We start from the raw sequence: 114946 nt of genomic DNA on the forward strand, positions 1-114946 counted from the left end.
AATTGCGTTAACTCACACTTTTTGTCAATGGACTGCTGGTGAACGCTTACGATAAATCAGGCAGGCGCAGCGCAATAGTGAGGTGAAATTGTTAATCTCGCCATTGTATTGCAAGGCTTCATTATGAATCGTGCTGATGAAGCGAGCCAATGTCAGATCTTGTTGTTCGGCGATCTCTTCGAGGATTTGCCAAAAACTCGCTTCAAGCTTGATGCTGGTAGCATGACCATCAATCCGGATAGAGCGGGCAATAGTTTGGTAGTTTTCCTGAGGTTGCTGAGAGAATATTTCACACATAAATGATGGCCTGAGCAGGGAAAACGGACATTTTTAACTGCTTCAGTGGTGAGAGTCAATTTTCGCCAAGGATAAAAAACGCCCCGAAGGGCGCTAAGTAGTGCGAGTTTTAATTCATCGTGTTATTTCACTTGTTGTTTAATGAACTCACCTAGCTCTGAGTGGTGCATGATTTTTGACACTGGCAGAATCTTATCTGCGGGTCCCCAGGCAAACACATTCACTGGTGTATGAGTATGTGTACCTGTACCCCAAACGATGTTTTGCCCCGTTGCCTGTTCACGGGCAAGTAGGTTGCCGCGGTCGTTGTAAGGGAAGAAAGCGTCAAAATCATTAATCGCCGGAACCTGTTCTTCAGCTAAGTACTTATGTTGCGCTAAACGGTATGGATTGGGTTTACTCGCTAAGACGTTTTTCGCTTGCTCGGCTGTGATTGGGAACTCGCTATTGCTATTCACGATCTCTGCTAGCTTCTCCGGTGTTTGTTGCGCTTTGTCCAGTTTCTGGAACTCGCTGATCATGCCATAGTAGCTCTGTTTCTGATTGTAGAGGCCATCAAGAATATCAAAGGCGCCAAAGTTAAAGTTAGGTGCGTAATCGCGCTTAGCAAATGCTTCGCCGGAACGTTTTTGCGGCTTTGGTAAATCTTTCGATGAGTAACTAAAGCCGAATGAGCCAGTTTCGTGATCTGCGGTAACAATGATTAGCGTGTCGTCACGACCTTGTGCCCACTCATAAACAGACTGTACTGCTTCATCGAATTTGATCATTTCATGCAGCATGGTGCCGGCATCGTTGCTGTGACCAGCCCAGTCGATCTGACCACCCTCAACCATTAGGAAGAAGCCATCTTGGTCTTTTGACAAGATGCTAAGCGCTTTATCAGTCATCTCTTTCAGGCTTGGCTGAGTGCGTTCAACACTGTCTTTGCTGTTGCTGTAAGCAATACCATCATCCATGCCTGAGTACGCGAACAGGCCAAGTAGTTTGTCACCGTCAGCTTTATCCATCATGGTGCGGTTAAATGCCAGCTGGTAGCCGTCATCTTTTGCTTCGCTAATCAGGTTACGCTCGTCTTTACGTTTAGATTTCAGGTAAACGTCACCTTGAGTGAGTGTTTGCAGAGCCTTGTAGGTCGCGCCTTTTTCGTTGGTTGATTTCGGGATCCAGTGACGCAGGCCACCAGATAACATCACATCGACGCCAGTCTCTAGCATATCGGCAGCGATATCGTTCTCTAATGAACGATGCGGCTGATGAGCAGCAAAGGCAGCCGGCGTCGCATGGGTCATGCGAGTATCCGAAACTAAACCTGTCGCTTTGCCAACGCGTTTGGCTTGTTCTAATACCGTCTCAACATGGTTGCCTTGTGAGTCGACACCAATGACTTCAGAACCTGTGTAAATACCAGTAGCCAGCATCGTTGCTGAACAGGCTGAATCGACGACGATTGCGTCTTGCGGATGAGTGAGTGAAGAACCTATCACACCTTCCTGTGCCAGCTTATAAAGGGCCGTTGTATTGCCTTTGTAAATTGAGTTAGGCGCCTGGTTTGCGTATGTTTCTAGCAGACCAACTTGTTGCGGGCCCATGCCGTCACCAATCATCAGGATAACGTTTTTGATTTCTGCAGAAAGTGCGTTAAAAGAAAGTGCAGAAGTCGCTACAGCGGCAATAATAGGTTTAGTTAGGTGCTTCATTGCATTGTCCTTATTTCTAAAAGCGACACGATTAAAACACCGATTTATGGCAGAGATGTTTCACATTTATTGCATAAATATAAAATTGAGCTTTTATTCGATTTTGACCGCAGCAATAAAAAAAGCTCACCAAACGGTGAGCTTTGAACTTAAGGAAGGAGAAAAGCAATGACTAAAGAATCGGTCTAGCTTGCTGCCGCATTGATGACAGCCAGATTGAATTCACTGCGAGCATTCTGAGCCTGCTCTGACGCCGCTACTTTGGCATCCTGAGCCTTTGATACTGCATCAAGCGCACTTTGAAGCTCATCTTGTAGTTCTTGAGGGAGATGGTGGTCTGAGAACTCTTGTTCTCCATCATGTTCTAAAGCGAATGCGCGAATACGTTTTTTCACTTTCATCACGTTAGCAAGCACTTCACGCTCTAGCTCAGCCGCTTCTTGCGCTGCATCACGACTACGTTCAAAACGCGCTAATGCCATACCTTCAGAAGACCAAGGATCCATTTCTGGCAGGTCTTCGATGTTGATTGTCGGCTCAACATAATCTTTCTGATGACGTAGATCGAGGCTGGTAGCGCGAACCGCTGAAATCATCAACATAACAGAGATACCAAGTAGTGGCAGACCGCCAACAATCGCAGCAGTTTGTAGTGTACTTAAGCCACCCAGGAACATCAGTACCGTTGGCAGGAATGACAGGGTGAAAGCCCAGAACATACGGTTCCAGCGCATTGGCTCTTCAGTGACATTGTTCTGAACCACTGAAGCCAGAATGTATGAAATAGAGTCAAACGTTGTTGCGGTGAAGATAATACACAGAATCGTGAACACGGCGATAACCGCGGTGCCCATTGGCAGTGAACTCAACATAGAGAAGATCGCTTTGGTTGCGCCTTCACTGTTAAGAATACCGACTACATCCAGTTCTCCTGATAGTTGCAGTGACAGGCCATAGTTCCCAAGAATCATAAAGAACAGGAAACAGCCCATAGAGCCAAAGAAAATCGAGCCTGAAACCATCTGTTTAATCGTACGACCGCGAGAAATACGTGCCACGAACAGCCCCATACTAGGCGCGAATACTAACCACCAAGCCCAGTAGAAAATGGTCCAGTCTTGTGGGAAGTGGGTGTTATCAAAGGTACCGTAACCACCGAATGGTTCAGCCCAGGTCGCCATAACAAAGAAGTTAGACAACATGCGACCGATCGAGTCTAAGCCCGTTTCCAGCATGAAAATGGTCGGTCCTGCTGCAAGGACGAAAGCGAGCAGACCCATCGCACCCCAGAAGTTGATGTTACTCAGCACCTTAATCCCTTTCTCCATACCGGCGTAAGAAGAGTAGGCAAAAATCGCGGTACAGATAAGTAATACCACAATCTGGCTAAATGTGGTTTGTGGAATACCGAACAGGAAGTTTAGGCCTTCACCAATAAGCGGAGCCGCTAAGCCTAGTGTCGTTGCCGCACCACCTAACAGGCCGAAGATAAACAGCACATCAACGACTTTACCAGCAGCGCCTTTGGTGTGTTCTTCACCTAATACCGGCATTAGTGCGCTGGATACTTTCAATACGGGTTGTTTGCGAACATAGAAGAAGTAAGCGATTGGCAGGGCAGGGATAAGGTAAATTGCCCAAGCGATTGGTCCCCAGTGGAAAAGACCGTAGGTGGCAGCCCAGCGAACGGCTTCTTCGCTACCTGGTTCCAGTTGGAACGGCGGAGACTGGTAGTAATAGGCCCACTCGATGCAGCCCCAATAGAGGATACTGGCGCCGATACCACCACAGAACAGCATTGCCGCCCATGACGCCGTGGCAAATTCTGGTTCTTCGTCCGGGTCGCCCAGTTTGATTTGTCCCATGTCACTGAAAATGACATAGATCATGAAGAAAAAAGCACCTAGGCCAAGGGCCAGGTAGAGGAAACCGAGTTTATCGGTCATAAATGTTTTTGCTACAGCAATCCAATCTGCTCCTTGTTGAGGGAATAAGATCAAAGGAAAGACAATCGCAAGAAGGAGGGCGATTGCACCGAAAAAAGTCGGTTTATCAATAAGTGAAAATGAGTTGCGCACAGTTGATTTCCATAATTATGAGTACCTTAATTATGGACTCGCTGTGCTTTTATCGACAAACGAAGTTATTTGTCGACATGAGCACAGGCGTTGATAGAAAACGTCTCTACTGGCAGACAATTAAATGAGAGCCAGTAGAATGCCTCCAACGGTTGCCGCTGCGGAAAGATATTGCCCCGCAGAATAAGAGCCGTCTTCCTCTTCTTTGATCTTATCTGGATGATCCATGCCTAACGCGCCGTGTGCGAACGACTCAACTTTGTCACCGACAGTTTTGTTTTCATTTTTCGCTTGTACGCCTTCTTTCTCAATTTCCTGTAGTGCAGTTAGAAGTGCCTTACCTTCCTCGGAAAGGGTTACTTTATTCTGCTCGACTTTAAGTGGAGCAGGGTTGGTGGTTGCACTAACTGCATTGGCTTGAGGTTTTACCTGCTGGGTTGGGGACAGCTTAGCTGGCTCCATTCCTACTGGGGTCATATTGATCTCCTTACATCATCCTCAGCCAATATATCGGCTGCTTGATGAAAAACTTGTGCAAAATATGCGAGATTTGTATGAAAAAAGACCAAGCATAAACCGTGCCCAGTTATCACGTCGTTAATATTTTTTAACAAAGCGTAACGGGGGCATTGTTATCAAGCAAGAGCAGTGCCTATTTACAGATTAGCTGATCATTTCGTGTTGCTAAGTGCTGGAAGGCCGCAAGGCGGTTTTCTGCTTTTATGTAACGCGTCGGAGGCGCCAGTACGTGCAGGCGAAAATCACGATGATTATCAGGCTCGATAGTTGGCGAGCTTGTCGGTGTGATGACGACGATGTTAAGGCTGGGCATTCTTCGCAGTAAAGAGGCTTCGATTCCTAGACCTTGTTCAGTGTGAAACTTTCCTGCGATATGGATGATTTGATGACGAGGATTCTGCTTTAAGTAATCACTGATTGACTCTGCCATTGTTTCATCCCACGTGACTTGCGCTGCATATTGGCGCTCAGATTGTTCTGGTTTTCCATGATGCATAGATGCCATAAACTTCTCTTTGTAGGGGCTATAGCCCGTCTCGATCTCTCGGGCAAGATGCTGTCTCTCTTCATTCGAGAGTTTGTCTAGATAGCCGATACCCTGACGCCCAATACAGCGCACGAGAGGTTTAGGAGCGTTTGATGCAATGACGTCCAGTGAATTCGATTTGGCGAACTCGACCAGTGCTCGGTAGTCGCTCTCATAGTTAGGCCAGCCATTGGCGGTTTTGATCAGGGTCTGCTCGCCGATTTCACCATCAAGGTATGCATCCAATACTGACTGTTTGTCGCGTGCAAACTGTTCCATGGAGATCGTCAGGTGTGGGCTAGTGCGAAACAGCTGTTTGACGAGGTCGGTCTGAAAGCGGTGAATTGCGCTGTGTGTATGCCACTCACCAACCAGTATCACGTTGGCCTTCGTTAACGCGTCGGGTAGAGAATCGATTGATATCGGCTCGTTGTCTGGACTATAGAGTTGGTAGTCATAGAAACTGACGACACCTTGTGACTCGTGAGTAGGGCCGGCAGATGAGCAGGCGGTAAGGGCAATAAAACTCAATAAAACGGCGATATACCGAAGCATGATAGCAGCCTCCATTAACTTGAGCGGCAATAGTAATGGAGACTGTGAATGAACTCAATGAAAATGAGAATAATTATCGATTTTGGTTTATTGCTTGCGGTAAACCCGAATCATAAAGTCAGCCTCACACTCAAACAGTGTAGCCGATTTTAATTTTTCTCTAAGTGCGTCATCGGCTTTCCATGCAAATGGCGTCATTTGCAGCAGGTCGAAGCCATCCCCATCACTCAGCTTCATCGTGTAGCTTAGCGTCTCTTGATGCTCTAGAGCGAAACCTTCGATCGCTTCCGTTTCTTCACTATGTAAGCGAACATCAGGGTAGATCTCTTCTCTCAACTGATAGAGATGACGACCGGCAGGTGTGACCGTGATTACAACCCCATTTTCCGTCGTAACTCGATTGAGTTCTTGAGCATGACAAGGAGCGTAGATGCGGAGTACGGCATCAAAACTGCCATCAGCAAAAGGCAGCCTATGGCTTGAAGCTACCGAAAACTGACAGTTTGGATAGCGCTTAGCAGCGTAACGAATCGCTACTTTAGAAATATCTAAGCCATAAGTCGCGGAGTTCGCATCTTGTTGCTTTAGTGACTCAGATATTGCAGTTGTGTAGTAGCCTTCCCCGCAACCAATATCCAGTAAGCGATGCTTGCTGTTGATCAGCAGATCTGAAATCAAGTCTGCGACTCGTTGCTTCATCGGCTGGTAATAGTCTTTATTGAGAAAGCGTCGACGAGCTTGCATCATCTCTTTATTGTCACCGGGATCTTTCGAGCGTTTATGCTGCACAGGCATCAAGTTGAGATACCCCTCTTTGGCGAGATCAAAAGAGTGATTATTCTCGCAGCGATAGGTACGCTCGCTGAGGGAGAGAGTGTGGTGACATAATGGGCAGGTGTAGGACATAACTGGCTCTAATCGATACTGAGTGGGCGAAGTTTATCAGGAAGCAGGGCGGCAGACTAGCGGCGACCTGACGGGTCTTTTAACGAGGTAGTAAGGAATTGATTTCGAGGAGAGAAAATGTCGCAGGACGTTATCCTGCGACAAAAGCCGTTAGTTTGCCGAAATGGTGGTCACTAGCTCATAACCTTCGCCAGATTGCAGCGACTTTCCTTGCTCAAGAGATTGAGCATGAAGGGTCGACTCAACACACAGGAAGGTTTGGTAGCCGTTGTCTTCCATGTCAGCCATAGATGTTGCGCCTTCTGCCCATGGGTTCCAAAGAACGGCTGAGTTATGCCCCTGATTCTCTACTTTGATGGTGCGATTCAGAACGGGATCTTGAACCAGAATTTCTTGCTCTGGCTTAGTGTAAACACGATCAATGGTGTCGGTGAGTTTGAGTACGTCACCACCTTGGCATCGTTTTCCTGCCTGTAAGCTATCTATGTACTCCGAACCCATACCTGTAGTTTGAGCCTGAGCGATGTCGCCAACGTTTAGATAAGTGTGCAACGCGCCAGAGAACATCCAAGATTTGTCGTCGGTATTGGTCACTTTTAGCGTGACTTTAAGCTGTTCCGTCACCTCAACAATCAGGCGAGCATCAAATTGATACGGCCAGATTGCTTGTGTCTCTTTACTATCGCTCAGGCCTAGCTCAACGATAACACCATGTTCATTTTCACGATGTTCAATCAGTTGCCATTGCGATGAGCGCGCAAAGCCATGTGCGGGAGCGGCAATTCTGCCAAACCAAGGCCAGCAAACAGGAATGCCGCCACGTAGTGCAGCGCTACCATCAAAAATAGCCTCTTCGCTCATCCAGATCAGTTCAGGCTGACCAACTGGCTGAAACGAAACGACATGACCGCCGTGCAGAGCTATGCCTGCGGTGGCTTTATCATGAATAATGCGAACGATTTTAACCTTGTCTTTTTCAACGATAGTGACGTTGTCAGAAAGAACGGTTAAAGCAGGTAGTTGAGTTAAATTCATTCTATTGTCCCTGATGAGAGAAATTACATTCAACTGTCCACTCGGTAGCAATGAACAATGGGCTGTAATCTCGATAGTATTACCAAACCAACAGATACTAAAAAGGCGACTCAAGAGCCGCCTTTTCTTTAACGAAATTCTTCGCTAAACGCTGACTAAGTAAAAATTACTTAGAGATGTGAGCGATTAGGTCTAGAACTTTGTTTGAGTAACCGATTTCGTTGTCGTACCAAGATACAACTTTAACGAAGTTATCAGTTAGAGCGATACCAGCTTTAGCATCGAATACTGAAGTTTGAACTTCACCGATGAAGTCTTGAGATACAACTTGATCTTCAGTGTAGCCTAGAACGCCTTTTAGTTCGCCTTCAGAAGCTTCTTTCATTGCTGCACAGATAGCTTCGTAAGATGCGCCTTTCTCTAGGTTAACTGTTAGGTCAACTACAGAAACGTTAGCTGTTGGTACGCGGAAAGCCATACCAGTTAGTTTGCCGTTTAGTTCTGGAAGAACAACGCCTACAGCTTTAGCAGCACCAGTTGAAGATGGGATGATGTTCTGAGAAGCACCACGACCACCGCGCCAGTCTTTAGCAGAAGGACCGTCTACAGTTTTTTGAGTTGCTGTAGTAGCGTGAACTGTAGTCATAAGACCAGATACGATACCGAACTTGTCGTTAAGAACTTTAGCAACAGGCGCTAGACAGTTAGTAGTACAAGAAGCGTTAGAAACGATGTCTTGACCAGCGTAAGTAGCGTGGTTAACGCCCATTACGAACATTGGAGTAGCGTCTTTAGAAGGGCCAGTTAGAACAACTTTCTTCGCACCAGCAGTGATGTGCTTACGTGCAGTCTCGTCTGTTAGGAAAAGCCCCGTTGCTTCAGCTACTACGTCAACACCGATTTCGTCCCATTTTAGGTCTTCTGGGTTGCGCTCTGCAGTAACACGTACAGTTTTACCGTTAACGACTAGGTTACCACCTTCAACTTCAACAGTACCGTTGAAACGGCCGTGAGTTGAGTCGTACTTAAGCATGTATGCCATGTAATCTACATCGATAAGGTCGTTGATACCTACTACTTCGATGTCTGCGCGCTCTTGTGCTGCACGGAATACGAAACGACCGATACGGCCAAAACCGTTAATACCTACTTTGATAGTCATTATAGTTGCTCCACAACTTAATTTCTGATTAAAGATAACTGGTAGTAAAATTACAGAATCCAGTCAAAATCTGCAACAGATAATCGGACTTAACTTGTTTAAAGTCAAAAAAAAGCGTCGCTTTTTTTCACAATTAGTCGCAAATGGTCATGTTTTGAACGGATTACTGGTTTTTTCCCTAACCAGTTGACGTAAAATAGTTCAGATGTTGACAGCTGTGCTGAAAGTTTAACCATCCTGTCATGGTCTCAAAGTATGTGCTACAAAGGTTATTATTCGCAAGTTTTTCGCGAAAAAAGTCAGAATAAAAAGTGAGAATGTGGAGATTTAAGCCCGTGAAACATAAGGTAGAAAAGGTTGTGAAGCCTGATGAATACTGGCGTGAGATGTTGTCTGATGAGCAATATCGTATCTGTAGGGAGCAAGGTACAGAAGCACCGTTTTCCGGTAAGCTACTGCATAACAAACAAACCGGAGTTTACTCTTGTACGTGCTGCCAAGCACCACTATTCACCTCAGACAACAAGTACGATTCGGGATGTGGTTGGCCTAGTTTTGATGCCCCTATCAATAGTGAGGCAATTCGCTATTTAGAAGATCTCAGTCACGGAATGGTGAGAATTGAGATTAGATGTGCAGCGTGTGATAGCCATCTGGGTCACGTTTTTCCTGATGGACCCAAGACGACAGGTGAGAGATTCTGTGTGAACTCTGTGTCGTTAATTTTCAACAATTCATAAAAATAGCGGTGATTTAATCACCGCTATTTGTTTTATCCTTTCAATGAATGGTTTATGGCTACTTAAACCTAGGGACGATTGACGCGTTAAATGTCCCGTTATTCACCATCTCTTCTATCTTCTCTGCAATATCATCTAACTGGCTATAAGTACTGCTATCAAAACCGTATAGCAATTGCAGCTCACTTTTCGAAGCAATTGGTACGTTGAAGCGTTGCGCTACCATAGTCCAAATATACGCCTCTTCTTTATCGCCGAGTCGATAGGTGGTGCTCGCCAAGGATTTGAATATTTCAGTGTTAACTTTGCCGCGCTTAGTGAGTTCTAGTGCATGAACGAGAAGTTGTCGAGTTTTAGCTTGATCTCTGCTGGTATAGAATGTTGCCAAAGCATACTGCATCTCAGCCGTTTCGAGAGACGGTGTCCCTTCTAACTGCAAAAACGCTCGACGGGCAGGGTCACTGCCAGTTTGACTCCATAAAAAATAGAGAGATTGAGGGGAATCGGATTTTTCTAGTCGGGAGACAATGGCCTCTAAGTCTTGGCCTGAGTTAATTAATGCATCAAAGCGACGTTGTTTGAGTCCTGACTGATCAATGGGTTGAATTTGAGAAGCAAGTTCGAGGCACTTCTTGTAGGTTGAAAGTAGTGCGTACTCTTTGATGTAGTTATCGTCGTTCGGGTTTTTCAGCACTTCGAAGCGATGCCATATTAGATCAGTCCGTGGCACTCGACACTGACCGTCTCCGACATTAAGTCGTTGGCATTGAAGCCCTGGATTATCATTACAAAGTTGTTCAGTATTTTTGTTTCCTTCAAAACAACCAGTGAGCGCAATACTTGCGCTCAGTAAAGTGAGGACATTCGTTAGTTTCATATTATTATTGCTTGTGATCCGTTACGCTTATTATTAGCAGTTGCCTTGACTCAAGCTCCCAGCCAGTTAATGTTCGTCTATCTTGATTGATTATAGGATATACCATGGACGCAGAGCAGTTAATTAACGCCATCACACCAGAGGCATATGAGCGTCTACTTTTTGCTGTAGAAACAGGTAAGTGGCCTGAGGGTACCCCACTTTCTCAACAGCAGCGAGATTCTTGTATGCAGGCTGTGATGTTGTATCAATCTAAACACAATTCTGAAGCTCAGCACATGACGGTTGCCAAAGGTGGAGAGATTAGCTTTAAACTGAAGAAGCAATTCCAACAAGGGCAAGAGGATATTGTCCGCGTTAATCCTAATTTGAATGACTAACGCTTCAATAAACCAAAAAAGCAGGCACGATGCCTGCTTTTTTATCGGTGGTTAAACCGTTAACCGCAGCACTTTTTGAATTTTTTGCCGCTACCACAAATACAGGGGTCGTTACGACCGATTTTCAACTGGCTAATGGTTTGGCTCAATCGAACATCGACAGGCTTTTGTTCTTCGGGGAACGTGCCGTCGATATAGAACCAAAGGCCGCCTTCTCGAACGAATCTTGAGCGTTCTTCTAAACAGTACTGCTGGCCATCTTGATTGAAAAAGGCTTTGAATGTGACAAAACCTTCGTTGTCATCCTTGCCTGACTCCGTGCCGACAACGTCTAAGCCACACCAATCACTGTTAATTGACTCAGCTATCTCGTCACGCTGCTGCGAAGCGTTGCAACTCGGGTGATATGTGTTTACCACATAGTCTACTAAGCCTTTCACGTGTGCTGAGTAGCGCGAACGCATCAGTTGTTCGGGGGTTTTGGCTAGTGCATGGTTGTTATGGATAGGTTCACAACAGACGGTGTAATCTTGTGAACTGCCACAAGGACACGAACTCATAAAGACTCCAATTAATTCGTTTTAACCGATAGAAGATCAGCCGTCCATTTCACCGATGAGTCGTAACACTCGCTTAGAATGTCATGATCTAAGCCAATGTTCTCACATCGCTGATGGACCTCGTCCCACTCAGCGTGTTCGTACGCTTTGGTCAGGGTGAGAATGTCGCCAAGTATGCCTTCGTTGGCAATAATTGCGAGTTTTATCGTTTGGTCGATTGAGATTTCTTCAAGAATTTGTGCCAGTGGGCGATCTAGTAAACTGTCCAATAGCGAAAACATGCCGGTTAAGAATGCATGTCCTGGTTCGAGTTTTGCGTCAAGATTAGAGGCCAGCAGCTCACAGTATCGCGCTCTTTGAATGGACAAGCCATACAAGTAATCTGGTTTGCTATTTTGCGTAGAGGCAAGCGCGACGAGAGAAATAAACTTACGCAGTTTCTCTTCCCCTAGATACACCAGCGCTTGCTTGAAAGATTGGATTTTTGAGCAAACGATAGAAGAGGAATTAACAAAGGCCAGTAACTTATAGGACAGCGTCAGATCTTTGGTGATGAGTGCTTCAATTGCCGTGTAATCCATATCCGGTTTAGACACTTCGGTCAGTAACTGAACCACTGTCATGAAGGACGGTTCAAGCGATTTACGGCTGATCATTTCGGGTTTGCTGAAAAAGTAACCCTGAAAATAGTCAAATCCAGCGGATTTAGCTTGTTCGAACTCTTCATAGGTTTCCACTTTTTCTGCGAGAAACTCAATATTGGAACCTGCAAGTCTGAGTATAAAAATACGAGCTTTTTCGATAGAAACTTGGCGGATATCGAATTTGATCAGGGAAATGTAAGGTAAAAATGTTTTCCATTCTCTGGTTGGCACAAAATCATCGAGTGCCATCTTATAGCCAAGGGCTGACATCTCTTTAACAGCCTGCAATAACTCTTTAGTGGGGGCACAGTTTTCTAAGATTTCAACGATGAGACTGTCTGATGGGAAAAGGGTCGGCACCTTATTAATCAGGCTTTGGTAAGGGAAATTGACAAAGCCTAACTTGTCTCCCAACGTTTCATAGTGAGTAGAAAGGAAGTGATCTGACAGCAGGCGGCTTGTCGCTTGCTCAGGATCAATATCTGGAAACGTGTTTTGGGGACCATCCCTAAACAGGAGCTCATATCCAACCGTGTGTTTATCTTTATTGAGAATGGGTTGTCTTGCTATATACGAGTGTTTCAAGGTAGTTACCGCGCTTCTTGTCTAAATTTATTGGCTCAAAATCACCGGAAATGGTACGGCATATTGTGCACAATTTCAGTCACTTAACCAGAAAAAGGTCTTTGTTGTAGGTCGAAATTATTTTTGTTGTAGACCAATACTGAACCGTGAGTGTACCAGTCACCCAACACTATTCTAGTATAGACTCGATTACCTTGTTCAAAAGTGTGAACATTCGGCCGGTGTGTATGGCCATGGATCATAAGTTCTACATTGTATTCGGTCATCACTTTCTCTACTTCGCCTTGTGTCACATCCATGATGTCTAGAGATTTGTTTTTTTTGTCATCTTTGATGTCAGACTGAACTTTAGACACAATCTTCTTTTTTATGAACATTGGAATGCGATTGAAAATCCATTGCAGCCAAGGTTGGTGTACTTTGGCACGAAATTCGAGGTATTTAACGTCATCGGTACACAGGGTATCACCGTGGAGTACGACGGCCTTGGTACCATAAAGGTCTATCACGGTTTCATCGCCAAGGAGCGTAACTCCCGTCTGCTTAGCAAATCGGCGACCAACGAGAAAATCGCGATTACCCTGAGTAAAAAAGCAAGCAACGCCGTGGTCAGTGAGTCTCTTAAATTCGTCCCGTATGCTTGAGGCAAATTCGGAGCGGTCATCATCACCAATCCAGAATTCAAATAAGTCACCCAGAACATAAAGTGCATCGGCGTGGATTGCTTCCTCGCGCATAAAACGGATAAAGCATGACGTCGTTTCAGGTGTCGTCGGGGATAGGTGTAGATCAGAAATAAATAGTGTGGTCATAGTAGATTAAAGAAGAGAGCGCAGGGCGCTCTCTTGAATCGGATTATTCTTCGATTGTTGTGCTAGTGATGAACACTTCTTTAAGCGGTACGTCTTGGTGCATGCCCATAGAACCGGTACTTACACCTTTAATCTTGTCAACGATGTCCATACCTTCAACCACTTCTCCGAATACACAGTAACCCCAGCCATCTAGGCTTTCGCTACGGAAATCTAGGAAAGTGTTGTTGTTAACGTTGATGAAGAACTGAGAGCTTGCCGAATGCGGTTCCATAGTACGTGCCATCGCAATGGTACCTACTTTGTTGCTCAGACCGTTATTTGCTTCGTTTTTGATTGGATCACGAGTCGGTTTTTCACGAAGACCAGACTCCATACCGCCACCTTGAATCATGAAACCATCGATAACACGGTGGAACAGTGTGTTGTCGTAAAAACCATCACGGCAGTACTGTAGGAAGTTTGCGCTAGTTTTTGGTGCTTTTTCTTCATTTAGTTGAATTTTGATGTCACCAAAATTTGTGTGAAGGGTGATCATGATTTTGTCCTTTACATATGTTTTTGACTTGAAGCAAAGATTCTAGCGTAACTTTTGCGACATTAATACGTGAAAAGCGCAGGTTGAGAGCTGAGTAGCAGTGCTAATGATGGCTTTTTAACCGTTTGAGGGATTACCTATTAGTGCATGACTTGATATACTGGCTCACTATTTTGATTCACTGGAAATATTAGAAAGAGATCATGTTAAAGATATACAACACACTCACAAGACAGAAAGAGGAATTCAAACCAATCAATGCCGGTAAAATCGGCATGTATGTCTGTGGAGTAACCATCTATGATCTCTGTCATATTGGCCACGGTCGTACCTTTGTTTCTTTTGATGTTGTCTCTCGTTACCTGCGTTACTTAGGTTATGACCTAACGTTTGTTCGCAATATTACCGACATTGATGACAAAATTATCAAACGTGCCAACGAAAACGGTGAAAGCTGTGATTCATTAACGGAACGTCTGATTGGTGAAATGCACGCTGATTTTGATGCATTGAACATGAAGCGTCCTGATGTTGAGCCGCGTGCGACAGAATTTATTGCAGAAATCATTGAACTGGTTGAAAAACTTATCGAGCGTGGTTTTGCTTATGTAGCCAGCAACGGCGACGTTATGTTCGAAGTTAAGAAGTTCGATGAATACGGTAAGCTATCAAAGCAAGATCTTGACCAACTTCAAGCGGGCGCACGTGTTGATGTAGAAAGCGCAAAACGCAGTCCGCTTGACTTTGTGTTGTGGAAAATGTCGAAACCGGGTGAACCAACTTGGAAATCACCTTGGGGCCCTGGTCGTCCAGGTTGGCATATTGAATGTTCGGCGATGAACTCATCAATTTTGGGCAACCATTTTGATATTCACGGCGGCGGTTCTGATTTGCAGTTCCCTCACCACGAAAATGAAATTGCTCAATCATGCTGTGCTCATGGCACTCAGTACGTAAATACTTGGATGCATAGCGGCATGGTGATGGTAGACAAAGAGAAAATGTCTAAGTCGCTAGGAAACTTCTTCACCATCCGTGATGTCCTTGAACATTACGACGCTGAGACTGTTCGTTATTTCCTAATGTCAGGTCACTACCGCAGTCAACTGAACTACAGCGAAGAGAACCTCAATCAAGCTCGTGCGTCTCTTGAGCGTTTATACACGGCTCTGCGTGGATTGGATCTGACAACGCCAGCCGCTGGTGGAGAGGAGTATGTTACTCGCTTTGCAGAAGCAATGAATGACGACTTCAATACACCAGAAGCTTACTCAGTGCTGTTTGATATGGCGCGTGAGATCAACCGTCTTAAAACTGAAAACTTATCGGCGGCAAGTGCTTTAGGCTCATTGATGCGCGAACTCGCTGATGTGATTGGTATCTTACACCAAGATCCTGAAGCGTTCCTTAAGGGTGACGCTGGCAGCGATGATGAAGTAGCAGAGATTGAAGCGCTGATTAAGCTACGTAACGATAGCCGTGCTTCAAAAGATTGGGCGAATGCAGATATGGCTCGAGACAAGCTAAACGAGATGGGTATCGTGCTAGAAGATGGTCCAGAGGGCACCACTTGGCGTCGTAAGTGATAGATCTCGATGCGATTGATGCCTTGTTCAGTTTTAAATCTGTGGGTGAGCGTTAAGTCGATCGCATTGGTATAGCAATTTTCTAAGGGCTGTTTATTCAGCCCTTTTGTTTATTTTTTTGATTATTTTGATGGGTAAAAACAGTGGCTCAGATGTACTTCTACTACTCTGCAATGAATGCGGGTAAATCAACCACTCTTCTTCAATCTTCGTTTAACTACCAAGAGCGAGGAATGACACCAGTTATTTTTACCGCTGCGTTAGACAATCGTTACGGTGTCGGTAAAGTCAGTTCACGTATTGGTTTACAGTCGGATGCGCATCTGTACAACTCTGCGACCAATCTCTATCAGGAAATTTCTAGCCTTAATGAAGTCGAGAAGCGTCACTGCATCTTGGTCGATGAGTGTCAGTTCCTGAGCAAAGAGCAAGTTTACCAATTGACCGAAGTGGTTGATAAACTTCATATTCCAGTATTGTGCTACGGATTGAGAACCGATTTCTTAGGTGAGCTGTTTGAGGGGAGCAAATACTTGCTGTCTTGGGCAGACAAGCTTGTAGAACTAAAAACGATTTGTCACTGTGGCCGCAAAGCTAACATGGTCATCCGTACCGATGAAAATGGTGTTGCGATTGCGGAAGGCGATCAGGTTGCGATTGGTGGCAATGATAAATATGTTTCTGTCTGTCGTCAGCACTATAAAGAAGCGCTAGGTAAGTAGCAGATACAAAAAACGGAGCGCTAGCTCCGTTTTTTGTGTGTATTCGATAATCTGAGATTAACGAGCACGGAAGACGATGCGACCTTTAGATAGATCGTATGGAGTCATCTCTACAGTTACTTTGTCACCAGTAAGAATACGGATGTAGTTCTTACGCATTTTACCAGAGATGTGAGCAGTAACTACGTGGCCGTTTTCTAGCTCAACACGGAACATTGTGTTTGGAAGAGTATCAAGGACAGTGCCTTGCATCTCAATTACGTCTTCTTTAGCCATTTAATCCTCTTTTCAAAATGGACAATTCCAACCGGCGCACAATGCCGATCAAAATGAATTATGTAAAGTTGGGGCGTATTCTACCCTTGCCAACGCTGATTTACTAGCCTTTGATGACGCTGAAAACGGACTTTATAGTTCATCGCCGGACATTCATCAATTTGATAGCCCAAATAGAGCCACTGCTTACCTTGCTCAATACAGTATTCAGCTTGGAATAATACCGCTAAGGTACCTAAGGATAATGAGTGTTCAGGCTCAAAAAAGGTGTAAAACGCACTGGCGCTATTCGACAAGATATCTGTCACAGCGATAGCGACAAGTTGTTGCTCTTGGTAAATATGGAGAAACTGAGTGTTTAACCAATTGCATTTCGAAAACTGAGCAAACTCCTCTTTTTTAGGAGGGTACATTGAGCCACTTTTATGGCGAGACTCAATATAACGGGCATATAAATCAAACCAGTTATCGTCCATTCTCTCTTTCAATTGCCATTGATATTGAGCCGCTTTTTTTAATAGGCGCTTTTGATTGCGTGATGGTTCAAAATCAGGAATAGACAGGCGTAGCGCTTGGCAGGATTGGCACTGATCACAATGGGGTTTAGAGATCGTATCACCACTACGGATAAAGCCGTTGGCTAACAGTACCTCATAGCTAGAGCCGCAATGCATGGCAGGATCAAGTGCGACAGCAACGCGTTCCTGACGATCGGCTAAATAGCTGCAAGGATGACTGTCAGTCAATCCAATGCGGATTTGTTGCAGATCAGAACTCATTTATCTCCTCATATTTCACAAGTGAGCCACTGATTGTTAAAACAACCTTCAATGACAGGTTGGTTCTTAAATGATAGCAGTCTTTGCATGAAATCTTCACGCTGCAACTCAATAGCGCCAAGTGATTTTAGGTGGGCATTCATGACTTGGCAGTCAATCAGTTCCCCTGCATGTTTTTGAAAGTGGTCGCATAAATACCATAAGGCAATCTTAGATGCGTTGGTTTTTAAACTAAACATCGACTCACCACAGAATAGTTTACCGATTGAAAGACCATAAAGTCCACCTATCAACTCTTCCTGATGCCAAACCTCGACGGAATGACAGTGACCCGATTTCGCCAGTTGTTTATAGGCATCCCGCATATCTTCGTTAAGCCAAGTTTCATCCTCATGACGAGTCGAGGCACACAAGTCGATGACACGTTCTGTTGCTTGATTAATACTGACTTTATACTGATGCTTTCGCTGAAATTTTTTGAGACTTTTTGCTGGTTCAAATGTCTTAGGATTAAAGACTGCTCTTGGCGAAGGGCTCCACCAGAGAATCGGTTCTCCAGGGCCGTACCATGGGAAAATGCCATTTTGGTAGGCCAAAAGTAATCTGTCTGGTTGTAGATCGCCGCCAAAAGCGAGCAGGCCATTTGGATCGGCCAGTGCTTCCAAAGGCGAGGGGAACCAGAGTTCATCACAGTTAAGTTCAGTCAGATATATCGCCATGAATAAATAGAGGAAACAAGAATGAAGAAGTTGTTATGGATCATATTGGTTTTTCCCTTGATTGCCAATGCAGCTTACCAAAGAAATACCGCTCGGCCAGTCAACGAAGTGGTGTTTGGTCAAGTTGATACGGTGCGATATATCACCCAGCAAGAGATCGTCAAATCACAAGGTTCAGGATGGGAAACACTCCTTGGTGCCGTGGTTGGTGGAGTGGTTGGTAATCAATTTGGCGGCGGGACAGGCAAAGAAGTGGCTACCGCCGTTGGAGCGGTTGCCGGTGCCGGTATCGCACGTAGTAATGCGAACCAAGTCTATCGGATGGAACATAAGCTGGTGGAGTTGTTGATTGAAACCGAGCAGGGGAAGTTAATCGATGTAATTCAGGACATAGACAGCGGTATGCTGTTTGAAAAGGGCGATAAAGTTCGCATTCTATATTTTGATGATGGCGTTAGGGTCGATAAAGAGTATTGATAGTCATAATAGGCACCAAAGTCCCGACGACATATTTATTCAGTTTAATTGTGACTTTGCTCTGGTTTTACTAAGGCTTTTTAGATAGGCTGCAAGTACGAAGAATTTTTCATCATCTCGTTTAGGAAGACGGGCTGAGCAAGGAACATCAATTTAAATGGAAAGCCTTACGTTACAACCTATCAATAAAGTCAATGGTGAGGTCAACTTACCGGGTTCAAAAAGTGTTTCAAATCGTGCGTTACTTCTCGCAGCCTTAGCAAGTGGTACAACACGATTAACGAATTTGCTCGATAGCGACGATATTCGTCATATGCTGAATGCACTGAGCAAGCTAGGCGTGTCTTACCGTCTATCTGATGACAAAACTGTGTGTGAAGTCGAAGGTTTAGGTAAGCCTTTTCAAGCGACACAAGCACTAGAACTGTTTTTAGGCAACGCAGGTACAGCGATGCGTCCCCTTGCTGCCGCATTGTGTTTAGGTGAGGGAGAGTTCATCTTGACGGGTGAACCTCGTATGAAGGAGCGTCCTATTGGTCACTTGGTTGATGCATTGCGTCAAGCGGGGGCTAAAATTGAGTACCTAGAAAACGAAAACTACCCACCACTCAAAATCTTCGGCACTGGCCTGAAAGGCGGAATGGTCGAGATTGATGGCTCGATTTCAAGTCAGTTCCTAACTGCTTTCTTAATGTCGGCACCACTTGCTCAGGGTGATGTAACGATCAAAATCGTTGGTGAATTGGTATCAAAACCATACATCGATATCACGTTGCACATCATGGCTCAGTTTGGCGTTGAAGTAGAAAATAACGACTACCAAGAGTTTGTTATCCGTCATGGTCAACACTATGTTGCACCGGGGGACTTCTTAGTTGAAGGTGACGCGTCATCGGCATCTTACTTCCTAGCGGCGGCTGCGATCAAAGGCGGCGAGATCAAAGTGACAGGTATTGGTAAGACGAGTATTCAAGGTGATATTCAGTTTGCCGATGCTCTTGAAAAAATGGGTGCTGAGATTGAGTGGGGTGATGACTACGTTATCTCCCGCGTGGGTGAGCTTAAAGCGGTCGATATGGATTTCAACCATATTCCTGATGCGGCAATGACTATCGCAACCACTGCACTATTTGCCAAAGGTACTACCGCTATTCGCAATGTGTATAACTGGCGCGTTAAGGAAACCGATCGTTTGGCCGCGATGGCGACTGAGTTACGTAAAGTCGGTGCTGAAGTGGAAGAGGGTGAAGATTACCTGATTGTGACACCTCCGGAGCAACTTATCCACGCTGCGATCGATACCTACGATGATCACCGTATGGCAATGTGTTTCTCCCTTGTTGCACTCAGCGATACACCGGTAACCATTAACGATCCAAAGTGTACGTCAAAAACTTTCCCTGATTACTTTGACAAGTTGGAAGGGTTAAGTTCGTAGAGCGCTTTGCTTGCGGAGAGCTGGAACGGACTGCGTCCTTCGAGAGGTGCTGTGGTGATTGAGTCGAAAGTTGTAGGCAGTACTGGCTGATATTAAAACTTAATTGTCTGAATTTAAAAGAAAGGGTTGGCATGCTCTGTCAACCCTTGCAAGATTTTCTCGCTTCTCGCTTCTCGCTTCTCGCTTCTCGCTTCTCGCTACTTCTCTAAAGTAAACTCTTTCGACAAGTGATGTGCTAAGTACTTAAACATATTAAAAACAGCCGTTGTCTTCGTTGTTGGTAATCCATTGTCATCAAGAAAATAATTTCCTTTGAACACTAAGACGTCGTCTTTTTCTTCAACGCTGTCGGCTCGCATGCCATCAATGTAATCATCGTGTTCTTGGATGATGTGATTAGCAATCATGAGAAGCTCAAGTTGTGAAACGACTTTTTTTTCGCTCATTGGGGGATACCTTTGTAGATGATTTCTTCTAATTGAAGAGGTTTGCTGAAAATTGTATGAATAATGACGATAAAATCAATTGCGATAGATCAATCGCACTGCGGACACTTAGGCGCTGAAGCTTGTGGGTTTTGTGACTGGTGGCAAAAAACCTTATCTAAAGTTGGCATCGTAGATCTTATGCCGTTTAGTATGTGGCGTTTTCATAAGTTGCCCGAATCAATCGCGCATTATTTTGTCGTTTGGTAATGCTTACCATTTTTAAGACATCGCTGCATTGTCGAGCAGTCAATGTAGAAATTAAAAAAAGATATTGATCTTCTTGCAATCTCGCTCAATAGTAAAAAAAGAAGCAATGTATTAAGTATGTCGTGCGATATGTATCGCACTTGATAAAGGACACTTGAGTCAATTATGGGTAAGTCACTGGTTATTGTGGAGTCGCCTGCTAAGGCGAAGACCATCAATAAGTATTTAGGTAAGGACTTTATTGTAAAGTCCAGTGTAGGTCACGTACGTGATCTACCGACTGCTGGTCAAAGCACGGGCCAAAAAGCTGCGGCCGTATCAACCACAGGCTTAAGTGCTGAAGAAAAAGCGCGCATCAAGAAAGAAAAAGATCGTAAGTCACTGATTAAAAAAATGGGCATTGACCCATACCATGGCTGGGAAGCGAACTATCAAATTCTGCCGGGCAAAGAAAAAGTCGTTGCAGAATTACAGAAGTTAGCCAAAGACGCAGATTGCGTTTACCTAGCAACCGATTTAGACCGCGAGGGAGAGGCTATCGCTTGGCACCTTCGTGAGATCATCGGTGGCGATGAAGAGCGATACAAACGCGTTGTATTCAACGAAATTACTAAAAATGCTATCCAACAAGCGTTCGAAAAACCGGGCGAATTGAGCATGGATGGCGTTAATGCGCAACAAGCACGTCGTTTCATGGACCGTGTGGTGGGCTTTATGGTCTCGCCACTACTGTGGAAGAAAGTCGCACGTGGTTTGTCTGCTGGCCGTGTTCAGTCCGTTGCAGTAAAGCTATTGGTTGAACGTGAGCGTGAAATCAAAGCGTTTATTCCAGAAGAGTTTTGGGATATCCATGCTGATACTAAAACGCAAGACAAAACAGACTTCCGCCTACAAGTCGCGCAGAAAGATGGTGTTGCGTTTAAACCAGTTAACGAAGCCGAAACTAAAGCGGCTATTGCTGTGCTTGAAAAAGCGCGCTACGAAGTGTGTAAGCGTGAAGACCGACCTACATCAAGCAAACCATCCGCACCATTTATTACATCTACGCTGCAACAGGCTGCCAGTACGCGCCTAGGTTACGGTGTTAAGAAAACCATGATGCTCGCTCAGCGTCTTTACGAAGCGGGTTACATCACTTATATGCGTACCGACTCTACAAACCTGAGTGCGGAAGCGGTTGAGACTGTGCGTGGTTATATCGGTAATGAGTTTGGTGAGGCATACCTTCCTGCGAAGCCAAATGTCTATGGCAGTAAGCAAGGTGCTCAAGAAGCGCACGAAGCGATTCGTCCATCCGATGTCTCTGTGAAGTCAGAAGATCTTCAAGCAATGGAAGCCGATGCGCACAAGCTATATTCATTGATTTGGAACCAGTTTGTTGCCTGTCAAATGACCCCAGCTCAGTACGACTCGACCACGGTAAGTGTAAAAGCTGAGGAGTACACCCTCAAAGCTAAAGGTCGTATTCTTAAGTTTGATGGCTGGACTCGTGTTCAACGTCCACTTGGCAAGAACGAGGACCAGATCCTACCTGCGGTTCAAGTTGGCGACAGTATCGAATTGGTCAATCTTGATCCTAAGCAACACTTTACTAAGCCGCCAGCGCGTTTTACAGAAGCTGCCTTGGTAAAAGAGCTTGAGAAACGTGGTATTGGTCGTCCATCGACCTATGCATCAATCATCTCTACGATTCAGGATCGTGGTTACGTTAAGGTTGAACAACGTCGTTTCTATGCAGAGAAGATGGGTGAGATCGTTACAGACCGTCTAGATGGTAGTTTTGATGACCTGATGAACTATGAGTTCACGTCTCGTATGGAAGAGAAGCTTGACCAAATCGCTGAAGGTGAAGCGAATTGGAAAGGCGTACTTGACGACTTCTTTAATGACTTCACGAGCGATCTTGAAAAAGCTGAGCAGGATGAAGATCAAGGCGGCATGAAGCCTAACCACATCGTATACACCGATATCGAATGTCCGACATGTTCGCGTCCTATGGGTATTCGTACTGCATCTACCGGCGTGTTCCTTGGTTGTTCTGGCTATGCACTACCGCCTAAAGAGCGCTGTAAGACAACGATCAACTTGGGTGACGAAGACGGCATTATCAATGTTCTCGAAGAGGATGTTGAAACAGCGGCTCTACGAGCTAAGAAACGTTGTCCGATTTGCGAAACCGCGATGGATGCGTATCTGATTGACGATAAACGTAAAATGCACGTTTGTGGTAACAACCCAAATTGTGATGGTTACGTTGTTGAGCATGGTGAGTTCAAAGTGAAAGGGTACGATGGCCCTGTTGTCGAGTGTGACAAGTGTGGCAGTGATATGGTGCTCAAGAACGGTCGATTCGGCAAGTACATGGATTGTACGAGTGAAGAGTGTAAGAACACACGTAAGATCCTGAAAAACGGAGAAGTCGCGCCACCGAAAGAGGACCCTGTTCATTTGCCAGAACTGCCATGTGAGAACTCAGATGCTTACTTCGTACTTCGCGATGGTGCGTCAGGTTTGTTCCTAGCGGCGAGTACCTTCCCTAAATCACGTGAAACACGTGCACCTCTAGTGGAAGAACTGGTACGTTTTAAAGATCGTCTTTCAGCCAAATTCCATTACTTAACAGAAGCTCCAGAAAAAGATCCTGATGGTTTACCAATGGTGGTTCGTTTTAGTCGTAAGTCAAAAGAGAACTATGTCCGTACTGAAGTCGACGGTAAGCCTACCGGCTACACTGCACTTTATGTGGACGGTAAGTGGGAAATTACTGATAAGCGCAAGAAACCTGCAAAAAGCAAGTAGGGTATAGAATACGAAAGGCAGCCGATAATGGCTGCCTTTTCTTTTAGACGAACGCTTGTCTGTTTTCATATTTATGAGATCAATATACAATTATTTACCTATTGGTTGTTAATATATTGTGATTCTCAGTCTGTCTTTTGACATTATTATCTCTAGCTTCTATTGATTTAGAAGAATAACGGGAAGGGTGCCATGAGACAGAGATTAAGGCTTCTAAGTATCATTATCGCAGGTAGCTTGGTTTTGGTGATAGCCGCTTTTAGTATCTCAAAACGAGTGCTAGATAGCGTGATTGAGGGATTGCTATGGGAGTTTGCTCAAGTCTCTGCCAAACATGACGCCGAAGTGTTAAAGCCTATAACGGCTCAGTCCGAGATCGTAAAACAGTTGGCTACTCACCCCAATATCACTTCATGGGCGCAAAACAGCGAAGATTCAGTCTACCTAGCCGTTGCAGAAGATACACTTGAACAATTTCGTTGGCGGCTGGCGTCCAAAAATTTCTTCGTCGCCTTAGATCAGAACCTGTCTTATCACTACAACGATGTAAATAGCATCCGCCAAGGAACTTTCTTTCGCCACTATCTGGATCCAGATGCGATTACCGATAAATGGTTTTTCGAGCAGAAGTCGAGCGGAATCGATCTCTCCGTCAATATCGCTCATGATGTACATCTGGGATTAACCAAGATCTGGATTAATCAGACCATAGAAAAGAACGGTCAGTTTTTAGGTATTCTCGGCACTGGTATCGATTTCACGGAACTGATCGAGCCGTTTCATAACTCACAACCCACAGGGATAGAAACCTACTTTATTGATGAACAGATGAGGATCCAACTGTTCCTAGGCGTCGATTCTGTTCAATACCCACTGCGTGATAGCCGTTCAAGGAAACCCCTGCTCAGCAGTGTAATTAGCAATGATAAAGATTATCAAGCGCTCGAAAAACTGATGAAGTTGCAGAAGGAAGGTCAAGAAGCACAAGTGCTGATGGTTAACCAAGGTGGTGGGCGAGCCGCTGTTGCGATTTATTACATCGAGTCTCTAGGGTGGTATGAAGTGACCTTTGTCAGTATTGATGCGATAGTGCCGACATGGGTCAATACCCAACTCTATTTCCCACTGCTTGCTGTAACCTTAATCGTCGCAATTCTTCTCTTTGGTTGGCTAGTCAAGCACTGGTTAGTCCCTCGAGAATATTGGAATCAGCGCATTTATCGACTTGTGCAAGACAACTCGACTGGCCAAGATGGCGCTTCACTTAATCTTGAACAGTGCTTAGATGTGCTTGAGTATGAGCTACAAAATAGTCGCAAGGGATTAGATAATCTGGTCGCGTCTAGAACGGCGATACTGGATGAGCTGTCAACATTTGATGTTTTGACCCAGATACATAACCGTAGAGGTCTGGAAAAAGAACTCAGTGCTGAGTTAGCGCGCTCTTCTCGTGAACAGTATCAGTTTGGTTTGTTGTGGATTGACGCTGGAATTAAGGTGCAATCTGACTCCGGAGAAGAGAGTCATCAATACCAAAATGCTTTGCAGTTGGTGGCTCGAGGCTTGCAACGAGCGATTCGGGAGTACGATGTGGCGGCAAGATGGGCAGAAGATGAGTTTTTGGTGTTGGTTAGATGTGGTCAAACTAGGACGTTAGAACGCATCGCCGAGCGCATTAAGCAGTATGTCGATTCACATCAAGATAGTGACACCATTCATTCCCACCATTTGATCAGACTTTCTATTGGTGGAGCACTTATTCAACCTCAGATGAGTTTGCAACAGGCTCTCGCGTTGGCAGACAGTTCATTGTTTCTGGCACAGTCCAACCAATCGACGATTCACATTCATACGGTGTCAAGTGAAAGGCAAACGGCTTGATTTACGTGGGTTTCAACCCTAGGTAATACCCTGATTATATTCACCGAAGCTATTCGAGCGAAGTCACGTTAATGTAGTTAATTTGTTGCTTCTTTGTGAGCTTGCAGCGAGATAGTGTGAGCTATCGCAGAGCGCTGCAAAGCAACAATTGTGAGCTCCAAAGGACGGCATGTTTTAAATTGTAATCTTGCTGAAATACGATAACTTATAATAATCCTTTTACGCTAAGAACTAGGCTTAGAGTCTTGCGCGGCAGCGATTGTTGTGCCCACTCCTACGAGGAACTGGAGTGGGCTAAAGGAACTAGATGAGCCCCCCTAAATAAAGGCTCATTACACAATAAATAAAATGGAGAGAATTAAATGGCTGGTGTTTTGGGAATGATCCTTGCTGGTGGAGAAGGCTCGCGCCTGCGCCCACTGACGGAGTCTCGCAGTAAACCCTCGGTGCCTTTTGGCGGTAGCTACCGTCTTATCGACTTTGCACTAAATAACTTTGTTAATGCTGACCTAATGCGTATCTACGTGTTAACACAGTTCAAATCTCAATCTTTGTTTCACCACCTAAAGAAAGGGTGGAATATCAACGGTATTACCGACCGTTTTATTGACCCTATTCCAGCACAGATGCGTACCGGGAAGCGTTGGTACGAAGGTACGGCGGATGCTATCTACCAAAACCTCGGCTTTATGGAGTTATCTGAACCGGATCAAGTTTGTATTTTTGGTTCAGACCACATCTACAAGATGGATATCAAGCAAATGCTTGATTACCACAAAGAAAAGCAAGCTTCGCTTACCGTTTCTGCTTTACGTATGCCTTTAAGTGAAGCGTCTCAATTTGGTGTCATTGAAGTCGATGCTGAAGGGCGAATGGTAGGTTTTGAAGAAAAACCAGCGTACCCGAAATCTATCCCTGGCGATCCAGAATACGCGTTAGTATCTATGGGTAACTATGTATTTGAAGCACAGACGCTTTTTGCTGAGCTGATTGAAGATGCAGATAACCCAGACTCAACTCATGACTTCGGCAAGGATATCATTCCAAAGATGTTCCCTCGCGGCGATGTGTTCGTGTATGACTTCAGCACCAACCGCATTACTGGCGAGAAAGAAGAAGTGTATTGGCGTGATGTCGGTACGATTGACGCATATTGGCAGGCTCATATGGATCTGCTCGCGAAAGACGCGCCTTTCTCGCTGTATAACCGTAAATGGCCTCTCCACACCTATTATCCACCGTTACCACCGGCAACGTTTACTGACTCTGACAATGGTCGAGTACAAATTATCGATAGTCTTGTGTGCAGCGGTAGCTATGTTCGCGGTTCGAGAATTGAAAAATCGGTACTCGGCTTCCGCAGCAACATCGCCTCTGCGTGTGACATTAGCGAAAGTATCCTACTGGGTGATGTTAAGGTCGGTGAGGGCTGTGTACTGCGCCGCGTGATCGTCGATAAGGATGCGGATATTGCACCGGGTACCCAAATTGGTGTAAACCTATCGGAAGATAAGAAACACTACCATGTATCGGAAGAGGGTATCGTTGTCATTCCAAAAGGAGCACGTATTGGCTACTAAGAATCTATCCATTCTATTTGTAGCATCGGAAGTTGAAGGGTTAATCAAAAGCGGTGGCTTGGCAGATGTTGCCAAGGCGCTGCCTGAAGCATTGCTCACATTACAGCAAGATGTTCGTATCACTCTACCCGCATACCAGAAAGTAGCGGGCATTGAACAAGCTCCAGTTTTACTGGACACACAGCTTGAATATTGGCCGCACACACCGTATCGAGTTAAACAACTCGAAATCGTGGGAGTACCTGTCTACGCGATTGATTGCGACGAGTACTTCAACCGCTCGGAAATGTACGCGGAGAACAACCAAGCGTATCAAGACAACGGTGAAAGGTTTGCTTTCTTTAGTGCCGCGTGCCTCGATATGCTACCGAAACTTGGCTTTCAACCAGATATCGTTCACGCCAATGACTGGCATACTGGGTTTGTTCCCTACTTACTGAAACACCGCTACGGAGCGGATACGTTTTTTTCATCGACGAAAAGTGTACTCTCGGTGCATAACGCCGTATTTAAAGGGGTGTTTAGCTATGATGAGTTACAGAATCTAACAGAGATGCACACACGCTACGCTGGTGATGCGGCTGTGAGTGACACCCATGTAACCATGCTAAAAGCGGGCGTTATGTGTGCGGATAAGATTAATGCCGTGAGTCCTACTTATGCACAGGAACTAAAAACTGAGTTAGGTAGCCATGGTATGGCGGCGGAATTTCAGCACAGAGCTGAGGATTTAGTCGGGATACTCAATGGTTGTGACTACTCGGCATGGAACCCTCAAACCGATCCTTCTTTGCCTGTGAACTACAAAGCAACGCGACAAAGCATGGTACGAGGGAAGAAAGCGTGTAAGAAAGAACTTCAGCAACGTGTGGGTTTAGAAGCGTGTGATGTCGCTGTATATGGCATGGTTTGTCGCCTAACGCACCAGAAAGGTATCCACTATCTAATCCCGATTCTGGATGCTTTCTTGAAGCATCAAGTTCAGGTGGTCATCGTTGGTACTGGAGACCCTGTTTTGGCGGCGCAGCTAAAAGAGATTGAAGCGTTACACAGCGATAAATTCGTCTTTGTCGAGGCCTACGATAATGACCTTGCTCATTTGGTCGAGGCGGGCTCTGACTTCTTTATCATGCCTTCTGAATTTGAACCGTGTGGGTTGAATCAAATTTATAGTATGGCTTATGGCACGTTACCCATTGTCCGTGGCGTCGGGGGATTGCGTGATAGTGTCAATGATTACGACGAAGGACCCAATACGGCGACTGGTTTTGTTTTTCAACAACCTGAGCCGAGTGAGTTATTAAACGTTCTACAGCGTTCACTCTTGCTATATGCCCAACAACCAAACGAAGTTAAACGCGTTCAATTGTATGCGATGGAACAAAACTTCTGTTGGTCTAAAGCGGCTGAAGAGTATATCAACCTGTATCGGTCGGCCCTTCACGCTTAACCTGTCTAAAGGCGTCATTTCGACGCCTTTTTCAATGATATTTACATTTTTGACCAGAGAATGACGGATAAATGGAGTTGTCGGACTTAAATCCTTCTAGGATTATGGTAATCTCCTAAGCCAAGATTTTGAACCTAAGTGGCCCTTGTCTGATATGAGCGATACCCTGTTATTCCACAAAACGTTTGCCCACCCTACTAGTGACGAGTGGGTTGTCTTTGTGCATGGTGCTGGGGGAAGTTCATCGATTTGGTTTAAACAAATTAAAGCGTACAGGGAGCATTTCAATCTATTGTTGATTGATCTTCGTGGTCATGGCAAATCGAATCAGTTGCTCAAAGAGCTGATTGCAAACCGCTATACCTTCAAAGCCGTGACCATGGATATTCTCAAGGTACTTGATCACCTAAAGATTCGTTCAGCCCATTTTGTGGGTATGTCGTTGGGTACCATTATTGTCCGTAATATCGCAGAGTTATCGACGGACAGAGTGAAGTCAATGGTGCTGGGAGGCGCTGTAACGCGTCTTAATACACGCTCTCAAGTGTTGGTCAAACTAGGTAACCTTTGTAAGCATATTGTTCCTTACATGTGGTTATACAGCCTTTTTGCCTATATCGTGATGCCTCAACGTACGCAAAAAGAATCACGTCACTTATTTATCCGTGAAGCCAAAAAGTTATGCCAAAAAGAGTTCAAGCGTTGGTTTATTCTTACCGCTGAAGTTAATCCGTTGATGCGATACTTCAAGGATCGTGAGTTACCCATCCCAACGCTATACTTGATGGGCGAGCGCGATTACATGTTCATTCAACCGGTCAAAGAGATGGTTGCCGCTCACCGTAAAAGCCAATTACTTGAAATCGCTGATTGTGGTCACGTCTGCAATGTTGAAAGGCCTGATGAATTTAACCAACACTCGATAGCCTTTATTCAGCAGCAAATCGAAGCCAAATAGAGTTAGGGCATACAGGCGCCGCACTTCCAGCACAAACCGAATTGAGCTTCGTTTTGTTCACTACACTCACTACACCGCCAGCTTACTCCTCTTTCAGCACGCTTAAAATCGGCAATGATTGCTTGTGCTTGAGCGAGTTGTTGAACATCGAATAGCCAAATATACGGTTCACTGTTCTCACCAAAAGGGAGCTCTCCCTGTAAACCGAATAAACCTTCGCCCCGCACCTCGCAAAGGATTTGCTGTGATTTCAATAACTCACAAACGATATGTGCTTCAGGTGGTGTTGTCGCTGAGTAGAGACGCATTACACGTTTCCGTTTGATGCTGAAGGCGTCGATTTGAGTTTGGCCATTATCCACTTAGCGACAACAGGGAAAAGACCTAATAAGGCAAAGGAAGCCAACACACTTGGAGAAACGATACCGGATAAGTGTTCAATCTGCGCCAACTGAGTACCCGCGTTGAGGTATACCGCTGTGCCTGGCAACATACCTAACTGGCTCACCAAGTAGAATCGTAAAGTCGTAATCGGTGTTAGCCCCATCAATAGGTTGATCAAAAAGAACGGAAAAACAGGAATTAGACGTAACGAGAATAGATAAAATGATCCGTCACGTTCAACGCCTTGGTTTATTGCTGACAACTTGTCACCAAACTTCGTTTGAACCCAGTCTCTAAGAAGATAGCGGCTGCTTAAAAAAGCCAGAGTTGCGCCAATGGTACTGGCAAAAGAGACAAGGACTAAGCTTGTCCAAAAACCGAATAGGGCAGCTCCCAATAGTGTGACCACAGCAGCACCCGGAACAGAAAAGGCGGTGATGGTGACATAGGCCAAGAAATAGCTAGCGGCCGCGACAACGAAGTTATCTGCGATAAATAGAGCGAGCTCGGCTTGCTGAGCTTTAGCGTTTTCCAGAGTGAGATACTGTCCAAAATTAAGGGCTAGCAATACAACAACAAGGATGAACACAACGCCCAAAATCAGTTTTTTACTCATACAACATCTCCATCAAACATCAAAGCTAGCGAAATTAAAGTGTTAATAGACTAGAAAGGGAAAGCAAGCAGTAAATTTCACAAATAAGAAAAAAGTCAGCACTAAGGCTGACTCTTTATTGATTCGATAACTTATCTGTTAGTGATGGCTAAGCTCGTTGAGCAGCTCTTGGCGTCGATTTTGAGGAATGACGGACCAGTGAGTGCCATTGATCGCACCTTCTAATGCCCAAAGTAGCTCGATGTTAACGTCAGAAGAGTGAGTAGACTGAATGGCTTTGAATGCGTTAACTGAGCCGGTTTCTTCAAGGTTTTCGACACTTTCGATACCTGCTTTCTTGAGCATACGCTCAGTAGCTAATCGTAAGTTCGGTAAATCTTTGAGGCGACTTGGTTTCGCTTGCGATTGAGTTTTCTTCTCGTTATTTGCCGCATCAAGTGCAAGCTTGGCGAGTTCTAAGGTTTTATTGGTATCTGAACTCCAGTCATGACACAAGGCGTAGTATTTCGTTACAACGGGAAATCCGCGTTTTTTATAAACGTAAGGCTCGAGTCCTTGAGATTTAAATTGTTTAGCCAGTTCTGCGTCTGCACGAACGTGAAGTTTATCGTTGACCACGAGTGCGAACATCGTGTCATCAGCAAAAATGCCAAAGCCACCAAACATTGAACGAGACTTGATGTAGCCAAGTTGCTCAAATAATCGCATTGAGTCTTTTAGTATTGGTTTATCCATGCTGTTTATTCTCGGTGTATAGTTATACGCCACCAGTTCAGGTCCGAGAGATTAGCAAAATAATGCAGGTACTTTGTAAGTAAGGCGTCATACAACCGTTAGTAATTCGTGTATGACAAGTGCATATTTACCATCGGCAACCCCGCTACCAGACATATCATGTTTAAGGCCGGAGGCTTTGCGTCCCACCCTTTCGGAGTGGTTTGCCCTGTTCGTGGCATTGTTCGAACATTTAGAGCATAAATAAAATATGCGTAGGACATCACGCCGAAATGGAATAAGTGTGATCTTGGTTCAGTAAAAAGAGGTGAATTATCCGCTTAGCCAATAATGTGCTACCGGCTAAGCGAACGATTTGAACTATTTGTTCAAATCAAGGACGGTATTTCGTTCAACAATCTCAGGGTGCATTTCAAAAATACGCTTCTCATGCTCTTTATCTTTGATCCGCTCAAGCAAGATTTCGAATGCGTTTTTACCAACACGACGTTTTGGTTGGTGGACAGTTGTTAATGGTGGAGAGAAGTACTCAGCCAGCTCAATATTGTCATAGCCGATGACTGACATATCTTCAGGAATTCGAATGCCTTTTTGCTGTAGACGGCTCATCAACCCCAATGCCATTGTGTCGTTGAAACAAAACACAGCACTTGGCTTGTTATCCATCGCTGCAATTTTGTCTGCGGCGAGTACGGCGGTATCACATTCGAAGTTGCCTTCAAGAATCCAATCTTCATTCACCGAAAGTTCTGCTTCACTCATCGCGCGTTTGAAACCACGAATACGCTCCTGACAGGCGGCTTTTTCAAAGTGACCACTTAGACAGGCAATATCTTTATGACCACGTTCGATCAGATATTTTGTTGCTAGGTAGCCGCCTTCTTCTGAGTTATCAATGATCTTGTCCGCTTGCGAGCTTTCAGGACCCCAGTCCATAACGACTTTAGGGATATCTTTATGGCGATCGAGCATTTCGCTCAGCTCTTCAGTAAGGTCTGAACACATGACTAAGATGCCGTCTACGCGCTTCTCTGCCAACATGCGGATGTAGTCGCGTTGTTTCTCGTAGATGCCACCAGTATTACACAAGATAAGCGTGTAGCCCTGACGGTAGCAGTAGCTTTCTACGCCATCAATCACTTCTGAAAAGAATAGGTTTGTTGATTGGGTGACCAACATACCGATTGTACGAGTCGTGTTACATTTCAAGCTACGCGCAACAGCACTTGGCGCATAGTTTAACTCGTTCACCGCTTCCATTACTTTTTCTTGAGTAGCTTCAGCAACAAAGCGTGTTTTATTAATTACGTGAGACACAGTGGTTGTTGAAACACCGGCTAGGCGAGCAACATCTTTAATAGTGGCCATAAGGTTTTGTCCTGTCGATGACTGCCAAGCAAATATATTCAAGTGTAGAATAAAATAGTCTGGCAGAAAGTATCAGAAACACAAAAACCGCCCTTATTTAGCGGTTTGTATTTGAATCGTTCATTTTTATCGTTTGCGGTCACGATTTTAGACCGCAAACTCTCAGAGAGCAAACAAAAAACGTCAAAGTTGTAGGTTTGAGCTCACAATGTGCGTTTTTTTACTCGCCTGCAAGATAGCTGCAATCTAGCTCTAAGAAAGCGCTAGTAAGGCTGGCGATTGCAGAGTAAAAACCGAAGTCATCGAGTGTCTGACACTTGGCTGAAAATTTCGGAACCCAGCTCAATAGGTGTTGCTGAATAAACGCTTCTTGCTCTTTTAACGCGTCTTCTAAATGACGTTCTTGTTCCAACTCATTTGAGCGAATAATAAGATTGCCAAGAAAGTCGAGTTCGATTGCAAGATGATCGGCTGGCTCATTTAGATCTTTTTCAACTGCAACCCCATGTTTCGCCATGAGCTCTTCCATCTCTTTAGCTGGCGTGTCGTTGAGTAATCCCGATTGACCAATGTACATAGAGGCATAAGGAAGGGCAGAGTCTCTATCTGACTTTAAAAATAGATCACAGAAATCTGCGGCGAGTTCCAATTGAGCATCTTCACGATCCATCAAGCGATTGAGCGCATCAGTGACACGGTCAATTGCAGGTTTTAAAGCGGCATTTTCACCCAAACCAGTCAAAAACGCGCGGATTTCAGCGGAATGATACTGCGCGATATTTTCCTCAGTAAGCTCATTGGCAAACAGGCTTGATAGCCACCAGTAAATCTCGGCACGTTTCTCATTAAATGCTTTAATTTCTTGCATTAGGTTCAACTCCTAAAATAACTATCCACTAGTTTAACCAATAAAAATGAATAGGGATAACGGCTTGTGTTATAAGTTACCATCAATTATGAATGAATGTTAATGAGTGGGTGACTTTTGTCTTGAATCAAGAAAAAATCATCTTTCTTAGTTTTAAAGTGATAATTACTAGAAATGTTACTATTTATGAATAGAATACAATTTTAGAGCAATTCCCAATGTAAATTAAGTGGTGTAGATGAGCTATCATGTACTAGTTGTAGAAGATGACGCAGTCACGCGTAGCAAACTCGTTGGTTACTTTAAGAACGAAGGTTATAACGTGAGTGAGGCTGAAAGCGGCGAGCAGATGCGTCATACGCTACAAAACAATGCGATTGATTTGGTGATGTTAGATATTAATCTTCCTGGTGAAGATGGATTAATGCTAACGCGCGAACTTCGCAGTCAATCTGACATTGGAATTATCCTGGTAACAGGACGCACGGATAGCATCGATAAAATTGTTGGCCTAGAAATGGGCGCAGATGATTACGTCACCAAACCGTTTGAGTTACGCGAACTTTTGGTTCGAGTTAAAAACTTATTGTGGCGTATCTCTTCTGCCCGCAACGCATCTGCAACACTAGACGCAGCGCAGCAAGACGACAATGTAGTACGTTTTGGTGAATGGACATTTGATGTTCAACGACGTGCATTAAGTCGCAATGGAGAGCCAGTAAAACTCACTAAAGCTGAGTATGAATTGCTGGTTGCACTCTCTTCATACCCTAATCAGGTATTGAGCCGTGAGCGTATTCTCAACATGATTAGCCACCGTGTCGACGCACCGAACGATCGTACCATTGATGTGCTGATAAGACGTATGCGAGCGAAAATGGAATTCGATCCAAAGAACCCTCAGATCTTTGTGACGGTTCATGGCGAAGGTTATATGTTTGCAGGCGACTAGTCGCTCTAGATGAATTAAAAAAACCGAGGCATTTGCCTCGGTTTTTATTTTACAGTGATGACAGCAAGTTGCTAAACGTTGCTCTCTGAAGCCTGCATAGCTTTCTCTTCATAGTCTGACGCCCAGTCTCGAAGCGTCTGCCAAATACGACCCAATGTCTCGTGCCAATAACGTTCAGTTTGCTCGAGGTAGACCGCTTTTGGCGCATATTTGGCCCAGAATTCGGTTACATTCTCATGCGCTAAGTAGTTAGTTGGAGCGGCATAAGGTTTTAATCCTGCTGAGTGGAACTCATTCAGTGCGCGCGTCATATGGCTTGCTGAAGTCACCACAACCAGCTTTTTGTTTGTCACAAAAGCTGCTGCTTGTCGCGCTTCTTCCCACGTATCTTTTGCTGTTTCAAGCAAAATGATGTCGGACTTAGACACACCAAGTGCGAGCGCGACTTTGGCCATCATTCGTGCATTACTCACTTCTGAACCTGCGGCGTAACCAGATAAGATAAGCTTGGCGCCTGGGTAGATGCGTAAAATTCGAATACCTTCTGTGAGGCGCATCAAACCAGAACGGCTTAACTCAGATGTTGGTGGTATTTTATCGTCGACAACGTGGCCGCTGCCCAAAACCATCACATAATCGATGGGCTCATCGACTGGGAAAAACGCCGAATATTGGCGCTCTAGTGGCATCAATAGACGAGATGAAACGGGTTGGAAGGCGATCAGGAAAATGCCAATAAAAGAGAATAGAACAACAAAGCAACCTGTCTTCTGCTTTCGAGTAAACATGATCAACATTAGCCCGAATAGGCCAATGATGAGCAGGGCCGGCAAGGGCATTAGCAAAGAAGACACAACTTTTTTCAGCTCAAACATACGAAATAGTCCGAAAAAACATCAATTGATTATATTTTAAGAGAAAGCCTCTTTATTCCTGCTTTTCTTGTGACAGAATAGCAGCACGATTAGACATGATAACTCAAGCTGCTGTGACTGAAGACCGCAATTTCGACGATATTGCCCACAAATTTGCAAAAAATATTTACGGTTCTGACAAAGGCGAGATTCGTCAAGTCATTGTTTGGGAAGATCTTCAACAGATACTTCATGCCGTAGATGGGGCGAAACAACCACTGAATGTGCTGGATGCCGGGGGCGGCTTGGCACAAATGTCACAAAAGCTTGCTAAACTCGGACATCACGTCACGTTATGTGATCTATCTTCTGAAATGCTGCAATTAGCAGAGCAGGATATTGCAAATAATGAACTGCTTGCGCAGTATCGCTTCATTCATTCGCCAGTCCAATCGATTGATCAACATCTCGACACTCAAGTAGATATCGTTTTGTTTCATGCAGTCATGGAGTGGTTGGCAGACCCGAAACCGGCATTAGAAAAAGTGCTTGAGCAGGTGAGAGCTGGTGGTATGGCTTCCATCATGTTTTATAACCACCATGGGCTGGTCTACAAGAATGTTGTATGTGGCAATATTCCCCATGTTCTTGACGGGATGCCGCATCGTAAGCGTTTTAAATTACAACCGCAAAAAGGCTTAAAACCCGAAGAGGTATATCAGTGGATAGAAGACGCTGGTTTTTCAATTTGCGGTAAATCTGGTATTCGTTGTTTTAGTGACTACATAGGCAATATGGAGTATATGGGCGACTACCAGTATGAAGATGTGTTGGCACTAGAAAGACAATTGTGCAGACAAGAGCCATACCTCTCGTTAGGCCGATACATACATGTATGGGCGAAAAAGAAAGATAAGCAGGACTAACAATGAGTGAGATGACTCTAAATGCTGCAGAGCAGCCGATCGACGAGTTGGTCGGCTGGGTAAAACAGCACGATTTCTCATTGAATCTGACCACAGAGCGCTTGGCATTTTTGATCGCTATTGCTGTGCTCAGTAACGAAAGGTTCGATGAAGAGTTAGGTGAAGGTGAACTGCATGATGCGTTTACCATAGTGACTCGATTATTCGAAGAAACAGGGGATGCATCTGCGTTCCGTGCAAACAACGCCATTAATGAAATGGTGAAACAGAGACTAATCAGCCGCTTTACCAGTGAAATTAACGACGGAGCAAGTATTTACCGTTTATCGCCTCTCGCGATCGGTATTACTGACTATTACGTTCGCCACAGAGAATTTTCTAAGCTTAAATTATCTATCCAATTATCTATGGTTGCAGATGAAATGGCGAAAGCGATTGAGTCTGCACGTCAGGGTGGCACACCTGAGCATTGGCGCAAGAATGTTTACGGAGTCTTAAAATACTCGGTGGGAGAGATTTTTGACCAAATTGACTTGAACCAACGTGTGATGGATGAGCAGCAACAGTCGGTCAAACTTCAAATTGCGGAGCTACTGAACAAAGATTGGCGAGATGCGATAAACAACTGTGAGTCGCTGCTGTCTGAAACGTCCAACACGCTTAGAGAGTTGCAAGATACGCTCCAAGCGGCGGGTGATGAACTGCAAACTCAGATTCTTGATATTCAAGAGCTGGTGTACGGTGATGATGAACTCGAATTTATTGCCGAAACACTGTTCGCACTGCAAATGAAACTTGACCGCATCACAAGCTGGGGTCAACAAGCGATTGACCTTTGGATTGGCTATGACCGCCACGTCCACAAGTTTATCCGTACCGCGATTGATATGGATAAGAACCGAGCGTTTAGTTCGCGTTTACGTCAATCGATAAAAGATTATTTCGATATGCCTTGGTATCTGACTTATGCAGATGCTGAGCGTCTAACTGACCTTCGTGATGAAGCTCTAGTACTTCGCGATGATGAAGTCACAGGCCAAGTGCCGCTAGAGGTAGAATACGAAGAGTTCCAACAGGTCAATGATGAATTGGCAGAACGCATTGGCAATATGCTCCGAGTTCATAAAGAACAGGGTACCGCCATTGATCTTGGTATCGTGCTACGCGATTACCTAGCTCAGCATCTGCAGACTCATCATTTTGATTTAGCACGAATTGTTATCGACCAAGCAGTACGCCTTGGCTATTCCGAGTCAGATTATCAGGCAATTCAGCCAGACTGGCAGGCGATAAACGATTTTGGTGCAAAGGTACAAGCAAATGTCATCGACCGATACTAATGAATACATGCCAGATAATCTGGTAAAAGCAATTTCGAACCCTCTGTTCCCAGCGCTCGATAGCATGCTGCGAGCAGGGCGTCACATTTCCAGCGAAGATCTCGATAACCACGCACTGTTGTCAGACTTCGAAGTTGAGCTGAGCTCTTTTTATCAGCGTTACAACACAGAGCTAGTTAAAGCACCTGAAGGCTTTTTCTATCTTCGTCCACGTTCAACCTCTTTGATTGGCCGCAGTGTTCTTTCCGAACTGGATATGCTGGTGGGCAAGGTGTTGTGTTTCTTATATCTAAGCCCTGAGCGCTTAGCTCATGAAGGTATCTTTACCAACCAAGAGTTGTATGAAGAGCTGCTTGCTCTTGCTGATGAATCTAAGCTAATGAAGCTTGTGACCAACCGAGCGACAGGTTCAGACTTAGACAAAGAGAAACTGTTCGAAAAAGTACGTACGTCTCTACGTCGACTACGCCGTTTAGGCATGATCATCAATATTGGTGAAACGGGCAAATTCAGTATCAGTGAATCGGTATTCCGCTTCGGAGCAGATGTACGCATCGGCGACGATATGCGTGAGGCTCAACTGCGTCTTATCCGCGATGGTGAAGCGGTTGTCCATACCAAAGAACCAAGTCAGGGTAGCCTCCTTGAGCGAAATAACGATGACAATGATGATCAAGCCGAAGAGCAAATGTTAGAAGAGGGTGAAGCATGATTGAACGCGGTAAATATCAATCGCTAACCATGGTCAACTGGAACGGCTTTTTTGCGCGTACATTTGATATCGATGGTCTAGTAACAACGCTTTCTGGCGGTAACGGTGCAGGTAAGTCTACGACCATGGCGGCCTTCATCACGGCACTGATCCCAGACCAAACCTTACTTCACTTCCGTAATACCACAGAGGCGGGCAGCAATCAGTCATCTCGTGATAAAGGTCTTTACGGTAAGCTGCAAGCGGGTGCCTGTTACGCTGCGCTTGACGTGGTTAACTCACGAAATCAACGCTTACTGTTTGCTGTCAAGCTACAGCAAGTGGCAGGCCGTGATAAGAAAGTCGACATCAAGCCATTTGTTGTTCAGGGTTTACCAAGCCATGTTAAACCTACCGATATTTTAATTGAGAGCGTGTCGGCAACTCAGGCACGTGTTCGTCAGATTAACGAAGTAAAGGAAGCGGTCGGACAATTCGAGGGTGTGCAGTTTAAAGCGTTCCCTTCCATCGTTGACTACCACTCGCAAATGTTCGAGTTTGGCGTTATTCCGAAGAAACTACGTAACTCCAGTGATCGCTCTAAGTTCTACCGCTTAATCGAAGCGTCACTGTACGGCGGTATTTCAAGTGCGATTACTCGCTCACTGCGAGACTACTTGCTACCGCAAAATGGCGGCGTGAAGAAAGCGTTCCAAGATATGGAATCAGCGTTGCGTGAAAACCGTATGACGCTTGAAGCGATCAAAACCACTCAAGCCGACCGTGATCTGTTCAAACACCTTATCACTGAGTCAACCAACTACGTGGCAGCAGACTACATGCGCCATGCAAATGACCGACGCAACAAGCTAGAGCAGACTCTATCTTTACGTAGTGAGTTGTTTGGTTCACGTTCAACGCTAATCGAGCACAACAATCTACTTAACAGAGTGCAAGAAGAGCTTGAGCTGCTGGTTGAGTCTGAATCTGCTTTAGAGCAAGACTACCAAGCGGCGTCTGACCATCTGCAATTAGTGCAAAATGCTTTGCGTCAGCAAGAAAAGATTGAGCGCTACCAAGAAGATCTCGAAGAGCTCAACGAGCGTCTTGAAGAGCAGTTGATGGTGGTTGAAGAAGCGCAAGAGCGTGTTGCGATGGCCGAAGAGCAAGCGTCTGTTTCTGAAGAAGAAGTGGATAGCTTGAAGAGTCAGTTAGCCGACTACCAGCAAGCGCTGGACATTCAGCAAACCCGTGCGCTGCAATATCAGCAAGCGGTTGAGGCGCTAGATAAAGCAAAACAACTATTGGGTAACGAAGGCTTAACTGCTGAATCGGCGCAAGTGCTTGTTTCTGAGTTGAAAGCGCAAGAAGCCCAAAGTACGACAGAGTTGCTCGCAACTAAGCATAAATTGGATATCTCATCAGCTGCTGCTGAACAGTTTGAATCCGCTCTCAAGCTGGTTGCAAGTATTGTCGGACATGTAGAGCGCAAAGAGGCTTCAACAGCCGCGAAAGCCGCGATTGAACAGAGTCGTGAAGCACAGCGCATCGCTCAAAATGAACAGCAATGGCGAGCACAGCATCGTGATGTGGAACGTCGTTTACATAAGCAACGCCAAACTCAGGAACTGGTCACTGAATATCAAAAACAGCATCAAGTAGAACTGACCGATGAAGCGACGTTTGAGATCGAGCGTGAACGTCACGTTCAACAGATCGAATCTCTAGAGATATCTCAAGAAGAGTTGCGTGAGCAACGCAGTGAGCAGCGCCGTCTAGAGCAAGATGCATCCGCTGAAATTAACAGGCATGAAGCCATTGCTCCAACTTGGATTGCTGCGAATGATGCCCTCGAATCACTTCAAGAGCAAAGCGGTGTAGAACTGTATGACAGTCAGGCTGTCATGAGCCATATGCAAGTCGTTCTAGAGCAAGAAAAACAACAGTCTATCGCCAAAGATAAACTGGCTGAACGTCGTAGCAAGCTTGAAGATGAAATTGAACGACTTGCGTTTCCTGGTGGTTCTAACGATCCGCGCCTTAAAGGCTTAGCCGATACCCTAGGTGGGGTTCTGCTGTCCGAGATTTATGACGATATCACCATTGACGATGCGCCGTATTTCAGTGCGATGTACGGCCCAGCTCGCCATGCGATTGTTGTATCAGACTTGTCTGGTATCGAAGAGAAGCTGGTTGAATTAGATGACTGCCCTGAAGACCTCTATATCATTGAAGGTGACATCGATGCATTTGATGACAGCTCATTTGATGCAGAAGAGCTTGAAGGTGCGGTATGCGTGAGAATGAACAATCGTCAGATGCGTTATTCGCGTTTGCCAGAAATTCCTTTGTTCGGTCGTGCCGCTCGTGAGCAACGTTTGGAACTGCTGCGCAATGAGCGCGAAGAGGTCGTAGAACAGCATGCTAAAGCGGCATTTGATTCGCAAAAACTCCAACGTCTGTACCAAGCATTCAACAACTTTGTGGCTAAACACATTCAGGTTGCGTTTGAACCAGACCCAGAGCAAGCATTGATCGTAGTACGTGAAAAACGCGGCCAATTAACACGAGCTTTGGCAGATCTAGATGCCAAAGAGCAACAGCAACGTAGTCAGTTATTGGCAAGCAAGCAAGCGATATCCGCTCTGGATAAGATTGCGCCAAATATGGCTCTTATTGAGGATCAGGCACTACTTGCTCAGTTTGAAGAGCTGGAGCAAAACATTGCCCAACTGACAGACGCCAAAGCGTATATTGCTCGTCATGGTAAGGCGATTGCTGAGCTAGAAAAAATTGCTTCAGCGCTGGAAGCTGACCCTGAGCAGTTTGATACTTTGGAAGCGGAATACCACGCGGCTGACCAAAAACTTCAACAGCTGAAAACCCAGATTTTTGCTGTGGCAGATTTGGTTGAGCGTCGTCATTACTTCGCTTACTCAGACTCAGTCGATTTGTTGAATCAAAGTAGCGAATTGAGCGAGCAGCTCAAATCGAAACTGGTCGAAGCGGAACGTATGCGCACGCATTCACGCGAGGAGTTTAAACAGGCTCAAGGCCAGATGAACCAATACAACCAGGTGCTAGCCTCACTCAAGAGTTCGCATCAGGCGAAGCTTGAGACGGTTCAAGAGTTCAAACAAGAGTTACAAGAATACGGTGTCACGGCTGACGAAGGTGCTGCTGAACGCGCTATGCGTCGTCGCGATGAACTGCAAGAGCGTTTGCATACTTCACGTTCTCGTAAGAGTGAATACGAGCGCACTATCACTGCGACAGAACTTGAAATGAAAGCGCTGGCAAAACGTCTCAAGAAAGTACAGAAAGATTACGTCGATCTGCGTACATTTGTCGTTGCAGCGAAAGCAGGTTGGTGTTCAGTACTTCGCCTAGCACGTGAGAATGATGTGGAACGTCGCCTTCACAAGCGTGAACTGGCTTACATGTCCGCGGATGAACTGCGTTCTATGTCGGATAAATCGTTGGGCGCATTGCGTCTTGCGGTCGCCGACAATGATGATCTGCGTGATGCGCTGCGTCTTTCTGAAGACAATGCACGTCCAGAACGCAAAGTCTTGTTTTATATTGCCGTATACCAGCATCTTCGTGAGCGTATTCGTCAGGACATTATTCATACTGATGATCCTGTTGAAGCTATCGAAGAGATGGAAGTGGAACTTGCGCGTCTAACCGAAGAACTGACACAACGTGAAAATCGTTTGGCAATCAGCTCGGATTCTGTTGCGAGCATCATTAAGAAGACGATTCAGCGTGAGCAAAACCGTATTCGTATGCTTAACCAAGGTCTGTCCAACATCTCATTTGGTCAGGTCAAGGGCGTTCGGCTCAACGTTAAGATCCGTGAAAGCCATGAAATATTGCTTAACGGCTTGTCTACAGGACAAGAACAGCACAAAGATCTCTTCGAATCCACGCGTTACACGTTCTCTGAAGCGATGGCGAAGTTGTTCCAACGTGTTAATCCACATATCGACATGGGACAGCGTTCTCCTCAGGTTCTGGGTGAAGAGTTACTGGACTACCGTAACTATCTGGAATTAAGTGTGGAAGTTAACCGTGGTGCAGATGGCTGGCTTCAAGCCGAGTCAGGGGCGCTATCGACAGGTGAAGCAATTGGTACCGGTCAATCGATTCTATTGATGGTTGTACAGAGTTGGGAAGAAGAGTCTCGACGTCTACGTAGCAAGGACATTGTACCTTGTCGTCTATTGTTCCTTGATGAAGCAGCACGTCTTGATGCTAAGTCTATCTCAACTCTGTTCGAGTTGTGTGACCGTCTCGACATGCAGTTACTTATCGCTGCACCAGAGAATATCAGCCCAGAGAAAGGGACGACTTACAAACTGGTGCGTAAGGTATTTAAAGACCACGAGCATGTTCATGTCGTTGGCTTACGTGGCTTTGGACAAACCAAGAAAGCCAAGAGTGAAGTCCAGCAACTGGTCGAAGAGTTATAAGAGACAAAAAAGCCCGCGAAAGCGGGCTTTTTTGTCGTTAAAACAGAGCTATCTAGGAATCTCTTTGGCGAAGATACCGAACTGACGCGCGGCATAAGCGACGCGTTCGGCTGGCTTCGGATACTCAGCGGGTGAACCAAGACTCTCGATATGATGAAGGCGAGGCAATAAGCCAGCGCCGTTAGCGATTTGAATAGCAAGTCCAGGACGAGCATTCAGTTCTAGCACCATTGGACCTTCCTCTTTATCAAGCACCATGTCGGTACCCATATAGCCGAGCCCAGTCATTTCCCACGCACTTGAAGCAAGGATCAGTAGCCGTTCCCAATGAGGTACTTGAAGGGTCGCTAACTCCATACCGGTGTCTGGATGGTGGGTAACAGGTTGGTCAAACTGTACAGCTCGGACAGCACGGCCTGTCGCGATATCAATGCCCACACCAACGGCACCTTGGTGCAAGTTTGCTTTACCGTCAGAGGCGGCAGTAGAGCAGCGCATCATCGCCATTACCGGATAACCTTTGAAGACGATGATGCGCACATCAGGTACGCCTTCGTAGCTGAAACCTTCGAAACAGTCATCAAACTTAATCAAATTCTCCACAACAGCAACATCGTTTTTGCCGCCTAAGGAGAAGAGCCCCGCCAATGCGTTACTGATATGACGCTCTACATCTTCTTGATTAATGGTGGAACCCGAAGGTTTGGTGTAAACGCCATCTTTATGTGACGTGATAACCAAAATACCTTTACCACCACTACCTTGGGCTGGTTTGATCACAAAGCCAGGCCAGTTCTTGACCATTTCATGAATGGTTTTAACTTCAGCCTGATTGCGAATCACACCAATCAGTTTTGGTACCGTAGCGCCGGCCGCTTCAGCAATGATTTTGGTTTTGAGCTTGTCGTCAACCAGCGGATACTTTGAACGGTCATTGTATCGGCCAATGTAGCTGTGGTTGCGCTTGTTCATGCCCATAATGCCTTTGTGGCGGAGCTTGAACGGCGATGTATATTTCGAAAACATCACTTACTCCTCCGCTAGCGGTTTAAAGCGACGGAGTTCAGTTAAGCGGTAACCTGTGTAAGTACCTAGCAGCAAGATAGCCGCTAACACGATCAACTGTAGACCGATAAAGTTAAAGGTCAGGTGCTGAATGAATGGGTTCGTCATCGCGAGATAAACCAGCACAGCAGTGAGCAGTGAGCCACCGCCTTGCAGCACGACTTCCTTCGCGCCTTCTTCTTCCCAGAGAATGGACATACGTTCAATCGTCCAAGAAAGAATAATCATAGGGAAGAAAGTAATCGATAAGCCTTCGGTTAAACCAATCTTAAACGCGACAACGGTAAACACTGAGATGATCATAATTACCGTGATGATCACCGCCGATATCCTCGCGACTAACAGTAAGTTGAGCTTCGATAGATAACTTCGAATGATAAGGCCCGTACCGACGATCAGCAAGAAGCCAACAATACCCGTAACGAGTTGAGTCTGAACAAAGGCGACGGCAATCAACACCGGCATAAATGTACCTGAGGTTTTCAGACCGATAATCACACGCAAGAACACAACGATCAGAGCGCCAATCGGGATCAGCATGATGGTTTTAAACATCGCTTGTTCTTCGAGAGGCAAGCTGTGAATCGAGAAGTTTAATAGACCATCTGCGAGTACTTTATCTTTGGTTGCTTGTGATGGCGTAATATCCTGCGCGATCATAGAGAAGTGAACCTGACTGTTTTGACCGCCCACTAAATCAAGTAGTGACACATTAGATTCATCCCAGACCAGAATGTTGTCAGAAATGGCAGGGTTAGCGTTGTTTGGATTAAACAGAACCCACTGTTTACTGTTCCATACCTGATTCATGTGCTGGATAGTTTGTCGACGACGGCCATCTTCTAGCTCGATAACGCCAACGACTTTACTTGGTACTTTGGCGTAAGCAAGGATTTTTGCCACTGCGTCTACTTTGCTCATGCGGTTCAGCAGTAGTGAAGCATTTTGGCTCTCTGAATCGTTGATTGATTTGATCAACTCGCGAGTGAAGGTAATGTCGTCAGCAGAGCGTTGATTCGCACGTTCAATCAACGCAAGAACGGCAGCTTCTGCGGGGCCATCAAAGGTTGGTTGAGTCATTTCGTTAGTGGGTGGCGTTGATTCGACCTTAGCTTGAGGGTCAACCAAGAACTGAGCTTTATAGTAGATGGTTTGTGGTCCTGTGGCCTGACGTACTGACCACTCGGCGCGGCGTCCTGATTCAGTTTCTACGTATGAAAGACCGTAACCAGGTGAAGAAGATGATTCATCAATTAAGGTGAAGCCTGTCTGAGTATGAGGTGCAGCTAATGAGGCTTTGACAGGCTTGGATTGACCACTAAATTCAATGCGAGCCTCAATGTCCCAGACCTGACGTGCTTCGCCTGGTGTCCAAGGAACACCATAATTCTGGTGGCGGAAGATGCTCAATGCAATACCAGCAATAATTAATAGGGCAACTGATATATAAAAAGGGATTTTTGAAGTCATAAGCTTACGCTACCTTGTTATTTTTCTTGGTTTTCCGTATGGATGTATTTTTTACTTACATCAACGACAGCTATATCACGGATGAATTCGCGTCCTAGTAGTACAGGATGACTCATCTGAGAACGATCCGCCAAAGTAAATTGCGCTTTTTCATGGATTTTTCCAAGTTTAACCCACAATTCAATCACCGCTCGTCTTTCGATTTCTTCATTGGTTGATTGGCGAATTTTTACGAAACGAAGAATAGGCGCTTCGATCCAGTTAGATTCATCAAGTGTTTTCTCTCCATCTGAAAGATGGAAGCGCACCCAATTCTTACCATTGCGCTCGAACTCTTCAATATCGATAGCGTTGAGTGATGATGTCGCAGCTCCGGTATCAACACGCGCGTCAAAAGATTGCTTGATTGAATCAATGGTGACTTTTTCTACTTCGCCGAGCACGATGCCATGAGTCGGAGTTGGTTGGGCAGGAGCTGGGGTAGTGAGGACGACTGGCGCAGGAGTTTTACGGACTTCATTCATCGCTTCAGTTCTGAAATCGGACAACTGCTGTTCAAGTAAGTTGACCTGATCCTCAAGACTCTCGATGTAATCAGACTGGTTGCTCAATTGCAAAGCTAGGTTTTCGTATTGAGTGGTGAGATTTGTTTCTGAAGCCTGAATGGCTGCAAGTGTTTCTTGGTGGAGCTGTTCGCTGTTTGTCAGCGTACAACCAGAGACTAGCATTATGGCCATTAAAGGGGTCAATCTTGTCAACATTGAGAAACCTGAACGTAAATAGAATTATTAATTAAATAAGAAGTTTAGCGTATATATTTTATCGCAAACAAGCAGCAATTGGATTGATGCTCTCAAAATTTGAGGAAGGGATGATCATACGCAAAAAATAAGGATGCTGAGCATCCTTATTATTGTATTGGCTATTGGATACGAGAGAAACGTTTTCAAGTCGAACTTGGGTTAACTCTCTGTCAATATTTATGGTTTTTTAGCAACCAGAATCGCGCGTCTTGGTGCTGGGTGACCTTCGACGGTTTTCGATGGGTCATTCGGGTCTAAGTAATCAGGCAAAGAGTTGTGAGTCATCCACTCAGTAGTACGTTGCTCTCCAACGCTTGTGACATTTTCATCGACAATACGCACATCGACAAAGCCCATTTGTTCCAACCAAACCTTGAGTGCTTTTGCTGACGGGAAGAAATAGACGTTACGCATCTGAGCGTAGCGATCAACAGGAACAAGTACAGAAGTCTCATCACCCTCGATAACTAATGTCTCTAACACCAGTTCTCCACCAGAGACCAGTTGGTCTTTCAATTGGATAAGATGATCCAGTGGAGAGCGGCGATGATAGAGCACACCCATGCTAAACACAGTGTCGAACGCTTCCAGTTTAGGAAGTTGTTCTATACCTAGAGGTAGCAGATGCGCACGCTGATCGTCACCCATCAGTTTACGTATCGTTTCAAACTGAATCAGAAACAGGTGAGAAGGGTCGATACCGACAGTGAGCCGAGCACCTTCACCCAGCATGCGCCACATGTGGTAACCGTTACCACAACCGACATCAAGCACACTTCTGTTTTTCAGTGGTGAAATGTGTGGCAGTACGCGATCCCATTTCCAGTCACTGCGCCACTCGGTGTCAATATGAATGCCGTGAACATGGTACGGGCCTTTACGCCACGGATGGAATGTGCGCAACAGGCTTTCAAGCTTGTTCAACTCGCCTTGATGAAAAGGCGTGTCATTGGCAAGAGTGACAGAGTTTTTTAGATCGACTTGGTCAGGCGAGCCTTGTGGGATCTTGTTCAATGCCTTGACCCAGCGACCAAAGTCACCATGTTCCGCATTTTGCCAGTCGGTTAGCTGCTGAGGGAGTACGTTTAACCAAGGTTGAAGGCGAGTATCTTGAGCAATCAACTGGTAGAAATTAGCAAAATTAAACATAGTCTTATCACTGATATTAAATTAAAAATTTGACACAAAATGAGTGAGTCGAAAAATTTCTCGCTATTTAATCGCGAACATAGAGCCAAAGTTAAAGCATTGGAACCAGACATCGTAGCTAGTGAAGCCAATCGCTTTAAAACGCGCTTTGTGCTCTTGCTTAGAGTCAGGACGCATTACGTTTTCGATGGCACTTCTCTTTTGGCTGATCTCAAGTTCGCTGTAGCCATTGGCTCGTTTAAAATCATGGTGGAGATCAATCAGAAGCTCATTGGACACTTGGTCTTCAAACACGTACTTCTCAGACAGAATTAAAATCCCACCTGGGCGTAAACCAGCGTAGATCTTTTCAAGTAAGGCATATCTGTCTTCAGGAGACAAAAATTGCAGGGTAAAGTTAAGTACCACAACAGAGGCATTTTCAATCTCAATATTGCGGATGTCCGCTTCAACGACTTCCACTGGTGTGTCACTTCGATACGCGTTTACGTGTAGCTTACAGCGTTCTACCATCGCAGATGAGTTATCTACGGCGATGATTTTACAGCCTTCTTGATTGATATGACGGCGCATCGAGAGCGTTGCAGCACCGAGTGAACAACCTAGGTCGTAGATGGTTGAATGCGGCTTGACGAAGCGTTCCGCCAGCATACCAATCGCTGAGATGATATTGCTGTAACCAGGTACTGAGCGTTGAATCATGTCTGGGAACACTTCGGCGACACGTTCATCAAAGGTGAAATCCCCAATTTTATCGATTGGAGCCGAAAAAATAGTATCTGGATTGCTCTTAGGGTTCATACTCGGTTCTCACTAGATGTCGGCTTGGTCGCCAACATGGTCTACAGCTATTAAAAAGGCGCGTATTTTATGAGAAATAAACGTCTGTGTCATGTTTTGTGGTGATTCTCTTTAGAACATCTGAAGCTGTGATACGCCATCGTCTGCTGGAAATGGTGATAAGTCAGGCAAAAGGGTCTGTTGCTGCAAACTCTTATACAAGGTTGCAGCCAGCTCCGGAGCGATAAGGTTATCCGACGTGTGAATAAACAAATATGGCTGTTTTCCCTGCGCTATCCATTGAGGCAGTTTAGCTAACCATGGCTGAAAAAAGGCGAGATTTTTCTCTTCTTGTGGGTGGCCAATAAAACGCACCATCGGCTGACTTGCCGTGGCGATGGCATGGACAGGCACTTTGGGTTTTTTCTGTTGGGCGTCAAGCAAGGACTCGTAGTGGGGGTGTGTTGGCTCAAGTGGTTCAGAGAACACAGGGCGGCTGTCCATGATTATGCGATCGTAATTGCTTTCGATCAGCCACTGATTCAAGGCAATTTCCGCTTCGCCTTTAGCAAAAAAAGCCGGATGGCGCACTTCAACACCGATAGGAAAGTTGGGTGGAAATAGGGCACAAAATTTCTTCAATATATCGAGATGCTCGGGTGAAAACGCAGCGGGAAGCTGGATCGTCCATTGACCAATCCGATCATGCAGCGGTTGCATGATGTGCATGAACTCTTTCAACTGACTTTGGCTGCCACGCAGCATTTGTTGATGGGTAATAGCTTGGGGTAGCTTGAAGGTGAAACGAAACTCGTCGTGAGTGGCTGCTTTCCAATTATTGACAGTGCTTAATGTCGGGGTTGCATAGAAGGTGGTATTCCCCTCCACGGTATGAAAGACGCGCGCATATTTTTCTAGCCTTTCAGAGGGTTTAGTCCCTTTTCCATAAAAGCTTTGCTGCCAATTGTTGTGAGACCACATGGTCAGCCCGAGTCTGACGGGTAAACGGTCCATATTTTGTACTTAACACCCATGATTTGATTAGAAGAATAGAGCTTTGCCGAACCACCCATTATGGGGCTATAATCAGCGCCAATTATCTTACATTGATGCTGTTTTACGCCTTTATTGCTTTAAAAAGCATCAATAGATGATAAATCGCAATAAATTGTATGCTGGGTAGTCGATCTCTACCAACTTTCAGCGTATAAATGGAACTTTGCTCTATCGGTAAAGTTAACACCGATAGATAGTAATCAACAAATTTAAAGAGATTGGGAAATTCATTATGCGTACCCATTACTGTGGTCACCTGAACAAGTCCCTTGCAGGACAAACTGTAGAACTTTGCGGCTGGGTTAACCGTCGTCGTGATCTAGGCGGTCTTATTTTCATTGATATGCGAGATCGTGAAGGCGTAGTTCAGGTTGTTGTCGATCCAGATATGGCAGACGCGTATGAAATCGCAAACACTCTACGTAATGAGTTCTGTATCAAACTAACTGGTGAAGTACGAGTACGTCCTGAAAGCCAAGTGAACAAAGACATGGCTACGGGTGAAGTGGAAATTATCGCCAAAGGTCTAGAAATCATTAACCGCAGTGATGTTCTACCACTGGACTTCAATCAGAAGAACTCTGAAGAGCAACGCTTAAAATACCGTTACCTGGATCTTCGCCGTCCAGAAATGAGTGACCGCATCAAACTACGCGCAAAAGCGTCAAGCTTTGTCCGTCGTTTCCTAGATGACAACGGTTTCTTAGATATCGAAACGCCAGTTCTGACGAAAGCGACCCCTGAAGGCGCTCGTGACTACTTGGTACCAAGCCGCGTTCATAAAGGTAGCTTCTACGCGTTACCACAGTCTCCACAGCTATTTAAACAACTGCTAATGATGTCGGGCTTTGACCGTTACTACCAAATCGTTAAGTGTTTCCGTGATGAAGACTTGCGTGCAGACCGTCAGCCTGAATTCACTCAGATCGATATTGAAACGTCATTTATGTCGGCTGATGAAGTTCGCGCGACAACTGAGAAAATGATCCGTGAAATGTGGCAAGAGCTGCTTAACGTTGATCTCGGTGAATTCCCAGTAATGCCGTTTAGCGAAGCTATCCGTCGTTTTGGTTCTGATAAGCCAGATCTACGTAACCCACTAGAGCTTGTAGACATCGCTGACCTAGTGAAAGACGTTGAGTTCAAAGTATTCTCAGCGCCTGCTAACGACGAAAAAGGCCGCGTTGCTGTTATTCGTGTACCAGGTGGCGCGTCACTAACACGTAAGCAAATTGATGCTTACGGCGAGTTCGTTGGTATCTACGGTGCGAAAGGTCTAGCTTGGATGAAGGTTAACGACCGTGCAGCAGGCATTGAGGGTATTCAGTCTCCAGTTGCTAAGTTCCTAAGCGAAGAGGTGATCAACGGCATTCTAGATCGTACGCAAGCTGAAACTGGCGATATCATCCTGTTTGGCGCAGACAAAGCAAACATCGTTGCTGAAGCAATGGGCGCTCTACGTCTGAAACTAGGTAAAGATCTAGAGCTAACCAATGAATCTGCATGGGCGCCGCTATGGGTTGTTGATTTCCCAATGTTTGAAGAAGACGATGAAGGCAACTTGCATGCAATGCACCACCCATTCACATCACCTCTAGGTGTTAACGCGGAAGAGCTAAAAGCGAACCCAGCAGCTGCGAACTCTAACGCATACGACATGGTGCTAAATGGCTATGAAGTGGGCGGTGGTTCAGTACGTATCCACAACGCAGAAATGCAAGCAGCAGTATTTGACATTCTAGGTATCGATGCACAAGAGCAGCAGCTTAAGTTTGGCTTCCTATTAGACGCACTTAAGTTCGGTACGCCTCCACACGCAGGTTTAGCCTTCGGTCTTGACCGTCTAGTTATGCTGTTATGCGGTACTGAGAATATCCGTGATGTTATTGCGTTTCCGAAAACAACAGCGGCTTCATGTCTACTGACCGATGCTCCAAGCCTAGCGAATCCGGCGGCGCTTGAAGAGTTGGCTATCGCTGTCACAGCAGCAAAAGAAAAAGACGCGGAATAATTTTCGAGTCACATCAATCTATTTGCAGCCGCTTGGAAACAAGCGGCTTTTTTGCATTCAAAGCATGAATATTACGCGTCTTTGTGTTAAAAATACGTAACACTTTTGGGTAATAGATACAGATATGAACGATCACCTGATTCAATGCGACGCAACCTACCAACTTAGGCGCAAAGTCTTAGTCGGTATGTGTGTTGTTTTAGGCGGGACATCATTGTTATTCGGCTTAACCAATGTTTTCTATTTTGGAAAAAACGCGACGTTGTTGGGTATTATAGAGCTTGTTTATTTTGTCGTCTCTTTTACCATGCTTCAGTATGTAAGAAAATCGACTCAGCCGAATTGGTTTCTTGGATTCCATTGTGTTGTTCTAACCTTTTTAATCAGTTATGGAACATACGTTAGCCGAACAGAGAGCACGGTTTATTTGTGGGCGGTGGTGTTGCCAACCGTATTCTATCTCGCCTTAGGGATCAGGATTGGATTTATTTGGAGTCTTATTTTTCTCTGCTTAGAGGTCACAGTTCTCTATTATTCGCTCGGTGAGCAGTTGATGACTTATTTTGCGACATATTTGAATCTCGTCATGGCATACATATTTGTCTGGGCGATTTCTCACGTCTATGAAGATAGTCGCGTGCGAGGGGTTGAACAACTTAATTCTTTGGCACATCAAGATGCGCTAACGGGTGCACAAAACCGTTTAGCTTTAGTCACGACGTTCAAACAAAACCCACTATCGCTCAATGGCTGTTATCTGTTTGCATTAGATTTGGATGATTTCAAGGCGATCAATGACAACTATGGTCATGCTGGTGGAGATGAGGTGTTAAAAGAGGTCGTCAGGCGTTTAGATAAAGTCGTCACTCGCCAACAAATTTATCGAATGGGAGGCGAGGAGTTTGTCGTCCTTCTCGAACCCAAACGAGTGGCCAACGTTGGATTGCCTCAATTGATTGAGCAGTTACAAAGCAGTGTCATGGAAAGTCCAATAATTTTCGACTCACGGAACATCCATGTCACTTTCAGCGCGGGAGTTGAGCAATTCACTCTTAATGAAGGTCTAGACAAGACGTTGTCTAAAGCAGACAACGGCCTGTACTTAGCCAAAAAAGCAGGGAAGAAGTGCTCCTTTTTTCAAGGAAAAGCGGTCGCTTAACTCGATTGCTGCTGTGCAATTAGAGCGTTATTTCTTTCCATTCCCCAGGTTGTAAATCACCCAGCGCGATCTCTCCGATGGCGTGACGGATTAATCGTAAAGTTGGAAAACCTATGTTGGCTGTCATGCGACGAACTTGACGATTGCGGCCTTCAACAATGGTGATTGCTAGCCAAGTTGTTGGAATATTTGCGCGAAAGCGAACGGGTGGGGTGCGTGGCCACACGTTCGGTTCAGGCATAATCTCAACGCCAGCAGGCAGTGTCATTCCATCTTTCAGTTCAACCCCTTTACGCAGCTTGTCCAAATCATCTTCGGAAGGTGCGCCATCGACTTGTACCCAATAGGTCTTAGGTGATTTAGAGCTAGGCTGAGTAAGTTTGGCTTGTAGAATGCCATCGTTCGTCAATAGCAGTAAACCTTCGCTGTCTCGATCGAGTCTGCCTGCGGCATAAACACCTTTCACGGGAATAAAGTCTGCCAAAGTCTTTCGTCCGTCACCATCCGTAAACTGGCTTAAAGTGTCAAACGGTTTATTAAACACGATGACCTTTCGATCTTGCAGCGAGATTTTTGGCTTATTTGACGGAGAGGCTTTACGAGCATTGGAAGAAGGTTTGTTGGTTCCACCATTTGAGTTTTTGTGTTTAAAACCAGAGCGTTGCTTTCTCGATGTCGCAGAGGATGAGTCACGGCGAGTGCGTGATGACATGTTAACTACCTTGCAAAAATGTAAGTAAAGTGTGTTGTAAAGTTTCTTCAGCGGCTTAGATGAGCTATCATTTGCGCGCCCGAAAACAGGATTGTTGAACAAGATAATAGACTATTATCATGTTTTTGTTTAATTATAACTAACCGCACTCAAGTCACTCGCTGTGAAGCGACCAAAACAAAAAGAGACGGACAAAACGCGACAAGTGAGGGGATGAATAATCAACTTGTTGCCGGCCATTTACACAAAGCTACTCATCCGATGGCTTTGCTAGAACAAATAGGGAAATTTCATGCCTACAGAAAAACCTACAATTATTTACACCATTACTGATGAAGCACCTGCGCTAGCGACATATTCACTTCTTCCAATTATTCAGTCGTTTACTGCTTCTTCAGGTATCAACGTTGATACACGTGATATCTCTCTAGCTGGGCGTATTATTGCTAACTTCCCAGAGCACTTAACTGAAGAACAACGCATTGGTGATGCACTGACTGAACTTGGTGAGTTGGCTAAAACACCAGAAGCAAACATCATTAAACTACCTAATATCTCAGCTTCTATCCCTCAGTTGAAAGCCGCGATTAAAGAGCTTCAAGAAAAAGGTTACAACCTACCTAACTACCCTGAAGAACCAAGTACGTACGAAGAAGAAGCGATCAAAGCAACGTACGACAAAATTAAAGGTAGTGCGGTAAACCCAGTTTTGCGCGAAGGTAACTCTGACCGTCGTGCTCCTCTATCTGTAAAGAACTATGCGAAGAAGAACCCACATTCAATGGGAGCATGGTCTAAAGATTCGAAGTCACACGTTTCTAGCATGGCAGACAACGACTTTTTCGGTAGTGAAAAATCTCATACCGTTTCAGGTGAGACAAAAGTTGCCATTGAGTTTGTTGATGCAGCGGGTTCAGTAAAACAGCTTAAAGCACCTTTTGCTCTGCAAGATAAAGAGATTATCGATTGCTCAGTAATGAACAAGAAAGCCCTAGTGGAGTTCTTTGAAGCGCAAATCGAAGAAGCAAAACAGCAAGACGTATTATTGTCTCTGCACATGAAAGCGACAATGATGAAAGTCTCTGACCCAGTGATTTTTGGTCATGCTGTTAAAGTGTACTACAAAGACGTATTTGCGAAATACGGTGACCTATTTGATAAGCTTAGCGTTGACGTAAACAACGGTCTGGGTGATGTGTACGCTAAGATTCAAGCGCTTCCTGCGGCACAGAAAGAAGAGATTGAAGCGGCTCTACAGGCTGTTTACGAAACTCAACCGCCTTTGGCGATGGTTGACTCAGATCGCGGCATCACAAACCTACATGTTCCAAGTGACATCATTGTCGATGCTTCTATGCCAGCAATGTTGCGTTCGTCGGGGCAAATGTGGGGACCAGACGGCAAGCAGAAAGACACTAAAGCGATGATCCCAGATCGTTGCTATGCAGGCATCTATCAGGCTGTGATTGATTTCTGTAAAGAGAACGGTGCATTCGATCCAACGACAATGGGCAGCGTACCAAACGTTGGTCTAATGGCTCAGAAAGCCGAAGAGTACGGTTCTCATGATAAGACCTTTATCCTAGATGCAGCGGGCACAGTGCGCATCGTTGATGCATCCGGTGCAGTGCTACTGGAGCAATCAGTAGAAGAAGGCGATATCTTCCGTATGTGTCAGGTTAAAGACGCACCAATCCAAGATTGGGTCAAGCTTGCAGTCACTCGTGCACGTGCAACGGGTGCGCCAGCGGTGTTCTGGTTAGATGAAAACCGCGCTCATGACGCTCAGCTGATTGAGAAAGTAAACCAGTACTTGCCTCAACACGATATCGAAGGTCTAGAGATCAAGATCCTTGCTCCACTAGAAGCTTGTCAGTTCTCTTTAGAGCGTATCAAGCAAGGCCTAGATACGATCTCAGTAACGGGTAACGTTCTTCGTGACTACCTAACTGACTTGTTCCCGATTCTTGAGCTTGGTACATCAGCGAAGATGCTATCAATCGTTCCTCTAATGAACGGTGGCGGTCTATTTGAAACGGGTGCGGGTGGTTCTGCTCCTAAGCACGTTCAGCAGGTAGAGAAAGAAAACCACTTACGTTGGGATTCACTCGGCGAGTTCCTCGCTCTTGCCGCTTCTCTTGAGCATCTAAGCACAGTAACAGGCAATGCTAAGGCGCAAGTACTGGCAGACGCTCTGGACAAAGCAACAGGTGACTTCTTAGATAACAACAAGTCTCCTTCGCGCCGAGTAGGTGAGTTGGACAACCGTGGTAGCCATTACTATCTAGCAACATACTGGGCACAGGCACTTGCGTCACAATCTGACAATGCTGAACTTGCTGCTGAATTTGCGCCAATCGCTCAAGCACTAGCGGCGCAAGAAGAGAAGATTGTTGCAGAATTGAATGATGCACAAGGTGTCGCTGGTGACCTAGGTGGCTACTATGCACCTGTGTTTGAAAAAGCGTCAGCTTTGATGCGCCCAAGCGAGACACTTAACGCAATCATCAACGGCTAAGTCAGACATTCGATACAACAAAACCCGCTGAAAAGCGGGTTTTTTTATGTTTAAAACGATTAAGTTGGCAGCGATTTTATTTTGCTGGTTGAGCTTCAACCGGAACTACACAGCTTGCGTGATAGCCTTTAGGTCCTTCTTCCACTTCAAAATTCACTTGTTGGCCAGCTTTCAGAGTACGATAACCATCCATTTTAATGGTTGAATAATGTGCAAACACATCTCCATCCTCTCCCTCTGGACAGATAAAACCAAATCCTTTGGCGTTGTTAAACCATTTTACTGTACCTGTAGCCATGCTATACATCCCTCATGCATTTTGTTACTGATGTTGTTTGAATATTTACATTGATTCCTTGTAAACAGAAAGTGAATTTCCATTCAGCCGCTGCCAAATTTTCAGTCACTATTTGACCAATGTAGCCAATGATTGAGCACAGTCAATAGGAAAAAGGTATTACAGTCTACATATTTACAAACAAATCACTTTTGAGATTTACATTTTTACAACGATTTGGCTTGATAAATATCGATGATCTATAAGTCGCTGTTATTGTTTTTGGTTTCTTTTTAATCAATTAGATACATCTCTTCCGCCGATAGAAATCTTTTATTTGCAGCGACGCAATTGCTGCATTAGTCTCTAAGTAAGAACAAAATTTAATTGCAGCGTTTTGTTCGGAATAGTAAGAACTAAATTCAAAACTTCTGCTCTGTGAAGTGGTAAAATTAAAAGAGTCAAACATCAACGTCTAATAGTCATGAGCAAACATTTTGAATGGGTTACTCCAGATTCAGATCTGCTGGAGTTAGAGAAAACAAAAGTTAAGCCACCGTCCATGTATAACGTTGTCCTAAACAACGATGACTACACACCAATGGACTTTGTGATTGAGATCCTAGAGCGCTTTTTCTCTATGGATATCGACAAAGCAACGCAGGTGATGCTTCAGGTGCATTATGAGGGAAAAGCAATTTGTGGCACGTATACTGCAGAAGTTGCTGAGACCAAAGTAGCGCAAGTTACAATGTATTCTAAGGAAAACGAGCACCCTTTGCTTTGTACAATGGAACAAGCCTAGCGCTTGTTCGAGCAACCTAAGTTGTTCTTATAGGAGGTACTTATGCTGAATAAAGAATTAGAGTCGAGTCTAAACGGCGCATTTGCTCGCGCTAGAGACAAACGACATGAGTTTATGACTGTCGAGCACCTCCTGTTAGCATTGTTGGAAAACGATGCAGCGAGAGAGGCTTTGCAGGCATGTCAGGCAGATGTAGATTCGCTTCGTAGTGAACTGAATGTTTTCATTGATCAAACTACCCCTCTCATTCCAGAAAACGACGAAACTCGCGAAACGCAACCCACTTTGAGTTTTCAACGCGTTTTGCAACGCGCAGTATTCCACGTTCAATCTTCTGGCCGCAGTGAAGTAACAGGGGCAAACGTCCTTGTGGCGATTTTTAGTGAACAAGAGTCTCATGCGGCTTATCTACTCAAGAAAAACGACATTAGCCGCCTAGATATTGTTAACTTTATTTCTCACGGTATTACCAAAGCGTCGAGTTCGAGTGATGACTCTCATTCCTCTGATTCTTTCAGCGACAACGTCGAGGATACTGGTTCAGAGGAGCGCCTAGAGAGCTTTGCAACGAATCTTAACCATATTGCAAAACAAGGGCAGATAGACCCACTGATTGGTCGCGAGAAAGAACTAGAACGAACGATTCAGGTATTGTGCCGTCGTCGTAAAAACAACCCATTACTGGTCGGTGAGGCAGGGGTTGGTAAAACGGCGATCGCTGAAGGTCTTGCATGGCGAATTGTGGAAGGCCAAGTGCCTGAGATTATCGCTAACAGTGTGATCTACTCGTTGGATATTGGCTCGCTACTTGCGGGTACTAAGTACCGTGGTGACTTTGAGAAACGTTTTAAAGCGATTCTTAAACAGCTAGAAAAAGAAGACGATGCCATCCTGTTTATCGATGAGATTCACACAATTATTGGTGCAGGTGCCGCCTCTGGTGGTCAAGTTGACGCGGCAAACCTAATCAAGCCATTACTAAGCAGCGGCAAACTGCGTTGTATCGGTTCGACAACTTATCAAGAGTACAGCAACATCTTTGAAAAAGAGCGTGCGTTATCGCGTCGCTTCCAAAAAATCGATGTGGTTGAACCGTCTCTTGATGACACCACTAAGATACTTATGGGCTTGAAACCTAAGTATGAAGCACACCATGAAGTGCGTTACACCAATAAAGCACTTCGTGCGGCGGTTGAGCTATCGGCTAAATACATTAATGAGCGTCATTTGCCAGATAAAGCGATTGACGTTATTGATGAAGCAGGTGCGCGCAGTCGTTTGGCTCCAGCGAGTCGTCGTAAGAAAACCGTAGGTGTTGCAGACATTGAAGCTATGGTTGCTAAAATGGCACGTATACCTGAAAAATCTGTCTCATCTTCAGATAAAGAGATACTGCAAAAGCTCGATGAGAAGATGAAGATGCTGGTGTTTGGTCAAGATGATGCCATCGATGTACTTAGCGAAGCGATCAAGTTGACTCGCGCGGGTCTTGGTGCAGACCATAAACCAGTGGGTTCATTCTTGTTTGCAGGCCCGACGGGGGTAGGTAAGACTGAAGTCACGGTTCAATTATCGAAATTACTTGGTATCGAGCTACTTCGCTTTGATATGTCTGAATACGGTGAACGTCATTCGGTGAGCCGTTTGATTGGTGCGCCTCCGGGTTACGTCGGATATGATCAGGGTGGTTTGCTGACGGACGCCGTCATCAAACATCCTCACTCAGTCGTTCTGCTCGACGAAATTGAGAAAGCGCATCCAGACATCTTTAACCTGCTACTGCAAGTTATGGATAATGGTACCTTGACGGACAACAATGGCCGTAAAGCTGACTTCCGTAACGTTATTTTGGTGATGACTACCAATGCCGGTGTTCAGGAGACCGTTAAGAAATCTATCGGTCTGATCCAACAAGATCATAGTCATGATGCGATGTCGGAGATCAAGAAGGTCTTTACGCCAGAATTCCGTAACCGTTTGGATAACATCATTTGGTTTAACAGCTTAGATGAACATGTGATCCATCAGGTTGTCGACAAATTCATTGTTGAGCTGCAAGCACAGCTTGATGCTCGTGGTGTATCGCTCGAAGTTTCGGATGATGCTCGCCATTGGCTTGCAGTTAAAGGTTATGACAAAGCCATGGGTGCTCGTCCTATGGGGCGTGTTATCCAAGAGCAACTGAAGAAACCACTCGCGAATGAACTGCTATTTGGTTCTTTAGTGGATGGCGGTACAGTGAAAGTTGATCTCAATGATGATGAGCTAAAGTTCGAGTATCACAGTGAGAAAGAAGCGGCCATTCATCCTTAAGACACGGAAATGTTAACAAAGCCAGAGCATTGCTCTGGCTTTTTGTTTGTCGGCTTAAAGCTGGTCGTTAACCAAAAACAGATTTCACCGCCTGATAAGCACTTTCTACGCTCGTTGGAATGGATTGTTCAATTTGGAAGCCGAGCTTGGGGTAGTCTTTAATTCGCTCGAAATCGCCCAGCATTGCTGTCACTGTCGTTGTCAGGTCAATGTCCTCGTTGAAGTAATCACAGAAAGTGGTTTTGGATGACGTGACACAAATGTGCTGACAAGAAGCAGGCCATTGCTTAACGAAAGTCGCGTAGGTACGTCGCTCCATGTACGGTTTTTGAACTAAGATAAACGACTCAAAATTTAGCCCTAGATTTTGCAATAACTGGTAGGTGAAACGAACATTTTCACCGGTGTTGGTCGCTTTATCTTCAACAATAATGTCAGCCGCTGGAACACCAAGATCTTTCGCGTAATCGGCAAAAGTCTGGGCTTCACTTGAAGTAAAAACACCTTCAGTTAATCGGCCAGTGCCCCCCGAAAAGATGATTTTAGACGCCCATCCTGCAAGATAGAGTTGAGCCGCATACTCCGCAACGCGGATATCGTTACTTCCAAGCACAAAGATGCAATCAGACCGCTGTAAGGTGTCTGACAGCTGCATGTACTGCCATAAATGTTCAATCTGCTGGTAGAGTTTTAATTGACTCATAAGAGGTTGACCTTTCTAGAGTGCATCTAAGGTGTGTTGAAAATGAAAGCGATAACCTAACGAAATAAGTTTATCAGCGATGATGCGTTTGTCTGGGACATGCACGAGAGTCGGTAACTTGTCATCGCTTGCGACACTGTCTAACGCCGCCTGATAGTATTCTGCCTTATTCACCGTGTTCGGGGTGGTGGCGTTGACGGTGGTATCTATGCTGTTCAAGGCTATAAAACTTACGATACCTACAGCATCGTGCAAATGAAGCATGTTAGCAGGAGCTTGGTCGCTAACTTGTTTTAACATCGCCGCAAATCGAGAGGGATGTCGGTTGGGGCCAACCAATCCACTGCAACGAACAATTGCGTAGCTGAGTCTAGAATCAATTAGGTGCTGCTCAGCCTGCAACATGATCTTGGCATTGTCACTAAACTCAGGATTATCGATACTTTTATCGAGAGTCGCATCCTCCTCGACCATCTCTTGAGCTAGGCCAGGGTACACAGTGGTAGAACTAACCATAACAACCCGTTGAACCCCATTGTTTTGCGCAGATGCAATCAGCGTTTGCCAGTTCCCAACGTAGTCTTGACCACTCTGTTTGCGAAACCCCGGAGGAAAACAGCCAATCACGATGTCAGTTGGAGTTGAACCAAGCTGTTGGTCGAGATCGTTACTGCCATTCGCTAGGTTCGCGACGAAACTATTGATACCGAGTTGTTCAAGTTCCTTAACGCCTTCTGGTGTCGTTTTACTGAAATGGACACTGTGTCCAATAGAGGTCAAGTACTGGCCAAGCGGTTTACCTAACCACCCTCCACCTACGATAGTTATCTTTTTCATTATTTCGTCCCTGATAGGAGCGTACGAAGCTCTGTACGAAGAAGCTTGTGTACTGGTTTATTTGCGAACCCTTGGTGCTGAACCACATCGACATTGGCTTGCCATTGTAGCCGCTCAAACTCGATCGGAATTCGCTTAATCTGATTTTCTTCACAAGCATTGGCGGCGATATGAGTGGGTAAAAATCCCCAGCCAAAGCTTTGAGCAATTAAGCCTAATAATACGTGGTAGCTATCTGTGTACCAAATATCGGGGCTGTATGCCTGCTGAAATCCACTGACTTTGTTATTTCTAGAGCGTAACAACAATTGGCGGTGAAGCAACAGTTGATCGACATTAGCAGATGTTTGCATTGCAAGTGGATGTTTCTGACTCACCGCAGACTGCACTTCAACGAACGTTACGAGTGCGCTTGCTGCATACATGCGGTTTTGAAGGAGGGCTGATTTTTATTACGGTGCCGAGCATTGCGTGGTTTTTAGCCATAGGAGTTCTAGAAGCGATAATGTTGGAAGCAGGATTTCTCGTGTTCTTCTTTTTCTACGCGACTGGATTTAACTGGTGTTATGACCGAGTGCAACCTTATAGATGGTTAACAGCAAGAGTTTAGCGCAATGCGGAGAGCGTCCTATTATTAAAGAGTGTCTTATCCGTCTTGGTGGAGACCTAGATAAGTATGAAGTGGCTGCTCCTAACCTGTCTGTTACTCTATTCCTTGGCGGTTCAACCCGCACCGAGGGTTTATATGACGTCGCTAGACTGGCCGCCATATTCTGGTGAGTCATTGTCTGACAATGGATTCTCAGTGGCCATTGCCCGAGCCGCTTTTTCTGCGATGGGGTATGAGCTGGTGGTTGAATTTAAACCTTGGGTACGGACTGTCGCTTTAGCATCGAAAAAAGATCAGTATATTGGCTATTTTCCTGAGTATTATTTTGAAACCAGTGAGTTTGTCTTTTCTGACCCGATAGGTAGTGGGCCATTAGGACTGGTGGAGAATGTTAACTGGCCTATCTCTTGGAGCCAACTTGAAGAGTTACAGATGTTGCGAATTGGAGTGGTTCAAGGGTACATCAACACAAAACAGTTTGATGACATGGTCAGTCAAGGTTTAATTCAGGTCGAAGCCTCTGCCAATGACACTATCAATATCCACAAAGTGGCTAAGGGACGATTAGATGCCGCAGTCATTGACGCGAACGTTTTAGATTATTTAATCCGTATCGACCCGCGTGAGAAGATGCTGTCGAAGATGATTAGGATGAACAGTAGGATGTTGGAGAGCAAGTTACTCTATCTTGCATTCAAAAACACGCCAGAAGGGAACAACTGGCGTGCTATCTTCAATCAAGGTCTAGAGAAGATCGATGTTGAGGCAATCATAGAGCAACATAACCAGACCCAACTACTTGGGGTCACATTGCCTGCCTCAGAGCAAGGGATGCAAGAAACTAACTAGAAAGTACGCGCAGAGCTTTGTCTGCGTGTTCAGCCATTTCAATACCTTCGTCAGTTAAGTAGCCACCATCAGGAAGTGTGCACAACCCTTTCTCATATAGGCGCTGTACAGCCGCCTGCATCTCTTCAGAAGCATCATGGTGAACTTTAATACCGGTTGCAGCACTACTGATATCAAACTGAAGCAAGAGATTAAGTTCAGCCATATGGTCAGGCGTAAATTTCATAATTAATTCCTTATCGAACGTACTGGATTCAAGGTAATCAGGATGATGCGAATCGGCAACTCAATGAGTTGAGAAATGTTATCCAAGCCTTACTTTAACAACAGGATAGAACGAAATTGGTTATCTGCTGTGCAATCGAAGAGAGACTAGATCAGAATCAAAGAATTATCTGCTAAGCGGAATATTGGCTTGTCATTATTTGGGGCAATCGCCCAAATGTTAGGGATTTAAGTTATGGCCAAATGCGCCAGTATACTAATGTCTAATAGCCAACAAGCATAATAAAGTTTGTTATTATGAATATTCAAACTAAAACAATAATCCGCGCTCTACTTTAGTAGTAATTGATGTTTAAGTTATTGATTTTAAATGCTGTTTTTAATTGATTTAGTGAGCATTTATCTAAATTTATCTTTGTATTAGCCTTAGTTTTCATGAGGTGAAAAAGATTTTGTCTACTTGAATGATTTAACGCTTGAATTTGATCACAATTCACGTAATTATCCGCGCCCACTAATCCATATGTTGCAAAATGTTTCCCGATGATAAATCTCAATCAGTTTGATTCATTATTACCTCCTCAAATGGCTGAGCGTGCGGCAGAAATTGGCGTAGGCAAAGCAACCAAAGATCCTGTTAAATCATTCCTATTGGCGATCTCCGCAGGTATCCATATTGGTATCGCATTTGTGTTCTATACCATAGTAACGACAGGTGCAGGTGACCTGCCTTGGGGCATCACACGCCTGCTGGGTGGCCTTGCCTTCAGCTTAGGTCTGATCCTTGTGGTTGTGACGGGTGGGGAGCTGTTTACCAGTTCTGTTTTGACCTTAGTGGCGCGTGCCAGTGGCAAGATTACGTGGAAAATGCTGTTTAAGAACTGGCTGGTTGTCTACGGTGGAAATCTTATTGGTGCCTTGTTGCTAGTTGTTTGTATGTTGATGACCAAACAGTACATGTTTGACCATGGGCTGGTTGGCCTTAACGCAATGGCGATTTCCCAGCATAAGCTACATCACACGTTTTTATCCGCTGTTGCTTTGGGGGTAATGTGTAACGTACTAGTCTGTGTCGCTGTATGGATGACCTTTAGTGGACGTACACTTACCGACAAGATTGCAGTGATGATTTTACCTGTCGCGATGTTCGTATCTGCCGGATTTGAACACTGTATTGCGAACATGTTCCAAGTGCCAATGGCTATCGGCATCAAGTATTTTGCGCCAGCTGAGTTTTGGCAGATGACGGGTGCGAATATTGCTGATTATGCCGACCTGAACATGATCGATTTTATTACTAACAACCTAATTCCAGTGACACTAGGCAACATTATTGGCGGCGGAGTGTTTGTCGGAATGTGGTACTGGTTGATCTATCTAAGAGACTAACCGCATATCTCTTGATATAAGGCTCACATTTGTGAGCCTTTTTTAGTAGCAAAACTGCTTATCGATATTCGACACCCAGCCATTCATCTAACGCCTGAATCTCTCTTGGTTCATCTTTTAGCCAGTCACGAAAATCACTATTCTCGTTATCAGTATTGGTAGCGTCACTGCCATTGAAATACATTACTTTATCCCTCTAATAAGTCCTGAGTGACAACCTAAGTGGGTCAGATGACAAGATTATTACGTTGCGTGAATTAAATTTTATGCGCATGAATGCAAAGAAAATTTTTATTGACCTCTCTGTAAGCTCTGGATAGACCAGTTGTAATGGATGTATCACCACGGTTATCCACAGAATCTGTGGATAAGATCCAAAATCCCATTGAGACAACTTACGAGATCATTTGGTAGATGGGATGTGAACCAGTATACGTCCTTCCTTGCTAATACAGTTTCTCACCGTCAGCTTGAGCGCAGAGACGATAGAAATCGTCATCATCACAAAGATCGCAACCATGATCATTAACTGATATTTAATGGCGATAATAGGACTTGCGCCGCCTAAAATTTGCCCAGTCATCATTCCCGGTAGGGTAACCAAACCTGTCGTAGCCATTGTGGCAATGGTCGGAGCGAGTGAACGACGAATCGCATCACGCACAAAGGGTTGAGTGGCGTAATATGGGGATGCACCTAAAGACAACGCGGCTTCGTATTCACTGCGACGAGTTTCGAGCCCTGAGAAAAAGGTCTGCATAGAGACGATATTACCACTCATAGAGTTACCCAAAAGCATACCTGCAAGGGGAATTAAATATTGAGCATTAAACAGCGGGATGGGTTTGATGACCAATAACGTGATAATTGAAAGTATCGGCAAAAGCCCCACAACCAAACCTGTTGTGATGGGCAGCATGAGCCTAGAGGCGGGCAATTTGGCTTTGCTAATGATGGCACTGGAACCAATGAGCAACATGAGTATCAGCCAAAGTAAATTTACAATTAAGCTATTGATAGTAAATAAGTATTCTAGATAGATGCCGACCAGTATAAGCTGCAATGTCATACGTGCCACACTGATGAAAATATCCTTTCCTAGATCAAGCTGGTAGTAGCGATCGCAAAGTAGTGGGACAGCTAGCAAGCTGAAGAATATCGCCAAAACCAGCCAATCTATGTCTATAACACTGTCCATAATTTTCCCTCAATTATTCCGTCGCTAGTTTATCAGACTACAGAACAGCCTCACCTTGTCTTGAATTCGGTAAACATAAGAAAAAACACTCATTTTAGCTACATTACCGTTACAAATGGGCTAAAGTTAGCACGATAGTTGTGTGCCTCTAAAGTGGTGCATGTTAATAAATGTTATCCAAATGATGCGCATAATGGGAGGGTTTAACAGTTTGTTTACTATTAACAATTCTTCACATTTAGGCGTATATTGACACATCAGAATGCAATTAAACATAACTCTGGATGAGCTCAAAAAAGTGTTGGATAACAAGGGCAGAACGTCCGGAATTGATTGAACCCTACTAAGAGTATGGTCTAACATTTCTCTTTAGAGATTGTAAAAAAACTTTAGCTTATTCGATAGAGCTAACCAATAACACTAGATACAAAATAGGCAAATGTATGAGTGATGTTAATAAAATCGAGAGTGGTGAAAAACGCTCTCTGGAGTGGAAGTCATTCCTCTTCATCGCGGTTGTTCTCTTCCCTGTTTTAAGTGTGGCGTTCGTAGGCGGTTACGGATTCCTAGTGTGGATGCTGCAAGTATTCTTTATGGGTCCTCCAGGTGCTCATGGCATGTAGGCCAATGAGCTCAATTCCACATTTTTAAAAAGATTTTAAGAGAGCAAAACATGAAATCATTGATCATTAAACTGTGGCGTACCATGACACGCCCTGCAGTTCATATCAGCCTAGGTGTGCTGACTATGGGCGGCTTTATTGCGGGTGTTATCTTCTGGGGTGGCTTCAACACTGCTTTGGAAGCGACTAACACTGAAGAGTTCTGTGTCAGTTGCCACACCATGCGTGACAACGTATACGTAGAGCTTCAAGAAACCGTTCACTGGAAAAACCACTCTGGTGTTCGCGCGACTTGTCCAGACTGCCACGTACCACATAACTGGACTGACAAAATCGCTCGTAAGATGCAGGCTTCAAAAGAAGTGTTCGCTCAGGTATTTGGTAACTACGATGAACCAGGAGTATTTGAGGAGCGTCGTATTGAGCTTGCTAAGCACGAGTGGGATCGTTTCTCTGCGAACAAATCGCTAGAGTGTAAAAACTGTCACAACTACGAATCGATGGACTTCGAGCAAATGTCTCCGACTGCACGTATCCAGATGAAACAAGCAGCAGAAAAAGATCAAAGTTGTGTTGACTGTCATAAAGGTATTGCCCACAAACTACCAGCCGGTATGGACAGCATTGGCGGTATCGTTGGTGATTTAGAAGCATTGGCATCAAATACCAACTATGGTGTTGGTCAGTCATTAGTGAGTGTTCGTCACTTGCCAGTGTACTTCGATGCTGAAGGTACTCAAGAAGCGGGTTTACTAAACCCTGCATCCACGGTAAAAGTGATTGCAGACAAAGGTGACTTTGCTGAAATCGAAATCGATGGCTGGCGCAAAGCGAAAGGCTTTGGTCGCGTGATTCAAGAAGATTTCGGCAAAAACATTGCGGTGGCTTCACTTCTTAAAGAAGCATCAACTGACAGCAACGTGGTGACAACAGGTGAGAAACGAGTAGACGAGCTAACGGGTCTTCCTTGGGAGAAAGTGGCTGCGAAAGTATGGATCAAGAAAGAATCTATGCTGAACGATATCACTCCAGTGTGGGAAAAATCGAAGGAAGCGTACAAGACAAACTGTTCAGTCTGTCATACACAACCAGCTGAAGCGCACTTTGATGCCAACACATGGCCTGGTATGTTCGACGGTATGCTTGCGTTCGTTAACTTGGATACAGATAGCGAAGCACTTATCCTGAAATATCTACAGAAGCACTCTTCAGATTATGCTGAAGGTCACCACTAATAAGCGTCGGATGGAGTAATTTAAATGGCTATTACACGAAGAAGTTTTCTTAAAGGCGTTGCAACGACAAGTGCGGCGTCAGTAATCGGTCCGAGCTTATTAGCGTCTGCTTCTGCAAACGCAGCTGAGACCGTAGGTACTTGGAAAGTAACAGGTTCACACTGGGGCGCGTTCCGCGCCCACATCTACGCGGGTAAAGTTCAAGAGATCAAGCCGCTAGAGTTAGATAAGAACCCAACAGAGATGCTTAACGGTATCAAAGGCATTATCTACAGCCCATCACGTGTGCGTTACCCAATGGTACGTCTAGATTGGTTGAAGAAGCACAAATACAGTGCGGAGACACGCGGTAACAACCGTTTTATCCGAGTGACTTGGGACGAAGCGTTAGACTTGTTCTACCGTGAGCTAGAGCGCGTACAGAAAGACTACGGTCCATGGGCTTTACACGCGGGTCAAACGGGTTGGAACCAAACTGGTTCGTTCAACAACTGTACAGCACACATGCAACGTGCGGTTGGCATGCATGGTAACTTCATCACTAAAGTGGGTGACTACTCTACAGGTGCAGGTCAAACCATTCTGCCATACGTTCTAGGTTCTACCGAGGTATACGCGCAAGGTACATCTTGGTCAGAGATTTTAGATAACTCTGACAACATCATCTTGTGGGCAAATGACCCAGTGAAAAACCTCCAAGTAGGTTGGAACTGTGAGACTCACGAGTCGTACAAGTACCTCGCTCAATTGAAAGAAAAAGTCGCTAAAGGTGAGATCAACGTTCTGTCTGTTGACCCAGTTAAGAACAAGACTCAACGTTACCTAGAAAACGACCACCTGTACATCAACCCGATGACAGACGTTGCATTCATGCTGGCTGTAGCGCACGTGCTTTACAACGAAAACCTTTATGACAAGAAGTTCATTGAGACTTACTGTCTAGGTTTCAACGAGTTTATTCAGTACGTTCAGGGTGAGACAAAAGATAAAGTTGTTAAGACGCCTGAATGGGCAGCGGAAATCTGTGGCGTTAAAGCAGACAAGATTCGCGAATTTGCTCGTATGCTGGTTAATGGTCGTACTCAGATCCTTATGGGTTGGTGTATTCAACGTCAACAACACGGTGAGCAGCCATACTGGGCAGCGGCTGTTGTTGCCGCTATGGTCGGTCAAATCGGTCTACCTGGCGGCGGTATCTCTTACGGTCACCACTACTCAAGTATCGGTGTACCTTCGACTGGTTTTGCTGGCCCTGGTGGTTTCCCACGTAACCTTGACCAAGGTATGAAACCGAAATGGGACAACAACGACTTCAATGGTTACAGCCGTACTATTCCGGTTGCGCGTTGGATCGACTGTCTACTAGAACCAGGTAAAGAGATCAATTACAACGGCGCTAAAGTTAAGCTACCAGACTTCAAGATGATGGTGATTTCGGGTAACAACCCTTGGCACCACCACCAAGATCGCAACCGCATGAAGAAAGCATTCAAAAAGCTTCAAACTGTGGTAACGATTGAGTTTGCTTGGACAGCAACGTGTCGTTTCTCAGATATCGTGCTACCTGCTTGTACGCAGTGGGAACGTAACGACATCGACGTGTACGGTTCATACTCAAGCAAAGGTCTGATTGCGATGCACCGCTTAGTGGATCCTCTGTTCCAATCTAAGCCTGACTTCCAAATCATGAGTGAGCTGACTCAACGTTTTGGTCGCCGTGAGGAGTACACTCGTGGCATGAGCGAAATGGAGTGGATTGAGAGCCTTTACAACGATTGTCGTGATGCCAATAAAGGTAAGTTCGAAATGCCAGAATTTGCAGAGTTCTGGGAGAAGAGCGTACTAGACTTTGGTGAAGGTCAGCCTTGGGTTCGTCACGCAGATTTCCGTAAAGATCCGGAGCTCAACCCTCTAGGTACTCCTTCAGGTTTCCTAGAGATTACTTCTCGTAAGATCGGTCGTTACGGTTATGAACACTGTCAAGAGCACCCAATGTGGTTCGAGAAGACAGAGCGTTCTCACGGCGGTCCAGGTTCAGACAAACACCCGTACTGGCTGCAATCGTGTCACCCAGATAAGCGTCTTCACTCTCAGATGTGTGAATCGGAAGAGTTCCGTGCGACTTACGCGGTTCAAGGCCGTGAACCTATCTACATCAATCCTGCCGATGCGAAAGCAAAAGGCATTAAAGATGGCGATTTAGTTCGTGTATTCAACGACCGTGGCCAACTTTTAGCGGGTGCGGTTGTTACAGATAGCTACCCTCGTGGTGTTGTTCGTATCGAAGAAGGTGCTTGGTATGGTCCTCTGAACGAGAAAGAGGGCGCAATCTGTACTTACGGCGATCCAAACACATTGACCATGGACATCGGCTCATCTGAGCTTGCTCAGGCAACATCTGCGAACACATGTATCGTAGACTTTGAGAAGTTCACTGGCAAAGTACCGCCAGTTACCTCATTCGGTGGTCCAATCGAAGTGGCTTAATCACGTCGAAGAGATAAAAAATACCAGTCAATAGGCTGGTATTTTTTTGCTCGTTTTTTGACATTTAGCGCTTACTGTTTAGTCCGTAGCGCGTTTTTAGTCTCTGCAATTCTTGTGCGGCTTGTTGGTCGAAGAATTTGTTCAGTACCTCGACAATTTGTTCTGCTTGTGGGTGGCTCTTGCGCACCGCAGCGTACAAGGGTGTCGAGTCGAGGTAGACGTCGCTAAAAGCGAGTTGCCCTCTATCAATCCCCATTTCTTTAATCGTCCATTCTCCTACCACTTCATCGGTAACCAAAGCATCGGCTCTTTCTGTGAGGACAAGGCGAATGCTGTTCGGAAGGTCGATCGATATAACTGGCTTCATTTGGTCATACTCAAGTAGGCTTCCCGCATAGGCGTAGCCGTTAATCAGAGCAACGCGCTTATCTTTAAAGCTCTCTAAGGACTTGAATTTGAAGTTGCTCTTTCGTAACGAAACAACGGCCATTTGGTTATACATGTAAGGTTGCGTAAACAGAAAGGTCTTTTCTCGCTCTTCCGTTTTCCATATTGCGATAATGACGTCGTTTTTGCCTTTGATGGTCTCTTTAAGAATTCTTGCCCAAGGTTTCTGGGTAAATTGGACTGTGTAACCTGAAGAGGTGAGCGCATTAACGACCATGTCATGGGCGATGCCTTTGCCAATGGGAGAATCCATGATAAATGGAGGCCAAGCTGTTTGGGCTGCATGCAAGGTCTCTGCCGCAGTGGAGCTTGCCCATAGACTCAATGTGATGCAAACGGTGATCTTAAGACGGCTTGTAAACAAAAGGGTTACTCTTTATTGACTGTACTTTGAGTTTAGTCGACGCATGTCAAGCGAAAGAGTTTTTCTTGATTGTCTCATTGACTGAGAAAATGAATTAATTATTTTGAACCTTATTAACCCATTGGTTTTTAAAATGTTTAGATAAAAACTTACAATTATTGTGATCTTTATCTAAATTTATCACCATTAATGGCGAAAAGGTGCGCTTTTTTAGTTGTTGTTAGGTTTTTATCGATTGCGCATTATGATTTCTTAGTTCTTTTTCGATTGTTTTATTTGTTAATTATCAGTAGGGCGAATAGTTTCTGCCATCAGAGCGAGCAGATGGTGTATGACGCTCATAAATAAAAATATATAGGAACAAATAAAAATGAAAAAGACAGTATTAGCAGTAGCACTTTCTCTTGTTGCTGGTTCAGCGATCGCAAACGATGTAAACCAAGATGTATCTGAGCGTGCACGTGAATCAATCATCGACCTTATCCTATCTGGTGACGAGTTCTCAGTAGGTGGTCAAGTAGCCGTTGGTGGTTACTACCAAGAAGGTCGTAAAGATGGTGCTGAAAAAGAAGAATTTTACAACGGTGGCGTAACGGGTTTTGACCTATTCGTAAACTACCAGAAAGGTAACGTTCTTGGTCAGTTCGCGGGTGAATTTGACCTAGCTGAGAACTACTCTTCTATGGACGCTAAATTCACTGTAATCGACGCTTGGGTTGGTTACAAAACTGGTTTTGGTGTTGCGACTATCGGTTACGCAAATGATTCTGCGCTAGATGCAGTTGACGGCGCAGCAGACCTAACAATCGAATTCGGCGCTTCAGCTTCTGATGCTTCAGATGTAAACCAAGTGGTTAAGTTTGAAGGTATCAAAGAAGGCTTCAAATACGCGATTTCTTACTACGGTGACCGCGAAGCAGACGCGACTGGTCAAAAAGGCTTTAACGGCTACGTTGGTTACCAAAACGACAAGTTCCAAGTTAACGCTGGTTACGAAAACAACGACGAGAAAAACAGCAAAGACGGCATCGAGCAAATCATGCTAGTTAACGGTGTGGTTAACTTTGGTGATATCGCGATTGGTGCTAACGTTGCTCAACATGAAAAATTCAACGGCGACGACTCAATGCTATACAGCGCATCTGCTGGCTACACTATGGATAAACTGTACCTAGCAATCGGCTACGCACACCAAGAAGGTTACGCAGCGAATGACTTCGATACGCAGTACACTAACTTCGGTGCGTCTTACCAAATCACTAACAAACTTTCTACGTTAGTAGATTTCAAAGTTGACCTAACTGACGAAAACGGCAACGATGATATAGAAGCGTTCTTCAAAGTTGCTTACGACTTCTAATCAAGTTTAGGCTCTTACTTTTACGGCCTGCATTGCAGGCCGTTTGTTATAAAGCAGGACGCTTTGCGCAATAATCCACTGCCTTTTTGCCCTCCGGAGATGGAGGGCTGTTTCGTTTTCAAAAAGGCACATTAAGCAGTGAATTCACTAAAAAATGCGTGTCAATTTGAAACTTGGACTAAAGCGATAAAAATCTGAAACGTGATGAGAGTACGCTTTTGTACTGTTGATGAAATGGACAATAAAATAGGCGAGTGCTGTAATGGACGGGTTCCAGTTTTCTTCAGAGTATTGATATGGCCCAGCAGTTAGAACTTGCCAATGGTCGCAAAGTCCTAGTCCCAAGTTACCAAATTCAAATCACCCAAGATAAAAACCAGCTTTCATTCTCTTTCCAAGGTCTGAGCAATGACAAGTTTGATCAACGGTTCTTACTGTGTCAGACGGAATTCAATTTTGAGCGCAGCGCTGTATTGCTCGGGGACGGCTTTCAAATGCTGGCGCAAACTACGGGGACGGTCGATGAGCCAATCGACATTGGACGTTGTCCTGATAATAGCCTTAGCTACCGTATCTACCCGAGCAGTGCCAATAAACGTTATTACAACTATTTGGTGATTGAAGATTCTCAGGGCTACAACTTGTTTGGCTTTACGTCATGCCACCGCTTTGCGGGCTATTTTGAGATCGAAGAGTCTGAAAGTGGTCTGATGATCAATGCGTATTTGGATGGAGAAAACACTTATCCATTGGATTGGGCGAGCAATCAGTTAGAGTCTCTTGTCTGCTTACAAGGCGAATCACTGTCTCGTCTATATAGTGACTTTTCCGATTTGATTTCACAGCATCACACTCCAAGGCCTGGCGTGACAAAACCTTCGCCTATCGGCTGGTGTTCTTGGTATGCCTACTATGCGGAAGTGAACCAACAAAATATCTACGACAATCTAGAAAAAATGCAGGGCAAACTTGCTCAACTGGATTACGTTTTGCTTGATGATGGGTATCAGGCTTTTATGGGAGATTGGCTAACCCCTTCTGACAAGTTTCCGTCGGGAATTAAAAACGTTATTGCTCGGATAAAATCGGCGGGGAAAAAACCAGCAATCTGGTTAGCCCCTTTTATTGCTCAGCCTGAGTCAGAGGTTTTCAAAAACCACCCTGATTGGTTTGTACGTCATCAAGATAACTGCCTGCTCAAAGCCGATGATGTAACCTATGCTGGTTGGCGATGTACGCCTTGGTACATTCTCGATACGACTCACCCAGAGGTTCAGACGCACTTGACCCATGTTGTTAAAGTGATGAGAGAAGAATGGGGAGTGGAACTGTTTAAGCTTGATGCAAACTATTGGGGCACGCTCAAAGGTAAAAGAAGCCAAAGCGGAGTCACTGGTGTAGAAGCTTATCGTCTTGGGATGGAAGCGATTGCAGAAGGCGTGGGTGATGGTTTGATCTTAGGCTGCAACGCGCCGATGTGGCCATCTATTGGTCTGGTGGACGCGATGCGGGTCTCTGATGATGTTGAGAGAAACGAACGTCGCTTTGAACAGATCGCCAAAGAGACTTTCTATCGCAGTTGGCAGCATCGTCAGCTTTGGCAGTGTGATCCAGATTGTGCCACGTTTGTTTCTCTTGCTAATCAAGCCGCAGAAAGACAAAGTTACGAATTCCACCGTGACGTTCTACTCGCCTCTGGGGGCCTATTGCTATCGGGCGATCCATTAACCGAACTGACCCCGTTTGCTCAACGTTCGTTAAGTAAACTGCTGCTAAGGCACAAACACTGTCAGGAAGCGGCGCGCTTTACTGCGTTAAATCTCCATCACGCCTATTTACCTTTGACAGAGAGAAACGAATTACACTGTCTGTTTAATTATCAGCAAGCGGCACGTGACATCACTTTAACTGCGGATCAACCTGTCTATTGGTACGACTACTGGAGCGGAGAGAAGCTGGTGGCAGAGCCAACCCCTGTTATTGAAGTGAGTCTTGAGTCAGGCTTATCAAGCCGAGCGATAATTACCTCGATATAGCACAAAGAGTGCTTTAACATGTGTCACTGAACAAAAAAACATATCGATTAGGTATCAATGTCAGTAATACTTGGTATTGACCCTGGCTCTCGAATCACGGGATACGGGGTCATACGTCAAAATGGTCGTCATCTCCAGTACCTTGGTAGTGGATGTATACGCACCTCAGAAAAAGAGCTCTCTGGGCGATTGAAGCAGATTTACGCCGGAGTTTCAGAAATCATCACTCAGTTTCAACCGGACGTTTTTGCCATTGAACAAGTCTTTATGGCACGGAACGCGGATTCAGCATTAAAGCTTGGTCAAGCTCGTGGTAGCGCTATTGTGGCTGCAGTTAATGCTGAACTGCCCGTTTATGAATACGCGGCAAGATTGATCAAACAAGCGGTGACAGGAACGGGCGGGGCAGACAAAGAGCAGGTTCAGCACATGGTCCAACAGATGCTGAAGTTACCTGGTCGTCCGCAAGCTGATGCTGCCGATGCACTGGGCGTGGCAATTTGTCATGCCAATACCAATAAAACCCTGATTGCAATGGCAGGAAAGGCAAGCAGTGCCCGTCGAGGTCGTTATCGATAGACCTACCAATGGTGCCGAGCTCAACTTACAGGTCGATGCAGTCCGCACACTGACCTCTCAACTTGATCAAGTTGTCTCAAAAATCTAGTCAATAATGATAAAGAACTGGATGTCTATCCAGTTCTTTATTATCCTGTCGCAAATTCATTTCTAAGAGTATCCACTGTGATTGGACGTCTGCGCGGCATTCTAATTGAAAAACAACCACCTGAATTATTGATTGAAGTTAACGGCATTGGCTACGAAGTTCAGATGCCGATGAGCTGTTTCTATGAGCTGCCAAATGTTGGTGAAGAAGCAATCATCTATACTCACTTCGTGGTACGTGAAGATGCGCAGCTACTCTACGGTTTTAATACAGTCAAAGAACGTGCGTTGTTTAGAGAAGTGATTAAAGCAAATGGCGTTGGTCCTAAACTGGGTCTGGGCATATTATCGGGCATGACGGCGAGCCAGTTTGTTGCCAGCGTCGAAAGAGAAGATATCTCGACACTGGTTAAGCTACCAGGGGTGGGTAAAAAGACGGCAGAGCGACTTGTGGTTGAGATGAAAGACCGTCTCAAAAGTTGGAGTGCTGGTGATCTCTTTACACCTTACACTGATGCCGCACCAATTGACTCTGTGCCAGAAGCTGCTCAGTCGAGCGCAGAAGAAGAAGCGATCAGTGCACTGCTCGCGTTGGGTTACAAACCCGTCCAAGCCTCAAAAGTGGTTTCTCAGGTAATGAAACCAGAGATGAGTAGCGAGCAATTGATTCGTGAAGCCCTGAAGTCGATGGTTTAAAAGGTATCAGTCATGATTGAAGCGGATCGCTTAATAGCACCAGACAATACGATCTACAAAGAAGAAGATGTTATCGATCGTGCGATACGCCCTAAGAAGTTAGAGGACTACAAAGGGCAAGATCACGTCCGTAACCAGATGGAAATCTTCATTAAAGCAGCTCAGTTGAGAAATGAAGCACTGGATCATCTGCTGATATTTGGTCCTCCAGGTTTAGGTAAGACGACCTTAGCCAACATTGTCGCGAATGAAATGAACGTAAATATCCGTACAACTTCCGGCCCTGTGTTGGAGAAAGCGGGCGATTTAGCCGCCTTATTGACCAACCTTGAAGAGAACGATGTGCTCTTCATCGATGAAATTCACCGCTTGAGCCCAATGGTTGAAGAGGTGCTCTACCCAGCGATGGAAGACTATCAGTTAGACATCATGATTGGTGAAGGCCCAGCGGCTCGCTCGATTAAAATCGACTTACCACCGTTCACGTTAATCGGTGCGACGACGCGAGCTGGCTCTCTGACCTCTCCTCTGCGAGATCGTTTTGGTATTACGCAGCGTCTCGAGTATTACAAGATCCCAGATCTACAAAACATTGTTCAACGCAGTGCGGATTGTCTCGGTCTTTCGATGGAAGCCGAAGGTGCTCTAGAGGTTGCGCGTCGCGCACGTGGGACACCGCGTATTGCTAACCGCTTGCTTAGACGTGTGCGTGACTACGCGGAAGTGAAGGGGGACGGTCACATTTGTGCTGAAGTGGCAGACAAAGCGCTCAACATGCTTGACGTGGATGCTCAAGGATTCGACTACATGGACAGGAAACTGCTATTAGCCATTATGGAAAAATTTGGCGGTGGTCCCGTTGGGCTCGATAACATGGCGGCCGCGATTGGCGAAGAGAAAGACACCATAGAAGATGTTCTTGAACCTTATCTTATTCAACAAGGTTATTTGCAACGAACACCACGAGGCAGGATTGCCACCGATAGAGCGTATCTTCATTTCGGAATTGAAAAATAAGTTTTCACGGCCAGCAAAATCTTGCTGGCTTTTTATTATTAGTGATCGAAATCACATTAAACCAAATTGCCTACCACTAGATAGGTAATGTAAATGAGTGAGTTGTTAACCACTTGTTTTGCATAAAAGTAATTTACCAGCCATAAGCAACCCTCCTTTAACAAATAAGTTTCAAAATATTTGATTTAGATCAAAATGGCGCTTTTTTAATCAAAAATGCCGCACAAAAGTTGATACAAATCAAAGCGAACTCTGTCTATAAACCTTTTGAAACAACCTGTTTTTAGCAGTAATATTAGCCCCAGCTATATTAGCTGATGCTTAACAATTAACTAACCATTGCGGTACATTTTTGCAACACATTGCCTATAGCTGGTAACGCGAGTTAAGTTCGTTCAACGATTAATAACAATGCATTAATGGAAAGAGTGTCTTCAGCCGACACATAGGAGTAAACATGATTGACGTAGTTGATCTGTCGCGATTGCAATTTGCACTGACAGCGATGTATCACTTCCTCTTCGTACCACTGACTCTAGGTATGGCCTTCCTATTAGCCATCATGGAATCTCTGTACGTAATGACGGACAAGCAAATCTACAAGGACATGACAAAGTTCTGGGGTAAGCTTTTCGGTATTAACTTCGCTCTAGGCGTGGCTACCGGCCTAACCATGGAGTTCCAGTTTGGTACCAACTGGTCTTACTATTCACATTACGTAGGTGATATTTTCGGTGCACCTTTGGCGATCGAAGCACTAGTAGCCTTTTTCCTAGAATCGACATTTGTTGGTCTGTTCTTTTTTGGCTGGGATCGCTTATCAAAACGTCAACACTTAGCCGTAACTTGGCTTGTGGCCCTTGGGTCTAACTTCTCAGCACTTTGGATTCTCGTGGCAAACGGCTGGATGCAAAACCCAGTTGGCGCGGAATTTAACTTCGAAACCATGCGTATGGAGATGGTGAGCTTTGCTGAGGTTGTTCTAAACCCAGTTGCTCAGGTTAAATTCGTTCATACGGTTGCTTCTGGTTACACGACTGGCGCAATGTTTATTCTAGGCATCAGCTCATACTACCTATTAAAAGGTCGTGACATCGCGTTCGCTCGTCGTTCATTTGCTATCGCTGCCTCTTTCGGTATGGCTGCGATCCTATCCGTTATCGTCCTAGGTGATGAATCTGGTTACGAGCTTGGTGAAGTTCAGAAAGTGAAACTTGCTGCGGTAGAAGCAGAGTGGCACACAGAACCTGCTCCAGCAGCATTCACTCTGTTTGGTCTGCCAAATCAAGAGACAATGCACACCGATTACGCCATTAAGATCCCTTACGTGATGGGTATCATTGCGACTCGTTCATTCGACGAGCAAGTGACTGGTCTACGTGATTTACGTGACCAGCACGTTGAGCGTATCCGAACGGGTATGTACGCGTACGAGTTGCTAGAGAAACTGCGTGCTGGTGACAAGACTCCAGAAAACATGGCAGCGTTTGATGAAGTGAAAGGTGACCTTGGTTACGGTCTACTTCTGAAACGTTACACCGACGAAGTTGTTGATGCGACAGAAGAACAAATCCAAGCGGCAGCGGATGATTCTATCCCTAAAGTTTGGCCACTATTCTGGTCATTCCGCATCATGGTCGCGTGTGGCTTCATCATGCTGTTCGTATTCGGCGCGGCGTTTATTCAAACATGTCGTCAGAAGATCGAACAAAAGCCTTGGATTCTTAAAGCAGCACTGTTCAGCATTCCACTACCTTGGATTGCGATTGAAGCCGGTTGGTTTGTTGCAGAATATGGCCGTCAGCCATGGGCAGTAGGTGAAATCCTACCGACGCATGTGGCAGCTTCTGCTCTAACGATCGGCGAGCTATGGACTTCACTATTTGCAATTATCGCACTGTACACAGTGTTCCTAATTGCTGAAGTTTACCTAATGCTGAAATTTGCACGTAAAGGTCCAAGTAGCCTGAAAACAGGTCGCTACCACTTCGAACAAGAAGCTAACTCTGTTGAAGACAAAGTCGGCCGTTCAGTCGAAGTATAAGTGAGGGAATATTATGTTTGATTACGAAATCTTACGACTTATTTGGTGGATCCTAATCGGTGTATTACTGGTAGGCTTCGCTGTAACTGATGGTTTTGATATGGGTGTTGCGTCGCTTTCGCCTGTTATCGGTAAAACTGACACAGAACGCCGTATTATGCTAAACACGATTGCTCCTCACTGGGATGGCAACCAAGTTTGGCTAATCACTGCTGGGGGTGCGCTATTTGCGGCGTGGCCATTGGTATACGCAACGTCGTTCTCTGGCTTCTACCTAGCAATGTATGTGACTCTAGCTGCGCTTTGGCTACGTCCTCTTGCTCTTGATTACCGTTCAAAGATCGAAGATCCAAAATGGCGTAAAGCTTGGGACTACGCACTTTGCTTTAGTGGCACAGTACCACCAATCATCTTTGGTGTGGCGTTTGGTAACCTGCTACAAGGTGTACCGTTCGAGCTAAACGACCTGCTAATGTCTCAGTACAAAGGTACTTTCTTCGCTCTTCTGAACCCATTTGCTCTGCTATGTGGTGTGCTTAGCTTGATGCTATTCGTACTTCAAGGTGCAACTTGGCTACAGATGAAGACAACAGAAGCGCTACATGTTCGTGCTCGCGGCGTTGCGCAAATCACTGGTTTGATTGCAGTAGCACTGTTTGTTGCGGGTGGTTTCTGGGTTCAGTCAATTGATGGTTATGTTATCACTAGCACAATCGATACCTTTGCAGACTCAAACCCACTGAACAAAGAAGTGGCAGTTCAAGCAGGCGCTTGGATGACAAACTTCGAAACTTACCCAGCGCTATGGGCAGCGCCTGCATTAGGTGTGGTAATGCCACTTCTAGCAGCATTCGCTTCTCGCATTGAGCGCGGTGGCTTTGCATTCCTATTCTCAAGTCTTGCTAACGCAGGTGTTATCTTGACTGCAGGTTTCGCAATGTTCCCATTCGTTATGCCTTCTAGCCTAATGCCAAACCACAGCCTAACAATGTGGGATTCAACGGCAAGTGAGCTAACTCTAGGCCTAATGACTGCAGTTGCAGCGGTAATGGTTCCTGTGATTCTTGGCTACACGACGTGGACATACTACAAAATGTTCGGTCGTCTAGATAAGAAACATATCGAAGACAACGACGTTTCAGCTTACTAAGGAGCAATAGATATGTGGTATTTCGCATGGATTCTGGGTGTATTGCTAGCATGTGCATTCGGCATCATCAACGCTCTTTGGTTAGAGCACTCAGAAATGATGGACAAAGATAGTGAGTAATCTCGCTGAGCAGGTAGCTAAGCTACATGTGCCTGTTGATAAGGCTCTGTTTAGAGTCTTATCGCTAGTGCTCGGTTTTTACCATGTCGCTATGGTGATGTGGGATCCTGAGCTCTATGCCAATTCCATTGGTGGCTTCAATGCGGTGATTTCACCACTTCTGATTTGGGCAATTTGTTCAAGCATGGTGTTCGGCATTGGCTTTAAGCCTCGGAATTGGTATTGGCAGGTTCTTTTCAGTCCTTACTTCTCATTGGCGATTCTTATTTACCTGACGGTACTTCGCCTTTTATAGAAGCTCGGGCAAACTCTGCTCATTTCGTATAAAAAAAGCGCGACTCTTACTCGAGTCGCGCTTTTTTTTGTTTCAAGCTTTGAAAACAGCTAAATGAGCGTTGCACAAATGGTAACGAGTTGCGTTATAGTATTCGCCTGAACAAATTATTCGGACATCCAAGTGCAGGAACAAGCAGCAATTTTTGAGTGGCCAGTCACTGTCTATTATGAAGATACAGATGTTGGTGGTGTCGTCTATCACTCAAACTATCTTAAGTTTTTTGAACGAGCACGTACTGAGCTACTTCGTACTATTAATGTTTCGCAACAAACTCTACTGGAACAAAACATTGGTTTTGTAGTCCGACACATGGATATTGATTTTTTGCAGGGTGCACGTCTTGACGATCATCTTGTAGTAAAAACATCTATCTCTGACCTAAAGAAAGCTTCTCTCACATTCTGTCAGGAGATCGTTAATCCTGACGGTAAAACATTGTGTAAGGCAATGGTTAAGGTAGCATGTATCGATAATAAGAAAATGAGGCCAAAAGCTATGCCTCAATCAATAGTTATGGAGTTAACTAATAGTGACCGCTGATATCTCGATGCTTGACCTCTTCTTACAGGCCAGCCTGCTAGTAAAAATGGTTATGCTGATTTTGTTAGGTATGTCGATCGTCTCTTGGGCGATGATCATCAAGCGTAGTAAAGTGCTTTCTCAGGCTTCTAAAGAAGCAGAAACGTTTGAAGACAAATTCTGGTCTGGTACTGATCTTTCGATCTTGTACCAGAACGCAAAGAAGCGTAAGGACGAACTGGGGGGTACAGAAGAGATTTTCTATTCTGGCTTTACCGAGTTTGCTCGTCTACGCAAATCCAATGCAGATTCTCCTGACTTTATTATGGAAGGAACAGGACGTGCAATGCGCGTGGCGGTTTCTCGCGAAGTGGATGAACTTGAGACTAATCTGCCGTTCCTTGCGACGGTAGGCTCAATCAGCCCGTATATCGGTCTGTTTGGTACGGTATGGGGTATCATGCATGCCTTTATCGCGCTAGGTGAAGTGAAGCAAGCCACGCTCGCTATGGTTGCTCCGGGTATCGCAGAAGCACTGGTTGCAACAGCAATGGGTCTATTTGCTGCTATTCCAGCAGTAATGGCGTACAACCGTCTAAGTAACAAAGTCGGTAAGTTAGAACATAACTACGCGACCTTCTCAGAAGAGTTCCACAGCATCCTACACCGTCAGGCTATGGCGGGCAGAGAATCGGGTAAGGAATAACTGCGATGGCTGGTTACCAACCCAAAAAGCGCAAAATGACTGCCGAAATTAACGTGGTGCCGTACATCGATGTGATGTTAGTACTGTTGATTATTTTTATGGTGACGTCACCTTTTGTTACCCAAGGCGTTGATGTTGAATTGCCAAAAACAGCAACAGCACAGCCCGCCTCCGAATTAGCGGGCGATAGTGATGCGAGTTTTATCATTGTCGAAATCGACAGAGAGGGTAACTTGGGCTTGAGCGTGAATGATGAAGAAGTCATGCGTGGTATTTCACTGCAAGATCTTATTGTCCGTGTCAAAGCGGAACTGTCGCTCAAACCCGATTCGCCTGTTGCCGTAGGTGGTGACGCTGCAACGCCATATGCTGACGTTGTTTTGGTGCTGGATGAATTAAGCCGTGCTGGTATTCCTAAGGTTGGATTGCTAACGGACATAAAGGAATAGCTTTCGTTGTCCATGAAAGAAACTAAATCTAAACAGAACGACTACAAGAAGCCGATAGCGATATCGGCGGCTTTGCACGCACTCTTAATCGTCGCCTTGATCTGGGGGACTGATTTTACCATGTCGAAACCTGAGCCAACGGGCAATATGGTACAGGCTGTGGTGATTGACCCAAGCCTTGTTAGGCAGCAAGCGCAGCAAATTCGTAGTCAGCGTGAAGAAGCGGCGAAAAAAGAGCAAGACCGTTTGGATAAGCTTCGTCGTGAAAGCGAGCAGTTAGAAAAGAACCGCAAAGCTGAAGAAGAGCGGATCCGTAAGCTAAAAGAGCAGCAAGCGAAAGAAGCGAAAGCCGCTCGTGAGGCTGAAAAACAACGTATTGCTAAAGAGAAAGAGCGCAAAGCGGAAGAGCAACGTGCGCGTGAAGAGAAGCAACGTGTCGCTAAGCTCGAAGAAGAGCGCAAAGCAAAAGAGCAAGCGATCAAAAAAGCGGAACAAGAACGATTAGCCAAAGAAGCGGCGATTGCCAAAGCTGAGCAAGAGCGAATCGAACGTGAAAAAGCGGCCAAAGCGGCTGAAGAGAAAGCACGTCGTGAGCGTGAAGCTGCGGAAAAAGCGGAACAAGATCGCATCGCCAAAGAAAAAGCAGCGAAAGAAGCCGCCGAGAAAGCTCGTCAAGAGAAAGAACGCTTAGAGCGAATTGAACGTGAGCGTAAAGAGCAAGAAGCGGCACTGAACGATATCTTTGCTGGCCTAGAGACGGAGGCTGAAGCCAATACTTCAGCTCGGTCAAGCCACGTTGCAAACGAAGCGCAGCGCTATGGGGCGATCTATAGCCAACTTATTCAGCAAAATCTCCTACTGGAGGACAGCTTTAGGGGAAAGTCTTGTCGAGTTAACTTGCGTCTGATCCCTACTGGAGCAGACGCAATATTAGGTAATTTGTCGGTTTTAGGCGGAGACAGCCGTTTATGCGCAGCTACGAAGCGCGCGGTGGCACAGGTGAACAGTTTCCCGTTGCCTAAAGACCCTGACATTATCGAAAAAGTTAAGAATATCAATTTAACCGTAGTACCTGAGTAATAAGGAAAAGCTTGTGTTAAAGCGACTAGTATTAGGATGTATGCTCACCGTCATGAGTGTGTTTCAAGTAGCCAATGCGGCACTGGAACTTGTGATTACAGATGGTATCGATTCGGCTCGTCCAATCGCTATTGTGCCGTTTAAATGGGAAGGCAGCACTAAGTTGCCTGAAGATGTCTCTGCGGTGATCGCATCGGATCTTCAACGCAGTGGTAAATTTAGCCCAGTGGCGACCAGCAAAATGCCACAAACACCCTACAGCGATGCCGAAGTAGACTTTAATGCTTGGACTGGTTTAGGCGTGGATGCTTTAGTTACCGGCTCAATCTCGCAAGATGCCAAAGGCGACTATGTGATTAACTACCAACTTGTTGATGTGGTTCGTGGTCAACTGACTCAAGGTCAAAGCAAGGCGCTTAGCGATGATGGTCAGTTGGTGCTATCGAAAGATCATGTACTATTTAACAAGCGAGCGACGGTACCGGGTAAACGCATGAGAGAGTATGCTCACCGTATCTCTGATCTGGTTTATGAGGCACTTACTGGTGAGAAGGGCGCGTTCCTGACTCGTATCGCCTATGTGGTGGTGAATGATAAAGATCAGTTCCCGTACCAGTTACGTGTTTCTGACTATGACGGTTACAACGAGCGCCTTGTGCTTCGTTCTAAACAACCTTTGATGTCACCAGCATGGTCACCAGATGGTAAAAAACTGGCTTATGTTAGCTTCCAAAATGGCCAAGCTGAAATCTTCATCATGAACATCTACACAGGTGAGCGTGAGAAAGTTACGTCATACCCGCGTCACAATGGTGCGCCAAGATTCTCTCCGGACGGTTCTCAGCTCGCACTCGTGTTGTCGAAAACAGGCAGCTTGCAGGTTTACACGCTAGACCTGAATACTCGTAAATTGACTCAAATTACCAGCGGTCGAGCGAACAATACTGAACCGTTTTGGCATCCAGATGGTAAATCTCTCATCTTTACTTCGGATCGGGGTGGAAAACCTCAGATTTATCAAGTAGATTTGGCAAGCGGATCAACCAAACGTATTACATGGCAAGGGAGCCAGAATCTAGGTGGTCAAATTACCCCTGATGGTCGCTTCCTGGTAATGGTCAATCGTAGCAACACAGGTTTCAACCTAGCTAAGCTAGATCTTGAAACGGGCGCTATACAGACGTTGACTAAAACGTTGCTAGATGAGTCTCCAAGCATCGCGCCAAATGGCGGTATGGTGATTTACAGCTCTATCTACAACAAAACCAATGTTCTTTCTATGGTGTCTATTGATGGACGCTTTAAAGCAAGGTTACCGGCAACAAATGGTCGAGTTCGTGCTCCAGCATGGTCACCGTTTTTGTAGCAAGTAAGTATCAATAATAAAGGAAACTATAACAATGCAACTAAACAAAGTTCTTAAAGGGCTTCTAATTGCGCTACCAGTTCTAGCGGTTACAGCATGTAGCTCAAGTGACGATGCGGCAAATGCTTCTGGTTCTACTGAGACAAACCAAACTCAAACTGTAGACAACACAGTTGTTTCACCAATCGACCAAAACGGCCTATTGTCTGAGCAAGAGCTAAAAGAGCAAGCACTACGCGAAACTCAAACTATCTACTTTGCTTTCGACAACGCAACTATCGCTAGTGATTACGAAGAAATGCTAGCAGCACACGCAGCATACCTAAGCAAAAACCCAGCTCTAAAAGTCACTATCGAAGGTCACGCGGATGAGCGTGGTACTCCTGAGTACAACATCGCACTAGGTGAGCGTCGTGCTAACGCAGTTGCTAAATACCTAGAAGCTCTTGGTGTTCAAGCTGACCAAATCTCTATCGTAAGCTACGGTGAAGAGAAACCACTTCTTCTAGGTCAATCAGAAGATGTATACGCTAAGAACCGCCGTGCAGTTCTAGTGTACTAATTGAGGAAAACCTCATGTTCAGTAACCTTAAGCGCATTGTTACGCTAACGTTACTGGCAAGTGCAGCGAGTACTGTTCTCGCTGCACCAGCTCCAGTATCCGACCTAAGCGGTAGCAATTCCGCCACTTCTTCGTCTTCAGTTCGTAGTAACGAAACTGATGTTCAGCGCTTAGAGCGCCTATTGGAAAACCGCAATCGTGTTCAGTTGCAAATGCAGCAGCAATTAGACGATATGGCTAATGAAATTAGCGATTTGCGTGGCCAGCTTGAAAAAAGTACCTATGACATGCAGCAGATGTTGCAGCGTCAGCGAGAGTTATTTATTGAACTCGATAAAGTACGAGCTCAAGCGGCAGCCCCAGTAGCTAAGTCTGATCAGACAGATTCAGCGGCTAACACTGGTGGTACATTTAGCTCTGATGCCGATGAGCAAACAGCGTATCAAAACGCAGTAGACTTGATTCTTAAGAAACGAGACTATACGGGTGCGATTGCTGCTTTTCAGCAGTTCCAGAAAGACTATCCAGATTCGAGTTTCACGCCAAACTCTCACTATTGGCTTGGCCAACTTTACTTTGCTAAGAAGCAAGATAAAGACGCAGTGAAGAGCTTTGCTGCCGTGGTGACTTACAAAGATTCAAACAAGCGTGCGGATGCACTGGTTAAACTTGGTGAAATCGCCGAGCGGAACAACAATGCTGCGCAAGCGAAAAAGTACTTCCAACAAGTGGTTGACGAGTACCCGAACAGTGCTTCGGCTAAGCTAGCGAACACCCGCTTGAATTAATAAAAATTGCCATGAAAAGGAGCGCTCGTCGCTCCTTTTTTCTTTCCTGCCTATCTTATTACTAGGGAAACTGGAATAGACTCGCTTGTTGAGGTTACAATACGCGGATTACCGGAAGTTGCGTAGAGCAAGAGCAATGAGCCACATATTAGATACGATTGAAACAGTTTACCCTTTCCCTCCAAAGCCAGTACCGCTGACATCTGAACAAAAACAAGCGCATGTTGAAAACATCAAAGCGCTGCTTAAAGAAAAAGATGCGGTCCTAATTGCCCACTATTACACTGACCCTGAAATTCAGGCGTTAGCAGAAGAGACGGGTGGTTTTGTTGGCGACTCCCTCGAAATGGCTAAGTTTGGCAACCGCCACCCAGCGAGCACCCTAATCATCGCTGGTGTTCGCTTTATGGGTGAATCTGCCAAGATTCTTACGCCTGAAAAACGTATTTTGATGCCGACCTTAGAAGCCGAGTGTTCACTTGACCTTGGTTGTCCAGCGGATAAGTTTACTGAATTCTGTGATGCACACCCTGACCATACCGTTGTGGTTTACGCCAACACTTCGGCGGCGGTTAAAGCACGTGCTGATTGGGTTGTGACATCAAGTATCGCACTAGAGATTGTTGAGCACTTAGATTCTGAAGACAAGCCAATCATCTGGGGTCCAGACCGCCATTTAGGTTCTTACATCGCGAATAAAACTGGCGCAGACATGTTGCTTTGGCAAGGTGAGTGTGTGGTTCACGACGAGTTTTCCGCCGACGCTTTACGCAAGATGAAAGGTCTTTACCCAGAAGCCGCGATTTTGGTTCACCCTGAGTCTCCGGCAAGCGTTGTTGAATTCGCAGACGCAGTGGGTTCAACCAGTCAGCTAATCAAAGCGGCAAAAGAGTTGCCACAGCAGAAGATGATCGTTGCAACGGACAAAGGTATCTTCTTCAAGATGCAACAGTTGGTTCCTGAGAAAGAACTGATTGAAGCGCCAACAGCAGGGGCGGGCGCGACATGCCGCAGCTGTGCACATTGTCCTTGGATGGCGATGAATGGCCTGAAAGCGATCGAATCGGCGCTACGTGATGGCGGAAAAGAGCATGAAATCTTTGTTGATGAAGAAGTTCGTGTTAAGTCACTGATCCCATTGAACCGTATGCTCGACTTCGCTGAGCAACTGAATATGCAAGTGAAAGGCAACGCGTAAACGTAGAGTGTTGTCACAGATATAGAAACCAGCTTTCGTGGCTGGTTTTTTTATACTTGTGCTTGGGTTTAAATAACCATTCGTGAGTTAGAGGTAAGGAGCACCATGTCTCTTTGGTTAACGTTTAAAAAATGGTTGAATTCCAACCTGTTTAATCTGAGCAATCGCAACCTTGCGCTCTTGGTTGTTGCCTATATTGTTGTTTCTTGGGCGCTACTTAGCCTGAGTGGTGAGCATGCACTCACTTCAGAACCTTCGACCTTTATCTATTTTTTGATGGTGACGGCATCGACGGTGGGTTATGGCGACCATTCACCACAAACCTCGCTCGGTAAGTGGATTGTCGTATTGCTTGTTATTCCGGGTGGATTAACCCTGTTTGCGGCTTTAATTGGACGCTTAGCAGGCGGCGCCGTGGATTACTGGCGTGCAGGTGTATTAGGAAAACGGAGAGTTGGTGTGGAAAATCATATATTGCTTTTAGGATGGAATGGACAACGCACTATTCACCTGATTCGAATGCTGCAACATGAAGAAGAGGGAAAGCGCCCGATTGTGTTGTGTAGTCGTTCGGATATTGAAAACCCACTTCCTGGTGAAATTGGATTCGTCAAAGTGACCAGTTACACCGACACACAAGAGATGGAAAAGGCCGCAATTGATAAGGCTGGCTGTATTGTGGTTGATAATTTGGAAGACGATATTACTCTTTCGGCCGCTCTCTACAGCGCCAATGTCAATCCTAGTGCGCATCTACTCGCCTATTTTAAAGATGAGGCGTTGAGCCGACTGCTAAACCAGCACTGCCCGAATGCTGAGTGTATTCCAGCTGTAGGGGCAGAGATGCTTGCAAAGGCAGCGGTTGACCCAGGTTCGAGTGCGCTTCATCAAGAGCTGTTAGCGTCGACTCGAGGTATGACGCAATACTCCACCATCTATCCGCAATCTATGTCACCGATTAAGGTCGAACTGGCCTTCGACTATATGAAGCGCCACTTTCACTCAACCTTGATTGCTTTAGATGTAGGAAAAGGAATAGAACTCAATCCGGATCTGGAGCGTGAGATTGTCGCCGGAGCCAAGATTTTTTATATCGCTGACGAGCGAATAGAGAATTTTGAGTGGGAAAAACTCAGCTAGTATCAATGGCCGTTCGGCTTTGCGAGCGGCCATTTTCAATAGTGTTACTCTTGTTCAGCCAGCATTGAGCCGCGCATAGCCAGTCCGCACAGCATGGTTGGAATTGCGTTGAAGATCTCTTCAAACTGTTCTAGACCTTCAATCCCTTGCTCAGACAATGTAGCGATTGAGGTCTCTGGATCGTAAAGCATACTTAGCGATAACAGCACGCCGCCAAGTAAGGCGTTGTCTTCGCTGTCTTCTGGCATAATGGTTTCCCAATCATCACGAGAAAGCTGCCAGCCTTGCAATACGCCTTCACAGAAGTCGCGAGTGGCTTCAGAAACGATATCTTCTTCATCTAGTGCGCAGCCTTCTGGCCACTGCCACTGGTTCGATAGTAGAGCAGGGCGGTATGCATTCCATAACGCTATAATCTGCTCAACATAGCTCTCGAGCTGCTCGCCATCACTAAAAGGCGCGACTTCTTCACCACCCCATAGGAAAGGTAGCCATTCATGGGGAGTAAGGATATGAGGCGCGGCTGCCATAGCAGTAATAAAACCATGGGTCTTCGCTTCGTTGATGAGCTTACCTTCAAGCTCTGGTAATGCGAGCAGTTGTTGTAGAGTCAATTTAGACACCCTATTAAAATCAGGACATGTGATATGGCAATGGTAACAGCCCAGACTTGGGAGAAAAAGGTTGCTGTCACGATATATTCGCTATAATTTTTTATAAACAGTCAAAATTCAAAGATTTATGGATATACGTTCATCACTGAAACGGAAGAGCATCGTCGCCCTAGCAGTTTACCTCGCTATGGTAATCACCTTAATTGGTACCATCAGCTATTTGGTGGTAGAGCCTCCTACGCGTGAACAACTAGAAATGAATCTCGATTTGCGAACTCAGCTCATCTCGTCGCAGATTGGGGAGCCAATTAACAGCTCTCTGGGGATCTTGCAGGGAATTGTGAGTTTGGGCAGCAACCCTGATGCTCAAGAACATCAGGCCGCGATGCTATATAACCTCTTCTCTCTGATTGATGGCGTTACCGTTAGCGGCGGTTTGTGGCCAGTGCCGCCCTCCATTGATCAGGATACGGGGCTTAAAAGCCTTTTCTTTAACCGAGCTAATGATGGGCAGGTGGATCGGATTTTGTCGTGGGATAACCCTGAATCCGGTGGATACGATCAGGAATCGTGGTACGTCTCTGTCGTCGAAAAACCGATTGGTACCGTTTCTTGGTCCCCGGTTTATATTGACCCTTTTACCCATGTTCAGATGATTACCGCTTCTTCGCCTTACTACGTCAATGGTGTCTTTACTGGCGTGGCGACGGTAGATATCTCACTAGAAACACTCGTTGAATTTGTTCGCTTACATGCTGAGGAGTATGACTTAGGGGTTATCCTGAGGGACGGCTACGGTGACGTGATCATGGAATATAACTTTCAGTTGGCAGATGGTATCTATATTAGCCAGCATCAGTTCGGGGATTTCAACTGGAGCGTCGATGTGGTCAACGCCAAACGCTTAGTGGACGAACAGGTTTATGATGTAGTGTCTAAGGTTGAAGCCGCGATCGTACCGATCATGCTTGTTTGTGTCATGCTAGGTTACTTCCTTATCAACCGTTTTCTCATTACGCCAATCAGTGTCATCGCCCGCAGTGTTGATATGTCTAAAGAGGGCGGTAGCATCGACATCCGCTACAACAGCAATGATGAGATTAAGTATTTGATCGATTCGTTCAACCAAAAAACGATCTACTTAGAAGCAGAAAAAATCAAGGCTCAAGCCTCTACAAAAGCGAAAAGTGCTTTCCTTGCGACTCTGTCTCATGAGATTCGTACCCCAATGAATGGGGTGCTGGGCACCGCGCAGATCTTACAGAAGACGGAACTCAACCAAGAGCAGCGCAAACACCTAAAAACACTCTATGAGTCAGGGGAGCACATGATGACCTTGCTGAATGAGATCCTCGATTTTTCTAAAGTAGAGCAAGGGCACCTTGAGCTTGAGTACCATCCATTCCCGTTGGAATCGATCATCGGCAGCGTAAACAGCGTTTACTACACCTTGTGTGCAGAGAAGGGGCTGCAATTTAAAGTCTATTCTGAAGTTCCGACAACGCGTTGGTATAAAGGTGACAAAGCTCGTTTGCGGCAGATTTTATTCAACCTGCTCAACAATGCAGTTAAGTTTACCTCACGAGGCTACGTTGAAGTCTATTTCAAAGAAGAACAGCGCAACGCTCGAAATTACCTACTGATCCGAGTGAGAGATACCGGCATAGGCATTAAGAAAGATGCCCAGCAGAAAGTATTTAAGCCGTTTGAACAGGCAGAATCTTCCACCACTAGGCGCTTTGGTGGTACAGGGCTTGGTCTAGCGATCGTAAAACAGCTATGTGAACTTATGGAGGGGGAAGTACGGCTTACCAGTGAGTTAGGGATTGGTTCGAGCTTTGAAGTTTCACTCTGTATTGAGCAGTGCCAGCCAGTGTTCTCTGAGTTGATTGAGCATCGCAAGCTGGATTACAAAGGCTTAAAAGTGCTGATTGTTGAAGATAATCGAACCAATGCAATTATCCTTAATACCTTTATGACCAACAAAGGGTTTACTTGTGAGTGTGTAGAGAACGGTGAACTGGCGGTACATGCTATTGCAACAGGAAGCTATGACTTGGTGCTTATGGATAACCATATGCCTGTCATGGATGGCGTAGAAGCAACTTCGGCAATCAGAAGCCTAGCGGGCTCTCAGAGTGAGATCTTAATCTTTGGATGTACGGCCGATGTGTTTAAAGACACGCGCGAACGAATGTTTGGCGCAGGGGTGAATTACATTGTTTCTAAACCGATAGACGAAACTGAGTTGGATGATGCCCTACTAAGCCACTCAGATAAGTTATATCAGTTCAAGTCAGAGCTATTCCGCTGCTCAAAGGAAAATACTGCACTCAAGCTTGAAGAGCCTTTGATGATGTTTTTCATGGCGATTGAAAATCAAGAACTCGCAGAGGCGCAGGAACGTTTAGGCTCAATAAAACAGCAGCTTGAAGGCGTGGCTGTCCCTTTGCTTCAGGAAAATATCGATACCATTTCATCCTGCTTGGCCGCAGGAGAACTCCCCAACCAAGATGACTTAGATGTCCTTGCTGTACAAATGAAAGACTACTGTAACTAAATTACACCAAGTTGAGTGTTTTTTAATCTAAAGTTCAATAGGTAGCGAATTTATCTAACTTTATCACCAAAAGTGGTTGTTTATTTACCACTTGAGTTTAACTTCAGCATCCAATTCTGAATAATTAGTGCTCTAATGGCGACATAAACCAGTGTGCTTTCTGGTTGTGGTTGAAAGTTTTATTGTGTCGTTGTTTTTGTAGTAATTTATGTTGAGGTAAGGGTAAAAATGAAAGCTCGTGGGCCTTTTTGCATCCGTAACGCGGCTGCAGATACGTTTGCAATGGTAGTGTTCTGTTTTGTATCTGGAATGATCATTGAGATCTTTATTTCAGGAATGACTTTTGAGCAATCGCTGGCATCAAGAACGCTTTCTATTCCTGTCAATATCGCCATTGCGTGGCCATATGGGCTTTTCCGCGACTTTATGCTTCGTCAGGGCCGACGCATTTCAGACTCTGGTGTGGCGAAAAACCTAGCTGACCTCATCGCTTATGTTCTGTTCCAGTCTCCGGTTTATGCTGCCATCCTGTTCACGGTAGGCGCTTCAACGGATCAAATTATTACGGCTGTAACGTCTAACGCTATTGTCTCTTGTGGCATGGGCGTACTATACGGTTACTTCCTTGATATGTGCCGCAAGTGGTTTCGAGTACCGGGCTACTATCAACAAGCCTAGTTGGTAAGCCGCAACCGCTTCAGTTGGACTAATCATGAACGAATTAGCTAGTAAGTGAGCAAACAAGCCAACAACAGCGCTTTTTTTCGGGATTGGGCTTGACCTAACTTAATAGAATCATTAAATTAGCGCCTCGTTGGTTAACGAAACCAACCTACAATACGGTGAGTTGTCCGAGTGGCTGAAGGAGCACGCCTGGAAAGTGTGTATACGGCAACGTATCGAGAGTTCGAATCTCTCACTCACCGCCACATTCTAAAAGGTCTGACTTATCAGGCCTTTTTTCATATCTGAATGTTCTAAAAGATAGCAAGAGCCTACACTGGAGCTCACACATGCTATAACACCATCGATTACCCTCACGCAAAGCATTGTATCTTTTTACCAGTAGAACAGCAGCCTGTTCGACCAACTAAAGCCATTACCAAGCCAGAGCTTAAGTCGCTTTTACAGGCTCAGCGTCACCGTGAACCTTTTATGAGTAAGAACTCTTTCCTACCTAAAACTTTTCACACTGGTTGACATCTAGAACGTAATCTCGAAGTAAATTCTTTTTGTAGCCGATCTTTTTCGGGCAAAGCACATAGCCGTTATCAGGAATGATCTTGTGAAGTAAGATGATGTTAGAGATGAAAGCGAAGCCACCACCAATAACCATAGAAATAATAATAACTTTTAGTGAGAGTTTAGGGTCTACCAATTCTCTTAAAGGGGCAATTCTTCCAACCTTACTCCAGAGCGCGACATAGATGAAAGGAATGACTGCCAAACAACCACCAACAGTCAGACTTATTCCAAAGAACACTGACATAATATATAAGGGATCAACAATTAATTGAGCACCATGATTGTAGAGTTGCTTTATGTAAAAACTCCAATAAGTCCATAAAGCAACACAGCCAACTCCTGCTCCTAGCAGATGAGCAATTATAGTGATAATACAGTCCTTCTTTTTCATCTGGTTATTTCTCGTCAAACTCGTCTATGACTGCTTCTACAAGCTTTTCTTGAAAGTCGGTTGCTTTATCTATCCCCCATACGAGGCCACTCGAAATCGCAAGGATTCCTAAGCCGACAACTACCGAACTTGCTACCGGAACAGAAAGCGTTGCTCCAGCAACAACTCCCAGTACGTAAGCCAATGTCGCAACGCTTACCGCATGAACCAAAAGCTTAGCTTCATCAACTTTAAAGAACTTTTGAGCCATCCAACTTGTAGCTTTAGAAACGCCTTTTCTTCCATGAAACAAGACATACTAATCGATAGCCCATGAAGGAAAGTTGGCAACCTCAATACAGCATAACGTCCTTGTATTAGTTCATGTTTCTGTAGTTTTAAAACCGACCAAACCATAACGAATAAGAAGAAAAAGAATAGGTTCGATATTGCCAACCATCCAAAAACGATAAGAAACATTAAGACAATAATATTTTCCAAATTTGCTCCTAACTAGCTACAGTAGTTAATCATTTTGGGATTTTAGCGTTTGGCACAGATCTTCAGTTATGGCATAAGTTCGACTAGAGTATCGACTGGAGAGCTTGCGTTCACTTTTGCATTCCACATAGTTAGTTACGTTCGCGTGGGATTGATTATAAAGTCCTATAGCAAGCAATGGAGCCACAACCAAACCGAGGATCACTAAGACACGATTAGCATCTCCAATAGGTAAACGGAGAGTAAACTCATCTTTAATCACATAAATAATCAGGTATGGGCATATTAATAGCATCCCAAAGCTCGCCCAAATATTTAATAGGCCATCAAGCACAATCTTACCATCGTTTGAGAAAGCACTGGTGATTTGGTCACTGACCTGAATGTAAGCTCCAATAGTTACTAGAAGGCCAATTATTATTCGCACAAAGTTCATTCGAAATACTTTTCAGCCTCTTTTACAAAATCTTCAGAATAACCATACTCATTATCTATATGATCAAGTCCCTTGCCGATGTAAAAAGAAGTTACCGTAAAAAATAATCCTGTTGCCAAAACGCCAATTGTTGCAGGGACAAAGGCTGCCGTAAGCAATGCTGCACCTCCCAATGAAATAAAGCCTTTAACCATATCGACAGAAGAGTTACCAACAAACTCTGCCATGGTAGCTTCATCTCGTAATGCATAGTCAAGGGCATTAATACCAATTGAAACAGCAAACTCTAAACCGACATTAAAGCGAACGTATCGAGTTGCTCCTTTTAGATCATTTAGCCCTAAGCTCATCTTAATAATTCTTGAGTTATTTGCTTTCCACTTATGACCACGCTCAAGAGTTTTCAGATGCTTGCGATAGTTTTTGATAATGATCCAGTCTTGACCATTAATTGTTTTTGTATAGGACTGGACTTTTAATCCACCTAAACCTTTAGCAACCATGTATGCATCATACGAACCTTTACCTAAGCCCAAACCATAATTTTTTATATCACCTAACGTACTTTTGCCCCCTAAATCTTCATAGAGATTTTGGGCAAACTCTTCAGCTTCTTCAACAGATAGCCAAGCATAATCTTTAATTGGCTGCTCATAGATCACTTTCAGCTCTTTCTTTCCTTCAGGCGCTAATGGATTATAAGGAGGCCAATAAGCATTTTTAGGGTCTATCTGAGGAGTAGCAGCTTGAGAAGCCGTAGATGCATTTGAGGGGCTTAATTGCTGGCTATTAAGGCTTTGGTTCGAAGGTGCTGACGTCATCGAAACACCTGAACCAAAACTTACATTTTCTCCCACATTAACCGAACTATTTGACTCAAGAATGAAGTTATCTGGGCAATTACACAGAATTTGATATCCACTTAGTGCCGCTTGCTGCCCATTAGGAAGATAGACTTTGTTACCATTGCCGACAGGAACAATAATCCCTTTACCTTTACAGCTTTTACGCCCAGAGGCGCAAGAGCCGTATTGATGAATAGAGGTTGCAGGCTTCCCTTCAACAATCACATCATTATGACCTTCGAGTACAACACCGCCTGTTGTGGTTCCTGTCCCTTTAGTAACAAACTTCATAACAATACTCTTTGGTTAATGTTGAATGGTTTTCCAGCCTAATAATAGGAAACACGACGAAGCGTAGCGCTCTTCTTGAATCGAGGGGGAGTGCTCTGGGCATTGAAAATTGATTTTTTTGAAATGTTGAATTGCGAGATCATTTATCGTTTTATGATTCATCTTATTCACTTCTCTGACAAGAGTCAGATAGTCTCCAACTTCGGTATCAAATAGCTCGCTGATGAGCTTGAAATTCGAACTAGGGAATGTAATCGTTTCTTCCTTCCCTATTTCAATGAGCGTATCTAAAGAAACGTCTAAGTGATACGACACTGGCGCAAATATTCCGTTACGGCTAAGGAGCGTTCCATCAGCAGAAGAGGCAAATCCAAAAATGAGGGAGAAACCAAACATGTCATGCCCGTAGTTAAATTTCATATTGATCGACATTTCTAAACGATTGAGATCGGAGAACGAATAAACCTTCCACTTTCCTTTTAAAGCTTCGTCACCATTTGCGTTCATACGTATACATTGAATATAAGCATCCAATTTTGAACAAAACAGAGCAAGCCCACTCCTATACCCCGCTGTGCCAATCCAAGAAGTTTCTAGCCAAGGCTTGTTAGAAATTGTTCGATCTTCTCTCGCTATACACCAAAGTGGCAGCTCAGCTTGATAGTTGTTGCCATTGGGCAGATAAAACGCGACTTTCTGATTCTTCATATGATTAATAGTGACTAAAACAAAAATCCCATCAGACTACAAAACCTGTTTAAAAGTAAGGTTAGCTTATACAAATAATTGAGTATTCCTTAGAGATAAAACTGAAAATGTGATTCCCATTCAAAGAGTTGAGCTAAGACTTAAGGTTCTTATAGGGACATAAGGTTCTTATAGGGACAGGCGCTTTAAACTTCTCGCAAATCAAGTTCACTGGCTGTGTGATAACCCCGAACGGGGACAAACAAAGAACGCAGGTTTGTGCCGGTTTGAGTGAAAAAATTTGGCTAAACTTGCTTGACCTGTCTATAACTTCACCCTTTATACTCGCCAGATATCCACTTACCATTTCTTAATGTAAAGCTCAGCTAGGAGAGATAAACAGATGAAATACGCGTTGTATAAACAAGAGCAAATTCAAGAAATTATTCAACTGTTCAACGACACATTTTCTGCTTCGGAAGGGAAAGAAGAAGGCGCGCTGATTGCGAAACTGGTCGAAGACTTCGTTACTTTGCCAACCAAAGCTGAAGACCTTTATATCTTTGTCGCACAAGATGAACGGGAACGCATTTTTGGCAGCATTATCTTCTCAAGGTTGAGTTTTCCAAACGATGAAAACATCTTCCTCTTAGCCCCTGTTGCCGTCGCGACAGAGTGTCACGGACAGGGGGTGGGGCAGGGGCTAATCCAGTTTGGCCTTGAGAGGTTAAAAGAAAAAGGAGTAACGGTTGCGGTCACTTACGGTGATATTAACTTTTACGCTAAAACAGGATTTATGCCCATCACTGAGGATGTGATCCAGGCCCCGCTTAACTTGTCATACCCTGAAGGTTGGATCGCACAGTCCCTGGTGGGTGAAAGCATCGCTAAAGTCGCAGGTAAACCAACATGCGCAAAAGCGATAGATAACCCAGTTTACTGGTAGGGACATCAAGCGGTTTGAATCTTGACCCGTTTCAACTGTGCGAGAGTGAACCATTGTGATTCATGGTGGGAACTCTCGTGCACGTGACTAGAACGACTTTGATGTTTATATCGAGAGATAAGCCGCTACCGAGCACAACGCTTAGCCAGCCGCTATCCCCCACTTTAGGGTACATCTCGCTTTGGTTCCTGCGGGTCTGTTTTTTACCACATTGAAGTGAAGGATCTGCTTGTTGCGTGTTTTGGGCATAGACAAATAATCCATCGCCATTTTGTGGCAAAGCTTACCCACTTCATCTAAAGGCAGTTCAACTTTGCGCAATTCTCCATCATAATTTATGCCCTCAAAAACAACGGTTTGCTGTCCCTGTGAATCGATTATGTCTACCCCATTGAAACCTCCGGCAAAGTCACTGGCTCCGGCAAACGGCGTCATAAAAAAGACAGTCGCCAATACCACGATATGTGTAATCTTGCGGTTCATTCTTTATCCTCAATTTTGGTTATCATAGCGCCAATCGTTCAGCCATTTATACATCAATACAGCCGAACAACCTAACACTCGTCGCTGTCGAACCTCGACCACCTTATTCGCTCTTCTTTATGCAGCGCGAAACCGTAATAGGCCCATTGCTCTGCATAGTGGGCGATCTGATCTGGAGAGGAAATACCCGCTTCATAAAGCTTCCTGCTCAGGCCTTGAAGCGCGACTTTTGTGAATAAATCCTCATCCCATACGTTTTGGTTCTCGCGAAAGCCGATGCCTGAATGGTTGATTATCAAGCAATGATTAGGTAACACAGTCGATTTCATAATGGTTGGCTCCGTTGTGTTGGGCTTCAATCATAGTCATTTCTTAAATGAGAAAATGTGAATGTTTGATGGTGTTTTAAATACCCAATAATTTTCAGTTGATTAAAACCATCCAACAACCGCCCATCTTAAACGGACAGACGCTTTAAATTGTACTGTTTATTGAGTTCGCGGTTGGCAACCAACAAAGTCGCATTGAGCTTGAGTCACTATCCAATTCAGCGAAAGGTAAGACCGACGCGAGTACATGGTTAGCTTCTGCTCAAATACAGCAAGAGATGTTTAATGCTTTTTACGATGAAAGCTCGTTTCGTAACAGCTTGCTTCGTATTGGTAGTGATGCAAAATACAGCCTTGAATATCAAGATTTCCTTTTAGACAGCGTTTTCGGGGTGAAATACCAAAAAGGGCTCTTAAGCGGCACACACCAAGACTACGATGCATTGGTAACACTGATGAAAATGAGTCTGGAGTGGCAGTCTTTCATCTCTCATCTTGAATATGAGTACTCACAAAGCAAGACGATACGCACCAAGCAACTTCAATTTGCGCTAGAGTATACGGCTCAGTTTAACCAAGATCTGACCATCAGCACATGGAGTAAAATGTCTTCTGCGCAACAATTTTCTCCTTAATATGCCAGTATTGGCACCAGATTCACTCACCGAGACTCGGGTATTAGTGCAGGATTCTCACTTCCCGTTATGACAACGGGAGAGGTGCTGTTGTCCTTTGACATCCCTTTGTGATGCCACACAGCAAGGCTCCTCACTCAACGCCCGCTTTCAATCAAAAGACGTCCACGGACGTCTTTTTATTTGCCCAATACACCCACGGAACATTATCAACAAACGGGGTAATCCATCATCCCCTTCTCGTTGACGGGTTCTGAGGTGTGTGTGCTTACAAGGTTTGTTACAAGGTTAAAAAATGTGGTATGCAAGTTATGCGATTTTTTGCGTGTTATTTGGGTACTCGTTTAGCCATACAAAAAAGTTAAGGAGTGGGTTCTATGCGTCCCACTCCTTTCTTTTCATACCACACAATCGTATTTACGAGCTGCATTGACAGCCATACACCCGATAAGACCACCAGCTAAAATATACAGCAAAGAGTTCTTCGATTGGTTGCAGTGAGCAAAAAGCAAACCTGCAACCGCGCCCAAGCCTGCCCCTTGTAGCTGCTCACTTGAAGGTTTGCCGTGTAGTACTGTAGAGGCGAAATGCTCACAGTTATTATCTAGCACCCCATATTTTCTCGCTTTCTTAATCAATTGCTCTGCTTGGTTGAGCAGTTCATTTTTCTTTTCGTCACATAGGTGACTTAAGACTACTTTGATTGGCTTTCCATTTGCGTACTCTTCTAAGGTACAAATTTCTACGTTGCCATCTGGCGAGTTGTGAAGTACTCGCCCTTTACCTAGGTAGATTCCGGCATGTTCTACCAGCAGTTTTGAACGATAAAGTAGATCACCAATACTAAGATTATTCTTCATTAATTTTCCTTACTGATTTAAAGTATGTTTATTCAAAATTCACATCAATATTCGTAAGACGTATATTGATGCGTTAAACTTATATCTATACACTTGATTGATCAAGTGTTATTTAGTTATTGGTGGTAAAAATGCAAGACAAAATGGTTTCTTACTCATCGATTCTGGGTGTGGTCGTCGCGAATAAACGCAAAGAACTAGACATAGAGCAGAGCGTATTAGCTGAAAAAATGGGGCTTTCACAAGCTAGCTATAGTCGTTTGGAATCAGGAAAGTCAACGTTCTCTGTTGATCAGATGTTTGAATGTGCTAAAGCTCTTCGTATTGCTCCAGATGAACTTTTTAATTCGGTTGTGAATACAGTTAATAATCTCAAGGAAAGTGAACAGGTGTCTGTTCAAGCCCAACTCAGAGGTAACGCAACGAAAGCGAAGTCTGAAGGGGGGAGCAATGTAGGTACTTTCATAGCGGGAGCGGCCTTGGGAGCATTAATAGTTGGATTGGCTGGTAAGTCCAAATAAACGTAACGGATATCAATGTAACTGATTGTATATCTTGGTATATTGCCGAAATTAAAAGCCAAAATGGTTAGGGTGTGTAGTGCTTCCAAGTTATCAAGATTTAATGAAGCCAGTGTTAGAGGCTGCGAAGAATGAAGAAGTTAAGCTTAGCAATGTTGTAGATTTGCTAGCGGAGCAATTTAATCTGTCAGAAGACGAGAAAACGGAGCTGCTTCCTAGTGGCCGACAAGCGGCATTCACGAACCGAGTTGGATGGGCCAAAACCTATCTAGCGAAAGCTGGGCTTTTGGATTCAACAAGGCGTGGTCATTTCGTGATAACAGAGTTGGGGCACGATGCTCTAATCAGTGGCGAAGAGATAAATAACCAATACCTAAAACGTTTTGATGACTTCAATGCGTTCACTAAGCAAAAAAACGGTGGTTCAGACAAAGTTGAAGAGGTAACGGTGTCTGACAATGATGCGACGCCAGATGAAGTATTAAGAGCTGCTTACAAACAGATTAACGATGCGTTAGCCTCAGACATCCTGTCTCGAACACGTAAAGTGTCTCCAGCCTTCTTTGAGCAATTACTTATCGACTTGCTACTAGCAATGGGTTATGGCGGAAGCGATGAGGGGATGGCTCATACACTAGGAAAAAGTGGCGATAACGGTGTTGATGGCGTGATTAATCAAGACCCACTTGGTGTTGACCAGGTTTACATCCAGGCCAAGCGTTATGATGAGGGTAACAATGTTGGCGCTGGTGAAATCCGAGACTTCTTTGGTGCGCTTAATCTGAAGAAAGCACAAAAAGGCATATTCATTACCACATCTGAATTTACTTCATCAGCCATTCAAACAGCGAAAGACCTAGGTATGCGCATAGTGCTTATCAATGGTAAAGAGTTAGCTAAATTGATGCTTCGCTACAACATCGGTAGCCGTGATGAGCAAGTGATTTATTTAAAACGCATTGATGAAGAATTTTTCGAAGGATAATACGTCATGGCAGACTTCAGTAATTTTGATTTTCTAAAATCACATCATGATTGGCTTTTTAAACTAGCAGAGAGCGCAGAAAGAAACTTTGTCCCGTTTCCAAATACAGCGTTAGTCAACGTGCGCCAGTTGGGAGAGGCTATTGCACAAACAATAGCTTCACGTGTTGGTGTTGAGTATGGTGCTAACGTTAAGCAAATTGATCTTCTCAAAGAGCTAGATTCCGTTCTGCGCCTTGATGATAATGTTCGAGATGCCTTCCATACGATTCGTAAACTTGGCAATAGTGCAACGCATGCCTTTGATAGCAGTACACACAGAGATGCACTAAAAGCCCTGATGGTTGGTCATGCGTTGTCGATGTGGTTCCACATCACTTTCGGTGGCGATGCAGCTAAAGGCTTTAAGATTCAGAAGTTCGTAAAACCAGAAGACCCCTCAGACTATGTTCGCCAACTCGAAGAGCAAGTTGAGAGATTGAAAGTTGAATCTCAGCGAACAGAAGATCGTATCAGAGTCGCTGAAGAACTTAGCAAAGTTGAGGCTGATAAAGCGCAAGCAGAGAAGTTGCGCGCTGAAAAAATGGCCGAGGAAAAGGCGATTTGGGAAGAGCTTGCCGAAGAGCAAGAGAAGACTTTATCTTCTTATCGCCTCAAGATGGATGAAGCAAACATCTTGTATCGCGAAATATTCTATTCTAAATCCAAGGCGGAGCAAGCTTCAGAAATTCAAAGAATTGAAAAATCTCTCTTTGAAATGGATGAAGCGGAGACTCGCGTCATTATTGACCAGCAGTTGGTCGATGCAGGGTGGGAAGCGGATACTGAAAACCTTCGATACTCAAAAGGTGCGAGGCCAGTTGCCAATGAGAACCGTGCGATAGCAGAATGGCCAACAAACTCTGGCCCAGCTGATTATGTTTTATTTATGGGCTTAACTCCTGTAGCTGTCGTGGAAGCAAAGAAAAGTGCCAAGAATGTCTATGGCGCCATTGACCAAGCAAAGCGTTATGCCAAAGGCTTAACCAATAAAGGTGGGATTATTATTGAAACCACTTACGGTGAGTTCAAAGTGCCAGTCGTGTTTGCGACTAATGGTCGACCTTACTTAGAACAACTAGAGCAAGAGAGTGGCATTTGGTTTTTGGATGTTCGAGACACAACTAATCGCCGCAGAGCTCTGAAAGGTTGGTACTCGCCTAGTGAAATTAAAGCGTACCTTCGTCAAACGCCGCAACAAGCAGAACAAGAACTTGACCAGATGGGGTTTGATTACGACCTAAAACTTCGTGATTATCAGGTTAAAGCAATTCAGTCAGTAGAACAGGCGATTAAACAAGGTAAGACGAATGCGCTGGTGGCAATGGCAACCGGAACCGGTAAAACCAAAACCTGTATTGCTTTAGTGTATCGCTTACTCAAAGCAGAACGTTTTCGCCGTATTTTATTTTTGGTTGATCGCTCTGCACTTGGCGTTCAGGCAACCACCGACTTTGGTGAAGTTCGCTTAGAGAACTTAAATACCTTTGCCGATACATTCGATGTTATTGGTATGGAAGCAGACAAAACACCAGTTGCTAAGCCTGAAGACGACACCAAAGTCCATGTCGCTACCGTACAAGGTTTAGTTAAACGTATTTTGTACCCGAATGATGGTGATACCAAACCAGGCGTTGGTCAATACGACTGCATCGTAGTTGATGAATGTCACCGCGGCTATCTGCTTGACAGAGTTCAGAGTGAGACGGAACTAGAGTTTCGTGATCAAAAAGATTACCAATCCAAGTACCGAGCAGTTTTGGATTACTTTGATGCTTTCAAAATTGGCTTAACTGCCACGCCAGCGCTGCATACAGTAGATATCTTTGGTGAACCTATCTTTAGTTACACCTATACGGAAGCGGTCATTGATGGCTATCTTAACGATCACCTACCACCGATAAGAATTCACACCAAGCTTGCAGAGCAGGGCATTCATTACGATATCAACGAAGAAGTTCAGGCTTACAACGTAGAAGACAATACGATTGAAAAATATCGTACACCAGATGAACTCGATTTCGATGTATCGCAGTTTAACAAGAAAGTGGTGAGCCCAAACTTCACCAAAGTCGTGACCAAATGGCTCATAGAAAGTGATGCCATTAACCCTTACTCAGAAGCGAAAACGCTCATATTCTGTGTCACGGATAAACACGCCGATCAAGTCGTCGAAGCCCTGAAAGAAGCGTGTGAACAATATCACGGCGAGGTGGAAGACGACGCCATCCAAAAAATCACCGGAGCATCGGATAAGCCATTAGAAAAAATCCGTCTGTTTAAGAATGATCGTTTACCCAACATTGCGGTGACGGTGGATCTATTAACCACAGGGGTGGATATTCCCAAGATTTGTAATCTGGTTTTCCTGCGTCGTGTGAATAGCCGAATCTTGTTTGAACAGATGTTAGGCCGCGCAACCCGTTTATGTGATGAGATCGCCAAGGGGCCATTTAGAATATACGATGCGGTCGATATCTATACTCAGCTTGAAGATGTGAACAGCATGAAGCCCGTTGTGACCAACGTGAATATAACGTTCAGCGAGCTCGAGAATGAAATGACGCAAGTCGATGAGGAAGAACTGCAAACGTTGGCAAGAAATCAGTTTATCGCCAAGCTTCAAGTTAAACGCCGTCATTTGACTGACTCTCAGCGAGAAGATTTTGAAACCATTGTCGGCCAATCCCCTGAAGACTTTATTCAAGATCTGAAGAGTCGAGCAGTTGATGAAGTTGCCCAGTGGTTTACCAAGCACCCGGGCTTAGGCGAGCTGTTAGATAGTAAAGTGACCGGAGGAGGTAACCGCCCTCCAGTGATAATTTCTGATCATGACGACGAGGTGACCAATGTCACTACAGGTTACGGTGATGGGCAAAAACCATCCGATTATCTGCAAGCATTTAGCGATTTTGTTAACGCTAACAGCAACCGTTTGATCGCAATTCAAACAGTTGTGCAAAAACCTTGGGAATTAACAAGAAAAAGCTTAAAAGAGCTGGCGATTGAGCTTGAAAAGAACCGCTTTAGAGAACAAGATCTGCAAGTTGCGTGGAACGAAGTAAAAAACGAAGAAATCGCCGCTCGAATCATTGGCTTTATTCGTCAAGCTGCGCTTGGCGAGCCTCTTATTCCTTTTGAGCAGCGAGTAGAAAAAGCGCTTGAAACCATGTTAGCGAGTCAAGAGTGGAAAACACCACAAAAGAAATGGTTAGAGCTTATCGCCAAACAGATGAAAGCGACCACCATTGTAGACTTGCCAGCGTTGGACCAAGGTATCTTTAAGCAACAGCAAGGCGGGCTAAAACGCGCGAACAAACTTTTTGAACAGCCTGTAGAGGATGTTCTCTTGCAATTTAACAAAGCATTGTGGCAATCAGTTGATCAACCCTCACCTGATGAGACAACCAAATCACAGCCACAACAACAATCAGCTTAAGCTGGTCAATACAATAGGTAGTAAATTAAATGAGTACTCAAGATCTCGTCGCCAAACTTTGGAATTTATGTAACTTACTCCGTGATGACGGTGTGACTTACCATGAGTACCTAAACGAGCTCACTTACCTGATATTCCTTAAAATGGTTGAAGAAACGGGCCAAGAGGAACTACTGCCAGTAGGCTACCGTTGGGAAGATCTAGAAGCCTATAACTCAGCAACTCGTCTAGAAGAGTACCAAAAGCTGCTAACACACCTAGGCTACAATGGCTCTCGCATCACCCAAGCGATCTTCAAAAATGCCAGCACAGTTATTCGCAAACCAGCAACGCTAAATAAGCTCGTGGTAGAAATCGACAAGCTTGATTGGTACAGCGCCAAAACCGAAGGTTTGGGCGATATGTATGAAGGCTTGCTAGAGATCAACGCTGGTGAAAAAAAATCGGGTGCTGGCCAGTACTTTACTCCGCGCGTGCTTATCGACGTGATGGTAGAACTAATGAAACCAACATTAGATGATGTCATTGTCGACCCGACCGCAGGTACAGGTGGATTCTTGATCAGTGCGCACAACTACTTGGAAGAACACAACGATATTCAAGCGTTAGAGCCAGCACCTTACGATAGATACCAGCATAAAACCTTCTTTGGCATGGAGCTGGTTCAAGACACGCATCGCTTAGGCATGATGAACCTGATGTTGCATGACCTTGCGGTAAACGATAAGAACTCCGGCATTCTATTTGGTGATACCTTGTCTAACGAGGGCAAAGCACTACCACCAGCGAGCTTAATTCTTGCTAACCCGCCATTTGGCACTAAGCAGGGTGGTGGCGTACCAACGCGTGATGATTTGGTTCATTACACCAGTAACAAACAGTTGGCGTTTTTGCATTTGATGTACCACAAAATGCTCAAACCGGGTGGCCGAGCAGCAGTAGTGCTTCCAGATAACGTATTGTTTGAAGGCTCAACAGGCCAAACTATCCGTAAAGACCTAATGGAGAAGTGTAACCTTCACACCATCTTGCGTCTGCCAACTGGTATCTTCTATGCCGCTGGGGTAAAAACCAACGTCTTGTTCTTCTCTAAACCTGAAGACGTAACTCAAGATAAAGGTCAAACCCAAAACGTATGGGTGTATGACTTGCGCTCTAACATGCCTAAGTTTGGTAAACGTACTGTACTGACTAAAAAGCACTTTGATGAGTTTTATGAAGCAGTCGGTCATGATTTAACTCAGGTAGACGAGAAAGCTCGCAAAGCGTTTATCAGCAGCCATAAAGACGACGCGGATGGTTGTCGCCTGCGTTGCTTTAGCCGTGAAGCGATTAAAACTAAAGACGAGTCATTAGATCTAAGTTGGATTCGCGATGAAAACAATGAAGACGCTTCAAAGCTGCCTGCGCCAGATGTGCTGATTAATGAAGCACTGGTTGAAATGGCAGGGGCAATGGAAGAGCTAAAAGCGATTCTGGTCGATTTGGATGCAACGGAAAGCGAAGAGGTGGCTCTGTGAATGGGTTACCTAAAGGGTGGATTAATACTCAAATTGGACAAGTCATTACTCTGAACGAGAAATTAAAGGGAATTGATGATGAGATCGAATGTGGCTTTGTTCCAATGGCACTCATGCCTACTGCTTATCGTGGGTTTGTTAACTTTGAAACTAAAACCTGGGGCAGCTGTAAAAAGGGCTTCACTCAGTTTAAGGACGATGATGTACTTCTTGCAAAGATAACTCCTTGCTTTGAAAATGGAAAAGGTGGAATTGTTAAAGGCTTACCAAATGGTATTGGCGCTGGAAGTACGGAGTATTTTGTTCTTCGTTGTATCGACGAATTGATTCAACCTCAATATCTACATGCTTTTGTGAAGTCCAAAAAGTTTATGGATGACTGTGAAGTCCATATGGGCGGTTCGGTAGGGCATAAACGAGTACCTAAAGATTACCTCTTGAAGTATGAGATACCGCTTGCGCCACTAAACGAACAAATTCGCATTACCAACAAGTTTGATTCTATCCTTGCTAAGGTCGATAAAGCTCAAGTTCGTTTAGACAAAATTCCTGCAATTTTAAAACGCTTCCGCCAATCCGTATTGGCTGCAGCTACGTCTGGGGGATTGACCAAAGAGTGGCGTGAGGAACATCATGCTTTATTTAAAAAGAAGACTCTGAGTGAGGCTGGAGTAGTTGTCAAGACAGGACCTTTTGGTAGTGCATTACATAAATCTGAATATATCGACTCAGGTATACCAGTAATAAATCCAATGCATATTTCTGAAGGAGAAATTTTTCCATCTGACGCTATGTCAATTACGCAAGAAAAATTCGAAGAACTTAAAGCTTGGAAGCTTAAAATTGGTGATGTTGTTGTTGGCAGACGAGGAGAGATGGGACGAGCGGCGGAAGTGCAGGAACATCATCCAGATATGCTATGTGGAACAGGCTCTATGATCGTTAGAACTGAAAGTTCAGCGATCTTACCCGCATATTTAGTGATTGCTTTGAGGTCGCCTAACGCTATTCAATTTTTTGAGTCAAATTCAGTTGGTTCTACTATGGTCAATTTGAATCAAAAGGTGATAAAAGCACTTGAGATTCACTTTCCTTCAAAAAGCGAACAAAAAGAAATAGTTACTCGAGTTAATAGATTGTTCAGGCAAGCCAACAAAGTAGAAAAACAATACCTAGACGCCAAAGCTCGTTTGGACCGTTTAACTCAATCAATACTAGCCAAAGCTTTCCGAGGCGAGTTGGTAGCGCAAGATCCAAATGATGAACCAGCAGAAAAGTTGTTAGAGCGTATTGTTGCAGAAAAAGAACAGAGTAAGCCGAAAAAGACTACTCGCAAGCGCACCACAAAAGCAAAAATGGCAGAGAAGGAATAATGAACCAAATGAATCAATCACTCTCTTTAGTCAACATCAAAGCCAACAACTTTAAGTCGCTGGTGGGCTTCTCACTGCCGTTTAGCAAATTTAACTGTTTAGTGGGATTAAACGGTTCAGGTAAATCCACCGTATTGCAGTTTATTGATTTTCTTTCACAGCAAGTAAGCGGCGATATCGATGAGTGGTTGGATAGCCGTCAATGGAGTGCAAGAGATCTCAATTCAACTCTGACTAAGCAATCCAATATTACTTTTACCGTAGAACTTTCATACTCAGGTAAACCGGTTATTTGGGAAGGCAGTTTCAACAGAACAGAGTTGTTCTGTACAGCTGAGAAAATTACGTGGGGTGGTAAAACGCTGCTTAACGTTGCTGATGGAAAGTTTGCACTGCCGACCGAGGAGCTACAGGCACCGATTACTTTTGATTATCAAGGTTCGATTTTATCTCAGTTACGAGAGAATCAGCTTCCCAAGCAGTTAGTGGCGTTTAAGACTTTCTTTAACGAGTTGAATGCTTTAGACATGCTGTCCCCTGATATGCTGCGTGATCAACACATCAGTGGTAAGACTTTAGGCACTGGCGGCAAGATGCTTTCAAGCTTTATCAGTAATATGACCAAAGAAGAGAAAGCGAACCTAGTGGCTACGTTGAAAGAGCTATACCCAAGCTTGGTCAAAGTGGATGCAACAGTTCAAAAGTCGGCTGGCACCGTTAGGCTAGAAATTGAAGAAAAGTTTGGCGAGAAGAGCATAAAAACCGAAGCCAGACACATCAATGATGGTTTACTGCGTTTTATGGCAATTTTTGCTCAGTTGACCAAAAAACAAAGCGCACTATTGCTTGATGAGATTGAAAACGGTGTTAACCCAGAGCTTATCGAAAAGCTAGTGGACAGCTTAGTGGCGGCAAATACTCAAGTCATTGTTACTACTCATAGCCCAATGATTCTTAACTACATGGAAGATGATGTCGCCAAAAAAGGTGTGGTTTACTTGTATAAGAATAAGGCAGGTGCAACCCAAGCCATTCGCTTGTTTGACCTTCCTTCGATGCAGCGAAAGCTGAAGTTCATGGGGCCAGGTGAAGCCTACGAAGATACGATTCTTGAAAATCTAGCGCCAGAAGCCGCGACAGTTCAACTGATTAGCAACTAAAGAGGGCAGAACGCATGTATTTAGTTGTCAGCGGTGAAGGTGAAACCGACATCGGTAAAAGCAATGAGGCAATAGGGCCGCTAAGTAAGCTGATCGATAAGTATGTCGAAGCCCATATAGGCTATTCCCTATTAGATATCGAGATGTTTGATGTGATCCATGAAACAGAAATCACTCGCATATCGAAAGATAAAAGTGTTATCAAAAACCTTTCGAGGCGCGGCAAAAAACAAGGTCAAGAAACTAGAGAGTTTTATCGTGCAGCAAGGGCATTAGCTCATGTCGCATCTAACCCTGAAAGGCAACCAAGCTTAGCGGTGTTATTCCACGACTCAGACAGTAATAAATGGCCAGATTATCAATCTAAGCGCCAATCTATGATTACTGGCTTCGAAGCTCAACAGTATCAAAATGGCGTGCCGTTTGTTGCTCAGCCAAAGTCAGAAGCTTGGCTACTCTGTGCATTGAAAAACGGCTATCAACATTGTGCGGCTTTAGAGGAGCGTTCGGGCAACGATAATTCACCTCGCTCTTTAAAAGCCGAGCTGGAAGAACATTTGGGTGAGTCAGCGACTCGTGAAAAACTCAATGATCTCGTAGATGAAGGCCAAATAGATTTGGCTCAAATTACCGATATGAAGTCGATGACCGATTTTCAGGAGTCAATGAAAGAAGTACTAGAGCGTATGCTGGGTAGACCAATCGAGTAGAAATTTTATCTTTAAACAATAAGAACAAAAATGAGATTAAATAGGCTTAAGTTAGTTGGTCGATACAAATCGATCGTGGGAACAGAACAGCAACCTTTCATTTACACCTTTAAGCCAAATAGCGAGGGGTATTCACCTATATGCTTAGTTGGCTTAAATGGTTCCGGAAAATCAAACTTCATTGAACTAATCGCCGATATCTTTGGCTATGCTGATAGGTATTTCAACCCGCAGTATGAATGTACAGAAGACCTTACCTATGATTTTGAAATTGATTATCAAACTATCGTAGATGGACACGACTTTTTCATCAAAGTCAAAAGCATCAGTTCAAAAGTAAAAATGTATTCTTATCCAGGTCTTGAGTACATAGATTTTCTTTCATTTGGCAATGTTCAGGAAAATCGCGTTCAGGCAAAAGGCAATTGGCTGAGCAAGCTGAAGAGCTAGATATAACAAAAAAGGCCGCCACCTACTTCGCGAAAAATCTAAAGTAGATTACTACGAATTTATGCTCGAACACCTGCTGTGCTTCAATGTTGTCCGTATGGCTAAGGTGTTCGGGGTTTCTCGAAGTGGATTTTATTACTGGATTAAGCACCGCCACAAGGCCATCCAGCGCGAGGCTAATCGCCAAGGGCTTGATACCAAGGTCAAGGAGGCTTTTGACAGCAGCAAAGGCCGAGATGGCGCGAGGCGCATCCAGAAAGAGCTGGCTGAGAATGGTGATAGCCATAATGTCAAAACCATTGCCGCCAGTATGAAGCGTCAGGATTTGACTCCGAAAGCCGCACGCAAGTTTAAATGTACAACGGACAGCAAGCATAAAATGCCTGTCGTTCCAAACTTGTTGGCTCAGGACTTTAACGCTACAGCTCCGAACCAAAAGTGGGCGGGTGATATTACATATCTTGCCACAAGTGAAGGCTGGCTATATTTAGCGGTCATTATTGATCTTTACTCACGTCAGGTGATCGGCTGGTCTATGGATACCAGAATGACGGCTACGCTGGTCAGCGATGCGCTATCAATGGCCTTGTTCCGTCGAGGATTCCCTGAGCAGGTTATCGTTCACAGTGATCGAGGTAGCCAGTATTGTTCAAAAGACTACCGAGACCTCATAACTGCTTATAACCTAAAGCAAAGTATGCATCAGAGCAAAGGTAGAGCACCCGTTTCGCATTATCAAATGTCAGTTCGGCTTCATCAAAGCACGCTACAAGGGACTGATGAAAAATGACTCACAGTTAACCATGTTATTCACTTTGGCAAACCTGTTTAAAGTAGACCAGATGTTGCGACGACAGCCAAGATCTGTCTGAAATCCGGGAATGGCCCGGAATGGGGCCAAAATCCGGCTTAAAACGCCCATTAATTGGCCTAAATTCGACATTTAGCGTGTGAAATTTAGGCTGGCAAAGTAAAGGCTTGATAAAGACCTAAATTGCAGGACTTATTAGCACCTTCCCTAGTTTGATAACACAACTCGGGCATTTAATGGTTGTAATGGGCGGTTATTTTGTCCCATAACACTCATGAATTTGGATGCTTGTTCTTTTGAAAGCGATTGCGTGTCTTTTAACACGAACCAACGTACACCTTCAGAGCAAGGCGGTGTAGTGAGTGAACCGTTGAAACGGTAATAGTGTGCGCTTTCTGGTAGCAGTTCACGAATTTTAAAACCATCACTGAAAAAATCGGTGTTGTCTTTTTCTGGAATATGACGGATAAGCTGAGTCAGAGCGCTATTAGGTTGAGCTTCATCAAACATTACCGATATTACTGCCAGTTCTCCGTCACCATTAGCATGAACGAAATGGGCTTCCAGTGGATATTGATGATTTTTTATCATGTTTTCAGAAGGGGTATGGAAATGGAACTGTTGAAGCTCAAAGGTTTTACCATCGATGGTCAGTGTATTTTGACCATCAACTTGGGCTTGTAAGGTATGTCCATTGTTGGTGAATCCAATGACTTTACCAGAATACGAGATGTTAAGGGCTTCTAGTGTGGATTGTGTGGATTGTTCAATGTTGATTGGACTTTGGTTTTTTGTCATCGAACAATCTTGTGCGAATGTTCCCCAATGCGCAGGCCCATGCTGATCATCATAACCCCATTCTGATGCGTAGGCGCTACCTAGTGTAAGGAAAGATAGTGATAACGTGAGTAGTGTTTTTTTCATTTGAATAACGTCTCTTAGTTTCTTGTATGTCGATAGGGATAATACACACACGCGAACGTTATCGATTGGCTAAAATTCAAATATGACAAACATTTAACTTAGTTTGTCGCCTTGTTTATTTAGTGTTGCCTTTTGTCTCTAGGGCTTTGTTGCATAATTTGGTCAGAGAACCAAACTGCCTGCAATTGATTAATTCTTATACAACACACTGAGTTTCAGGCATACCAAGCCCTGTAAGTTTGTTCAGCGCTTTAATCATGGCGTAAGTGATAGCACTTAAAGCAGGGGTAAACCAAGAGTGACAATACTTCTAATCTTGTTTAGGGGGATTGAAGCCCAATGAACGCTCATTTGCCAACTTCTTAGCCACTCGTATCACTGTACGATCCGATACATTGGTGAGTTTAGCGGTATCGCGAATACTGAGCTTATTGATAACTCGTAGTTGATAGATTTTTTCGTGTAGATCTAAGTCAGCTTGCCGCCCTCTATATTTACCTTCCCCTTTGGCTTTATTTATACCTTCAGCCTGACGGCGGCGGCGATCTTTGTAATCTTTCCTTGCGATAGCCGCTAACATATCCATCATCATGCTATTTATCGCTTTGATCATCGATCCGGTAAATTCATCGGTAATTTGGGGAGAGAACGCGATATGACTGGTTGGCAAATCCAGGCTAATCACTTTGAGTTCTTTCTCGTGCAGCATTTGTTTTAATGTGAACCAACTTTTCTCATCCAGACGAGAAAGCCTGTCTATTTGTTCAATGATGATTGCATCGCCTTTCGCAGCATCATCAAGTAAACGAAGAAGCTCAGGTCTTTGTAGTGAAGCACCTGATTCATTTTCAATGTACCAACCAGCTATGCGAAACCCTTTTTCCTGTACAAAACTACGTAAGGTGCTCTGTGCTCGTTTTGCATTTTGGTTGCTTGTTGATGCTCTAAGATAGCCAAAGATGTACATAATCGGTCCGAAGTGACATTTAAGTTATGATCTAATTTAGCATGACATATAGGTCATGACAAATATATAAAAACTGCCACTTTTTATGTGTGATCATAGGGTATACCCAAAATTCATAGATTTTTTTTACAAATCCAATTTACAGTATCGATGACCAACAGAATGTGCCTTCTAACTGTATTTATCACACTTAAATAGTACTTTTTGATATCAATATCCTGGTAATTTATAACAATGAACGAGATCGAATACTTGAACGTAAGCGCCCCATGATCACACGGGGCGACACTGCTAGTGTTTGAAGTTCCAAGGCAGGAGCGCATCGATATCTGGCTCCGCTTTCGCCAGCTCTTTCATACACTTGACCATGTAGTCGTAAAGGATAAGACCATTGGCTTTCGCGGTCTCGACGATACTGTAAAGCATCGCACTCGCTTCAGCTCCATTGGGATTGGTCGAGAAGAGCCAGATGGTATGACCTTATATACTAAGACTCACCTATGGTGCATTTTTGGAGGTCATCAATATGAAATCCGTCAACTACTCTGCTTACATTGGGCTAGATGTACACAAGGACACTATTGCCGTTGCGGTTGCAAACCCAGAACGGCAAGGGGAAGTGCGATTCTATGGCAATATTTCTTCAGCAAAAGACTCCGTCATTCGGCTAATGAAGAAGCTCATCAAGCTCCACGGCTCTATTCTTGTCTGCTACGAAGCAGGACCTACTGGCTATGGACTATATCGATTGTTGCTCAGCATGAATATCGATTGTACCGTTGTTGCCCCCTCTAGAATTCCTAAGATATCGACTAATAAGATCAAAAATGATCATCGAGATGCAGTTGCTCTCGCTCGACTATTAAGAGCGGGTGAGTTGGTAGATGTCTGGGTTCCCGACATGACACATGAAGCTATGCGCGATCTAGTTAGAGCTAGAAGCTGTGCGAAAAAAGATACTAAGGTTGCTAAGCAACGTATCCAGAGTATTCTTCTGAGAACAGGAAAACGTTACGAGAAAAAAATGTGGACTGTTCGCCACCGAGTATGGCTCGCAAATCAATCTTTTCCTATCGCCTCCCAGCAAATAGCATACGAGCATTATCGACAGAGCTTAGAGCAAATAGAAAATCGAATAGAGCAACTAGACCAAGAAATTGATCGATTACTACCTAATTGGTCCTTATACAACCTCGTCAATCAGTTACAAGCGTTAAAAGGTGTTGGTCGTACCATCGCTATCTCTGTAGCGACTGAACTCGGAGACTTTTCACGATTTAGTAATCCTAAGCAAATTATGGCATTCCTTGGCCTAATACCTGGTGAGTACTCTAGTGGTAGCACTACTCGTAAATTCGGAATTACTAAAGCTGGTAATGTTGAGTTAAGACGGCTGCTGTATGAGGCAGCATGGGCTTACAGGAATAATGCAAAAGTTGGTAACTGGTTAGTGACTTACCGTCCCGACAGCGTCTGCCAAGAGGCCAAAGATATTTCTTGGAAGGCTCAGCAAAGGTTGTGCTTTCGCTATCGGAGCTTAGTTGCTAAGGGAAAGAAATCACAAGTCGCCATTACTGCTGTTGCAAGAGAATTGCTTGGCTTTATGTGGGATATTGCTGTATCCACACGGAGCCAGAAAGCATAAAATTTGCCTGAAAGTGAAGAAGATCAAGGTGAGTAATCCTCGTTAAGAATTTAAGTCGACCACTCGGTTAGATACTAGCAGCCAGATAGAGGTAAACTCATTACAAAAACCATGTTGGGGCTAAAGATCCCCGAATAAGAGTATGTATAACCCAAGTAATTGCTGATTCACTTTCAGGCGATTCTAGCGTTGAAAACATGCCTCGCCTCACAGAGGAGAGAGAGGTTTTGTCGAAAAACTTGAAAAAGGTCATAAGAGTTCTTTCTGCCAATAACCAGCGGCTTAATGGCGCGTTCAGCACGGTTATTGTCTATCGATAAGTGACCGTCATCGATATAACGAATGAGCTTTGGCCATTGACCAAGAGTGTACTTTATCGCTTTACCCAGCGGGCTAGACTCAAGCACTTGTTGAGTTGTCATCCATTCGTAAAGCTCATCGAGTATCGGTTTGGCGTCTGTTTGACGCTCTGCTCTTCGTTTTTCAGCAGACTCACCTTTTAAGCGTGATTCTATCCCATAAAGCTTCTGGATTTTGGCCAGCGCTTTACCTGACTTGCCTTTGCCTTGAAGCTTTTTCGCGTCCATGAACTTACGCCGTGCATGCGCAAAGCAACCGACATTGGTGACGAGATGAAGCCCATCATAAGCACCATAACCATCGGTTTGCAGATAGCCATCATAGTTACCCAAGAAGGCAACAGGGCACGACCTCGCGCGACTGTTTTGATAGTCGTACAAGGCGATATTCTTCACATTGGGGAGTGCAGCTTCTGGCGAGTCCGCGCCCGAGCAGTAGAGCCACATGTAACATTGTTTATCTTCTTTGAGGACATTGAGCGGCGTTTCATCTGCCTGAACCACCACTTGTTGAAGTAAGTGCTCTTTTAGGGCGGCATAGAGTGGTTTGAACTTCTCACTGACTTGGATAACCCACCTTGCCATGGTGGTTCGTGATAGTTCGATACCCGATTGGGTAAACAGCGATTCTTGGCGATACAGTGGCATCGCGTATTGATATTTACCGAGGATGATATTGGCCAGTAAGCTTTCTGTGGCGAAGCTCTTAGGGATAATGCTTTGTGGCGCTGGCTTTTGAGCGATGCGGCTGTTGTCCTGAGTTTGCTCGCACTGGCGACAAGCATATTTAGGACGAATATATTCCAGCACTTTGAGCACCGCTGGCGTGAACTCAAGCTTTTCACTGCGGTCTTCACCGATTTTATGCAGACTATGTTGGCAGCAAGCGCACTGCTTTTCATGGTCGTCTAAATCAAGTTCGATAACCTCACGAGGCAAGGTCTTTGGAAGTGGCTTGCGTTTACCCCGTTTCTTCGTTGTGGTGGTCGTCGTGACCACTTCAACCTCTTCTTCTTTAGCGGCTTCACATTCCGCTTCGTTGAAGAGGTCACCTTGGGATTCATCGTAAGGTTTTAACGCCTCCGAGCGTCTAGCGAACTGACGGTCGAAGGCCAGTTTGAGTTGTTCAAGTAGCGACTGGCGTTCTTGTTTCAATTGGATTTCTGACGCCATCAGCGCTTTCACCATCGCTTTCACCATCGCTTTCACCATCGCTTTCACCATCGCTTGTAGCTCGGCAACATCTTGACTTTCTGGGTTGATATTTGGCGTCTTTTTCATGGCGTTGATTATACCCAAATCATGCCATGAATGCTTGGTGGATAAGGCTTTAATATCGATTAAGTCATTGTAAAATCGTTTATTTCAATGGGTTTATGGCCGATAATCGGAACCTGAAAGCAGTCTCTCAAGCTCGAATTGAGTCAGGGTAAACACCTCATTTTTCTCTTTTGTAGGCCACTTGTACTTGGCTTTTTCAAGGCGTTTATACCAGAGAGCAAAGCCTATTTTATCCCAATACAACACTTTGATTTTGTCGCGCTGTTTGTTGGTGAACAGGAACAGTGCGCCACTTCCTAAAGGTAAGTCGGTGTCACTTTCGATAATCGCAGCCAGGCCGTTGATAGACTTTCTAAAATCGACGCTTTTACGATAGAGATAGATTTCGGGAGCGTTGAGCATACGTTTCATGATAACGCACCGATAAGTTCTGCAAGATAGGTCGCTGGCGTGCCTTGTGGGATGCTCAGTTCAACATTGTTTACAAGTAGTGTCATGTTGGCCACTGCAATGTGAGTGGCTTGATACCTAGTGGTTTTTTCAACGACTTCTGCTTTAACAAAGCCAACCGTGTTCGGTTTTTCGATGTGCTTTAACTGTTGGCGCTTAGCGTAAAAAGTGGAAAGGCTCAGTCCGTTACGTTCACAGAATAACCGTTGTGATAGCTGGCTAGATTCATAGTGTTCAAACAGGGTTCGCCATTCTTGGTTAGTGCGTTGTTTAGCCATTTCAAATCTCCTTTGGGTTGGAGGTTTGATCTTATTATTCGGGCTAGACGATTAGAATGCGGGTTTTATGACGCGCTTACGTATTACTCTGGCTGACGTATACCCAATCAACTTGAAAATGCAGGCTTGAGTACCTGAAAATTATCATTGATTCGAGACGTCAGTGAACCTGCGATCTCTGGAAGAGTCACAGTAAAAAATTGATCGATGGCTTCCTTGAAGTCTCGTTTATTTTTGAAGTAAACGTTATTCCTCGACTGCTCGTTCATTACCTTCCAAAGCCGCTCAATTGGGTTGAGGTTTGGACTGTAAGGTGGAAGATAATGTAGTTCGATATTTAGGACAAACGCTGCATCTTTGACTAAGTCACTGCGGTGATATCCCGCACCATCTAAGATGATATGAAGCTTATGGGCTAATGGATAACTCTC

The 114946-nt window shown here is 44.8% G+C and carries 110 protein-coding genes, 1 tRNA gene, 5 pseudogenes and 1 riboswitch; of the genes and pseudogenes, 62 read left to right on the forward strand and 54 right to left on the reverse strand.

Annotated features, from left to right (window positions below):
- Positions 1–24: 24 nt before the first annotated feature.
- From DA100_RS12165 to gap, 8 genes are all read right to left on the reverse strand, one after another.
- On the reverse strand, positions 25–297 hold the full coding sequence (locus DA100_RS12165) for a ribbon-helix-helix domain-containing protein (protein ID WP_138972384.1): 273 nt from the start codon (positions 295–297) through the stop codon (positions 25–27).
- 122 nt (positions 298–419) lie between these two features.
- Entirely contained in the window at positions 420–1997 is a 1578-nt protein-coding gene (locus DA100_RS12170; protein ID WP_138972385.1) for an alkaline phosphatase, read from the reverse strand.
- A gap of 185 nt (positions 1998–2182) precedes the next feature.
- Entirely contained in the window at positions 2183–4075 is a 1893-nt protein-coding gene (locus DA100_RS12175) for a BCCT family transporter (protein WP_138972386.1), read from the reverse strand.
- 120 nt (positions 4076–4195) lie between these two features.
- Positions 4196–4552 (reverse strand): hypothetical protein, encoded by a 357-nt coding sequence (locus tag DA100_RS12180; RefSeq protein ID WP_138972387.1) that lies wholly within the window; start codon positions 4550–4552, stop codon positions 4196–4198.
- Between the two features lie 175 nt (positions 4553–4727).
- Positions 4728–5675 carry a ChaN family lipoprotein gene (locus tag DA100_RS12185; protein ID WP_138972388.1) on the reverse strand — a complete coding sequence of 316 codons (948 nt, stop codon included), beginning with the start codon at positions 5673–5675 and terminating at the stop codon, positions 4728–4730.
- Positions 5676–5762: 87 nt separating this feature from the next.
- The gene (gene rlmA, locus DA100_RS12190; RefSeq protein ID WP_138972389.1) at positions 5763–6581 is read right to left on the reverse strand and encodes a 23S rRNA (guanine(745)-N(1))-methyltransferase; all 819 of its coding nucleotides are present in this window, start codon (positions 6579–6581) and stop codon (positions 5763–5765) included.
- A 150-nt stretch (positions 6582–6731) separates the two neighbouring features.
- Positions 6732–7616: a D-hexose-6-phosphate mutarotase gene (locus tag DA100_RS12195; protein WP_138972390.1), complete on the reverse strand. Its 885-nt coding sequence runs from the start codon at positions 7614–7616 to the stop codon at positions 6732–6734.
- A 166-nt stretch (positions 7617–7782) separates the two neighbouring features.
- Complete coding sequence (gap, locus tag DA100_RS12200; protein WP_138972391.1) at positions 7783–8778, reverse strand: type I glyceraldehyde-3-phosphate dehydrogenase; 996 nt, start codon at positions 8776–8778, stop codon at positions 7783–7785.
- Positions 8779–9113: 335 nt separating this feature from the next.
- On the opposite strand from gap, the gene msrB reads away from it, so the two are divergent.
- Complete coding sequence (gene msrB, locus DA100_RS12205; protein ID WP_138972392.1) at positions 9114–9518, forward strand: peptide-methionine (R)-S-oxide reductase MsrB; 405 nt, start codon at positions 9114–9116, stop codon at positions 9516–9518.
- Between the two features lie 58 nt (positions 9519–9576).
- On the opposite strand, the gene DA100_RS12210 is transcribed toward msrB, so the two are convergent.
- Positions 9577–10395 carry a DUF2989 domain-containing protein gene (locus tag DA100_RS12210; RefSeq protein ID WP_138972393.1) on the reverse strand — a complete coding sequence of 273 codons (819 nt, stop codon included), beginning with the start codon at positions 10393–10395 and terminating at the stop codon, positions 9577–9579.
- A 104-nt stretch (positions 10396–10499) separates the two neighbouring features.
- On the opposite strand from DA100_RS12210, the gene DA100_RS12215 reads away from it, so the two are divergent.
- On the forward strand, positions 10500–10775 hold the full coding sequence (locus DA100_RS12215) for a DUF1315 family protein (protein WP_138972394.1): 276 nt from the start codon (positions 10500–10502) through the stop codon (positions 10773–10775).
- 59 nt (positions 10776–10834) lie between these two features.
- On the opposite strand, the gene DA100_RS12220 is transcribed toward DA100_RS12215, so the two are convergent.
- The 4 genes from DA100_RS12220 to DA100_RS12235 all read right to left on the reverse strand — a co-directional run bounded on the left by DA100_RS12220 (position 10835) and on the right by DA100_RS12235 (position 13914).
- On the reverse strand, positions 10835–11335 hold the full coding sequence (locus DA100_RS12220) for a YchJ family protein (protein WP_138972395.1): 501 nt from the start codon (positions 11333–11335) through the stop codon (positions 10835–10837).
- Between the two features lie 11 nt (positions 11336–11346).
- The gene (locus DA100_RS12225; protein ID WP_138972396.1) at positions 11347–12564 is read right to left on the reverse strand and encodes an EAL and HDOD domain-containing protein; all 1218 of its coding nucleotides are present in this window, start codon (positions 12562–12564) and stop codon (positions 11347–11349) included.
- An 83-nt stretch (positions 12565–12647) separates the two neighbouring features.
- Entirely contained in the window at positions 12648–13376 is a 729-nt protein-coding gene (gene lpxH, locus DA100_RS12230) for a UDP-2,3-diacylglucosamine diphosphatase (protein ID WP_138972397.1), read from the reverse strand.
- 43 nt (positions 13377–13419) lie between these two features.
- A complete protein-coding gene (locus tag DA100_RS12235; protein WP_138972398.1) occupies positions 13420–13914 on the reverse strand; it encodes a peptidylprolyl isomerase in 495 nt (164 codons plus the stop codon).
- A 203-nt stretch (positions 13915–14117) separates the two neighbouring features.
- Here DA100_RS12235 and cysS point away from each other — a divergent pair, with 203 nt between their 5' ends.
- Entirely contained in the window at positions 14118–15500 is a 1383-nt protein-coding gene (gene cysS, locus DA100_RS12240) for a cysteine--tRNA ligase (protein WP_138972399.1), read from the forward strand.
- Between the two features lie 143 nt (positions 15501–15643).
- The gene (locus DA100_RS12245; RefSeq protein ID WP_138972400.1) at positions 15644–16222 is read left to right on the forward strand and encodes a thymidine kinase; all 579 of its coding nucleotides are present in this window, start codon (positions 15644–15646) and stop codon (positions 16220–16222) included.
- Positions 16223–16279: 57 nt separating this feature from the next.
- Here the strand turns inward: DA100_RS12245 and infA are convergent, their stop codons facing one another.
- The 3 genes from infA to aat form a co-directional block, all read right to left on the reverse strand.
- Complete coding sequence (infA, locus tag DA100_RS12250) at positions 16280–16498, reverse strand: translation initiation factor IF-1 (protein WP_001040192.1); 219 nt, start codon at positions 16496–16498, stop codon at positions 16280–16282.
- 80 nt (positions 16499–16578) lie between these two features.
- On the reverse strand, positions 16579–17277 hold the full coding sequence (locus DA100_RS12255; RefSeq protein WP_138972401.1) for an arginyltransferase: 699 nt from the start codon (positions 17275–17277) through the stop codon (positions 16579–16581).
- Positions 17278–17285: 8 nt separating this feature from the next.
- Positions 17286–17996 (reverse strand): leucyl/phenylalanyl-tRNA--protein transferase, encoded by a 711-nt coding sequence (gene aat / locus DA100_RS12260; RefSeq protein WP_138972402.1) that lies wholly within the window; start codon positions 17994–17996, stop codon positions 17286–17288.
- Positions 17997–18017: 21 nt separating this feature from the next.
- Between aat and DA100_RS12265 the strand changes: the two genes are divergently transcribed.
- Entirely contained in the window at positions 18018–18473 is a 456-nt protein-coding gene (locus DA100_RS12265; protein ID WP_138972403.1) for a glycine zipper 2TM domain-containing protein, read from the forward strand.
- Positions 18474–18630: 157 nt separating this feature from the next.
- Entirely contained in the window at positions 18631–19911 is a 1281-nt protein-coding gene (gene aroA, locus DA100_RS12270) for a 3-phosphoshikimate 1-carboxyvinyltransferase (RefSeq protein WP_138972404.1), read from the forward strand.
- 197 nt (positions 19912–20108) lie between these two features.
- On the opposite strand, the gene DA100_RS12275 is transcribed toward aroA, so the two are convergent.
- Positions 20109–20357, reverse strand: coding sequence for a YciN family protein (locus DA100_RS12275; protein ID WP_138972405.1), 249 nt, complete (start codon positions 20355–20357; stop codon positions 20109–20111).
- A 414-nt stretch (positions 20358–20771) separates the two neighbouring features.
- Between DA100_RS12275 and topA the strand changes: the two genes are divergently transcribed.
- The 5 genes from topA to DA100_RS12300 all read left to right on the forward strand — a co-directional run bounded on the left by topA (position 20772) and on the right by DA100_RS12300 (position 29274).
- Positions 20772–23405, forward strand: coding sequence for a type I DNA topoisomerase (gene topA, locus DA100_RS12280; protein ID WP_138972406.1), 2634 nt, complete (start codon positions 20772–20774; stop codon positions 23403–23405).
- Between the two features lie 192 nt (positions 23406–23597).
- On the forward strand, positions 23598–25286 hold the full coding sequence (locus DA100_RS12285; RefSeq protein ID WP_138972407.1) for a GGDEF domain-containing protein: 1689 nt from the start codon (positions 23598–23600) through the stop codon (positions 25284–25286).
- Positions 25287–25648: 362 nt separating this feature from the next.
- Positions 25649–26866, forward strand: coding sequence for a glucose-1-phosphate adenylyltransferase (gene glgC / locus DA100_RS12290; RefSeq protein WP_138972408.1), 1218 nt, complete (start codon positions 25649–25651; stop codon positions 26864–26866).
- Positions 26856–28316, forward strand: a complete 1461-nt coding sequence (glgA, locus tag DA100_RS12295; RefSeq protein WP_138972409.1) for a glycogen synthase GlgA — start codon at positions 26856–26858, stop codon at positions 28314–28316. The genes glgC and glgA overlap by 11 nt, the downstream gene beginning before the upstream one ends.
- Positions 28317–28470: 154 nt before the next feature.
- Entirely contained in the window at positions 28471–29274 is an 804-nt protein-coding gene (locus DA100_RS12300) for an alpha/beta hydrolase (RefSeq protein WP_138972410.1), read from the forward strand.
- A gap of 2 nt (positions 29275–29276) precedes the next feature.
- On the opposite strand, the gene DA100_RS12305 is transcribed toward DA100_RS12300, so the two are convergent.
- The 5 genes from DA100_RS12305 to torD all read right to left on the reverse strand — a co-directional run bounded on the left by DA100_RS12305 (position 29277) and on the right by torD (position 33245).
- Positions 29277–29582 carry a DUF2007 domain-containing protein gene (locus tag DA100_RS12305; RefSeq protein ID WP_138972411.1) on the reverse strand — a complete coding sequence of 102 codons (306 nt, stop codon included), beginning with the start codon at positions 29580–29582 and terminating at the stop codon, positions 29277–29279.
- The gene (locus DA100_RS12310; protein WP_138972412.1) at positions 29582–30274 is read right to left on the reverse strand and encodes a TVP38/TMEM64 family protein; all 693 of its coding nucleotides are present in this window, start codon (positions 30272–30274) and stop codon (positions 29582–29584) included. Before DA100_RS12310 ends, DA100_RS12305 begins: the two co-directional genes overlap by 1 nt.
- A gap of 138 nt (positions 30275–30412) precedes the next feature.
- On the reverse strand, positions 30413–31009 hold the full coding sequence (locus DA100_RS12315; RefSeq protein ID WP_138972413.1) for a TfoX/Sxy family DNA transformation protein: 597 nt from the start codon (positions 31007–31009) through the stop codon (positions 30413–30415).
- A gap of 132 nt (positions 31010–31141) precedes the next feature.
- Positions 31142–31227, reverse strand: a riboswitch (cyclic di-GMP riboswitch).
- Positions 31228–31369: 142 nt separating this feature from the next.
- Complete coding sequence (purR, locus tag DA100_RS12320; protein WP_138972414.1) at positions 31370–32377, reverse strand: HTH-type transcriptional repressor PurR; 1008 nt, start codon at positions 32375–32377, stop codon at positions 31370–31372.
- 220 nt (positions 32378–32597) lie between these two features.
- The gene (torD, locus tag DA100_RS12325; RefSeq protein WP_138972415.1) at positions 32598–33245 is read right to left on the reverse strand and encodes a molecular chaperone TorD; all 648 of its coding nucleotides are present in this window, start codon (positions 33243–33245) and stop codon (positions 32598–32600) included.
- A gap of 238 nt (positions 33246–33483) precedes the next feature.
- Between torD and torR the strand changes: the two genes are divergently transcribed.
- The gene (gene torR / locus DA100_RS12330; RefSeq protein WP_138972416.1) at positions 33484–34197 is read left to right on the forward strand and encodes a two-component system response regulator TorR; all 714 of its coding nucleotides are present in this window, start codon (positions 33484–33486) and stop codon (positions 34195–34197) included.
- Positions 34198–34268: 71 nt separating this feature from the next.
- On the opposite strand, the gene elyC is transcribed toward torR, so the two are convergent.
- The gene (elyC, locus tag DA100_RS12335) at positions 34269–35072 is read right to left on the reverse strand and encodes an envelope biogenesis factor ElyC (RefSeq protein ID WP_138972417.1); all 804 of its coding nucleotides are present in this window, start codon (positions 35070–35072) and stop codon (positions 34269–34271) included.
- A gap of 95 nt (positions 35073–35167) precedes the next feature.
- Here elyC and cmoM point away from each other — a divergent pair, with 95 nt between their 5' ends.
- Genes cmoM through mukB form a run of 4 tightly spaced genes read left to right on the forward strand, consistent with a single transcriptional unit; the run spans position 35168 to position 42483 of the window.
- On the forward strand, positions 35168–35977 hold the full coding sequence (gene cmoM / locus DA100_RS12340; protein WP_240800917.1) for a tRNA uridine 5-oxyacetic acid(34) methyltransferase CmoM: 810 nt from the start codon (positions 35168–35170) through the stop codon (positions 35975–35977).
- A gap of 2 nt (positions 35978–35979) precedes the next feature.
- Positions 35980–37317: a chromosome partition protein MukF gene (gene mukF / locus DA100_RS12345; protein ID WP_138972418.1), complete on the forward strand. Its 1338-nt coding sequence runs from the start codon at positions 35980–35982 to the stop codon at positions 37315–37317.
- On the forward strand, positions 37298–38029 hold the full coding sequence (mukE, locus tag DA100_RS12350) for a chromosome partition protein MukE (protein WP_171052214.1): 732 nt from the start codon (positions 37298–37300) through the stop codon (positions 38027–38029). Before mukF ends, mukE begins: the two co-directional genes overlap by 20 nt.
- Positions 38026–42483: a chromosome partition protein MukB gene (gene mukB, locus DA100_RS12355; protein ID WP_138972420.1), complete on the forward strand. Its 4458-nt coding sequence runs from the start codon at positions 38026–38028 to the stop codon at positions 42481–42483. The genes mukE and mukB overlap by 4 nt, the downstream gene beginning before the upstream one ends.
- A gap of 48 nt (positions 42484–42531) precedes the next feature.
- On the opposite strand, the gene DA100_RS12360 is transcribed toward mukB, so the two are convergent.
- The 6 genes from DA100_RS12360 to DA100_RS12385 form a co-directional block, all read right to left on the reverse strand.
- On the reverse strand, positions 42532–43509 hold the full coding sequence (locus DA100_RS12360) for an alpha-L-glutamate ligase-like protein (RefSeq protein ID WP_138972421.1): 978 nt from the start codon (positions 43507–43509) through the stop codon (positions 42532–42534).
- Positions 43510–43512: 3 nt separating this feature from the next.
- A complete protein-coding gene (locus DA100_RS12365; RefSeq protein ID WP_138972422.1) occupies positions 43513–45018 on the reverse strand; it encodes an inactive transglutaminase family protein in 1506 nt (501 codons plus the stop codon).
- Positions 45019–45035: 17 nt separating this feature from the next.
- Entirely contained in the window at positions 45036–45779 is a 744-nt protein-coding gene (locus DA100_RS12370) for an ATP-dependent zinc protease (protein WP_138972423.1), read from the reverse strand.
- A 219-nt stretch (positions 45780–45998) separates the two neighbouring features.
- Positions 45999–46970, reverse strand: a complete 972-nt coding sequence (gene cmoB / locus DA100_RS12375) for a tRNA 5-methoxyuridine(34)/uridine 5-oxyacetic acid(34) synthase CmoB (protein ID WP_138972424.1) — start codon at positions 46968–46970, stop codon at positions 45999–46001.
- A 63-nt stretch (positions 46971–47033) separates the two neighbouring features.
- Positions 47034–47771 carry a carboxy-S-adenosyl-L-methionine synthase CmoA gene (gene cmoA / locus DA100_RS12380; protein WP_138972425.1) on the reverse strand — a complete coding sequence of 246 codons (738 nt, stop codon included), beginning with the start codon at positions 47769–47771 and terminating at the stop codon, positions 47034–47036.
- A 111-nt stretch (positions 47772–47882) separates the two neighbouring features.
- Complete coding sequence (locus tag DA100_RS12385; RefSeq protein ID WP_138972426.1) at positions 47883–48764, reverse strand: DUF72 domain-containing protein; 882 nt, start codon at positions 48762–48764, stop codon at positions 47883–47885.
- A gap of 274 nt (positions 48765–49038) precedes the next feature.
- On the opposite strand from DA100_RS12385, the gene aspS reads away from it, so the two are divergent.
- Together aspS and DA100_RS12395 are read left to right on the forward strand one after the other, a co-directional pair.
- Positions 49039–50817, forward strand: a complete 1779-nt coding sequence (gene aspS, locus DA100_RS12390) for an aspartate--tRNA ligase (protein ID WP_138972427.1) — start codon at positions 49039–49041, stop codon at positions 50815–50817.
- Positions 50818–50941: 124 nt separating this feature from the next.
- Complete coding sequence (locus DA100_RS12395; protein WP_138972428.1) at positions 50942–51976, forward strand: GGDEF domain-containing protein; 1035 nt, start codon at positions 50942–50944, stop codon at positions 51974–51976.
- Positions 51977–51995: 19 nt separating this feature from the next.
- Here DA100_RS12395 and DA100_RS12400 read toward each other — a convergent pair whose 3' ends face one another.
- Positions 51996–52688 (reverse strand): pseudouridine synthase, encoded by a 693-nt coding sequence (locus DA100_RS12400; RefSeq protein ID WP_138972429.1) that lies wholly within the window; start codon positions 52686–52688, stop codon positions 51996–51998.
- A gap of 292 nt (positions 52689–52980) precedes the next feature.
- On the opposite strand from DA100_RS12400, the gene DA100_RS12405 reads away from it, so the two are divergent.
- Positions 52981–55206: an NADP-dependent isocitrate dehydrogenase gene (locus DA100_RS12405; protein WP_138972430.1), complete on the forward strand. Its 2226-nt coding sequence runs from the start codon at positions 52981–52983 to the stop codon at positions 55204–55206.
- 76 nt (positions 55207–55282) lie between these two features.
- On the opposite strand, the gene cspD is transcribed toward DA100_RS12405, so the two are convergent.
- Positions 55283–55504: a cold shock domain-containing protein CspD gene (cspD, locus tag DA100_RS12410; protein WP_138972431.1), complete on the reverse strand. Its 222-nt coding sequence runs from the start codon at positions 55502–55504 to the stop codon at positions 55283–55285.
- Positions 55505–55967: 463 nt separating this feature from the next.
- On the opposite strand from cspD, the gene clpS reads away from it, so the two are divergent.
- The gene (gene clpS, locus DA100_RS12415; RefSeq protein ID WP_006879492.1) at positions 55968–56288 is read left to right on the forward strand and encodes an ATP-dependent Clp protease adapter ClpS; all 321 of its coding nucleotides are present in this window, start codon (positions 55968–55970) and stop codon (positions 56286–56288) included.
- Positions 56289–56330: 42 nt separating this feature from the next.
- Positions 56331–58601 carry an ATP-dependent Clp protease ATP-binding subunit ClpA gene (gene clpA, locus DA100_RS12420; protein WP_138972432.1) on the forward strand — a complete coding sequence of 757 codons (2271 nt, stop codon included), beginning with the start codon at positions 56331–56333 and terminating at the stop codon, positions 58599–58601.
- Between the two features lie 67 nt (positions 58602–58668).
- Here the strand turns inward: clpA and DA100_RS12425 are convergent, their stop codons facing one another.
- Genes DA100_RS12425 through DA100_RS12435 form a run of 3 tightly spaced genes read right to left on the reverse strand, consistent with a single transcriptional unit; the run spans position 58669 to position 60566 of the window.
- A complete protein-coding gene (locus DA100_RS12425) occupies positions 58669–59304 on the reverse strand; it encodes a YdcF family protein (RefSeq protein ID WP_138972433.1) in 636 nt (211 codons plus the stop codon).
- Between the two features lie 15 nt (positions 59305–59319).
- On the reverse strand, positions 59320–60141 hold the full coding sequence (locus tag DA100_RS12430) for an NAD(P)H-binding protein (protein ID WP_138972434.1): 822 nt from the start codon (positions 60139–60141) through the stop codon (positions 59320–59322).
- Positions 60141–60566 (reverse strand): LysR substrate-binding domain-containing protein, encoded by a 426-nt coding sequence (locus tag DA100_RS12435; RefSeq protein WP_346763723.1) that lies wholly within the window; start codon positions 60564–60566, stop codon positions 60141–60143. The genes DA100_RS12430 and DA100_RS12435 overlap by 1 nt, the downstream gene beginning before the upstream one ends.
- Between DA100_RS12435 and DA100_RS12440 the strand changes: the two are divergent.
- The 3 genes and pseudogenes from DA100_RS12440 to DA100_RS12445 form a co-directional block, all read left to right on the forward strand.
- A pseudogene (locus DA100_RS12440) lies at positions 60533–60751 on the forward strand (chlorhexidine efflux transporter); the annotation flags it as partial. The gene DA100_RS12435 and the pseudogene DA100_RS12440 overlap by 34 nt on opposite strands.
- Positions 60730–60921, forward strand: a complete 192-nt coding sequence (locus DA100_RS21350; RefSeq protein WP_240800922.1) for a hypothetical protein — start codon at positions 60730–60732, stop codon at positions 60919–60921. The pseudogene DA100_RS12440 and the gene DA100_RS21350, both read left to right, overlap by 22 nt.
- Positions 60887–61600, forward strand: coding sequence for an ABC transporter substrate-binding protein (locus DA100_RS12445; RefSeq protein ID WP_240800919.1), 714 nt, complete (start codon positions 60887–60889; stop codon positions 61598–61600). Before DA100_RS21350 ends, DA100_RS12445 begins: the two co-directional genes overlap by 35 nt.
- Here DA100_RS12445 and DA100_RS12450 read toward each other — a convergent pair.
- Complete coding sequence (locus DA100_RS12450; RefSeq protein ID WP_138972437.1) at positions 61593–61826, reverse strand: TIGR02647 family protein; 234 nt, start codon at positions 61824–61826, stop codon at positions 61593–61595. The genes DA100_RS12445 and DA100_RS12450 overlap by 8 nt on opposite strands.
- Positions 61827–62371: 545 nt before the next feature.
- Between DA100_RS12450 and focA the strand changes: the two genes are divergently transcribed.
- Entirely contained in the window at positions 62372–63214 is an 843-nt protein-coding gene (gene focA, locus DA100_RS12455) for a formate transporter FocA (protein WP_138972483.1), read from the forward strand.
- 58 nt (positions 63215–63272) lie between these two features.
- Here focA and DA100_RS21525 read toward each other — a convergent pair whose 3' ends face one another.
- Together DA100_RS21525 and DA100_RS12460 are read right to left on the reverse strand one after the other, a co-directional pair.
- On the reverse strand, positions 63273–63398 hold the full coding sequence (locus DA100_RS21525) for a hypothetical protein (protein WP_276608343.1): 126 nt from the start codon (positions 63396–63398) through the stop codon (positions 63273–63275).
- Positions 63399–63617: 219 nt separating this feature from the next.
- Positions 63618–64412 (reverse strand): ABC transporter permease, encoded by a 795-nt coding sequence (locus tag DA100_RS12460; protein WP_138972438.1) that lies wholly within the window; start codon positions 64410–64412, stop codon positions 63618–63620.
- A gap of 443 nt (positions 64413–64855) precedes the next feature.
- On the opposite strand from DA100_RS12460, the gene torE reads away from it, so the two are divergent.
- The 3 genes from torE to torA are packed head-to-tail and all read left to right on the forward strand — an operon-like array spanning position 64856 to position 68757.
- Entirely contained in the window at positions 64856–65035 is a 180-nt protein-coding gene (gene torE, locus DA100_RS12465) for a trimethylamine N-oxide reductase system protein TorE (protein ID WP_138972439.1), read from the forward strand.
- A gap of 50 nt (positions 65036–65085) precedes the next feature.
- Entirely contained in the window at positions 65086–66270 is a 1185-nt protein-coding gene (gene torC / locus DA100_RS12470) for a pentaheme c-type cytochrome TorC (protein ID WP_138972440.1), read from the forward strand.
- A gap of 24 nt (positions 66271–66294) precedes the next feature.
- Positions 66295–68757, forward strand: a complete 2463-nt coding sequence (gene torA / locus DA100_RS12475) for a trimethylamine-N-oxide reductase TorA (RefSeq protein WP_138972441.1) — start codon at positions 66295–66297, stop codon at positions 68755–68757.
- 64 nt (positions 68758–68821) lie between these two features.
- On the opposite strand, the gene DA100_RS12480 is transcribed toward torA, so the two are convergent.
- Entirely contained in the window at positions 68822–69568 is a 747-nt protein-coding gene (locus DA100_RS12480; RefSeq protein ID WP_138972442.1) for a transporter substrate-binding domain-containing protein, read from the reverse strand.
- 370 nt (positions 69569–69938) lie between these two features.
- Between DA100_RS12480 and DA100_RS12485 the strand changes: the two genes are divergently transcribed.
- The 18 genes from DA100_RS12485 (at position 69939) to DA100_RS12570 (ending at position 86802) form a co-directional block, all read left to right on the forward strand.
- On the forward strand, positions 69939–70928 hold the full coding sequence (locus DA100_RS12485) for a porin (RefSeq protein WP_138972443.1): 990 nt from the start codon (positions 69939–69941) through the stop codon (positions 70926–70928).
- A gap of 296 nt (positions 70929–71224) precedes the next feature.
- Positions 71225–72964 (forward strand): alpha-galactosidase, encoded by a 1740-nt coding sequence (locus DA100_RS12490; RefSeq protein ID WP_138972444.1) that lies wholly within the window; start codon positions 71225–71227, stop codon positions 72962–72964.
- 57 nt (positions 72965–73021) lie between these two features.
- Positions 73022–73543 (forward strand): crossover junction endodeoxyribonuclease RuvC, encoded by a 522-nt coding sequence (ruvC, locus tag DA100_RS12495; protein WP_138972445.1) that lies wholly within the window; start codon positions 73022–73024, stop codon positions 73541–73543.
- A 165-nt stretch (positions 73544–73708) separates the two neighbouring features.
- Positions 73709–74326, forward strand: coding sequence for a Holliday junction branch migration protein RuvA (ruvA, locus tag DA100_RS12500; RefSeq protein WP_138972446.1), 618 nt, complete (start codon positions 73709–73711; stop codon positions 74324–74326).
- Between the two features lie 12 nt (positions 74327–74338).
- The gene (ruvB, locus tag DA100_RS12505; RefSeq protein WP_138972447.1) at positions 74339–75343 is read left to right on the forward strand and encodes a Holliday junction branch migration DNA helicase RuvB; all 1005 of its coding nucleotides are present in this window, start codon (positions 74339–74341) and stop codon (positions 75341–75343) included.
- Positions 75344–75800: 457 nt separating this feature from the next.
- The gene (gene cydA, locus DA100_RS12510) at positions 75801–77387 is read left to right on the forward strand and encodes a cytochrome ubiquinol oxidase subunit I (RefSeq protein WP_138972448.1); all 1587 of its coding nucleotides are present in this window, start codon (positions 75801–75803) and stop codon (positions 77385–77387) included.
- A gap of 13 nt (positions 77388–77400) precedes the next feature.
- A complete protein-coding gene (cydB, locus tag DA100_RS12515) occupies positions 77401–78537 on the forward strand; it encodes a cytochrome d ubiquinol oxidase subunit II (protein ID WP_138972449.1) in 1137 nt (378 codons plus the stop codon).
- A gap of 12 nt (positions 78538–78549) precedes the next feature.
- Complete coding sequence (cydX, locus tag DA100_RS12520; protein WP_000270284.1) at positions 78550–78657, forward strand: cytochrome bd-I oxidase subunit CydX; 108 nt, start codon at positions 78550–78552, stop codon at positions 78655–78657.
- On the forward strand, positions 78650–78952 hold the full coding sequence (gene ybgE / locus DA100_RS12525; RefSeq protein ID WP_053438518.1) for a cyd operon protein YbgE: 303 nt from the start codon (positions 78650–78652) through the stop codon (positions 78950–78952). Before cydX ends, ybgE begins: the two co-directional genes overlap by 8 nt.
- A gap of 162 nt (positions 78953–79114) precedes the next feature.
- Positions 79115–79534 carry a tol-pal system-associated acyl-CoA thioesterase gene (gene ybgC, locus DA100_RS12530; RefSeq protein WP_138972450.1) on the forward strand — a complete coding sequence of 140 codons (420 nt, stop codon included), beginning with the start codon at positions 79115–79117 and terminating at the stop codon, positions 79532–79534.
- Positions 79524–80219, forward strand: coding sequence for a protein TolQ (gene tolQ / locus DA100_RS12535; protein ID WP_138972451.1), 696 nt, complete (start codon positions 79524–79526; stop codon positions 80217–80219). The genes ybgC and tolQ overlap by 11 nt, the downstream gene beginning before the upstream one ends.
- A 5-nt stretch (positions 80220–80224) precedes the next feature.
- Positions 80225–80668, forward strand: coding sequence for an ExbD/TolR family protein (locus DA100_RS12540; RefSeq protein WP_138972452.1), 444 nt, complete (start codon positions 80225–80227; stop codon positions 80666–80668).
- Positions 80669–80680: 12 nt separating this feature from the next.
- Positions 80681–81748, forward strand: a complete 1068-nt coding sequence (tolA, locus tag DA100_RS12545) for a cell envelope integrity protein TolA (RefSeq protein ID WP_138972484.1) — start codon at positions 80681–80683, stop codon at positions 81746–81748.
- 13 nt (positions 81749–81761) lie between these two features.
- Positions 81762–83114, forward strand: coding sequence for a Tol-Pal system beta propeller repeat protein TolB (gene tolB, locus DA100_RS12550; protein WP_138972453.1), 1353 nt, complete (start codon positions 81762–81764; stop codon positions 83112–83114).
- Between the two features lie 34 nt (positions 83115–83148).
- Positions 83149–83676, forward strand: a complete 528-nt coding sequence (gene pal, locus DA100_RS12555) for a peptidoglycan-associated lipoprotein Pal (protein ID WP_138972454.1) — start codon at positions 83149–83151, stop codon at positions 83674–83676.
- Positions 83677–83690: 14 nt separating this feature from the next.
- Entirely contained in the window at positions 83691–84464 is a 774-nt protein-coding gene (gene ybgF / locus DA100_RS12560) for a tol-pal system protein YbgF (protein ID WP_138972455.1), read from the forward strand.
- Positions 84465–84600: 136 nt separating this feature from the next.
- Positions 84601–85662: a quinolinate synthase NadA gene (nadA, locus tag DA100_RS12565; protein ID WP_138972456.1), complete on the forward strand. Its 1062-nt coding sequence runs from the start codon at positions 84601–84603 to the stop codon at positions 85660–85662.
- 105 nt (positions 85663–85767) lie between these two features.
- Positions 85768–86802 carry a potassium channel family protein gene (locus DA100_RS12570; protein WP_138972457.1) on the forward strand — a complete coding sequence of 345 codons (1035 nt, stop codon included), beginning with the start codon at positions 85768–85770 and terminating at the stop codon, positions 86800–86802.
- 44 nt (positions 86803–86846) lie between these two features.
- On the opposite strand, the gene DA100_RS12575 is transcribed toward DA100_RS12570, so the two are convergent.
- Positions 86847–87416 carry a UPF0149 family protein gene (locus DA100_RS12575; RefSeq protein ID WP_138972458.1) on the reverse strand — a complete coding sequence of 190 codons (570 nt, stop codon included), beginning with the start codon at positions 87414–87416 and terminating at the stop codon, positions 86847–86849.
- Between the two features lie 127 nt (positions 87417–87543).
- Between DA100_RS12575 and DA100_RS12580 the strand changes: the two genes are divergently transcribed.
- The 3 genes from DA100_RS12580 to DA100_RS12590 all read left to right on the forward strand — a co-directional run bounded on the left by DA100_RS12580 (position 87544) and on the right by DA100_RS12590 (position 90905).
- Entirely contained in the window at positions 87544–89976 is a 2433-nt protein-coding gene (locus DA100_RS12580) for a hybrid sensor histidine kinase/response regulator (protein ID WP_138972459.1), read from the forward strand.
- A 228-nt stretch (positions 89977–90204) separates the two neighbouring features.
- Positions 90205–90654, forward strand: coding sequence for an L-alanine exporter AlaE (locus DA100_RS12585; protein WP_138972460.1), 450 nt, complete (start codon positions 90205–90207; stop codon positions 90652–90654).
- A 163-nt stretch (positions 90655–90817) separates the two neighbouring features.
- Positions 90818–90905 (forward strand) — tRNA-Ser (locus DA100_RS12590).
- Positions 90906–91153: 248 nt separating this feature from the next.
- Here DA100_RS12590 and DA100_RS12595 read toward each other — a convergent pair.
- From DA100_RS12595 to DA100_RS12615, 5 genes are all read right to left on the reverse strand, one after another.
- The gene (locus DA100_RS12595) at positions 91154–91612 is read right to left on the reverse strand and encodes a hypothetical protein (protein WP_138972461.1); all 459 of its coding nucleotides are present in this window, start codon (positions 91610–91612) and stop codon (positions 91154–91156) included.
- 4 nt (positions 91613–91616) lie between these two features.
- On the reverse strand, positions 91617–91862 hold the full coding sequence (locus tag DA100_RS12600; protein WP_138972462.1) for a hypothetical protein: 246 nt from the start codon (positions 91860–91862) through the stop codon (positions 91617–91619).
- 255 nt (positions 91863–92117) lie between these two features.
- Complete coding sequence (locus DA100_RS12605; protein ID WP_138972463.1) at positions 92118–92528, reverse strand: hypothetical protein; 411 nt, start codon at positions 92526–92528, stop codon at positions 92118–92120.
- Entirely contained in the window at positions 92525–93664 is a 1140-nt protein-coding gene (locus tag DA100_RS12610; protein WP_138972464.1) for a PAAR domain-containing protein, read from the reverse strand. Before DA100_RS12610 ends, DA100_RS12605 begins: the two co-directional genes overlap by 4 nt.
- A 15-nt stretch (positions 93665–93679) precedes the next feature.
- Positions 93680–94171, reverse strand: a complete 492-nt coding sequence (locus DA100_RS12615; protein ID WP_138972465.1) for a hypothetical protein — start codon at positions 94169–94171, stop codon at positions 93680–93682.
- A gap of 583 nt (positions 94172–94754) precedes the next feature.
- Here DA100_RS12615 and DA100_RS12620 point away from each other — a divergent pair.
- A complete protein-coding gene (locus DA100_RS12620; protein WP_138972466.1) occupies positions 94755–95297 on the forward strand; it encodes an N-acetyltransferase in 543 nt (180 codons plus the stop codon).
- A gap of 141 nt (positions 95298–95438) precedes the next feature.
- Here DA100_RS12620 and DA100_RS12625 read toward each other — a convergent pair whose 3' ends face one another.
- Positions 95439–95780 carry a hypothetical protein gene (locus DA100_RS12625; protein ID WP_138972467.1) on the reverse strand — a complete coding sequence of 114 codons (342 nt, stop codon included), beginning with the start codon at positions 95778–95780 and terminating at the stop codon, positions 95439–95441.
- A gap of 71 nt (positions 95781–95851) precedes the next feature.
- Complete coding sequence (locus DA100_RS12630) at positions 95852–96109, reverse strand: hypothetical protein (protein WP_138972468.1); 258 nt, start codon at positions 96107–96109, stop codon at positions 95852–95854.
- 278 nt (positions 96110–96387) lie between these two features.
- Here DA100_RS12630 and DA100_RS12635 point away from each other — a divergent pair, with 278 nt between their 5' ends.
- Entirely contained in the window at positions 96388–96744 is a 357-nt protein-coding gene (locus DA100_RS12635; RefSeq protein ID WP_138972469.1) for a hypothetical protein, read from the forward strand.
- A gap of 398 nt (positions 96745–97142) precedes the next feature.
- Here DA100_RS12635 and DA100_RS12640 read toward each other — a convergent pair whose 3' ends face one another.
- Positions 97143–97604: a lecithin retinol acyltransferase family protein gene (locus DA100_RS12640; RefSeq protein WP_138972470.1), complete on the reverse strand. Its 462-nt coding sequence runs from the start codon at positions 97602–97604 to the stop codon at positions 97143–97145.
- 131 nt (positions 97605–97735) lie between these two features.
- Here DA100_RS12640 and DA100_RS12645 point away from each other — a divergent pair, with 131 nt between their 5' ends.
- The 10 genes and pseudogenes from DA100_RS12645 to DA100_RS12690 form a co-directional block, all read left to right on the forward strand.
- Complete coding sequence (locus tag DA100_RS12645) at positions 97736–98125, forward strand: helix-turn-helix transcriptional regulator (RefSeq protein ID WP_138972471.1); 390 nt, start codon at positions 97736–97738, stop codon at positions 98123–98125.
- A 79-nt stretch (positions 98126–98204) separates the two neighbouring features.
- Positions 98205–99110, forward strand: coding sequence for a restriction endonuclease (locus DA100_RS12650; protein WP_171052216.1), 906 nt, complete (start codon positions 98205–98207; stop codon positions 99108–99110).
- A gap of 6 nt (positions 99111–99116) precedes the next feature.
- A complete protein-coding gene (gene hsdR, locus DA100_RS12655) occupies positions 99117–102587 on the forward strand; it encodes a type I restriction-modification system endonuclease (RefSeq protein ID WP_138972472.1) in 3471 nt (1156 codons plus the stop codon).
- A 29-nt stretch (positions 102588–102616) separates the two neighbouring features.
- The gene (locus DA100_RS12660) at positions 102617–104107 is read left to right on the forward strand and encodes an N-6 DNA methylase (RefSeq protein ID WP_138972473.1); all 1491 of its coding nucleotides are present in this window, start codon (positions 102617–102619) and stop codon (positions 104105–104107) included.
- Positions 104104–105480 (forward strand): restriction endonuclease subunit S, encoded by a 1377-nt coding sequence (locus DA100_RS12665; RefSeq protein WP_138972474.1) that lies wholly within the window; start codon positions 104104–104106, stop codon positions 105478–105480. The genes DA100_RS12660 and DA100_RS12665 overlap by 4 nt, the downstream gene beginning before the upstream one ends.
- A complete protein-coding gene (locus DA100_RS12670; RefSeq protein ID WP_240800921.1) occupies positions 105480–106640 on the forward strand; it encodes an ATP-binding protein in 1161 nt (386 codons plus the stop codon). The genes DA100_RS12665 and DA100_RS12670 overlap by 1 nt, the downstream gene beginning before the upstream one ends.
- Positions 106641–106654: 14 nt before the next feature.
- Positions 106655–107350 carry a hypothetical protein gene (locus tag DA100_RS12675; protein ID WP_138972475.1) on the forward strand — a complete coding sequence of 232 codons (696 nt, stop codon included), beginning with the start codon at positions 106655–106657 and terminating at the stop codon, positions 107348–107350.
- Between the two features lie 75 nt (positions 107351–107425).
- The gene (locus DA100_RS12680) at positions 107426–107800 is read left to right on the forward strand and encodes a hypothetical protein (protein WP_138972476.1); all 375 of its coding nucleotides are present in this window, start codon (positions 107426–107428) and stop codon (positions 107798–107800) included.
- Positions 107767–108515: pseudogene (locus tag DA100_RS12685) on the forward strand (IS3 family transposase); the annotation flags it as partial. The gene DA100_RS12680 and the pseudogene DA100_RS12685, both read left to right, overlap by 34 nt.
- Positions 108502–108672, forward strand: a pseudogene (locus DA100_RS12690) (transposase); the annotation flags it as partial. The pseudogenes DA100_RS12685 and DA100_RS12690, both read left to right, overlap by 14 nt.
- A 146-nt stretch (positions 108673–108818) precedes the next feature.
- On the opposite strand, the gene DA100_RS12695 reads toward DA100_RS12690, so the two are convergent.
- The 3 genes and pseudogenes from DA100_RS12695 to DA100_RS12705 form a co-directional block, all read right to left on the reverse strand.
- On the reverse strand, positions 108819–109535 hold the full coding sequence (locus DA100_RS12695; protein ID WP_138972477.1) for a carbonic anhydrase family protein: 717 nt from the start codon (positions 109533–109535) through the stop codon (positions 108819–108821).
- 310 nt (positions 109536–109845) lie between these two features.
- On the reverse strand, positions 109846–110502 hold the full coding sequence (locus tag DA100_RS12700; RefSeq protein ID WP_138972478.1) for a recombinase family protein: 657 nt from the start codon (positions 110500–110502) through the stop codon (positions 109846–109848).
- Between the two features lie 291 nt (positions 110503–110793).
- Positions 110794–110970, reverse strand: a pseudogene (locus DA100_RS12705) (transposase domain-containing protein); the annotation flags it as partial.
- Positions 110971–111028: 58 nt separating this feature from the next.
- Here DA100_RS12705 and DA100_RS12710 point away from each other — a divergent pair.
- Entirely contained in the window at positions 111029–112147 is a 1119-nt protein-coding gene (locus DA100_RS12710; RefSeq protein ID WP_138972479.1) for an IS110 family transposase, read from the forward strand.
- A gap of 257 nt (positions 112148–112404) precedes the next feature.
- On the opposite strand, the pseudogene DA100_RS12715 reads toward DA100_RS12710, so the two are convergent.
- The 4 genes and pseudogenes from DA100_RS12715 to DA100_RS12730 all read right to left on the reverse strand — a co-directional run.
- A pseudogene (locus tag DA100_RS12715) lies at positions 112405–113787 on the reverse strand (IS66 family transposase); the annotation flags it as partial.
- Between the two features lie 93 nt (positions 113788–113880).
- Entirely contained in the window at positions 113881–114198 is a 318-nt protein-coding gene (tnpB, locus tag DA100_RS12720; protein ID WP_138972480.1) for an IS66 family insertion sequence element accessory protein TnpB, read from the reverse strand.
- Positions 114195–114515: an IS66 family insertion sequence element accessory protein TnpB gene (locus DA100_RS12725; protein ID WP_138972481.1), complete on the reverse strand. Its 321-nt coding sequence runs from the start codon at positions 114513–114515 to the stop codon at positions 114195–114197. Before DA100_RS12725 ends, tnpB begins: the two co-directional genes overlap by 4 nt.
- Positions 114516–114622: 107 nt before the next feature.
- Positions 114623–114946, reverse strand: a 324-nt coding sequence (locus DA100_RS12730; protein WP_171052217.1) for a transposase, incomplete at its 5' end; no start/stop codon positions are given.

It is taken from the genome of Vibrio sp. Hep-1b-8, assembly GCF_006124995.1.
Lineage (GTDB): Bacteria > Pseudomonadota > Gammaproteobacteria > Enterobacterales > Vibrionaceae > Vibrio.

Excerpts from the sequence above, each read along its gene's own strand:
- DA100_RS12165 (WP_138972384.1), bottom strand. The coding sequence starts at position 297 with ATGTGTGAAATATTCTCTCAGCAACCTCAGGAAAACTACCAAACTATT.
- DA100_RS12170 (WP_138972385.1), bottom strand. The coding sequence starts at position 1,997 with ATGAAGCACCTAACTAAACCTATTATTGCCGCTGTAGCGACTTCTGCA.
- DA100_RS12180 (WP_138972387.1), bottom strand. The coding sequence starts at position 4,552 with ATGACCCCAGTAGGAATGGAGCCAGCTAAGCTGTCCCCAACCCAGCAG.
- DA100_RS12185 (WP_138972388.1), bottom strand. The coding sequence starts at position 5,675 with ATGCTTCGGTATATCGCCGTTTTATTGAGTTTTATTGCCCTTACCGCC.
- rlmA (WP_138972389.1), bottom strand. The coding sequence starts at position 6,581 with ATGTCCTACACCTGCCCATTATGTCACCACACTCTCTCCCTCAGCGAG.
- DA100_RS12195 (WP_138972390.1), bottom strand. The coding sequence starts at position 7,616 with ATGAATTTAACTCAACTACCTGCTTTAACCGTTCTTTCTGACAACGTC.
- gap (WP_138972391.1), bottom strand. The coding sequence starts at position 8,778 with ATGACTATCAAAGTAGGTATTAACGGTTTTGGCCGTATCGGTCGTTTC.
- DA100_RS12210 (WP_138972393.1), bottom strand. The coding sequence starts at position 10,395 with ATGAAACTAACGAATGTCCTCACTTTACTGAGCGCAAGTATTGCGCTC.
- DA100_RS12215 (WP_138972394.1), top strand. The coding sequence starts at position 10,500 with ATGGACGCAGAGCAGTTAATTAACGCCATCACACCAGAGGCATATGAG.
- DA100_RS12220 (WP_138972395.1), bottom strand. The coding sequence starts at position 11,335 with ATGAGTTCGTGTCCTTGTGGCAGTTCACAAGATTACACCGTCTGTTGT.
- lpxH (WP_138972397.1), bottom strand. The coding sequence starts at position 13,376 with ATGACCACACTATTTATTTCTGATCTACACCTATCCCCGACGACACCT.
- DA100_RS12235 (WP_138972398.1), bottom strand. The coding sequence starts at position 13,914 with ATGATCACCCTTCACACAAATTTTGGTGACATCAAAATTCAACTAAAT.
- cysS (WP_138972399.1), top strand. The coding sequence starts at position 14,118 with ATGTTAAAGATATACAACACACTCACAAGACAGAAAGAGGAATTCAAA.
- infA (WP_001040192.1), bottom strand. The coding sequence starts at position 16,498 with ATGGCTAAAGAAGACGTAATTGAGATGCAAGGCACTGTCCTTGATACT.
- DA100_RS12255 (WP_138972401.1), bottom strand. The coding sequence starts at position 17,277 with ATGAGTTCTGATCTGCAACAAATCCGCATTGGATTGACTGACAGTCAT.
- aat (WP_138972402.1), bottom strand. The coding sequence starts at position 17,996 with ATGGCGATATATCTGACTGAACTTAACTGTGATGAACTCTGGTTCCCC.
- DA100_RS12265 (WP_138972403.1), top strand. The coding sequence starts at position 18,018 with ATGAAGAAGTTGTTATGGATCATATTGGTTTTTCCCTTGATTGCCAAT.
- aroA (WP_138972404.1), top strand. The coding sequence starts at position 18,631 with ATGGAAAGCCTTACGTTACAACCTATCAATAAAGTCAATGGTGAGGTC.
- DA100_RS12275 (WP_138972405.1), bottom strand. The coding sequence starts at position 20,357 with ATGAGCGAAAAAAAAGTCGTTTCACAACTTGAGCTTCTCATGATTGCT.
- topA (WP_138972406.1), top strand. The coding sequence starts at position 20,772 with ATGGGTAAGTCACTGGTTATTGTGGAGTCGCCTGCTAAGGCGAAGACC.
- DA100_RS12285 (WP_138972407.1), top strand. The coding sequence starts at position 23,598 with ATGAGACAGAGATTAAGGCTTCTAAGTATCATTATCGCAGGTAGCTTG.
- glgC (WP_138972408.1), top strand. The coding sequence starts at position 25,649 with ATGGCTGGTGTTTTGGGAATGATCCTTGCTGGTGGAGAAGGCTCGCGC.
- DA100_RS12300 (WP_138972410.1), top strand. The coding sequence starts at position 28,471 with ATGAGCGATACCCTGTTATTCCACAAAACGTTTGCCCACCCTACTAGT.
- DA100_RS12305 (WP_138972411.1), bottom strand. The coding sequence starts at position 29,582 with ATGCGTCTCTACTCAGCGACAACACCACCTGAAGCACATATCGTTTGT.
- DA100_RS12310 (WP_138972412.1), bottom strand. The coding sequence starts at position 30,274 with ATGAGTAAAAAACTGATTTTGGGCGTTGTGTTCATCCTTGTTGTTGTA.
- DA100_RS12315 (WP_138972413.1), bottom strand. The coding sequence starts at position 31,009 with ATGGATAAACCAATACTAAAAGACTCAATGCGATTATTTGAGCAACTT.
- purR (WP_138972414.1), bottom strand. The coding sequence starts at position 32,377 with ATGGCCACTATTAAAGATGTTGCTCGCCTAGCCGGTGTTTCAACAACC.
- torD (WP_138972415.1), bottom strand. The coding sequence starts at position 33,245 with ATGCAAGAAATTAAAGCATTTAATGAGAAACGTGCCGAGATTTACTGG.
- torR (WP_138972416.1), top strand. The coding sequence starts at position 33,484 with ATGAGCTATCATGTACTAGTTGTAGAAGATGACGCAGTCACGCGTAGC.
- elyC (WP_138972417.1), bottom strand. The coding sequence starts at position 35,072 with ATGTTTGAGCTGAAAAAAGTTGTGTCTTCTTTGCTAATGCCCTTGCCG.
- cmoM (WP_240800917.1), top strand. The coding sequence starts at position 35,168 with ATGATAACTCAAGCTGCTGTGACTGAAGACCGCAATTTCGACGATATT.
- mukF (WP_138972418.1), top strand. The coding sequence starts at position 35,980 with ATGAGTGAGATGACTCTAAATGCTGCAGAGCAGCCGATCGACGAGTTG.
- mukE (WP_171052214.1), top strand. The coding sequence starts at position 37,298 with ATGTCATCGACCGATACTAATGAATACATGCCAGATAATCTGGTAAAA.
- mukB (WP_138972420.1), top strand. The coding sequence starts at position 38,026 with ATGATTGAACGCGGTAAATATCAATCGCTAACCATGGTCAACTGGAAC.
- DA100_RS12360 (WP_138972421.1), bottom strand. The coding sequence starts at position 43,509 with ATGTTTTCGAAATATACATCGCCGTTCAAGCTCCGCCACAAAGGCATT.
- DA100_RS12365 (WP_138972422.1), bottom strand. The coding sequence starts at position 45,018 with ATGACTTCAAAAATCCCTTTTTATATATCAGTTGCCCTATTAATTATT.
- DA100_RS12370 (WP_138972423.1), bottom strand. The coding sequence starts at position 45,779 with ATGTTGACAAGATTGACCCCTTTAATGGCCATAATGCTAGTCTCTGGT.
- cmoB (WP_138972424.1), bottom strand. The coding sequence starts at position 46,970 with ATGTTTAATTTTGCTAATTTCTACCAGTTGATTGCTCAAGATACTCGC.
- cmoA (WP_138972425.1), bottom strand. The coding sequence starts at position 47,771 with ATGAACCCTAAGAGCAATCCAGATACTATTTTTTCGGCTCCAATCGAT.
- DA100_RS12385 (WP_138972426.1), bottom strand. The coding sequence starts at position 48,764 with ATGGACCGTTTACCCGTCAGACTCGGGCTGACCATGTGGTCTCACAAC.
- aspS (WP_138972427.1), top strand. The coding sequence starts at position 49,039 with ATGCGTACCCATTACTGTGGTCACCTGAACAAGTCCCTTGCAGGACAA.
- DA100_RS12395 (WP_138972428.1), top strand. The coding sequence starts at position 50,942 with ATGAACGATCACCTGATTCAATGCGACGCAACCTACCAACTTAGGCGC.
- DA100_RS12400 (WP_138972429.1), bottom strand. The coding sequence starts at position 52,688 with ATGTCATCACGCACTCGCCGTGACTCATCCTCTGCGACATCGAGAAAG.
- DA100_RS12405 (WP_138972430.1), top strand. The coding sequence starts at position 52,981 with ATGCCTACAGAAAAACCTACAATTATTTACACCATTACTGATGAAGCA.
- cspD (WP_138972431.1), bottom strand. The coding sequence starts at position 55,504 with ATGGCTACAGGTACAGTAAAATGGTTTAACAACGCCAAAGGATTTGGT.
- clpS (WP_006879492.1), top strand. The coding sequence starts at position 55,968 with ATGAGCAAACATTTTGAATGGGTTACTCCAGATTCAGATCTGCTGGAG.
- clpA (WP_138972432.1), top strand. The coding sequence starts at position 56,331 with ATGCTGAATAAAGAATTAGAGTCGAGTCTAAACGGCGCATTTGCTCGC.
- DA100_RS12425 (WP_138972433.1), bottom strand. The coding sequence starts at position 59,304 with ATGAGTCAATTAAAACTCTACCAGCAGATTGAACATTTATGGCAGTAC.
- DA100_RS12430 (WP_138972434.1), bottom strand. The coding sequence starts at position 60,141 with ATGAAAAAGATAACTATCGTAGGTGGAGGGTGGTTAGGTAAACCGCTT.
- DA100_RS12435 (WP_346763723.1), bottom strand. The coding sequence starts at position 60,566 with ATGTATGCAGCAAGCGCACTCGTAACGTTCGTTGAAGTGCAGTCTGCG.
- DA100_RS21350 (WP_240800922.1), top strand. The coding sequence starts at position 60,730 with ATGGTTAACAGCAAGAGTTTAGCGCAATGCGGAGAGCGTCCTATTATT.
- DA100_RS12445 (WP_240800919.1), top strand. The coding sequence starts at position 60,887 with ATGACGTCGCTAGACTGGCCGCCATATTCTGGTGAGTCATTGTCTGAC.
- DA100_RS12450 (WP_138972437.1), bottom strand. The coding sequence starts at position 61,826 with ATGAAATTTACGCCTGACCATATGGCTGAACTTAATCTCTTGCTTCAG.
- DA100_RS21525 (WP_276608343.1), bottom strand. The coding sequence starts at position 63,398 with ATGTATTTCAATGGCAGTGACGCTACCAATACTGATAACGAGAATAGT.
- DA100_RS12460 (WP_138972438.1), bottom strand. The coding sequence starts at position 64,412 with ATGGACAGTGTTATAGACATAGATTGGCTGGTTTTGGCGATATTCTTC.
- torE (WP_138972439.1), top strand. The coding sequence starts at position 64,856 with ATGAGTGATGTTAATAAAATCGAGAGTGGTGAAAAACGCTCTCTGGAG.
- torC (WP_138972440.1), top strand. The coding sequence starts at position 65,086 with ATGAAATCATTGATCATTAAACTGTGGCGTACCATGACACGCCCTGCA.
- torA (WP_138972441.1), top strand. The coding sequence starts at position 66,295 with ATGGCTATTACACGAAGAAGTTTTCTTAAAGGCGTTGCAACGACAAGT.
- DA100_RS12485 (WP_138972443.1), top strand. The coding sequence starts at position 69,939 with ATGAAAAAGACAGTATTAGCAGTAGCACTTTCTCTTGTTGCTGGTTCA.
- DA100_RS12490 (WP_138972444.1), top strand. The coding sequence starts at position 71,225 with ATGGCCCAGCAGTTAGAACTTGCCAATGGTCGCAAAGTCCTAGTCCCA.
- ruvC (WP_138972445.1), top strand. The coding sequence starts at position 73,022 with ATGTCAGTAATACTTGGTATTGACCCTGGCTCTCGAATCACGGGATAC.
- ruvB (WP_138972447.1), top strand. The coding sequence starts at position 74,339 with ATGATTGAAGCGGATCGCTTAATAGCACCAGACAATACGATCTACAAA.
- cydA (WP_138972448.1), top strand. The coding sequence starts at position 75,801 with ATGATTGACGTAGTTGATCTGTCGCGATTGCAATTTGCACTGACAGCG.
- cydB (WP_138972449.1), top strand. The coding sequence starts at position 77,401 with ATGTTTGATTACGAAATCTTACGACTTATTTGGTGGATCCTAATCGGT.
- cydX (WP_000270284.1), top strand. The coding sequence starts at position 78,550 with ATGTGGTATTTCGCATGGATTCTGGGTGTATTGCTAGCATGTGCATTC.
- DA100_RS12540 (WP_138972452.1), top strand. The coding sequence starts at position 80,225 with ATGGCTGGTTACCAACCCAAAAAGCGCAAAATGACTGCCGAAATTAAC.
- tolA (WP_138972484.1), top strand. The coding sequence starts at position 80,681 with ATGAAAGAAACTAAATCTAAACAGAACGACTACAAGAAGCCGATAGCG.
- pal (WP_138972454.1), top strand. The coding sequence starts at position 83,149 with ATGCAACTAAACAAAGTTCTTAAAGGGCTTCTAATTGCGCTACCAGTT.
- ybgF (WP_138972455.1), top strand. The coding sequence starts at position 83,691 with ATGTTCAGTAACCTTAAGCGCATTGTTACGCTAACGTTACTGGCAAGT.
- nadA (WP_138972456.1), top strand. The coding sequence starts at position 84,601 with ATGAGCCACATATTAGATACGATTGAAACAGTTTACCCTTTCCCTCCA.
- DA100_RS12570 (WP_138972457.1), top strand. The coding sequence starts at position 85,768 with ATGTCTCTTTGGTTAACGTTTAAAAAATGGTTGAATTCCAACCTGTTT.
- DA100_RS12580 (WP_138972459.1), top strand. The coding sequence starts at position 87,544 with ATGGATATACGTTCATCACTGAAACGGAAGAGCATCGTCGCCCTAGCA.
- DA100_RS12585 (WP_138972460.1), top strand. The coding sequence starts at position 90,205 with ATGAAAGCTCGTGGGCCTTTTTGCATCCGTAACGCGGCTGCAGATACG.
- DA100_RS12595 (WP_138972461.1), bottom strand. The coding sequence starts at position 91,612 with ATGAAAAAGAAGGACTGTATTATCACTATAATTGCTCATCTGCTAGGA.
- DA100_RS12600 (WP_138972462.1), bottom strand. The coding sequence starts at position 91,862 with ATGGCTCAAAAGTTCTTTAAAGTTGATGAAGCTAAGCTTTTGGTTCAT.
- DA100_RS12605 (WP_138972463.1), bottom strand. The coding sequence starts at position 92,528 with ATGAACTTTGTGCGAATAATAATTGGCCTTCTAGTAACTATTGGAGCT.
- DA100_RS12610 (WP_138972464.1), bottom strand. The coding sequence starts at position 93,664 with ATGAAGTTTGTTACTAAAGGGACAGGAACCACAACAGGCGGTGTTGTA.
- DA100_RS12615 (WP_138972465.1), bottom strand. The coding sequence starts at position 94,171 with ATGAACGCAAATGGTGACGAAGCTTTAAAAGGAAAGTGGAAGGTTTAT.
- DA100_RS12620 (WP_138972466.1), top strand. The coding sequence starts at position 94,755 with ATGAAATACGCGTTGTATAAACAAGAGCAAATTCAAGAAATTATTCAA.
- DA100_RS12625 (WP_138972467.1), bottom strand. The coding sequence starts at position 95,780 with ATGAACCGCAAGATTACACATATCGTGGTATTGGCGACTGTCTTTTTT.
- DA100_RS12630 (WP_138972468.1), bottom strand. The coding sequence starts at position 96,109 with ATGAAATCGACTGTGTTACCTAATCATTGCTTGATAATCAACCATTCA.
- DA100_RS12635 (WP_138972469.1), top strand. The coding sequence starts at position 96,388 with ATGTTTAATGCTTTTTACGATGAAAGCTCGTTTCGTAACAGCTTGCTT.
- DA100_RS12640 (WP_138972470.1), bottom strand. The coding sequence starts at position 97,604 with ATGAAGAATAATCTTAGTATTGGTGATCTACTTTATCGTTCAAAACTG.
- DA100_RS12645 (WP_138972471.1), top strand. The coding sequence starts at position 97,736 with ATGCAAGACAAAATGGTTTCTTACTCATCGATTCTGGGTGTGGTCGTC.
- hsdR (WP_138972472.1), top strand. The coding sequence starts at position 99,117 with ATGGCAGACTTCAGTAATTTTGATTTTCTAAAATCACATCATGATTGG.
- DA100_RS12660 (WP_138972473.1), top strand. The coding sequence starts at position 102,617 with ATGAGTACTCAAGATCTCGTCGCCAAACTTTGGAATTTATGTAACTTA.
- DA100_RS12670 (WP_240800921.1), top strand. The coding sequence starts at position 105,480 with ATGAACCAAATGAATCAATCACTCTCTTTAGTCAACATCAAAGCCAAC.
- DA100_RS12675 (WP_138972475.1), top strand. The coding sequence starts at position 106,655 with ATGTATTTAGTTGTCAGCGGTGAAGGTGAAACCGACATCGGTAAAAGC.
- DA100_RS12695 (WP_138972477.1), bottom strand. The coding sequence starts at position 109,535 with ATGAAAAAAACACTACTCACGTTATCACTATCTTTCCTTACACTAGGT.
- DA100_RS12700 (WP_138972478.1), bottom strand. The coding sequence starts at position 110,502 with ATGTACATCTTTGGCTATCTTAGAGCATCAACAAGCAACCAAAATGCA.
- DA100_RS12710 (WP_138972479.1), top strand. The coding sequence starts at position 111,029 with ATGAAATCCGTCAACTACTCTGCTTACATTGGGCTAGATGTACACAAG.
- tnpB (WP_138972480.1), bottom strand. The coding sequence starts at position 114,198 with ATGAAACGTATGCTCAACGCTCCCGAAATCTATCTCTATCGTAAAAGC.
- DA100_RS12725 (WP_138972481.1), bottom strand. The coding sequence starts at position 114,515 with ATGGCTAAACAACGCACTAACCAAGAATGGCGAACCCTGTTTGAACAC.